108 protein-coding genes and 3 pseudogenes (1 of these 111 cut by a window edge) are annotated in these 111,129 nt (G+C 69.0%); 54 read left to right on the top strand and 57 right to left on the bottom strand.

What is annotated here, in order from left to right:
* The 6 genes from IPZ69_RS00795 to IPZ69_RS00770 form a co-directional block, all read right to left on the bottom strand.
* On the bottom strand, window positions 1-401 hold the 5' portion of the coding sequence (locus tag IPZ69_RS00795; protein WP_235451638.1) for a hemerythrin domain-containing protein. The gene continues 163 nt to the left of window position 1, outside the view; 401 of the gene's 564 nt are visible here — the first part of the coding sequence; the start codon lies at window positions 399-401; the stop codon falls past the left edge of the window.
* Between the two features lie 491 nt (window positions 402-892).
* Window positions 893-1,372 carry a LysR substrate-binding domain-containing protein gene (locus IPZ69_RS00790; RefSeq protein ID WP_235451691.1) on the bottom strand — a complete coding sequence of 160 codons (480 nt, stop codon included), beginning with the start codon at window positions 1,370-1,372 and terminating at the stop codon, window positions 893-895.
* 194 nt (window positions 1,373-1,566) lie between these two features.
* Window positions 1,567-3,270 (bottom strand): NAD-dependent malic enzyme, encoded by a 1,704-nt coding sequence (locus IPZ69_RS00785; protein ID WP_235451637.1) that lies wholly within the window; start codon window positions 3,268-3,270, stop codon window positions 1,567-1,569.
* A 176-nt stretch (window positions 3,271-3,446) separates the two neighbouring features.
* The gene (locus IPZ69_RS00780; RefSeq protein ID WP_235451636.1) at window positions 3,447-3,905 is read right to left on the bottom strand and encodes an SRPBCC family protein; all 459 of its coding nucleotides are present in this window, start codon (window positions 3,903-3,905) and stop codon (window positions 3,447-3,449) included.
* Window positions 3,906-4,272: 367 nt separating this feature from the next.
* Complete coding sequence (locus tag IPZ69_RS00775; protein WP_235451635.1) at window positions 4,273-5,535, bottom strand: DUF6545 domain-containing protein; 1,263 nt, start codon at window positions 5,533-5,535, stop codon at window positions 4,273-4,275.
* A complete protein-coding gene (locus IPZ69_RS00770; RefSeq protein WP_235451634.1) occupies window positions 5,535-6,185 on the bottom strand; it encodes a hypothetical protein in 651 nt (216 codons plus the stop codon). The genes IPZ69_RS00775 and IPZ69_RS00770 overlap by 1 nt, the downstream gene beginning before the upstream one ends.
* 382 nt (window positions 6,186-6,567) lie before the next feature.
* Here IPZ69_RS00770 and IPZ69_RS00765 point away from each other — a divergent pair, with 382 nt between their 5' ends.
* From IPZ69_RS00765 to IPZ69_RS00755, 3 genes are all read left to right on the top strand, one after another.
* Window positions 6,568-7,227 (top strand): hypothetical protein, encoded by a 660-nt coding sequence (locus IPZ69_RS00765; protein ID WP_235451633.1) that lies wholly within the window; start codon window positions 6,568-6,570, stop codon window positions 7,225-7,227.
* A 163-nt stretch (window positions 7,228-7,390) separates the two neighbouring features.
* The gene (locus IPZ69_RS00760; RefSeq protein WP_235451632.1) at window positions 7,391-8,695 is read left to right on the top strand and encodes a hypothetical protein; all 1,305 of its coding nucleotides are present in this window, start codon (window positions 7,391-7,393) and stop codon (window positions 8,693-8,695) included.
* Between the two features lie 166 nt (window positions 8,696-8,861).
* Complete coding sequence (locus IPZ69_RS00755; protein ID WP_235451631.1) at window positions 8,862-9,869, top strand: hypothetical protein; 1,008 nt, start codon at window positions 8,862-8,864, stop codon at window positions 9,867-9,869.
* A gap of 70 nt (window positions 9,870-9,939) precedes the next feature.
* On the opposite strand, the gene IPZ69_RS00750 is transcribed toward IPZ69_RS00755, so the two are convergent.
* From IPZ69_RS00750 to IPZ69_RS00725, 6 genes are read right to left on the bottom strand one after another with little or no spacing between them, the layout of a single operon-like run.
* Complete coding sequence (locus IPZ69_RS00750) at window positions 9,940-11,091, bottom strand: vWA domain-containing protein (RefSeq protein ID WP_235451630.1); 1,152 nt, start codon at window positions 11,089-11,091, stop codon at window positions 9,940-9,942.
* Window positions 11,084-11,992, bottom strand: coding sequence for an AAA family ATPase (locus IPZ69_RS00745; protein WP_235451629.1), 909 nt, complete (start codon window positions 11,990-11,992; stop codon window positions 11,084-11,086). Before IPZ69_RS00745 ends, IPZ69_RS00750 begins: the two co-directional genes overlap by 8 nt.
* Entirely contained in the window at window positions 11,985-12,905 is a 921-nt protein-coding gene (locus tag IPZ69_RS00740) for an XdhC family protein (protein ID WP_235451628.1), read from the bottom strand. Before IPZ69_RS00740 ends, IPZ69_RS00745 begins: the two co-directional genes overlap by 8 nt.
* A gap of 10 nt (window positions 12,906-12,915) precedes the next feature.
* Entirely contained in the window at window positions 12,916-15,288 is a 2,373-nt protein-coding gene (locus IPZ69_RS00735; RefSeq protein WP_235451627.1) for an aerobic carbon-monoxide dehydrogenase large subunit, read from the bottom strand.
* Window positions 15,285-15,806 (bottom strand): (2Fe-2S)-binding protein, encoded by a 522-nt coding sequence (locus IPZ69_RS00730; protein ID WP_235451626.1) that lies wholly within the window; start codon window positions 15,804-15,806, stop codon window positions 15,285-15,287. Before IPZ69_RS00730 ends, IPZ69_RS00735 begins: the two co-directional genes overlap by 4 nt.
* A 1-nt stretch (window position 15,807) precedes the next feature.
* Window positions 15,808-16,680, bottom strand: coding sequence for an FAD binding domain-containing protein (locus IPZ69_RS00725; RefSeq protein WP_235451625.1), 873 nt, complete (start codon window positions 16,678-16,680; stop codon window positions 15,808-15,810).
* A gap of 164 nt (window positions 16,681-16,844) precedes the next feature.
* Between IPZ69_RS00725 and IPZ69_RS00720 the strand changes: the two genes are divergently transcribed.
* Complete coding sequence (locus tag IPZ69_RS00720) at window positions 16,845-17,801, top strand: LysR family transcriptional regulator (protein ID WP_235451624.1); 957 nt, start codon at window positions 16,845-16,847, stop codon at window positions 17,799-17,801.
* Window positions 17,802-17,852: 51 nt separating this feature from the next.
* On the opposite strand, the gene IPZ69_RS00715 is transcribed toward IPZ69_RS00720, so the two are convergent.
* The 5 genes from IPZ69_RS00715 to IPZ69_RS00695 all read right to left on the bottom strand — a co-directional run bounded on the left by IPZ69_RS00715 (window position 17,853) and on the right by IPZ69_RS00695 (window position 21,079).
* A complete protein-coding gene (locus tag IPZ69_RS00715; RefSeq protein WP_235451623.1) occupies window positions 17,853-18,116 on the bottom strand; it encodes a hypothetical protein in 264 nt (87 codons plus the stop codon).
* Between the two features lie 84 nt (window positions 18,117-18,200).
* The gene (locus tag IPZ69_RS00710) at window positions 18,201-19,340 is read right to left on the bottom strand and encodes an inorganic phosphate transporter (protein ID WP_235451622.1); all 1,140 of its coding nucleotides are present in this window, start codon (window positions 19,338-19,340) and stop codon (window positions 18,201-18,203) included.
* Between the two features lie 319 nt (window positions 19,341-19,659).
* Window positions 19,660-19,872 (bottom strand): hypothetical protein, encoded by a 213-nt coding sequence (locus IPZ69_RS00705; protein ID WP_235451621.1) that lies wholly within the window; start codon window positions 19,870-19,872, stop codon window positions 19,660-19,662.
* Between the two features lie 270 nt (window positions 19,873-20,142).
* Window positions 20,143-20,595: a hypothetical protein gene (locus IPZ69_RS00700; protein ID WP_235451620.1), complete on the bottom strand. Its 453-nt coding sequence runs from the start codon at window positions 20,593-20,595 to the stop codon at window positions 20,143-20,145.
* A 79-nt stretch (window positions 20,596-20,674) separates the two neighbouring features.
* A complete protein-coding gene (locus tag IPZ69_RS00695; protein ID WP_235451619.1) occupies window positions 20,675-21,079 on the bottom strand; it encodes a LytR/AlgR family response regulator transcription factor in 405 nt (134 codons plus the stop codon).
* Window positions 21,080-21,346: 267 nt separating this feature from the next.
* On the opposite strand from IPZ69_RS00695, the gene IPZ69_RS00690 reads away from it, so the two are divergent.
* Both IPZ69_RS00690 and IPZ69_RS00685 read left to right on the top strand, forming a co-directional pair.
* Window positions 21,347-21,757 carry an ATP-binding protein gene (locus IPZ69_RS00690; protein WP_235451618.1) on the top strand — a complete coding sequence of 137 codons (411 nt, stop codon included), beginning with the start codon at window positions 21,347-21,349 and terminating at the stop codon, window positions 21,755-21,757.
* A 524-nt stretch (window positions 21,758-22,281) separates the two neighbouring features.
* Entirely contained in the window at window positions 22,282-23,517 is a 1,236-nt protein-coding gene (locus IPZ69_RS00685) for a BtrH N-terminal domain-containing protein (RefSeq protein WP_235451617.1), read from the top strand.
* A 129-nt stretch (window positions 23,518-23,646) separates the two neighbouring features.
* Here the strand turns inward: IPZ69_RS00685 and IPZ69_RS00680 are convergent, their stop codons facing one another.
* Window positions 23,647-24,192: a YciI family protein gene (locus IPZ69_RS00680; RefSeq protein ID WP_235451690.1), complete on the bottom strand. Its 546-nt coding sequence runs from the start codon at window positions 24,190-24,192 to the stop codon at window positions 23,647-23,649.
* A 143-nt stretch (window positions 24,193-24,335) separates the two neighbouring features.
* Between IPZ69_RS00680 and IPZ69_RS00675 the strand changes: the two genes are divergently transcribed.
* Window positions 24,336-25,160, top strand: coding sequence for a transglutaminase-like domain-containing protein (locus IPZ69_RS00675; protein WP_235451616.1), 825 nt, complete (start codon window positions 24,336-24,338; stop codon window positions 25,158-25,160).
* A 46-nt stretch (window positions 25,161-25,206) separates the two neighbouring features.
* Here the strand turns inward: IPZ69_RS00675 and IPZ69_RS00670 are convergent, their stop codons facing one another.
* Entirely contained in the window at window positions 25,207-25,542 is a 336-nt protein-coding gene (locus IPZ69_RS00670; protein WP_235451615.1) for a hypothetical protein, read from the bottom strand.
* 160 nt (window positions 25,543-25,702) lie between these two features.
* Here IPZ69_RS00670 and IPZ69_RS00665 point away from each other — a divergent pair, with 160 nt between their 5' ends.
* The 3 genes from IPZ69_RS00665 to IPZ69_RS00655 all read left to right on the top strand — a co-directional run bounded on the left by IPZ69_RS00665 (window position 25,703) and on the right by IPZ69_RS00655 (window position 27,561).
* Complete coding sequence (locus IPZ69_RS00665; RefSeq protein ID WP_235451614.1) at window positions 25,703-25,960, top strand: hypothetical protein; 258 nt, start codon at window positions 25,703-25,705, stop codon at window positions 25,958-25,960.
* 32 nt (window positions 25,961-25,992) lie between these two features.
* Window positions 25,993-26,571 carry a hypothetical protein gene (locus IPZ69_RS00660; RefSeq protein ID WP_235451613.1) on the top strand — a complete coding sequence of 193 codons (579 nt, stop codon included), beginning with the start codon at window positions 25,993-25,995 and terminating at the stop codon, window positions 26,569-26,571.
* Window positions 26,572-26,661: 90 nt separating this feature from the next.
* Window positions 26,662-27,561 carry an oxidoreductase gene (locus IPZ69_RS00655; protein WP_235451689.1) on the top strand — a complete coding sequence of 300 codons (900 nt, stop codon included), beginning with the start codon at window positions 26,662-26,664 and terminating at the stop codon, window positions 27,559-27,561.
* Window positions 27,562-27,592: 31 nt separating this feature from the next.
* On the opposite strand, the gene IPZ69_RS00650 is transcribed toward IPZ69_RS00655, so the two are convergent.
* Window positions 27,593-28,447, bottom strand: a complete 855-nt coding sequence (locus IPZ69_RS00650; protein ID WP_235451612.1) for an alpha/beta fold hydrolase — start codon at window positions 28,445-28,447, stop codon at window positions 27,593-27,595.
* Between the two features lie 112 nt (window positions 28,448-28,559).
* On the opposite strand from IPZ69_RS00650, the gene IPZ69_RS00645 reads away from it, so the two are divergent.
* On the top strand, window positions 28,560-29,009 hold the full coding sequence (locus tag IPZ69_RS00645) for a MarR family transcriptional regulator (protein ID WP_235451611.1): 450 nt from the start codon (window positions 28,560-28,562) through the stop codon (window positions 29,007-29,009).
* Between the two features lie 28 nt (window positions 29,010-29,037).
* Here the strand turns inward: IPZ69_RS00645 and IPZ69_RS00640 are convergent, their stop codons facing one another.
* The gene (locus IPZ69_RS00640) at window positions 29,038-30,198 is read right to left on the bottom strand and encodes a PucR family transcriptional regulator (protein ID WP_235451610.1); all 1,161 of its coding nucleotides are present in this window, start codon (window positions 30,196-30,198) and stop codon (window positions 29,038-29,040) included.
* 363 nt (window positions 30,199-30,561) lie between these two features.
* Here IPZ69_RS00640 and IPZ69_RS47660 point away from each other — a divergent pair.
* From IPZ69_RS47660 to IPZ69_RS00620, 5 genes and pseudogenes are all read left to right on the top strand, one after another.
* Window positions 30,562-31,580 (top strand): annotated as a pseudogene (locus IPZ69_RS47660) (AMP-binding protein); the annotation flags it as partial.
* A gap of 45 nt (window positions 31,581-31,625) precedes the next feature.
* Complete coding sequence (locus IPZ69_RS47655) at window positions 31,626-32,063, top strand: AMP-binding enzyme (protein WP_374292527.1); 438 nt, start codon at window positions 31,626-31,628, stop codon at window positions 32,061-32,063.
* Between the two features lie 206 nt (window positions 32,064-32,269).
* Window positions 32,270-34,543 carry an ATP-binding SpoIIE family protein phosphatase gene (locus IPZ69_RS00630; RefSeq protein ID WP_235451609.1) on the top strand — a complete coding sequence of 758 codons (2,274 nt, stop codon included), beginning with the start codon at window positions 32,270-32,272 and terminating at the stop codon, window positions 34,541-34,543.
* A 719-nt stretch (window positions 34,544-35,262) separates the two neighbouring features.
* The gene (locus IPZ69_RS00625; protein ID WP_235451608.1) at window positions 35,263-37,188 is read left to right on the top strand and encodes a trypsin-like serine peptidase; all 1,926 of its coding nucleotides are present in this window, start codon (window positions 35,263-35,265) and stop codon (window positions 37,186-37,188) included.
* A 79-nt stretch (window positions 37,189-37,267) separates the two neighbouring features.
* Window positions 37,268-37,834, top strand: coding sequence for a hypothetical protein (locus tag IPZ69_RS00620; protein ID WP_235451607.1), 567 nt, complete (start codon window positions 37,268-37,270; stop codon window positions 37,832-37,834).
* Between the two features lie 54 nt (window positions 37,835-37,888).
* Here IPZ69_RS00620 and IPZ69_RS00615 read toward each other — a convergent pair whose 3' ends face one another.
* Window positions 37,889-38,956: an alkene reductase gene (locus tag IPZ69_RS00615; protein WP_235451606.1), complete on the bottom strand. Its 1,068-nt coding sequence runs from the start codon at window positions 38,954-38,956 to the stop codon at window positions 37,889-37,891.
* Between the two features lie 233 nt (window positions 38,957-39,189).
* Between IPZ69_RS00615 and IPZ69_RS00610 the strand changes: the two genes are divergently transcribed.
* A complete protein-coding gene (locus IPZ69_RS00610; RefSeq protein ID WP_235451605.1) occupies window positions 39,190-39,723 on the top strand; it encodes a MarR family winged helix-turn-helix transcriptional regulator in 534 nt (177 codons plus the stop codon).
* A 760-nt stretch (window positions 39,724-40,483) separates the two neighbouring features.
* Here IPZ69_RS00610 and IPZ69_RS00605 read toward each other — a convergent pair.
* Together IPZ69_RS00605 and IPZ69_RS00600 are read right to left on the bottom strand one after the other, a co-directional pair.
* Window positions 40,484-41,278 (bottom strand): SDR family NAD(P)-dependent oxidoreductase, encoded by a 795-nt coding sequence (locus IPZ69_RS00605; RefSeq protein WP_235451604.1) that lies wholly within the window; start codon window positions 41,276-41,278, stop codon window positions 40,484-40,486.
* Between the two features lie 205 nt (window positions 41,279-41,483).
* Window positions 41,484-43,049, bottom strand: a complete 1,566-nt coding sequence (locus tag IPZ69_RS00600) for a phospholipase D-like domain-containing protein (RefSeq protein WP_235451603.1) — start codon at window positions 43,047-43,049, stop codon at window positions 41,484-41,486.
* A 422-nt stretch (window positions 43,050-43,471) separates the two neighbouring features.
* Between IPZ69_RS00600 and IPZ69_RS00595 the strand changes: the two genes are divergently transcribed.
* Window positions 43,472-43,633, top strand: a complete 162-nt coding sequence (locus IPZ69_RS00595) for a hypothetical protein (protein WP_235451602.1) — start codon at window positions 43,472-43,474, stop codon at window positions 43,631-43,633.
* A 41-nt stretch (window positions 43,634-43,674) separates the two neighbouring features.
* On the opposite strand, the gene IPZ69_RS00590 is transcribed toward IPZ69_RS00595, so the two are convergent.
* Window positions 43,675-44,598: a GNAT family N-acetyltransferase gene (locus tag IPZ69_RS00590; RefSeq protein ID WP_235451688.1), complete on the bottom strand. Its 924-nt coding sequence runs from the start codon at window positions 44,596-44,598 to the stop codon at window positions 43,675-43,677.
* A 418-nt stretch (window positions 44,599-45,016) separates the two neighbouring features.
* Here IPZ69_RS00590 and IPZ69_RS00585 point away from each other — a divergent pair, with 418 nt between their 5' ends.
* Window positions 45,017-45,982 carry an alpha/beta hydrolase family protein gene (locus IPZ69_RS00585; RefSeq protein WP_235451601.1) on the top strand — a complete coding sequence of 322 codons (966 nt, stop codon included), beginning with the start codon at window positions 45,017-45,019 and terminating at the stop codon, window positions 45,980-45,982.
* 60 nt (window positions 45,983-46,042) lie between these two features.
* Here IPZ69_RS00585 and IPZ69_RS00580 read toward each other — a convergent pair whose 3' ends face one another.
* From IPZ69_RS00580 to IPZ69_RS00560, 5 genes are all read right to left on the bottom strand, one after another.
* Window positions 46,043-47,065 (bottom strand): SDR family oxidoreductase, encoded by a 1,023-nt coding sequence (locus IPZ69_RS00580; protein ID WP_235451600.1) that lies wholly within the window; start codon window positions 47,063-47,065, stop codon window positions 46,043-46,045.
* A 16-nt stretch (window positions 47,066-47,081) separates the two neighbouring features.
* On the bottom strand, window positions 47,082-48,221 hold the full coding sequence (locus tag IPZ69_RS00575) for an enolase C-terminal domain-like protein (protein WP_235451599.1): 1,140 nt from the start codon (window positions 48,219-48,221) through the stop codon (window positions 47,082-47,084).
* Window positions 48,218-50,023 carry a thiamine pyrophosphate-requiring protein gene (locus tag IPZ69_RS00570; RefSeq protein WP_235451598.1) on the bottom strand — a complete coding sequence of 602 codons (1,806 nt, stop codon included), beginning with the start codon at window positions 50,021-50,023 and terminating at the stop codon, window positions 48,218-48,220. The genes IPZ69_RS00575 and IPZ69_RS00570 overlap by 4 nt, the downstream gene beginning before the upstream one ends.
* 42 nt (window positions 50,024-50,065) lie before the next feature.
* Window positions 50,066-53,131 carry an FAD-binding and (Fe-S)-binding domain-containing protein gene (locus tag IPZ69_RS00565; RefSeq protein WP_235451597.1) on the bottom strand — a complete coding sequence of 1,022 codons (3,066 nt, stop codon included), beginning with the start codon at window positions 53,129-53,131 and terminating at the stop codon, window positions 50,066-50,068.
* 193 nt (window positions 53,132-53,324) lie between these two features.
* Window positions 53,325-53,588 carry a DUF6343 family protein gene (locus tag IPZ69_RS00560; RefSeq protein WP_235451596.1) on the bottom strand — a complete coding sequence of 88 codons (264 nt, stop codon included), beginning with the start codon at window positions 53,586-53,588 and terminating at the stop codon, window positions 53,325-53,327.
* A 156-nt stretch (window positions 53,589-53,744) separates the two neighbouring features.
* On the opposite strand from IPZ69_RS00560, the gene ku reads away from it, so the two are divergent.
* From ku to IPZ69_RS47300, 3 genes and pseudogenes are all read left to right on the top strand, one after another.
* A complete protein-coding gene (gene ku, locus IPZ69_RS00555) occupies window positions 53,745-54,728 on the top strand; it encodes a non-homologous end joining protein Ku (RefSeq protein ID WP_235451595.1) in 984 nt (327 codons plus the stop codon).
* 45 nt (window positions 54,729-54,773) lie between these two features.
* Window positions 54,774-55,061: pseudogene (locus IPZ69_RS47305) on the top strand (DNA-formamidopyrimidine glycosylase family protein); the annotation flags it as partial.
* A 205-nt stretch (window positions 55,062-55,266) separates the two neighbouring features.
* Window positions 55,267-55,545, top strand: coding sequence for a zinc finger domain-containing protein (locus tag IPZ69_RS47300; RefSeq protein WP_308407407.1), 279 nt, complete (start codon window positions 55,267-55,269; stop codon window positions 55,543-55,545).
* A 64-nt stretch (window positions 55,546-55,609) separates the two neighbouring features.
* Here IPZ69_RS47300 and IPZ69_RS47295 read toward each other — a convergent pair whose 3' ends face one another.
* A complete protein-coding gene (locus IPZ69_RS47295; protein WP_308407406.1) occupies window positions 55,610-56,317 on the bottom strand; it encodes a hypothetical protein in 708 nt (235 codons plus the stop codon).
* Here IPZ69_RS47295 and IPZ69_RS00540 point away from each other — a divergent pair.
* The 8 genes from IPZ69_RS00540 to IPZ69_RS00505 all read left to right on the top strand — a co-directional run bounded on the left by IPZ69_RS00540 (window position 56,298) and on the right by IPZ69_RS00505 (window position 63,084).
* Window positions 56,298-57,263: an LLM class F420-dependent oxidoreductase gene (locus IPZ69_RS00540; RefSeq protein WP_235451594.1), complete on the top strand. Its 966-nt coding sequence runs from the start codon at window positions 56,298-56,300 to the stop codon at window positions 57,261-57,263. The genes IPZ69_RS47295 and IPZ69_RS00540 overlap by 20 nt on opposite strands.
* Window positions 57,264-57,322: 59 nt before the next feature.
* Window positions 57,323-58,213, top strand: coding sequence for a Rieske 2Fe-2S domain-containing protein (locus IPZ69_RS00535; protein ID WP_374292524.1), 891 nt, complete (start codon window positions 57,323-57,325; stop codon window positions 58,211-58,213).
* A gap of 18 nt (window positions 58,214-58,231) precedes the next feature.
* Window positions 58,232-58,708, top strand: coding sequence for a hypothetical protein (locus IPZ69_RS00530; RefSeq protein ID WP_235451593.1), 477 nt, complete (start codon window positions 58,232-58,234; stop codon window positions 58,706-58,708).
* Between the two features lie 102 nt (window positions 58,709-58,810).
* Entirely contained in the window at window positions 58,811-60,115 is a 1,305-nt protein-coding gene (locus tag IPZ69_RS00525) for a PP2C family protein-serine/threonine phosphatase (RefSeq protein WP_235451592.1), read from the top strand.
* Between the two features lie 233 nt (window positions 60,116-60,348).
* Complete coding sequence (locus IPZ69_RS00520; RefSeq protein WP_235451591.1) at window positions 60,349-60,702, top strand: TraR/DksA family transcriptional regulator; 354 nt, start codon at window positions 60,349-60,351, stop codon at window positions 60,700-60,702.
* Between the two features lie 63 nt (window positions 60,703-60,765).
* Complete coding sequence (locus IPZ69_RS00515; protein WP_235451590.1) at window positions 60,766-61,365, top strand: 2'-5' RNA ligase family protein; 600 nt, start codon at window positions 60,766-60,768, stop codon at window positions 61,363-61,365.
* 224 nt (window positions 61,366-61,589) lie between these two features.
* Window positions 61,590-62,273: a hypothetical protein gene (locus IPZ69_RS00510; RefSeq protein WP_235451589.1), complete on the top strand. Its 684-nt coding sequence runs from the start codon at window positions 61,590-61,592 to the stop codon at window positions 62,271-62,273.
* A gap of 166 nt (window positions 62,274-62,439) precedes the next feature.
* Entirely contained in the window at window positions 62,440-63,084 is a 645-nt protein-coding gene (locus tag IPZ69_RS00505) for a hypothetical protein (protein ID WP_235451588.1), read from the top strand.
* Between the two features lie 35 nt (window positions 63,085-63,119).
* On the opposite strand, the gene IPZ69_RS00500 is transcribed toward IPZ69_RS00505, so the two are convergent.
* Window positions 63,120-64,013 (bottom strand): GNAT family N-acetyltransferase, encoded by an 894-nt coding sequence (locus IPZ69_RS00500; RefSeq protein ID WP_235451587.1) that lies wholly within the window; start codon window positions 64,011-64,013, stop codon window positions 63,120-63,122.
* A 153-nt stretch (window positions 64,014-64,166) separates the two neighbouring features.
* Between IPZ69_RS00500 and IPZ69_RS00495 the strand changes: the two genes are divergently transcribed.
* Window positions 64,167-64,889 carry a Type 1 glutamine amidotransferase-like domain-containing protein gene (locus IPZ69_RS00495; RefSeq protein ID WP_308407405.1) on the top strand — a complete coding sequence of 241 codons (723 nt, stop codon included), beginning with the start codon at window positions 64,167-64,169 and terminating at the stop codon, window positions 64,887-64,889.
* A 46-nt stretch (window positions 64,890-64,935) separates the two neighbouring features.
* On the opposite strand, the gene IPZ69_RS00490 is transcribed toward IPZ69_RS00495, so the two are convergent.
* The 5 genes from IPZ69_RS00490 to IPZ69_RS00470 all read right to left on the bottom strand — a co-directional run bounded on the left by IPZ69_RS00490 (window position 64,936) and on the right by IPZ69_RS00470 (window position 70,792).
* Window positions 64,936-65,535: a hypothetical protein gene (locus IPZ69_RS00490; RefSeq protein WP_235451586.1), complete on the bottom strand. Its 600-nt coding sequence runs from the start codon at window positions 65,533-65,535 to the stop codon at window positions 64,936-64,938.
* A complete protein-coding gene (locus IPZ69_RS00485; protein ID WP_235451585.1) occupies window positions 65,522-67,066 on the bottom strand; it encodes a vWA domain-containing protein in 1,545 nt (514 codons plus the stop codon). The genes IPZ69_RS00490 and IPZ69_RS00485 overlap by 14 nt, the downstream gene beginning before the upstream one ends.
* The gene (locus IPZ69_RS00480) at window positions 67,063-68,268 is read right to left on the bottom strand and encodes a toxic anion resistance protein (protein ID WP_235451584.1); all 1,206 of its coding nucleotides are present in this window, start codon (window positions 68,266-68,268) and stop codon (window positions 67,063-67,065) included. The genes IPZ69_RS00485 and IPZ69_RS00480 overlap by 4 nt, the downstream gene beginning before the upstream one ends.
* 14 nt (window positions 68,269-68,282) lie before the next feature.
* Window positions 68,283-69,368, bottom strand: a complete 1,086-nt coding sequence (locus IPZ69_RS00475; protein ID WP_235451583.1) for a substrate-binding domain-containing protein — start codon at window positions 69,366-69,368, stop codon at window positions 68,283-68,285.
* A 188-nt stretch (window positions 69,369-69,556) separates the two neighbouring features.
* Entirely contained in the window at window positions 69,557-70,792 is a 1,236-nt protein-coding gene (locus IPZ69_RS00470; protein ID WP_235451582.1) for a glycosyltransferase, read from the bottom strand.
* A gap of 677 nt (window positions 70,793-71,469) precedes the next feature.
* On the opposite strand from IPZ69_RS00470, the gene IPZ69_RS00465 reads away from it, so the two are divergent.
* From IPZ69_RS00465 to IPZ69_RS00455, 3 genes are all read left to right on the top strand, one after another.
* A complete protein-coding gene (locus IPZ69_RS00465; RefSeq protein WP_235451581.1) occupies window positions 71,470-71,997 on the top strand; it encodes a hypothetical protein in 528 nt (175 codons plus the stop codon).
* 36 nt (window positions 71,998-72,033) lie between these two features.
* On the top strand, window positions 72,034-73,377 hold the full coding sequence (locus IPZ69_RS00460; RefSeq protein WP_235451580.1) for a tetratricopeptide repeat protein: 1,344 nt from the start codon (window positions 72,034-72,036) through the stop codon (window positions 73,375-73,377).
* A gap of 90 nt (window positions 73,378-73,467) precedes the next feature.
* Window positions 73,468-75,042 (top strand): hypothetical protein, encoded by a 1,575-nt coding sequence (locus IPZ69_RS00455; protein ID WP_235451579.1) that lies wholly within the window; start codon window positions 73,468-73,470, stop codon window positions 75,040-75,042.
* A 4-nt stretch (window positions 75,043-75,046) separates the two neighbouring features.
* Here the strand turns inward: IPZ69_RS00455 and IPZ69_RS00450 are convergent, their stop codons facing one another.
* The 3 genes from IPZ69_RS00450 to IPZ69_RS00440 form a co-directional block, all read right to left on the bottom strand.
* Window positions 75,047-75,553, bottom strand: a complete 507-nt coding sequence (locus IPZ69_RS00450; protein ID WP_235451578.1) for an SMI1/KNR4 family protein — start codon at window positions 75,551-75,553, stop codon at window positions 75,047-75,049.
* Between the two features lie 160 nt (window positions 75,554-75,713).
* Complete coding sequence (locus IPZ69_RS00445) at window positions 75,714-76,070, bottom strand: S24/S26 family peptidase (RefSeq protein WP_235451577.1); 357 nt, start codon at window positions 76,068-76,070, stop codon at window positions 75,714-75,716.
* 591 nt (window positions 76,071-76,661) lie between these two features.
* Complete coding sequence (locus IPZ69_RS00440; protein ID WP_235451576.1) at window positions 76,662-77,228, bottom strand: RICIN domain-containing protein; 567 nt, start codon at window positions 77,226-77,228, stop codon at window positions 76,662-76,664.
* Between the two features lie 289 nt (window positions 77,229-77,517).
* Here IPZ69_RS00440 and IPZ69_RS00435 point away from each other — a divergent pair, with 289 nt between their 5' ends.
* From IPZ69_RS00435 to IPZ69_RS00420, 4 genes are all read left to right on the top strand, one after another.
* Window positions 77,518-78,318, top strand: a complete 801-nt coding sequence (locus tag IPZ69_RS00435; RefSeq protein WP_235451575.1) for a thioesterase family protein — start codon at window positions 77,518-77,520, stop codon at window positions 78,316-78,318.
* Between the two features lie 159 nt (window positions 78,319-78,477).
* Window positions 78,478-78,867 (top strand): hypothetical protein, encoded by a 390-nt coding sequence (locus IPZ69_RS00430; protein ID WP_235451574.1) that lies wholly within the window; start codon window positions 78,478-78,480, stop codon window positions 78,865-78,867.
* Between the two features lie 311 nt (window positions 78,868-79,178).
* Window positions 79,179-79,802, top strand: a complete 624-nt coding sequence (locus IPZ69_RS00425) for a DUF6230 family protein (protein ID WP_235451573.1) — start codon at window positions 79,179-79,181, stop codon at window positions 79,800-79,802.
* Between the two features lie 158 nt (window positions 79,803-79,960).
* On the top strand, window positions 79,961-80,443 hold the full coding sequence (locus IPZ69_RS00420; RefSeq protein ID WP_235451572.1) for a DUF6114 domain-containing protein: 483 nt from the start codon (window positions 79,961-79,963) through the stop codon (window positions 80,441-80,443).
* 162 nt (window positions 80,444-80,605) lie between these two features.
* Here the strand turns inward: IPZ69_RS00420 and IPZ69_RS00415 are convergent, their stop codons facing one another.
* Both IPZ69_RS00415 and IPZ69_RS47650 read right to left on the bottom strand, forming a co-directional pair.
* Window positions 80,606-81,811 (bottom strand): cytochrome P450, encoded by a 1,206-nt coding sequence (locus IPZ69_RS00415; protein ID WP_235451571.1) that lies wholly within the window; start codon window positions 81,809-81,811, stop codon window positions 80,606-80,608.
* Window positions 81,812-81,857: 46 nt separating this feature from the next.
* Window positions 81,858-82,055 (bottom strand): annotated as a pseudogene (locus tag IPZ69_RS47650) (DUF1259 domain-containing protein); the annotation flags it as partial.
* A gap of 220 nt (window positions 82,056-82,275) precedes the next feature.
* Here IPZ69_RS47650 and IPZ69_RS00410 point away from each other — a divergent pair.
* On the top strand, window positions 82,276-82,638 hold the full coding sequence (locus tag IPZ69_RS00410; RefSeq protein WP_235451570.1) for a hypothetical protein: 363 nt from the start codon (window positions 82,276-82,278) through the stop codon (window positions 82,636-82,638).
* 13 nt (window positions 82,639-82,651) lie between these two features.
* Here IPZ69_RS00410 and IPZ69_RS00405 read toward each other — a convergent pair whose 3' ends face one another.
* Entirely contained in the window at window positions 82,652-83,536 is an 885-nt protein-coding gene (locus tag IPZ69_RS00405) for a helix-turn-helix domain-containing protein (protein WP_235451569.1), read from the bottom strand.
* 185 nt (window positions 83,537-83,721) lie between these two features.
* Between IPZ69_RS00405 and IPZ69_RS00400 the strand changes: the two genes are divergently transcribed.
* Window positions 83,722-84,612, top strand: a complete 891-nt coding sequence (locus tag IPZ69_RS00400; protein WP_235451568.1) for an aldo/keto reductase — start codon at window positions 83,722-83,724, stop codon at window positions 84,610-84,612.
* A gap of 147 nt (window positions 84,613-84,759) precedes the next feature.
* A complete protein-coding gene (locus IPZ69_RS00395; RefSeq protein WP_235451567.1) occupies window positions 84,760-85,374 on the top strand; it encodes a dihydrofolate reductase family protein in 615 nt (204 codons plus the stop codon).
* Window positions 85,375-85,506: 132 nt separating this feature from the next.
* On the opposite strand, the gene IPZ69_RS00390 is transcribed toward IPZ69_RS00395, so the two are convergent.
* Window positions 85,507-86,358, bottom strand: a complete 852-nt coding sequence (locus IPZ69_RS00390; protein WP_235451566.1) for a helix-turn-helix transcriptional regulator — start codon at window positions 86,356-86,358, stop codon at window positions 85,507-85,509.
* 143 nt (window positions 86,359-86,501) lie between these two features.
* Here IPZ69_RS00390 and IPZ69_RS00385 point away from each other — a divergent pair, with 143 nt between their 5' ends.
* Window positions 86,502-87,395 (top strand): NAD-dependent epimerase/dehydratase family protein, encoded by an 894-nt coding sequence (locus tag IPZ69_RS00385; RefSeq protein WP_235451565.1) that lies wholly within the window; start codon window positions 86,502-86,504, stop codon window positions 87,393-87,395.
* Window positions 87,396-87,684: 289 nt separating this feature from the next.
* Window positions 87,685-88,566, top strand: a complete 882-nt coding sequence (locus IPZ69_RS00380) for a prohibitin family protein (RefSeq protein WP_235451564.1) — start codon at window positions 87,685-87,687, stop codon at window positions 88,564-88,566.
* A gap of 168 nt (window positions 88,567-88,734) precedes the next feature.
* Here IPZ69_RS00380 and IPZ69_RS00375 read toward each other — a convergent pair whose 3' ends face one another.
* The 5 genes from IPZ69_RS00375 to IPZ69_RS00355 all read right to left on the bottom strand — a co-directional run bounded on the left by IPZ69_RS00375 (window position 88,735) and on the right by IPZ69_RS00355 (window position 92,049).
* The gene (locus IPZ69_RS00375) at window positions 88,735-89,427 is read right to left on the bottom strand and encodes a GAF and ANTAR domain-containing protein (protein WP_235451563.1); all 693 of its coding nucleotides are present in this window, start codon (window positions 89,425-89,427) and stop codon (window positions 88,735-88,737) included.
* An 87-nt stretch (window positions 89,428-89,514) separates the two neighbouring features.
* Window positions 89,515-89,877, bottom strand: coding sequence for a nitrile hydratase accessory protein (locus IPZ69_RS00370; RefSeq protein ID WP_235451562.1), 363 nt, complete (start codon window positions 89,875-89,877; stop codon window positions 89,515-89,517).
* Entirely contained in the window at window positions 89,874-90,476 is a 603-nt protein-coding gene (gene nthA / locus IPZ69_RS00365; RefSeq protein WP_235451561.1) for a nitrile hydratase subunit alpha, read from the bottom strand. Before nthA ends, IPZ69_RS00370 begins: the two co-directional genes overlap by 4 nt.
* Window positions 90,473-91,144 carry a nitrile hydratase subunit beta gene (gene nthB / locus IPZ69_RS00360; RefSeq protein ID WP_235451560.1) on the bottom strand — a complete coding sequence of 224 codons (672 nt, stop codon included), beginning with the start codon at window positions 91,142-91,144 and terminating at the stop codon, window positions 90,473-90,475. Before nthB ends, nthA begins: the two co-directional genes overlap by 4 nt.
* 158 nt (window positions 91,145-91,302) lie before the next feature.
* Window positions 91,303-92,049 (bottom strand): hypothetical protein, encoded by a 747-nt coding sequence (locus IPZ69_RS00355; RefSeq protein WP_235451559.1) that lies wholly within the window; start codon window positions 92,047-92,049, stop codon window positions 91,303-91,305.
* A 234-nt stretch (window positions 92,050-92,283) separates the two neighbouring features.
* Between IPZ69_RS00355 and IPZ69_RS00350 the strand changes: the two genes are divergently transcribed.
* From IPZ69_RS00350 to IPZ69_RS00335, 4 genes are all read left to right on the top strand, one after another.
* Entirely contained in the window at window positions 92,284-92,736 is a 453-nt protein-coding gene (locus tag IPZ69_RS00350) for a MarR family winged helix-turn-helix transcriptional regulator (protein ID WP_235451558.1), read from the top strand.
* 404 nt (window positions 92,737-93,140) lie between these two features.
* A complete protein-coding gene (locus tag IPZ69_RS00345; protein WP_235451557.1) occupies window positions 93,141-94,046 on the top strand; it encodes an NmrA family NAD(P)-binding protein in 906 nt (301 codons plus the stop codon).
* A 197-nt stretch (window positions 94,047-94,243) separates the two neighbouring features.
* Window positions 94,244-94,609: a hypothetical protein gene (locus tag IPZ69_RS00340; RefSeq protein ID WP_235451556.1), complete on the top strand. Its 366-nt coding sequence runs from the start codon at window positions 94,244-94,246 to the stop codon at window positions 94,607-94,609.
* Window positions 94,610-94,976: 367 nt separating this feature from the next.
* Window positions 94,977-95,441, top strand: a complete 465-nt coding sequence (locus tag IPZ69_RS00335) for a VOC family protein (protein ID WP_235451555.1) — start codon at window positions 94,977-94,979, stop codon at window positions 95,439-95,441.
* Between the two features lie 46 nt (window positions 95,442-95,487).
* Here the strand turns inward: IPZ69_RS00335 and IPZ69_RS00330 are convergent, their stop codons facing one another.
* Complete coding sequence (locus IPZ69_RS00330) at window positions 95,488-96,354, bottom strand: SDR family NAD(P)-dependent oxidoreductase (protein WP_235451554.1); 867 nt, start codon at window positions 96,352-96,354, stop codon at window positions 95,488-95,490.
* Between the two features lie 69 nt (window positions 96,355-96,423).
* On the opposite strand from IPZ69_RS00330, the gene IPZ69_RS00325 reads away from it, so the two are divergent.
* Window positions 96,424-97,095 carry a TetR/AcrR family transcriptional regulator gene (locus tag IPZ69_RS00325; RefSeq protein ID WP_235451553.1) on the top strand — a complete coding sequence of 224 codons (672 nt, stop codon included), beginning with the start codon at window positions 96,424-96,426 and terminating at the stop codon, window positions 97,093-97,095.
* A gap of 127 nt (window positions 97,096-97,222) precedes the next feature.
* Here IPZ69_RS00325 and IPZ69_RS00320 read toward each other — a convergent pair whose 3' ends face one another.
* The gene (locus tag IPZ69_RS00320; RefSeq protein ID WP_235451552.1) at window positions 97,223-98,416 is read right to left on the bottom strand and encodes a hypothetical protein; all 1,194 of its coding nucleotides are present in this window, start codon (window positions 98,414-98,416) and stop codon (window positions 97,223-97,225) included.
* Window positions 98,417-98,799: 383 nt separating this feature from the next.
* Between IPZ69_RS00320 and IPZ69_RS00315 the strand changes: the two genes are divergently transcribed.
* A complete protein-coding gene (locus IPZ69_RS00315) occupies window positions 98,800-101,223 on the top strand; it encodes a CehA/McbA family metallohydrolase (RefSeq protein ID WP_235451551.1) in 2,424 nt (807 codons plus the stop codon).
* 411 nt (window positions 101,224-101,634) lie between these two features.
* Window positions 101,635-102,207, top strand: a complete 573-nt coding sequence (locus IPZ69_RS00310; protein WP_235451550.1) for a dihydrofolate reductase family protein — start codon at window positions 101,635-101,637, stop codon at window positions 102,205-102,207.
* A gap of 87 nt (window positions 102,208-102,294) precedes the next feature.
* Here IPZ69_RS00310 and IPZ69_RS00305 read toward each other — a convergent pair whose 3' ends face one another.
* Window positions 102,295-103,074: a DUF427 domain-containing protein gene (locus tag IPZ69_RS00305; RefSeq protein ID WP_235451549.1), complete on the bottom strand. Its 780-nt coding sequence runs from the start codon at window positions 103,072-103,074 to the stop codon at window positions 102,295-102,297.
* A 950-nt stretch (window positions 103,075-104,024) separates the two neighbouring features.
* Between IPZ69_RS00305 and IPZ69_RS00300 the strand changes: the two genes are divergently transcribed.
* Window positions 104,025-104,885 (top strand): D-alanyl-D-alanine carboxypeptidase family protein, encoded by an 861-nt coding sequence (locus IPZ69_RS00300; protein ID WP_235451548.1) that lies wholly within the window; start codon window positions 104,025-104,027, stop codon window positions 104,883-104,885.
* 260 nt (window positions 104,886-105,145) lie between these two features.
* Here the strand turns inward: IPZ69_RS00300 and IPZ69_RS00295 are convergent, their stop codons facing one another.
* Window positions 105,146-105,805 carry a hypothetical protein gene (locus IPZ69_RS00295; RefSeq protein ID WP_235451547.1) on the bottom strand — a complete coding sequence of 220 codons (660 nt, stop codon included), beginning with the start codon at window positions 105,803-105,805 and terminating at the stop codon, window positions 105,146-105,148.
* Window positions 105,806-106,066: 261 nt separating this feature from the next.
* Between IPZ69_RS00295 and IPZ69_RS00290 the strand changes: the two genes are divergently transcribed.
* Entirely contained in the window at window positions 106,067-106,216 is a 150-nt protein-coding gene (locus tag IPZ69_RS00290) for a hypothetical protein (RefSeq protein WP_235451546.1), read from the top strand.
* Window positions 106,217-106,351: 135 nt separating this feature from the next.
* Here the strand turns inward: IPZ69_RS00290 and IPZ69_RS00285 are convergent, their stop codons facing one another.
* The 4 genes from IPZ69_RS00285 to IPZ69_RS00270 form a co-directional block, all read right to left on the bottom strand.
* Entirely contained in the window at window positions 106,352-106,882 is a 531-nt protein-coding gene (locus tag IPZ69_RS00285) for a peroxiredoxin family protein (RefSeq protein ID WP_235451545.1), read from the bottom strand.
* A gap of 48 nt (window positions 106,883-106,930) precedes the next feature.
* Entirely contained in the window at window positions 106,931-107,506 is a 576-nt protein-coding gene (locus IPZ69_RS00280; RefSeq protein ID WP_235451544.1) for an RNA polymerase sigma factor, read from the bottom strand.
* Window positions 107,507-107,697: 191 nt separating this feature from the next.
* Window positions 107,698-109,122 carry a dihydrolipoyl dehydrogenase family protein gene (locus tag IPZ69_RS00275; protein ID WP_235451543.1) on the bottom strand — a complete coding sequence of 475 codons (1,425 nt, stop codon included), beginning with the start codon at window positions 109,120-109,122 and terminating at the stop codon, window positions 107,698-107,700.
* Window positions 109,115-109,312 carry a hypothetical protein gene (locus tag IPZ69_RS00270; protein WP_235451542.1) on the bottom strand — a complete coding sequence of 66 codons (198 nt, stop codon included), beginning with the start codon at window positions 109,310-109,312 and terminating at the stop codon, window positions 109,115-109,117. The genes IPZ69_RS00275 and IPZ69_RS00270 overlap by 8 nt, the downstream gene beginning before the upstream one ends.
* Window positions 109,313-109,329: 17 nt before the next feature.
* On the opposite strand from IPZ69_RS00270, the gene IPZ69_RS00265 reads away from it, so the two are divergent.
* Both IPZ69_RS00265 and IPZ69_RS00260 read left to right on the top strand, forming a co-directional pair.
* The gene (locus IPZ69_RS00265; protein ID WP_235451541.1) at window positions 109,330-109,764 is read left to right on the top strand and encodes a glutaredoxin domain-containing protein; all 435 of its coding nucleotides are present in this window, start codon (window positions 109,330-109,332) and stop codon (window positions 109,762-109,764) included.
* Window positions 109,765-110,428: 664 nt separating this feature from the next.
* Window positions 110,429-110,923, top strand: a complete 495-nt coding sequence (locus tag IPZ69_RS00260; RefSeq protein ID WP_235451540.1) for a DUF3566 domain-containing protein — start codon at window positions 110,429-110,431, stop codon at window positions 110,921-110,923.
* Window positions 110,924-111,129: the final 206 nt, after the last annotated feature.

Here is a 111,129-nt window from a genome sequence, read left to right as displayed (position 1 = left end):
AGAGCGCCGGGGGGACAAGCCGCGCGCAACCTCGGGAAGAGGTTCTGTTCCTCGTCGGACAGATGCATCCGCACCTCGCTCATCAGCGAGCCCATCAGCAGGTCGAACCGCGGGTCGTCCGCCTCGCAGCCCTCCAGGTCCTTCATGATCTGCTCGGCCTTGGAGTGATCCTCGATCTCCTTGTCGGCCAGTGCGTCTCCACCCGCCACGTGTTCGCGCACGGCCGGGTAGAGGTAGGCCTCCTCGGCCACCGAGTGCCGGACCAGCTCCATCGTGGCCTGGTCGGCATACACCTTTCGATCCTTGGCACCGGGCGGCAACGCCTCGATCTTGCCGAAGATCTCCTCGACTTCCCGGTGATCGGTGACCAATTCGTCGATCACATTTCCGCCGTGTCCCATGTCGTCACCTCCGGTCACACCGCGGCGGTCCGGACGGATCCGCCGCGGCCCCGAGTGCCCGCCGTCGGCGGGCTCACACGAATGCGCGTCAACCGCTCCGAATTCGTGGTGAAGGGCGCAAGGCGCAGAGCAACTTGTGGTGAGTCCTGGCCGATCGAGGGTACTCGCTCAGTCCGGCGGTGACTGGGAAAGGAATTGCCGCGCAGCCGCTTGAAACACTTGAACAGCTGGTTCCGCAGCGGCCCCTGCGGAAACGAACCGATTCCTCGGTGCTCCTCGGTCCCGAGTCCGGTGGGCTGAATGTCCCCGACACAGAAAGTAGTTGAGTTCCGTGCCAGCGCGCACTGTGAAGAACGAAGTCCTGCGCGTGCCCGAAACCGGATGGGCGAAAGCTCATCACTTGCGCGGCAAGGGCGTCCGCACCTGCGTTTCCCCCGTCCGGGACACCAGTTCCCCGCCGTCGCGGCATACGAGCGTCGAGTGCAACATCATCAGGGGAGACGACTGACCGGACGAGCAAACAAGGCTTCAGGTAATTCCCATAGCCGTCCCTCCTGCTTCCGCCGCCGTACGCAACGCGTGGTCCATGAACCGCTTCGGAGCCGGCGGCAGGGTGCGGGAGGCCAGCCAGGCGATACCGATGTCGGGCACAGGGTCTCGGTGATGCTGCGCAGGCCGTAGCCGGGCTTGAGCACGATGAACTGCTCGTCCGACACCTCGGCCGGCCGGACCCGTCGGCGCTGAGCGAGGCGGTGGCGGGCGGGGACCGCGAGCCAGAGGGGTTCGACCAGGAGACACCGCCAGGCGATGAGCGGGTGGCGGGGGTCCTTGCTGGTGATGATCAGGTCCGCGGTGGCGTCGAGGAGGATCTGAGCCAGGCCGTTCTCGTCGGACTGGTGCAGTTCGAAACGGACGCCGGGGAAGCTCTGGCCGAAACCGGTGACGAGCTTCGGTACGAGCCAGGTGCCCAGGGTGTGCAGGAAGGGCGGGCTGGGTGATGTGAGCGTCGGCCGCAGCGTCGGTCACCGTCACACCCCCGGCCACGGCCTGGAAGGAGCGCAGCACCTGCAGATCCATGCCCCTCATTCCTTCACTGGCGGCCGCCGTGCCATCTGCCGCAGGTGGCCGCGAGCGGCCGTCGTGCGGTCACCGCGTCCCCGGGATGTCACACGGCCTTGATGGGCGGGTAGACCGGCTGCCACATCGCGGCCCTGACACGGTCCTCGATGGAGTCGTCGACGGCAGCGTGGGCGACCCCGTCGGCGGCCGCGGCGCGGGCGACGGCCACGGCGACGGCGGCTGACGTCGCCCGGAGCTGGTTGGTGAGGGGCAGGATCGGGGCGCCGGGGGCGGTGGCGTCGGTCTGCCCGGCGACCGCGTGCGCGGAGGCGACCAGCATGCTGTCGGTGATGCGGTCGGCACGGGCGACGATCGCGCCCAGGCCGAGGCCCGGGAAGATCAGCGCGTTGTTGGCCTGGCCGATCTGGTACCGGACGCCGCCGAACTCGACCGCGGGGAAGGGGCTGCCGGTGGCGATCAGCGCACGGCCGTCGGTCCAGGCCAGCAGGTCGGCGGGGACGGCCTCGGCCAGTCGGGTCGGGTTGGACATCGGCAGGATGATGGGGCGCTCGGCGTGGGCGGCCATCGTACGGACCACGTCCTCGGTGAAGGCGCCGCCCTGGCCCGAGGTACCGATCAGGACGGTCGGCCGGACCCGCTCGACGACCTCGGCCAGCGGGATGCCGCCCACCTTCTCGTCCCGTCGCCAGTCGGCGACCTGGTCGGCCGGGCGGGCGTAGCGGACCTGGAAGTCGCGCAGTCCCTCCTGGCCCTCGGTGAGCAGGCCGTAGCGGTCGACGCCGAAGATGCGGGCGGTGGCCTCCTCGGCGTTCAGCCCATCGGCGACCATGGCGTCGCGCAACTGGTCGGCGATGCCGATGCCGGCGGTGCCCGCGCCGAAGATCACGACGCGATGCTCGCGCAGCGGCACACCGCTAGCCCGCACGCCGGAGAGTACGGCGGCGAGGTTGACGGCGCCGGTGCCCTGGATGTCGTCGTTGAAGGTGAACTCGCTCGGGCGGTAACGGTCCAGGATGCGGCGGGCGTTGGCCGGGCCGAAGTCCTCCCAGTGCAGCAGGGCGTTGGGGAAGAGGCTGCGGGCGGTGGTGACGTAGGCGTCGATGAAGGCGTCGTACGTGTCCCGGTCCACGCGCGGATGCCGGTTGCCGAGGTAGAGCGGGTTCTCCAGGAGTTCCTGGCGGTTGGTACCGACGTCCAGCATGACCGCCAGCGTGCGGTTCGGGTCCACGCCGCCCGCGGCGGTGTAGACGGCGAGCTTGCCGACCGAGATGTCGATACCGCCCACGCCCCAGTCGCCGATCCCGAGGATCGCCTCGCCGTCCGTGGCGACGATCAGGTCCACGTCGTTCGGACCCAGGTCGGCGGCCTTCAGCGCGCGCTCGATCTCCTGCGGGGCGTCGACCGACAGGTACACGCCCGCCGGGCGCCGGTATTCGTAGATGTAGCGCTCGATCGCGCTGCCGACGGTCGGGGTGTAGACGATGGGCAGCATCTCGTCGAGGTGGTCACCGAGGAGGCGGTAGAAGAGCACCTGGTTACGGTCGTGCAGCGCCGCGAGATTCACGTTCTTGGCCAGATCGGTCGGCTGCGCCGCGTACTGCTGGTACGCCCGTTCCGCCTGCTGCTCCAGGGTCAGCACCGCCGGCGGCACCAGGCCCACCAGGTCCAGTGTCTGCCGTTCCTCGCAGGTGAAGGCGGTGCCCCGATTGATGCGCGGCTGGGAGAGCACGGCACGTCCGCGCGCGGTCGTCTCGATACGTCCCTCGGTCGCGTTCCATCGGGTGTTCATGATCGACTCCTTGTCGCTACCGGTATCCGTGATGTCGGCAAGAGTCGATCGCCCGGCTCGCATACGTCCAATGCCTGGAATCGAGGTGATCAATGAATCTCAGGCATGTATGGTGCGGCACCTGCGGGTTTTGCCTTTTCTTGGCGTGTGTTCCGTCGGGGCCGCTCACGTATCCGTCAGCCCGGCTCGATCGCCGACTCGGCCGCTCCCTTGATCCGGGCGCCGAAGCCGTCGGCGTCCTTTCGGGCCGCGGAGAGGGCCAGGCCGACGAGCAGCTTGCCCAGCCCGTGGCCTTCCAGGACGTTGAAGATGCGGACACGAGTCCGGCCGCCGGGCAGCGACTCCAGGTCGTATCCACCCTCGCGTGCCGTGACGCTGTTCTTCGACACCTCGGCCCACCGGAGCTTCACGGGGGCTTCGAGAGCGGTGATGCGGATCTCCCGGGCGGTCTTCATCCCGGCGTCCTTGACCGTGCTCCGGAAGACCGTACCCACGGCGGTCGCGGTGTCCGGGACCCGCTCGATCCTGAGTACCCGGGGGCTGAACTCCGGATCGTTGCGTCCGTCGGCGAGGTAGACGAACACCTTGTCGATCGGCCGATCGACCTCGACCGTCGCCTCGAACTGTCCTGACATGGCCACTCCTGATCGGTCGAGCCGAGACGCGCCCGCGCCGCGTCGGCAGGCGTCCGCCGGACCGCTGGATGACGTGGGATCCGCCTCGCGCACGCGTGCAGGAACGCGACAGCCGCGCCGCCCATCGTGTCGTAGCGTCACCGCGACATTACGGGATCGGCGGGCCTCCCGCGAGGCGGAGAGCACGACGATGACGGGGCGGCCCCGGAGGATGGCGGCAAGGGCAGTGATCAGTTCGGTCATGGCGAACCGGTCGCCCAGGCACTTGTGCTTGCCCGCACCGACGGCGTCACTGAACGAGCGAGGCCGCCTCCAGCGCGGCGCCGGAACGCATTTCACGGATGGGCAAACGACGTTGTGCCCGGAACTACCGCCGGCGCTGGAGATCAGCCGATTCCTGCGCCGCACGGGCGAGGTCGACGGCTTCGGCCACGGTCGGATGCCCCAAGTGCTGTGCGACGCGGACGAGATGCTGCCGCTCGGCGTTGGGTTCGACATCCGTGCCGGGGAGTCTGGCAAGGCGGGCGCTCCCGGGCAGGGGAGCCAGGAGAGCGTCCCGGCACTGGACGGCGTGCCGCAGGGTGGCCGCCGCTTGAGCGGCCGTCAGATCCCCCTTCCGTGGACGGGGTTCCGTCCCCGATGCGGCGAGCCTCTCGACGGCCACCGCCGGAAGGGGGTGCCACCAGGGGCTGAGCCGTCCGGCCCCGTCGTGGATCTCCGCCATCAGCGAGTTGAGGTCCGCTCCCGTGTCGAAACCGTTCCACCACGACCACCGGGGCGCGAGCACGAGCTTGGGGTGTTCGGTGCCGTCGTCGGTGTCCTCGGGCCGCACCACCAGGGCGTGCAGGTTCTGCAGGGTGCGCAGATCCCTGCGCTCGGCGCGCCTGGAGCGCAGCACGAGGGACGCGAGTGCCACGTTGGCGGCGACGCAGCTCAGGATGGTGGCCAACCAGGCGCTCTCGGCCACCGCGTCGAGCCGTCGGGGTCCGGCGGCGGAGCCGATCATCGCCGACGCGTTCAGGACGACGTTCACCAGGTTGAAGCCCAGGCCCAGGGCGAACCAGCCCAGCCCCTTCTTCAAGTTCTCGACGAGGTCGGGTCGGCCGGGGATCGACATCGTCATGCACGCGCGCACGGTGACCACCACGGTAGTGATCAGCGCGGTCCAGTACACGAAGTGGAAGGCGCGGACCTCGGGAACGTCGGCGTAGACGGCGGCGAAGCGCAGCGGGGCCGCCGGTCCCAGTGCGGCGTGAAAGTAGAGGACCGTCATGGCGGTGATGGCACCCGCGTACACGGGCGCCCACCGTGCGGCCGCGTGGCGCAGGGCCGCCGGACTCCGCCGATCGGGCTGCCACAACTGGATCAGGGCGTGAGCGTGGGCGACGCACACCAGCGTGGCGCACGGGACCAGCAGCGCGCAGAGGTTGGGTGAGCGCAGCAGCGCGCCCACGGACCGGTACACAACCGGCGTGGCCAGCAAGAAGATCATCCCGGCCCAGATCAGGACGGAGGCGGTCAGCCGCAGGGTCCACTCGCGCTGGCGGCGCAGGGCGAGTGCCTTGACCACGCCCAGTCCCAACGTGAGAGCCGCGATGATCAGGTTGACGACAGTGACAGCGGGGTCCATCAGATCGCACGTCGGTTGCTGAAGGCGCTGGCCAGGGAGCCGGTGCTCTTGCTGGTCGGATCCAGGTCGAGCAGCGGCAGGACGACCCGGGCGAAGAGCTCGCAGGTGAATTCCTCGTCGTCCGGGTAGCCCGCCCTGAGCTTCGCCGGACGGGTGAGGATCTCCGCGCGGACCCGGGCCGGGAGCGCGGACATCTGCTCTTCGAGACTCTGCAGGGTGACCCCGTCGAAGTGCCGGTGCACGGCGATGGAACAGTCCGAGCCGGTAGCCCCGCCTGCGTTGAACGGCAGTAGGTGGCGCACCTCGTGCAGCAGGACGTGCGCCCTGTGTCGGGGGCTCAGCCTGGTGCTGATCGCGATGTAGTCCTCTTCCTCGCCCAGTACGGCCATGCCGCTCACCAGCGGTGGGAGGGAGTCCAGCGGAATCGGCTCGATCGTGCGGCCGCCGCGCAGTTCGGCGACGGCGTCCAGGACGTCCTGGACGCTCGCTCCCGGCCGCAGGCCGAGATCGTCGTGGAACACCCCGGTCGCGGCTCGCTGTTCGCGGTGCCAGGAGCGGTGTTCACGCCAGGCGGCGCCGACTCGGGCGGTGGCCTCGGTGATGCGGGCGAGGCCGGCGCGGCGTGGGGAGGGTGCGCCGGTTGCGGTCATGGGAGGGTCAGTCCTCCCGCCGTGGACGAAGGCGGCCGTACACGGAGCGCGGCGCTGCCGCGTCCGACAGGGGCGCGTAGTGGGGCGCCCGGGCATCACGGTGCATGGACCGTCTCAACTCCCCGTCCTGCGTCAGGTGACAGCCTGTGCACGCTGACCTGCGGGGCGAGGTTATCAGTGTGCCCGTGCCCGGTCCGCCGTCGGATGCGCAAGGTCCGGGGGTATCAGAGGGATGGGTCATCGCACGGCCCGAGCCGTCGTGAGCCTGAGGCAGCACCGGCCGAATAGTTGTCAACAAACGGATACGCGTTCTGGTCGGAGGTGCCACAACCCGGATACTCTGCCGGCGTCCGCGTCCTGCCAGGCCCCTGGAGAGCCTCCCGTGACCGATCTCCCCCGCGAGGTGACCGCGGCCGATATCGCCAAACTGCTCAACAGTGTCGACAGGGCGGCATGGCGCGTGGGGTACGACAGCCGGGACAGCGTCCTCGACGCCGACGAGATCTCCGTGGCGACCGGCATCGCGTCGGCCCGCGTGGGTGAACTGCTCGACGGCGCCGAGCCCGAGCAGCCACCCCGGGGGCACGACGCAAGGGAGGCCTACTACCGCAGACTTGTGGGCCGGCGGCTGAATCTCCTGAGGAGCAGGGCCGAGGAAGCGGGCGAGGCGCAGAGCTACCGCCGGATCGGTGACGAGGTCGACCTCTCCCACACGCTGGTGGGCCACCTTGTCAACGGAACGCGGTCCGCGAAGGTCGACTACAGCAGCCCGCTGGAGGAGCGTTACGGTGTGCCGCACGGTTTCCTGTCGAAGCCGGAGGGGTCGGCTCTGGCCGAGCACCTGACGAAGATCAAGGACGGTCTTCTCGCCGGCGCGCTGCACAGGGGGATCCGCATGCTCGGCGGGCAACGAGCCGCCCTGCGGCACACCGGCGACGCACCTCCCACGATGGAGACCCTGCTGGAGGCGCTGGACGACCTGATGGCGGCCCGCACGGACATCCAGGACTCACAAGCCCACTCCGAGCCGGACGGGAAGTAGCGGACACAACGCACAGCGCCCTGTATTCGAATGTTGACAGCGCGCGTTGTGTTACCTCAGGATCACGAGTGGCTGTATTCGTCGGCTGTGACGGCACAGAGCGCACGGTCGTCACCCATCGCTGCCCGGCCTTCGTGACGTCTGCAACTGGAGCCCTTTCCGTATGGCCATCTCCTACGCGGCAACCAGGGTCCCTGCCTGGCCTGTTGCCGCCGTCGGTACGGCGGCGGTGGTGGTGCCCGGTGCCGGTGTCGGGTCCGGTTACGCGGCGGCGCTGGCACGACAGGGTTGGCAGCCCGTCGCCGTCGACCTGGAACCGCAACTGCGTCCGCGCGCTCTGGCCCGTGCGAACTCTCCCGGCCCGTACGTCCATCGGGTCGAGCACCGCGGCTCCCTGCGGCAAACGGTCAAGGCACTGCGGGCACTTGGGGTGTCGGCGGTCGTGGCGGGGAGCACTCTGGGCATCGGCTTGGCCGAACGGCTCATGTGGCACCTGGACTTGCCCGGTGCCGATCCCGTCACCGCACTGCTGCGTCACGACCAGGGTGCGCAGGCCGCCGCGCTGAGACGGGCGGGCATCCCCGCCCTTCGCGGCGTGCGTACGACCAGCCTGGCCGCCGCCCTCACCTGGGCCGAGACCTGTCCGTTGCCCGGTTACATGCTGGCTCCGGCCACCGCGGGCTCACCCGTTGAGCCAGTGGTGTGCGCGAACGCATTGCAGATCAGTGCGACTTGGTCGCGTATGCGCCGCCAGGCAGCGGAGTACTCCGGCGACGCGCATCTGGTCCTCGCCGAGCACGTGCCCGGCCGGCGCTACGTGGTCAACAGCGTGACACGGCTGGTCGACGGTCAGCCGGACCACGTCGTCACCGACGTCTGGGCGCAGACGTACACCCCGAGCGGGCGACTGGCCCGTACCGACCTGCTCGACCGTCACCATCTGTTGACACGAGCGCTGTCGATGCATGTGCTCCGTGTGCTCGACGCGCTCGGCATCGTGTGCGGGCCGGTCACCAGCCAGGTCGCCCACAGCGCCGAACGCGGGCCGCTGCTGATATCGGCCCTGGCGGTTCCCGGGATCTCACCGGCCGACGCGGCACTCTCGGCGGCGACCGGCCGTGACCGTCTCGCTGACGCCCTGAGTGCCGTGATCACACCGTCTCCCGCCGAGCGCGTCGCCGTGCCGACCGGACACCGGGTCGTCCGTGTCCACCTCGACCCTCGACACGGTGCACGCATCGCCCCTTGGGCGCATGGCGCCCTGCGTCGGCTGCCGACAGTGGTCGCGGTGACCGACCACCCACGGCCGGACGCCCCGCCAACCAGCCCCGCTGCGGGCCTGGAAGTCGTTCTCAGTGGCGCGGAGCCGGAAGCCATCGAGGCGGACTACCGGGCCGTCCGGGCCCTCGAACGCGCAAGCCTGTACCCGGCCGCCGTCGGTCATCGTCCGTCCGAGATGCGATCATGAACATGCCCCGGCGTCCGTGCCAGATCCTGGCCGACGGCCTCCGGGTGCGCGATCGGTCTCTCACCGCGACCGAGCCGACCGCCTCCCCGACCACCGTGCTCCTCGCACCGACCCCGACCAACTCATCCCCCCACAGCGCACCGTTCCACGAGGAGGAACTCCACCCATGTCCCGACCCACGACCCGGGCCACCCGCCTGACCGTGCTCGCCCTCGGCGTCACCGCAGGCGTCACTCTCACCGCATGCGGCGGCGGCTCGGACGATGGCGCGGCCGACAAGCCCACCACGAGCGCGAGCCCCACCCCGCGCGGCGTGGTCACCAAGGAGAAGGCCAAGGAACTGCTCGACACCTACGAGCAGGTCAACAACCGGGCGAACAAGGCCCATGACGAAAAGCTGCTGGCCACGGTCGAGGGTGGTCAGGTCCATGAGCAGTCGAAGGCGGACTACCGACTGATGTCGACCTGGTCGGCGAAGGAACGGAAGGGGTACGGCTCGCCGTTCTTCTACCGGGACCGCGAGTACTACCTGCCGTCGTCCGGCACCTGGTTCGCCGTCAAGGCCAGGCCGAGCAGCGACCCGAAGGACGAGGCCCTCCTCGTCTTCGAGAAGGAGGGCAGCACCTACAAGATGGTGTCGTCCGCCTACACCGCCACCGGCTCGATACCGAAGATCGCCGTCGACCGGAACGGGCTCGCCACGGTCGCCGACCCGTCCACGAAGGTCGGAGCGTACGCACCCGACCAACTGGGCGCCGCGTACGAGGACTTCTTCGAGACCGGCGGCAAGAAGGCCGGGAAGCGGTTCGCCACGACCGAGGCCACCAAGGGTTCCCTCAAGGTCTACGCGGACCGCAACGACGGCGAAGCGGGCCGCTGGTCGAACACGTCGTACTTCGCCGCCAAGCCGGCCCACCCCACGGTGTACGCGCTCAAGCTCGCAGACGGCGGGGTTCTCGCCCTCTTCCCGACGGCGCACACCCAGGAGCAACTCCTCAAGCCCGCCTACCGGAGCTCCTTCCAGATCAACCCGAGCAAGACGGAAGCCGTTTACAACCCGGCGAAGCGGACCGTGGTCACCGACACGTTCCAGGGGCTGGGTCTCGCGGAACTGCCGTCCGCGGGCAAGCCCGACGTGACCACGATCGAGTACCGGATGGTGGACTCCCGATGAGCGGACGATAGTCGGCTCTGTGCGTCCTATCCCGTTCGACCATCGTGACGGGCCTGCTCGGGCGAGCGGTTCAGCGCCTGCGGCCCGGGGCGGACAAGGCCGCCGTGAAGTCGTCGAGGGCTGCGAGGTTGTGGGCGCTGACGACCGCGTCGCAGTAGGGGAGCGCGGCGGCCATGCCGGCGACGAGTGGGCGGTAACGGGGGCTTGCCGTACGTGGGTTGACCCAGACGATGCGGTGAGCGACCCGGGACAGCCGGGCCATGTGGGTCGCGAGGTCGGTGGGCGTGCCGGTGTCCCAACCGTCGGAGATGATGACGACGACGGCGCCGTGCGCCATGCCACGCCGGCCGTACCGCTCGTTGAAGTCGGCGAGGCACTCCGCGATCCGGGTGCCTCCCGACCAGTCCGGGGCCGTGCGTCCGGCCCGTGCGAGGGCGTCGCACGGGCCGGCCCGGCGGAGGGTGGGGGTGAGGCGGGTGAGCCGGGTGGCGAAGGTGAACACCTCGGCGTGCGCGGCGCGCGTGGCGCAGTAGAGCAGTTGCAGCATCGCGCGGGCGTAGGGCTCCATCGATCCGGAGATGTCGCAGAGCACGATGAGGTCGCGGGGTCGGGTCCGGGGCACGAAGCGCCGCAGTCGCAGCGGATGTCCGCCGGTGCGTCGGCTGGTGGAGAGGGTGCGGCGGACGTCGACGCGCCGTCCGTGGAGCGCGGTGCGGTGCCGACGGGAGGGTCGGGCCGGGGTGCGCAGCACGATGGTGCGCATCAGCTGGGCGAGCCGGCTCAGTTCCTCGGCGGACAGGTCCGCGAAGTCGCGGGTGGCGAGGCGGTCGAGCGGGCTCGCGGCGAGGGGGACGGGTTCCTCCCGCCGCGGTGTGTCGGTCTCGCGGCCGCGTTCGTCCGTGGTGGTCCGGGACCGGGCGCCGTGGACGCGGCCGGAGAGGACGGCCTGGAGCGTTCGGGGTGGGTCGCCGGGCTGCCCGCGCTGTGGTTCCAGGTCGGTCGGGGCGCCGAAGACCGTGCGGAAGACCGCGTCGAACGGCTCGATCTGGTCGCGGTCCGATACGAGGGTGGTGAGCGCGCAGTGCCGCAGTTCGCGTGTCGTCCGCGGGGGGAGCAGGGTGAGTGCTCGGGCGAAGCCGCGGGTGCGGTCGGGGCCCACCGAGATCCCGGCGTCGTGCAGGGCGGCGGTGAACGAGGCGGCCAGTTCCGGCAGGTCAGCCATCGGTGCCGGCCTCCGCGTCGACCAACTGCGCGAGTCCGGCCCGGCGTACGGCCTCCAGGTCCTCGGCGTACTTGAGCACCGCCCCCAGGGTGCGGTCGGCGGCGTCGGTGTCGAGAGCGGTGAGCCCCAGCGCGTGCAGCGCGCCCGCCCAGTCGATCGCCTCGGCGATGCCGGGCGGTTTGGTGAGCTCCTGCCGGGCACGCAAGCGTGCCACTCCGCGTGCCACGCGCGGGGCCAGCCACTCCGCCGACTCCGGCACCCGTTTGCGGATGATCGCGGCGACGCGCGCGGTGTCCGGGTAGTCGATCCAGTGGTACAGGCAACGGCGCTTGAGCGCGTCGTGCAGATCCCGGGTGCGGTTGGAGGTCAGCACGGCCACCGGTGGCACCGTGGCCGTCCGAGTGCCCAACTCGGGGATGGTGACCGCGGCATCGGCCAGCAGCTCCAGCAGAAACGCCTCGAACTCGTCGTCGGCGCGGTCCACCTCGTCGATGAGCAGTACGGCGGGCCGTGGCCCCGGGTGGGAGATCGCGGCGAGCAGCGGCCGGGGCAGCAGATAGTCCTCGGCGAACAGATCGGCGTCGCGCAGGGACTCCCCACGGGACTCGGCCAGCCGGATGGCCAGCAGTTGCCGCGGATAGTTCCACTCGTACAACGCCTCGGCCGAGGACAGCCCCTCGTAGCACTGCAGCCGGATCAGCGGGGTGTCGAGCACGGTGGCGAGTGCCCGCGCCGCCTCGGTCTTGCCGACGCCGGGCTCGCCCTCCAGCAGGATCGGCTGCCGCATCCGCACGGCCAGCAGCAGCGCCGTGGTCAGGGCGTCGTCGGCCAGGTAGCCGACGGCGTCCAGCCGCGAGCGCAGGGCGGGGACATCGGCGGCGAGGGGGTCGGGGTCAGGCATGGGCGTAGGGGGAGGGATCGTCGGCGAAGGCGTGCCGGCACCCCGGCCCGCAGAAGTACACCCGGCCGTCGGCCCGGTCCAGGAAGAGGGTGGTGGGGGTGATCGCCACGGTCATGCCGCACACCGGATCCACGCCCTCGGCCCGCGGTACGGCGGCCTCGGCCACGGGACGCGCGGTCCGGGCCGCCTGCGGCCGCAGCGTGATGATCTCGGCGTACACCGACAGCGCGACCTCCGTCGGGGTGCGGGCGCCGATGTCCAGTCCGGCCGGGGTGTGGATGCGTGCGCGTTCCTGCTCGGTGAGGCCCAACCCGGCGAGCACCGCCGTGCCGCGCCTACGGCTGGCCACCAGCCCGATGTACGGCACTCCGGCCCGCGCGGCCTCGATCAGTACGGGTTCCTCGTCGCGGCCGTGGGTGGCGACGACCACGACGTCCAGGTCGACCGGCAGCGGCTCCCCTGGCGAGGCGGGTCGGGCGTCGAAACCGAGGACGCGACCGATGTCCAGCAGGGCGCGGGCGATGGGCGCGTGGCCGTGGACGTACACCAGCGCCGGCGGGAGGTTCGCCTCCAGGAAGATGTCGAGCGTTCCGCCCGACAGACAGGGATTGCTCACCGTGACCAGGCCTTCGTCCGGCTCCGGTGCGTTCTGTCCCGCCGCCTCCTCCGTCGGCGTGATCCGCAGCAGCAGCGACTCGCCGGTCTTCAGCACCCGCAGGCCCTGAAGTCGCACCGTCGTCTCGGCGCAGGTGCCGCCCACGAAGCCCTCCACGGTGCCGTCGGGCAGCACCAGTGCGCTGTCCCCGGGCTTGGCGCTGGTGGGCCGTTCCGCGCGGACGACGGTGGCCAGCACGAACGGGGTCCGGCCGTGCCGGAGTACATCCGCGAGGGTCAGCAGCTCCGTGTTCGTCATCGCCGGGGCCTCAGGTGATCGCCAGGTCGGTGCGCAGCGGCCTGCCCTGGGCCGCCCGCCACACCGCGGCGGGAGTGAGCGGCATGTCGACATGCCGTACGCCAAGTGGCTTCAGCGCGTCGACCACCGCGTTGACCACCGCGGCGGGCGAGCCGACGGTGGCGGACTCACCGACGCCCTTGGCGCCGATGGGGTGGTGCGGGGAGGGGGTGACGGTCTCGCCGAGCTCCCAGGACGGGCACTCGACCGAGGTGGGCAGGAGGTAGTCCATGAACGACCCGCCGAGGCAGTTGCCGTCCTCGTCGAAGGCGATCACCTGCATCAGCGCCATGCCGAGGCCGTCGGCGAGGCCGCCGTGCACCTGGCCCTCGACGATCATCGGGTTGATCCGGTTGCCGCAGTCGTCCACCGCGACGAACCGGCGGACCTTCACCTGGCCGGTGGCCGCGTCCACGTCGGCCACGCAGATGTAGGCACCGAAGGGGAAGGTGAGGTTCGGCGGGTTGTAGACACAGCTCGCGTCCAGGTGGCCCTCGACGCCCTCGGGCAGCTCCAGGTTGGAGTGCGCCGCGAGGGCGATCTCGGCCATGGTCCTGCCCTGGTCGGGGTCTCCCGCCACGAACCAGCGGCCCTTCTCCCACTCCAGGTCGTCCGGGTTCACTTCGAGCATCGCCGAGGCCACGAGCCGCGCGCGCTCGCGCACCTTGCGGGCCACCACCGCCGCCGCCGCTCCGGACACCGGCGTCGAGCGGGAACCGTAGGTACCGAGCCCGAACGGGGTCTGGTCGGTGTCGCCGTGCACCACCTCGATGTCGTCGGGAGGGATGCCCAGTTCCTCGGCGACGATCTGCGCGAAGGTCGTCTCGTGGCCCTGGCCCTGCGTCTGTACGGAGATGCGCAGTACGGCCTTGCCGGTCGGGTGCACGCGCAGCTCGGCGCCGTCGGCCATGCCCAGGCCGAGGATGTCCATGTGCTTGCGGGGGCCGGCGCCGACGGCCTCGGTGAAGAAGCTGACCCCGATGCCCATCAGCTCGCCGCGCTCGCGCCGCTCGGCCTGCTCGTGGCGCAGGTCCTCGTAGTGCGCCATGTCCATCGCCAGCCGCAGAGCGCGCGGGTAGTCGCCGGAGTCGTACTCCCATCCGGTCTGTGTCCGGTACGGGAACTGCCCGGGCCGCAGCAGATTGCGCATCCGCAGCTCGGCCGGGTCCATGCCGAGTTCGTCCGCGAGCCGGTCGACCATCCGCTCGACCAGGTACACGGCCTCGGTGACGCGGAACGAGCAGGCGTAGGCGACACCGCCGGGCGCCTTGTTGGTGTACACGCCGGTGACGCCGCAGTACGCGGCGGCCAGGTCGTACGAGCCGGTGAAGACACCGAAGAAGCCGGCCGGGAACTGCGTGGGCTGCGCGGTCGCGTTGAAGGCGCCGTGGTCGGCGATCACCTGGACCCGCAGGCCCCGGATCTTCCCGTCCCGCGTCGCGGCGATCTCCCCGTGCATGTGGTAATCGCGGGCGAAGGAGGTGCTCATCAGGTTCTCCGAGCGGTCCTCCACCCACTTGACGGGCTTGCCGGTGACGATCGACCCGACGACCGCGCACACATAGCCGGGGTAGATGCCGACCTTGTTGCCGAAGCCGCCGCCGATGTCGGGGGAGATGATCCGGATCTTGTGCTCCGGGATACCGGCCACCATCGCGTAGATCGTGCGGTGGGCGTGCGGGGCCTGGCTGGTGGACCACACCGTCAGCTTCCCGGTGATCGCGTCCATGTCCGCCACGGTGCCGCAGGTCTCCAGCGGCGCCGGGTGCACCCGCGGGTAGAGCATGTCCTGCGCCACCACGACGTCGGCGCCCGCGAAGACCTCGTCGGTCCGCTCCTTGTCGCCCGCCGACCAGTCGAAGATGTGGTTGTCGGTCTGGTGCTCCTTGTCGTCGCGGATCACCGGCGCGTCCGGGTCGAGCGCCCGGCGCGCGTCGACGACCGGGGGCAGCGGCTCGTACTCCACGTCGATCAGCTCAAGGGCGTCCCGCGCGGCGTACCGGTCCTCGGCGACGACGAAGGCGACCTCCTGACCCTGGAAGCGCACCTTGTCGGTCGCGAGCACCGCCTGAGTGTCGTACGAGAGTGTCGGCATCCAGGCCAGCCCGAGCCCGGCCAGGGTCTGCCCGGTGATCACGGCCTTGACCTTGGGGTGCGCCTCGGCGGCGCTGGTGTCGACGGACAGGATCCTGGCGTGGGCCAGCGGGCTGCGCAGGATGGCGCCGTACAGCATCCCGGGCAGCCGGACGTCGTCGACGTAGGTCCCGTGGCCGCGGACGAACCGCGCGTCCTCCTTGCGGGGCATGCGTCCGAAGCCGACCGGCCGTTCCTGGGTGGTGGTCATGTCCGCACCTCCTCGCGGTCGGGCGCCGACTCGGTGGCCGCGTCCGCGCTCCGCTGTCCGCCGCCGTGCTCGGCGGCCCAGCGGATGGAGCGCACGATGTTCTCGTAACCGGTGCACCGGCACAGCTGTCCGGAGATGGCCTCGCGGATGTCCTCCTCCGACGGATCCGCGTTGTGGTCGAGCAGCCAGCGGGCGGTCATCATCATCCCCGGCGTGCAGAAGCCGCACTGCAGCCCGTGGCAGGCGACGAATCCCTGCTGTACCGGATCGAGTTCGGCCCCGTGCGCCAGACCCTCGACGGTCCGCACCTCATGGCCGTCGGCCATCACCGCGAGTACGGTGCAGGACTTCACCGGTGTGCCGTCCAGCCAGACCGTGCACACCCCGCAGTTGGAGGTGTCGCAACCCCAGTGGGTGCCGGTGAGGCCGAGCTCGTCGCGCAGGAAGTGCACCAGCAGCAGCCTGGGCTCCACGTCCCTCGTGTGCTGGTCGCCGTTCACGGTCACAATGATCCGCATGTCACGCCTCCTGCCCCTGGGCGCGGGCGGCGGCGGCGCGCAGCGCCCGTGTGGTCAGCTCCCCGGCCAGATGCCGCTTGTAGTCGGCCGGGCCGCGCTGGTCGGCCGTCGGCCGGCATTCCTGCGCGGCGATCCGGCCCGCCTCGGCGAAGGCCTCGTCGTCCGGCCGTGCGCCGCGCAGAAACTCCTCGGCCTGCTCGGCCACGAACCGGGGCGCGCCCACCGCGGTCAACCCGATCCCGGCCTCGGTGATCACCCCGTCGGCGACCTCCAGCACCGCTCCCGCGGCAACGACCGCCCAGTCACCGGCCCGGCGTTCGACCTTGCGGTAGGCGCTGGCGTGCGAACGGATCGGCACCCGGATCTCCACCAGCAGCTCCGCCTCGTCCAGCGCGGTCTCGTACGGGCCGAGGAAGAAGTCCCTGATCCCGATGGTGCGCCTGCCACCGGGCCCCTGGGTGACGAGGGTGGCCCGCAGGGCCGAGAACGCCGCGGACAGGTCCTCCGACGGGTCGGCCTGGCACAGCGAGCCGCCCACCGTGCCACGGTTGCGTACGAGCGGATCGGCGATGACCCGTTCCGCGTCCCGCAGGATGGGGAAGTGCTCGCCGACGACCGGCGAGGCGAGCAGCTCCGCGTGGCGGACCATCGCGCCGATGGACAGGTCGTGGCCGTCCACCCGGATCACCGCCAGCTCGCGCAGGCCGTTGATGTCGATCAGGGCCTCGGGCTGGGCGAGCCGCAGCTTCATCATCGGCAGCAGGCTGTGACCGCCCGCCACCACCCGGGCCTCGGGGCCGTAGCGAGTGAGCAGCTCGATCGCCTGCTCGACGCTGGTGGCCGTCTCGTACTGGAAGGCAGCTGGAACCTGCATCGGACCCTCCTGAAACGATGTGCCCGTGGTGAGTTGCGCGGTGACGCTTGTGGGTTCTGCGGCGGTGTTTGTGGGCCCTTAGGCGATGCTGCGCTCTTCCGCACCGGCCAAGCAATGGGCCGATAAGCATTCACTTATCCGTCAAAACGCAGGAAAATCGGATAGTGACCGTCACGCAGCTCAGCACCTTCGTGCTGGTCGCCCGGCTCGGCTCGGTCGGCGCCGCGGCGCGGACGCTGGGTGTCAGCGAGTCCACCGTGTCGCAGGCGCTCACGGCGCTGCGCACGCACTACGGCGATCCGCTCATCCGGCGCACCGGCGGCGGTGGAATGCGTCTGACGCCCGCCGGGGCTCGGCTGCTGCCGGTCGCGTCGCGCATGGTCGCGCTGAGCGCGGATGCCGAGGCGGCGGTACGGGCGGCGCGGGGTGCGCCCGACGAACTGAGGGTCGTCGCCACGAGCACGCTGGCCGAGTTCGTGCTCCCCTCCCTCATGGAAGCCTTCGCCGACCGTTCGGGCCGCAGGACGGAGACCTCTTTCGGGGTGGCCGCCGGCAACGAGATACGCGTCCTGGTCGAGAACCGGTTGGCCGACGTCGCGCTCGGGCCGTACCTCGGCGCCGACCACGGGGGCGAACTGGTCAGCGAGCCACTGTTCCGCACCCAACTGGTCGTCGTCACCGGTGGCAGGGCGCCCAGACCGCCCGGTCCGCCCCGGCAGTGGTCCTGGCTGGTCGACTCCTCCGGGACCGATCCGGACGCGGACTCCGGGCGGCTGCTGCGACGGCTCGGCGTGGCCGAGGGGCACGTGTGGGTGTTCCCCAACCAGGCCGCCACCTGGGCGGCCGCCGCCGAGGGCGCGGGGGTGGCACCGGCGTTGGCCCATCTGGTGTCGCCCCGCATACGGCGCGAGGAACTGCGCATGCTGGAGACTCCGGCCACGCCGTCCGACGCCACCTGGCACGCCACCGCCCTACGGCCCGAGCACCGTTCCCCGGCCGCCGACGCGTTCCTGCACTTCCTGCACACCCCCGCGGCGACCCGCATCATGCGCGCGCCCGGCGCGGGCGTTCCGCCGTCGCAGTTCCGGCCGCCGGTGTACGTCACGCTGTGGGGCGGGTGACAGGGAGCGGGCCGGTCCCTCGAGGGTATGCCGTCCCCCGCGGGCAGGCCGTCACACGCCGATGATCAGGACGAGCCCGTAGGCGGCGACCGCCAGGCACGCGCCGAAGCACAGCACCGCCGCCACCATGGCGAGCGACCGGTTGGCGGTGCGTAGTTGCCCTCCGCCCGCGCTGTCGGCACCGGGCCAGACGGCGATGCCGAGGGAGAACAGCACGACCGCGAGCAGGGTGATGCCGAGGCTCACGGCGAACACGCTGCCAAAGGCGCTCCAGTGGATGGTCATCGCCTGGGTGCTCATGGTCTGGACGCCCATCGCCCGGCCTCCTTTCGCCGACGGACCGTACGGCCGTCCGCCCGCCGGGCGATCACGCCGCGGTCCGTTCTGTCCGCCCGGTTCTCACGCCGCGGTCCGTTCCGTCTGTCCGTACTGTCGGGCAGGCAGTTCGTTGACGTTGTCGGAGGTCACGGGGCGGCGGCGCGACAGCGCCCAGAACCCGGCAGCGGCGGCGGCCGCCGTTGCCGCCACCAGGGCCACGCCCGCGGTGCCCCGGTCGGCGATCCAGGCCGCCGCGCCGCCGACGGCCGCCGCCGCGGGCAGCGTGAGCAGCCAGGACAGTGCGATGCGCCCGGCCACCCCCCACCGCACCTTGGCGAGTTTGCGGCCCAGACCGGCGCCCAGGATGCTGCCGGTGCAGACCTGCGTGGTCGACAGGGGGAAGCCCATGTGGGTCGAGGCGAGAATGACGGTCGTCGCGCTGGTCTCGGCCGCGAAGCCCTGCGGTGCCTCGATGTCGGTGAGCCCCTTGCCCATGGTGCGGATGATCCGCCAGCCGCCCGTGTAGGTGCCGAGCGCGATCGCCAGGCCGGCGCTGAGCACCACCCACCAGGGCGGCCCGGCGTTGTGGGGGAGCAGCCCGGCGGAGATGAGGGCCAGGGTGATGACGCCCATGGTCTTCTGCGCGTCGTTGGTGCCGTGGGCCAGCGCGACCAGCGACGCCGAACCGATCTGTCCCCTGCGGAAGCCGGTCCGCGCCTGGCCGGGAGCCGTCCGCCGGGTGATGACGTAGGCGAAGTAGGTGGCCAGCAAGGACACGAAACAGGCGACGATCGGGGAGAGGATGGCGGGGATCACGATCTTCTCGATGATCGCCCCGAACTGCACGGCGGATGAACCGGCGCCGACCCACACCGCGCCGATCAGACCGCCGAACAGCGCGTGCGAGGAACTCGACGGCAACCCGGCGAGCCAGGTCATCAGGTTCCACAGGAGCGCGCCGACGAGTCCGGCGAAGATCATGACCAGGGACACCTTGGCGTCGTTCACGATGCCGCCGGAAATCGTCTTGGCGACTTCCGTCGACAGGAACGCGCCCGCCAGATTCAGCACTCCCGCGACGATGACCGCCACGCGGGGTCTGAGGGCTCCGGTGGCGATGGAGGTCGCCATCGAGTTGGCGGTGTCGTGGAAACCGTTGGTGAAGTCGAAGGCGAGGGCCGTCAGAATGACCATGATGAGGAGGAACGAGACGGTACCCACTGGGTAACCTCCAGAGGCAGGCCGAACCCGCGCCCGCCGTACCGTCTCAGCTCGGACGCGCCTTGCCTCCACGCTAAGCGGCACCTCCCGAGCCCGCGACCGTGAGGGGGCCGCTCAGGTCTGGGGGAGGCGCGTCGATCCAACTGGCGTGGCCGGTCACGGGACTACGCTTCGCGACTTCGCCATCTTCAACGGCGGGTACCGGTACTTCTTCGCGGACAGCCTGGAGCTGCCGGCCCGGACGACCGTCGTGACGGAACTCGTGCGCGAGGGCGTACGTGTCGAGCCCCGGCGACGGCGTCGCCGCCGTCGCCGGGGCTTATCGGGGGAGCGGATTCTGGGCCATGCGCCGCTCGCCGACCCGGGCCGCTTCCCGTACGACGGAGAAGCCGTACGCGAGCATGTCGCGCTCATGGGCGGCCAGGGCATCGGCCAGGGTGAGGTGCCCGTCGGCGACCTTCTTGAGGGCGCGGCCGAGCAGCGCTCCGTCGCGCATCGCGATGTTGGCCCCGCGGCCGAGCGTGGGCGTCATCGTCGTGCAGGATGCCGACCGGTGCGATCGTGCCGAGGGGCGAGCCGGCGTCGATGGTCAGCCGATCACCGGGACGTAGGGGAACGTCGACGTCGGCTCGAAGGGCACCGAGTCCTTCGTCACCGCGGTGGTGAAGGCGGTGTTCGTGGCGAGGGAGAACGTCACGTCCGGCGCGCTGTCGATGAGGGAGCGTCCGTTCCAGTGGCCGAAGCCGAAGACCGCGGCGGTGCCGGCGGTGTGCGGAAGGAGGTTCGAGGCCTTGCTGCCTGGTCAGCCGGGCGTGTCCATGGGCTCGGCGGGAACACGCGGGTGGCCTGCGAGACGGCGGGCTTCGGCGGTGACCTCGGCGGCGATCTCCGCCGCCGTCCTGTCGCCGTATTCGAGGGTGTCGTACTCGTCGTCGAGCTCGGCGAGCCGTCGGGTCAGGGCCAGGTCGTGCCCATAGCGGTGGTGGATGCGGCGTACGAGGTCCCGAGGTGTCAGCTCGCCGGCGAGCATGCGGCGTGCGAGTGCCCGCGCGGCGGCTTCCCGACCGGCCTCGTCGCCGATCGGGTAGAAGATGAGGCCGAGTTCGCCGAGTGCCTGGGGGAGCAGTTCGGGTACGTCGTAGTCCGCCTCGATGCGTGTGAGGGCGGCCAGGATGCGCAGGGCGGGGCTGTCGATTCCGGCGACGAGCGCGTCACAGGCGGCGCTGACGACGTCGCCCGCGCGGATTTCCCCCACGCTCCAGAGAGCGGCATGGTCCTGCAGATCGCTTGCTGCTGATTCGGCCGGGGTCACGCGGCCATTGTCCGGGGGTTGATTACCCTCCCGCGTGCCCATTTGCCGGGTCGTCGCGCTGGCTGTCGTCCACCCCGCCGACCGCCGCGCGGATGGCGTCGCCCGACAGGACCGCCTTGGAGACGAAGCCCACCGCGGGGCTCGCCTCGATCAGGTCGGCGTAATCCTCCTCGGCATGGCTGGAAATCAAGATCACCGGGAGGGGTGCCGGAGCCTCGCGCTGCAACCGGTCGGCCAGATCCAGCCCGCATTCCACCCCGAGATCGATGTCCACCAGCGCCACGTCCGGCCTGAGGAGCTCAGCCAGGCGAACGGCGTCGGTGCCGTTCGATGCCATGCCCACGACGGTGACGCTCTGGTGCTCCAGCAGGCAGCGAGCGGCCCTCAGGAAGTAAGGGTTGTCGTCGACGATCAGACAGCGGAGCATGCGTCCAGGATCCCAGGGCGGTGCTTGGCGGGCATTCCTGCTGGCTGCATACTCTGTCCGCGCCGGCGGGCGAGGAGGGCTCGCGCCCGCGTCGACGTACCCCGCCCTGTCGCCCACCGCACCGTGGCTCTTCCCGCTGACCGGTAGAGAGGTTGGGCGCTGGCCGCGAAGACGCGCACCGGTGCCGGGCGCGACAATGGAGGTAACCGGCACGGACGGTGCTCCAAGGTCGGGGCGCCGTCGAGGCGCTGGAGGAGGTGATGGGCCATGCCGTACGACTGCGGCAGGCCGATGCCCACATGTCCCTGGAGCCTGGCGCACCGCCCGGAAGCCGCCGCGCAGGCCCGCACGATCGCCCAGGAGTTGCTGACGCGGTGGGGAGTCGCCGGTGAGGTCGCCGACTCGGTTCTGCTGACCCTCTCCGAACTCGTCGCCAATGCCGTACGGCATGCCCAGCCGCCGCTGAGCTTCGGGCTCGATTGCGACCCCGACACCGGGCAGGTGCACGTCGAGGTGGCGGACGGAGGTCCCTCCGACGACTGCCGGGCGGCCGGTCTCGCCGCCGACGAACACGGCCGCGGGCTCCTGATCGTCGACCACGTCACCGCGGCCCACGGCGACCGGCAGGAAGAGGACCACGCCATCCACTGGGCCGACATCACCTCCACGGCGGCGTGACGCGCCGATCCGCCATGCACTGGTGGCACCTCGTACCCGGGGTGGGCGAGTGCTACCGGTCCCTGGGCACTGGTCGGCGCCGGGGTGGGGGGATCCTCGGGGTCGGTGTCCCCGGCGTAGTCGCGGGCCCGGGCCCGCAGGGCGGTGGCGGTGACGACGGATCGACTCCTGCCTCGGAGGCGTAGCTGTCGCCCGCGACGGCCATGCGGGAGGCGCTGCTGCCGGCGTCCAGTGGGGCCCGGTAGGCGGCCAGTGCGTCGTCGAGGGCGGACAACGACCCTGCCCAGAACTGGCTGCGAACCACCGTCCGTGCCGACGGTTGTTCCGGGTTCGGCGGAGGGGTAGCCTCCAGCTGGCGTACCCACCCGCCGGACCCCTAGACCAGGTGCTCACGCCACCAGGCGCCGCAGGGGCAAAGGTGATCTTCTTGTCGCCGTGGGTGACTCTTCTTTCGTTGTCTGCCCTCAGGGTGACGGTGACGATCTGCGTGAGGGCTCGCGCCGACCGCCCCGAGAGGACCGACGATGACAGAGCTCCGAGCGTTCAAGAAGCTGGTGCGTGAGCGGATGGCTCGCACCGGGGAGTCGTACACCACGGCCCGGCGCCACGTGCTGGCCAAGGCGGCCAGGGCGGAGTTGCCCGCGTTGCCCGACGGCCTGCTGTACGCGGAGTTCGGCACCGACCAGCACCACGAGGCGTCCCTGATCCGGCACGCGCTGGGCAGCGTCCACGACGAGGCACTGATCGCCGGGCTGGCCGGAGGCATCGGCTTCATGTACTTCGTCTTCGAGTACCAGGGCATGCCGCCCCTGCTGACGATCGTCGCCCAGCACCATCCCGAACCGTGGGTCCAAACGGCCCTGGACCGGCTTCATGTGCCGTACGACGTCCAGCACAGCGGCAAACCCCAGTGGGCCAAGCTGCGCAAAGCACTCGACGCCGGCCACCCGGTGTTCTGCACCGTGGACAGGTCACGGCTGCCGTGGCACGGGATGGAGCCGGGATTCGGCACGGACCCCTATACCGTCGTCGTCGCCGGACATGACGGCGACACCCTTTACGTCGACGACGCGTCCGCGGCTCCGCACGGCATCGGCACCGAGGAATTCGGCCTGGCCTGGTCGGCCCACAAGAAGGGCCGCCACCAGATGATCGTGCCGACCGGAGAAGCCACCGGTGCCCCGGACATCGGCGCCGCGATCGCCGCCACCGCGGCGCACCTCACCGGACCGGTCCTGGGAAACAACTTCGACGTCAACTTCGGCTTCTCCGGAATGGAGAGGCTCGCCGCGCAGCTGCGCGACGCCAGGACCAAGACAGGGTGGGAGCGGCGCTTCGGCGAGCCGGTGCCGTTCTACCACGGGGTGCGCAGGCTGTATGAGTGCCTGGAGGTGGAGTACACCGCACCGGATGCCACCCGGCCGCTGTATGCCGACTTCCTGGACCTCGCCGGGCGGCCCGAAGCCGCGGCCCTGTTCCGTGAGTCGGCCCGAGGATGGGAGCGCCTGGCCGCCCTCGCCCTGGAGACGGTCTCCGGCCTCGGCGCGTACGCGGAGATCTGTGAGCGGCGCATGCAGCTGATCATGTCCCGCGGTGAGGCAGCCGGGGAAGAGATCCGAACCCTCGGCCGGCAAGCCAATGCCCTCGCCGAGGAGTACGGAGCACCCGACGCCGAACAGCGTCGGCAGCTGTTCGACGAACTCGCCGACATCGTCGAGGCGAACACGAGGCTCGAACGGCAGGCTGTCGAACTGCTGTGACGCCGGCTGCCGCAGTCTTCGGCAAGACACTCAGAGGCTGCGGCAGTCTCTTTTCAAGGCCCGGCAGGACACGATCACCTGCCGGGCTTGCCTTGTCGGCCTTGTCGGCTCGCCGGACGTCCTCGGTGGTTACGACCGCCCGCCGAACTGCCAGTTGTGCACCTCGATGTCGGCGTACCGGTCCTGCGTCAGGATTGTGCGTGCCGTCTGCGCGTCAGGTGCCCGGACCAACACCGCCGTACCCAGCCACGCGGTGCCGTCGTCGGACAGCAGCGGCCCGTAAGCGATCAGCTCATCCCTGTCGGCAGGCACCGCGAGGTCGGCGGCCTGCCCCGCGCCCAGGCCGATCACCAGGTAGCGATTGCCGCCGGTCCGGCCACCGGGGAAGTCCCACATGGTGCACCCCAACAGGTTGCGCCACCGTCGCACCAGCACGTCGCGGTAGACGCCGGCCTGGTAGTTCGGCTCGTCGAAGGCGAACGCGCGGGCGGTGGCGGCATCGGGCAGATCGACGATGTGCAGGCTTCCCGTGGCCGTGTCGTCGTCGGCGAAGGTCGGACCCCGGGCGATCATCTCCTTCGCGTACTGGTCCATGTAGGACCAATGCTCTTCCAGCAGCTCGTCGCGCAGCGTTTCGGAATCGGGCCGGTCGCGGTGGTAGCAGAGGAACTCCATGCGCATAGCGTCTCTTTGAGGGGGTCGCCAGGTCGAGCGGGTTTCCCCGCGGCGGCGACTGCGCACCATAGTTGAACGCGTTCAAATTTCCTGTCACGATACGTCTTGCCGCCCGGAGAGTGCTGGACGAGAGGATCACGGTCATGACGAGCTCGCTTCTCGCGCCGCGAGGCCGTGTCCGCATACGTATGGCCGACGGGGGAACAGTCGCGGGGAGCACGGAGCCGACGCGGATTCTCGACTGGCGGCATCCGAACGTCTCCTCATTGCTGCGACGGATCGACGTCCCGGCGGACTCGCGGGACTCGGCGGACTCGGGGGACTCGCGGGACACTTCGAGTCCCGCCCACCGCATAGCGGCCCTGCGCCAGGCTCACCGATGGATTGCCGCAGTCGTGCAGCCGGTGTACTCGGTTCAGGACGAGCGGCCCGTGTCGGAGGTGCTTCGCCGCCGCCGCGGCTCGTGCAGTCAACGGCTGGCGGTACTGGAATCCGTGGCACGGGCCTCCGGGGTGGCCACGCGGGTGCGTGGCCTGCTGGTGGACGGGAGGTTCTGGTATCCGCGCTTCCCTCGCTTCCATCGGCTCGTCCCGCACCAAGTTGTGCTCGCATGGCCGGAGTTCCGCCTTGACGGGCCGTCGCTGACCGAACACCTCCCCGCGTCCTGGCTGACGGTCTCGGAACTCTTCGGTGGTCTCGACGAGCTGAGCGAAGGTGGCGGTGGTGGCTTCACCAACGTCGGCGCGGAGACGCTCTTCGAGGCCTTGTCCAGGACTGCGATCGACTGGGACGGCGCGACGGTCTGCCCTGCCGTCGGCGCGGCGTGCGATCTCTCGGCCTACGTTCTGGCGGACCTCGGCCACTTCGACTCGCGTGACGAACTCTTCGCCCGGCATGGCCAGACCCTCTGCGGGATGGCGAGATTCCTGGCCGAGCCCATCCTGAGCCGCCGTTCGGCGGGCGCCTAGGACATGCCCGCCCGCCGAGTGAGCCCTCGCGTCGGCTGCAGTACCGCTACAGATCCACCCGGGACGTCGTCTCTTGGCCCGCTGATCGCACCACGACGTGCGCGGGCCTGAACGGCAGGTTGCGCAGTGTCGGTTCCATGACCTTGAAGAGCGCGTCGGCGTTGGCCCCGTAGGCGTACAACACCGCCTCGCCGCCACCGAACTCGTTCCCGTCGACCTCGCCCACTCCTGCCCCCTCGACTGCGGCCGCCATCGCCCGCTGAGCGCTGAAGATCGCTTCGCGCTCGGCGCGCGTGCCGTATTCGTCGTCGCTCAGGCGATAGTGGGCGATGACGGCTTCTTCCGGCGTCTCGGGTCCGGGGAGATCGAAGAGCTGGTCCATGGCCGCGCCATCTCATCGACCACTGACAACGCGTCCGCTACCGCCGGGTGATCGGCAGAAGCAACCCTTCCGGACGTGCGGCGGTCTTACCGGGCGTCGTGCCGACAGATTCAGCCTCTGTCGACTCGTACCGGCAAGCCGACTGGAAGGTGCGCTCTCCATGGTGCTGGATCCCGACTTCTGCCTGGACGTTCCGGAGGGTTTCGACGACTCGGACGCTGAAACCGGCGTACACCCCATGGCCAGGAAACTGTTCCCCGCCACAAGTGCCGCGGAAGCCTTCAGGAAAGCCCATGAGTGGGTGGGGGAACACGATGTCTTCCTGGTGGACGTCTCCTGGGATTTCGCGCACGACGAAGACCAACCCTACTGTCTGAGCATCTATTTCACGTTCGAGCTGGGCACCGAGGGCACCTGACTCGGGGAGAGGCTCTGTGCAAGGGGCCCCGGTTGGAGACATTTCTGCGAGGCGTGGTGCGGCGGGTGCTGGCGAGAGCTGAGCCGCAGCCTGCGTGGTTGCCACGGCGTGTGCTGACCGTGGTGTCGGCCGATGTCGACGCCGCTGCCGGTGTCGGGGCGATCTGGATGGTCTGGCGTCCGAAGTCACCGCGGATGCGCGAACAGCTTGCGCTCATGAGATGGCACGGTGAGCAGTGGCGGTACGTGGGAGGCGGCAGCGGCTCTGGAGACGATCCTGTGAACGTGGACGTGCTCGACGTCTGTGACGGCGCCGGCGTTCGCAGCCCGGCGCGCAACCTCGACCTTCCGGGCTCCGGCACAGCGGCCTCATGGATCAGCTGCGTCAAAGTGCGCCTCGGGCGGGACGTGGATCACGTTCTCATCGGTGGCCGCCGGATCGAGAATCCGGAACAGTGCAGCCTCATCGCTGTCTGGACGTCTCCCTACGGCAGCCGCGGGAGTCGTCCCGTCATAGTGGCCCTGGGACGCGACGGCGCCGAACTCTCCCGCATTGGCCCCCATGACTGCCTGGACACTCATACCTGGGCGCGATTGAGAGACGAGTTGTGACCGCTGGGCGATCACCTGTGCATACTCCAGGACAGCCTCGCCTCCAACTACCCAAGGGCGATGGTCGATCGAATGGAGCTGATGAAACAGATGACGTCGCGCTCGGTCTCGGCGGCAGCCGCAGGCACGTGGCTGCTCGGTGACCGCACGGTCAACCGGATCGGTTTCGGCGCCATGCGCCTGACCGGCAGCGCCGCTTTCCACGAAGGGACCCCCAGAGACCGCCGACAGTCAATCGCCGTACTGCGTCGAGCAGTCGAGCTCGGCGTCAACCACATCGACACCGCGGCGTTCTACTTCTCCCGGCTGCGCTCTGCCAACGAACTGATCAACTCGGCGCTGGCGCCGTACGCGGACGACCTCGTCATCGTCACCAAGGTCGGTCCGGCCCGGGACGCCTCAGGCGATTGGGCCGATTCGGCGCGGCCCGACCAACTGCGCGGCCAGGTCGAGGAGAACCTGCGCCAGCTGGGCCGCGACCACCTGGACGTGGTGAACCTGCGCATCATGGGTCAGGACTCCATCAGCGAGCACTTCGGGGCCCTCGCCGAGCTGCGGGACGCCGGGCTCGTCCGCGATCTCGGTATCTCCAGCGCCCGCTTGGAGCACCTGGCCCAGGCACAGGCGATCGCGCCCGTCGTGTGCGTTCAGAACCGCTACGGGATCGACATGCCCGAAGGGGAAGCGATGCTCCGCGCCTGCGCGGCTCACGGCATCGCCTTCGTGCCGTTCTTCTCCATCGCCGGAGGAGGGCGCGAAGCCGGCGCGGTCCGGCCCGAGCACGACGAGGTCCGCGCTGTCGCCCGCGTGCACGGGGTCTCACCGGCTCAGATACGGCTCGCATGGATCCTGCGGCAAGGAACCCACGTGCTGGCCATCCCCGGGACGGGCGACCCGGACCACCTCGTCGACAACGTGGCAGCGGGCGGACTCCGGCTCACGGACGAAGAATTCCAGCTCCTCGGTTCGATCGGCCGTTCCGCACCCTGATGTCGAGTACGGCGCCAGGCCCTTGCCGATGTCAGTCCGTGTCACGCAGGAACGCGCGCAGACAGGCGGCGTACGCCTGAGGGTGGCTCGTGTTGCCGTTGTGGCCGCCGGGCAGTTCGAGCAGCTCGGTGTCGAGCAGCCCCGCCAGGGCCTGCGCGCAGCGGTAGTCGAAGACGGTGCGCGGAGTCGTACGGCCGACGGTCGGGACGATGCGGGTGCCGGTCTCCCTCAGACGCGCGGTGTCGAGCGTGTCGTCGAGGATCGCGCTGAAGTCGTGCCGGATGAAGTGATCGAAGTTGGCGGTGCGTTGGGCGTCGATGGGCTGAGGTGTGAGGTCGGGTTCGACGTCCTTGCTCGACGGGTCGATGCCGAGGGCCCGGGCGATCTCCGGGAAGACGGCCTTCAGTCCTGCACGTCGGTACAGGTCCTGCAGTTCGGACAACTCCCCTTCGTGACGAGCGCGTTCGGTCTCCGGCAATAGCTGGGGTGCGACCGGTTCGTGGGCTATGAGGGTGCTGATCCGACCCGGGTGGCGCAGGGCCGTGTGCAGGCCGATGACGGCACCGAAGCTCAGTCCGAGCATGACGACGGGGGAGTCGGTGAGCTCGGCGAGCAGTCGGTCGACGTCGTCGGCGTGCTCGGCGAGCGTGGCGCCGTGCTCCGGGTCCACGAGCCGGCTGCGGGACAGGCCCCGGCGGTCGTAGGTGACCACGGTGCAGGAGTCGGCGAGCCGGGCGACGAGGTCGACGGTGCGGTCGGCGTCGCCCTCGCCGCTCTGCGAGATGAGCAGGAACGGACCGGTGCCGCGGACCTGGTAGTGCAGGACGGCGCCGGGGACGTCCAGGGTGCCGCTCGTCGGGTGTGCGGTGCCGGAACCGGTGGACATGGAGACCCCCTCGTGTGGGCGGACGGGCCGTCCGTCACGCCGTACGAGAACGATAATCCATCGGAACCGATACATCTAGATGGATGTATCGGTTCCGATGTACGGTCTGACGGTGAACGGAGTCGAGCTCTTCCTGCTGGGACGCACTCTCATGAAGCTCGGGGAGGACGCCCTGCCCGAGCCTCCCGGTGGCGCCGAGCGCTATGCCGGCAGCGCCCGGCTGGTCCTGATCGTGGCCAGCGATGTCGCGGCCCACCCGGACAGTTCCGTCAGCGAGATCGTGACGCGTACGGGGCTGCCGCAGAGTCAGGTGTCAACGGCGGTGGCCCGATTGAAGGAGGCCGGATCGGTGGTGACCGTTCCGGACCCGTCCGACCGGCGCCGGGTTCTGATCCGGCAGGCCGACGAGGTCTCCGCGCGGGTGGCGCAGGTCCGTGCCACCGACATCGAGCAGGTGCTCGTGTCCACGCTCGGGTCGGACGACCCGGCGCTGCTGTCGGAGCTCACGTCGGCGCTCGAACTGCTCGCCCGCCACCTGACGGGCACTCGCCCCACGGGATGACTGTGGCCGGGCGAAGGCGTGCGGCGTTTCATCCGGGGGCGGTACGAAGGAGCGTCGAGCCGAGGTACCGGACCGCCCGCAGCGCGATCTCCAGATCGGTGTGACCTTTCTGGACCGGGTGCCCCATGATTTCCTCGGCTTTCCGGATGCGGTACTGCACGGTGTTCTTGTGCAGGATCTGCGCGCTGGCGGTAGCGGTGTAGCTGCAGCCGTTGTCCAGGAAGATCTGTGCCGTCTCCCGAAGCCGTGCGAAGTTTTCGTCGTCGACGGCCAAAGGCCCCAGGATTCCCCACACCCAGGCGCGCATGTCGTCGACGTTCGTCGCCATCAGGGCGATGGGGGCGACGGTGGAGAAGTCGGCGAAGTGGGGGACGGGACTGGCCGCCGTCGCGAGGTCCTGCGTGCGCAGTGCCTGCCGATGCGTGGAGCGGAATCCCTCGATGCCGTGCCCCACGGACCCAGCGCACACATACACCGAAGGCTCACTGCGCTGGACCGCGTTCGACACCGTTTCCCAGGAGACGTCGTTGTGCGATCCGAAGGGCAGCCAAGCCCAGGACAACACCGCGTCTCGGGGGACGAACAGCGGCATGGCGGGGCAGTCGAGCTCCGTGGCGATCTCGGTGGTGATCCGGTCGAGTCGAGCGAGTCCCGCGTCCTCGCCCGTCTGTGTGGGCAACCAGGTCACCAGCCCCAGGTGGTTCTGCCGGAGCCGGTAACCAAGGGCCTGTTCGGCGTAGTTGAGGTCGATGTCCTTGTCGGAGAGGAGGTCCCGTACGCGTGCGGCGCGTGCGGCGGTCTGGCTGAGCAGCCAATGATCGCGCTCTTGTTGGTAGATCGCGATGACATGCTCGGTCACCCGGTCGATGTAGCCGAAACTCACGTGCAGCATGCGCCTGTTGGCCGCGGTGGCGAGCTCGCCGTCGGCGTCCTGCCGATCGAGCTCGTCCAGGCACCACTGCAGAAAGCGCCAGTGACCGATGCGGTAGGCCCTGCTCATCGAACTGAGGGGAATATCCCTCTGCGCCAGCCTCCTGGCGTACTCGGTGGCGGCGGCAGGCCCCTCGATCTTCTCCAGAGGTATGTCGTTCTCAAAAATGTGCAGCAGTGTGGCGACGTTTTCCGTGACGCTCGCCCGGAGGATTTTTACGACCGTCGCGTCATCCCTGAGTTCCGGGATCTCCGCCATGACATTCTCACAGACGTCACGGCTGACCTCCGTGAGATGTGACCCTACGCTCTCCGCGACCACGGACAGTTGTCTTGCGGCCCCGGGATGCTCCGCAGCCATGCCTCAATCCTACAAAGCGGTTCGCGATGAATCCGCTGCCTTTAGAATTTGATGCGGCGGCACCAATTCCGGCGCGAAGGTCGTAATGAGCGTCCAGTGACCGTCGTACGTCAGCGCCTGGCACTTTGAATCCGATGCCGGCCGCTCGCCCAGCTGTCGCGCAGGTGGGGCCGACGTTCGTTCAACGGGCGGCAAAGCGGTCTGGGGCGAGCAGGTTCCGGAAGAACCGGGGCTGCCCGGGCCGGGTCGAAAGGATCTGGCATGAACCTCGCATCCCATGTGGTGCGCAGCGCCGGGACCCATCCGGATCGCGCCGCGCTCCGTCTCGGGGACGCCACTGTCTCCTATCGCATGCTCGACGAGGGCAGCGCCCGTATGGCCGGACTGCTCCGCGACCGTGGCGTGAAGCCCGGGGACCGGGTCGGGATCATGCTGCCCAACGTGCCGGAGTTCGCCCTCGCCTACTTCGGCGTACTCCGGGCCGGCGGCATCGTCGTCCCGATGAACCCCTGCTCAAGTCCCGCGAGGTCGCCTACTACCTCGACGACTCAGGTGCCGGGTTCCTCTTCGCCTGGGACGCTTTCGCCGACGAGGCACGGACCGGAGCGCAGCAGGTCGAGGCCGAGGCGATCGTCGTCAGCTGCGGTGCCTTCGAGGAGCTCTTGGAGTCCGCCCCGCTCGTCGAGGACCTGAGCGATCGGCGCGAGGACGACACCGCGGTGATCCTCTACACCTCGGGGACGACCGGTCGGCCGAAGGGCGCCGAACTCACCCACGCCAACCTCTCCCTCAACTGCGACATCGGGGCCAACGACCTGCTCGGACTCACCGCCGACGACGTGATCTTCGGCGGGCTGCCGCTGTTCCACGCGTTCGGACAGACCTGCACCCTCAACGCCGCCGTCGCCGTCGGGGCCTGTCTCACGCTGCTGCCACGATTCGACGCCGAGCGGGTACTGAGCATGCTCGGCGAGCACGGGGTCACTGTCTTCGCCGGGGTACCGACGGTGTTCAGCAGGCTGTTGAGGCAGCCCGGCCGAGACGCCTACGACGTCTCCCGCCTGCGCGTGGCCCTCTGCGGCGGCTCGGACATGCCGCTCCAGGTGCTGCAAGACTTCCAGGCCGCGTTCGACGTGGTCGTACTCGAAGGGTACGGGCTGTCGGAGACCTCGCCCGTGGCCTCGTTCAACACCCTCCAGGCCGGCCCCAGACCCGGCTCGGTCGGCACCCCGATCCGGGGCGTCGAGATGCGGGTCGTCGACAACGACGGCAAGGAGGTACCGCAAGAGGAGAGCGGCGAGATCGTGATCCGCGGGCACAACGTGATGAAGCGGTACTGGCAACGCCCCGAGGAGACCGCCGAGGCGATCCGGGACGGTTGGCTGTACACCGGCGACCTCGGCCGGGTCGACGAGGACGGCTACTTCTGGATCGTCGGCCGGAAGAAGGACGTGATCATTCGCGGCGGGTACAACGTGTACCCCCGCGAAGTCGAGGATGTGCTCTACGAGCACCCCGCGGTCGCCGACGCCGCGGTCATCGGCCTTCCCAACTCCGACCTCGGTGAGGAGGTCGGCGCGGCGGTCGTCCTCAAGCCGGGAGCCCGAACGACGGCCGACGAGCTGCGCGCGTACGTCAAGGGGCAGGTCGCCGCCTACAAGTACCCGCGGAAGGTATGGATCACGGACACCCTCCCGAAGGGACCCACCGGCAAGATCCTCAAGCGGGAGATCGTCCCGCCGCCCGAACCGGGTGGGCGTTGAACGGCGATCCAGTCGTCCAGGCCCGCCCATGAGGAGCAGGAGCCGGCCCTGACGATTCCGTATCCGGCCAGGGCGATCCGCAGGTCAGATGGGCGGCCGGAACCCTGCGCCGTACACGGGTCACCGGGTGTGCACACCCCTCGGAGTAGGGCGCCAGGGCCGGCACCGGTCGGAGTCAGGCGCGCGGACGGCGTACCGTCTTCAGTGTGGAGCCCACGGCTGACGGACTTCTGTCGCGTGCAGCGCATGAGCTCGGCTCGAAAGCGGACGAGCTGACAGCCGGGGTGGAACGCTGTCTGCAGCAGGAACTCCCCGAACTGTGGGAGTACCCGGACGTCATGGCCTCCCAGAACATCGCCGAGCACGTGGACGCCGTGTTGGTCGGCCTTGAGCACATCGCCGAGTCGGGCGAGATCCAGCTGCCGGACGGCGACGTGGAGCGTTCGCGCCGGCTGGCTCGGCACGGGAAGCCCGTCAGTACCGCACTGCGGGCCTATCGGCTCGCACAGGGGGTCATCCTCGACAGCCTGTTGGAGGAGCTGCCCCGGCTGACGAACGATCCCGAGTTGCTCAGCGCGGCCACGCGCAAGCTGATCACGTTGTCGACCGAATACGTGGACCGCACGTCCGAGCAGGGCGTCACGGCGTTCCAGGAGGAGCGGGATCGCCGGCTGCGGTGGCAGCTCTCGGTCGTGAACGAGGCGAGCATGCGCATCGGGACCACATTGCACATCGCCCGTACCGCCCAGGAACTGGTGGATCTCGCGATCGAGCAGTTCGCGGACATGGTCACCGTCGACCTTCTGGAGTCCGTGCTCCACGGAGGCGACACCCCGGCCGCGGACCCGCTCGTGCTGCGCCGGATAGCCCAGCGGTCAGCGGTCGACGGTTCGCCGGAACTGACGATCACCCCGCAGCAGCTCCACACCTGCCCGGCCGGGTGTCCGTCGGGCCGCGCTCTGGCCACCGGGCAGCCCTCCCGACACCGCCTCGACGCCTCCCACCTCCCGGATGGCTCGGGACCGGCCGCCGACCCCAATGTCACCCCCGGTGACCAAGGCATTGACTCAAAGATCGTGGTCCCGCTGCATGCCCGCGACACCACGCTGGGTGTCGCCGAGTTCTTCCGGCACCGCAGGCCCGAACTCTTCGACGACGCGGATCTGCTCTTCGTACAGGACATAGCCGCCAGGGCGGCGGCGGCCATCGACAACGCCCTGCGTTACACGCACGCGCGTGCCACCGCCCTCACGCTGCAGCACAGCCTGCTCCTGCGGCACGCGCCGCGGCAGTCGGCCGTGGAGGTCGCCTACCGCTATCTGCCGGCCGGCTCCGACGCCGGGGTGGGCGGCGACTGGTACGACGTCATCCCGCTGTCCGGCGCCCGCGTGGCCCTCGTCGTCGGCGACGTGGCCGGCCACGGCATTCGCGCCGCCGCCACGATGGGCCGGTTGCGGACCGCCGTACGCACCCTGGCCGACATCGACCTGCCGCCCGACGAGCTCCTCACGCACCTGGACGACGTCGTCCTGCGCCTGTCCGCTGAGGCCTCGGCCGAAGCCCCAACTCAAGCTCGGGCGGAAGCTCCGACGGAAGCCCCGACCGCAGCCTCGGCGGAACCCTCCGCCGAAGCCTCCATCGAGGCTTCCACCGACCCGGATGCCGAGAACGACGGAGACGTGGGCGCCACCTGTCTGTACGCGGTCTACGACCCCGTCTCGCGCCGCTGCACCCTTGCCCGCGCGGGGCACGTCCCACCTGTCGTGGTCCGCCAGGACGGAAAGGCGGAACTCCTGGATCTGCCTCCCGGCCCGCCTCTCGGTCTCGGCGGCCTGCCGTTCGAATCGAGGGAGTTCGAGCTGCCGGAAGGCAGCCTGATCGCCCTGTACACCGACGGTCTGATCGAGGCTCGCGATCACGACGTCGACGCGGGCCTCACCGCCCTGCGCCACGCCCTCGTTCAGTCCGCCCCTTCCCCGGAGACAGTCTGCGACAGCGTGCTCGATGCGTTGTTGCCCGCCAAGCCGGACGACGACATCGCGCTGCTCGTCGCCCGCACCCGGGCACTCGGAGCCGACCAGGTCGCCACGTGGGATGTGGAGGCCGACCCCTCGGTCGTCGCCCGGGTCCGCGCGGACGTCTCCCGGCAGCTGAGCACCTGGGGGCTGGAGGGACTCGACTTCACCGCGGCACTGGTGGTCAGCGAGCTGGTCACCAACGCCATCCGCTACGGCCGGTCCCCGATCAGGCTGCGCCTCATCCATGACTACACCCTGCTGTGCGAGGTCTCCGACGCCAGCGGCACCACTCCGCACCTGCGCCGGGCCCGGGCCTCCGACGAGGGCGGACGCGGCCTGCTCCTGGTCGCCCAGTTCGCCGAACAATGGGGAACCCGCCACGCCCGGCACGGCAAGACGGTCTGGGCGGAACTGAACGAGTCCGCCGCGTTCCCGGAAGTGGGCCTCGTGGAGGACATGTAGCCGCTGTGGCGAACTTGACGCCGGTTGGCGACTGGGTAAAAAGTCGCCAATTTCTTGCCCGTTCCCGTAGACATGAGGATTGGGTGCGTATGCCGCGTCGACGACGCCTGGCCGAGGGGGAGTTCACCTTCCGCTGATGACGCGTTGCCTTGTGAGGCAACGCAAGTCGACTGGCCGCCGCGGTCTTTCCGTTTCGGCCCGCACGGCCGGCTGCCGTCCATCCGATGCTGCGGAACCGGCAGTTCCTCCATGGCGTGATCAAGTCGCCGCCGAGGGGCGGATGGGCGCTGGTGATCGGTTTGCCCGGCGAGATCACATACGGTTCAGCGCAAGCAATCCGGACAACTATGCGATTTGTGTCCGCTTGTTGAACAGATGTCACCTCTCCCGACACTCCGCCGTGGAGAAGCGACGCTGCCTGACGGCCTGACCAACCGTGAAAGGTACTGCGAAAGTTGAGCACTCACGTAACACGACGGAGATGGAGACCCGGTGCGCTGGGCCTCGCCACGGCGGTGATCCTGCTGGCCGCACCTGCCGTGTCGGCCGCACCCATGCCGTCCCCGTCTCCATCCTCGTCTCCGTCTCCGTCCACGGCACACACCGGGGCCACCACCTCCACGCCGGTGCCTGGGCAGGGCGGGAAAGACACCCCCACTCCGTCCCCGACGCGGACAGCCACCAATACGCCGTCGCCCTCGCCCTCGGGCCCGGCGTCGGTGACCGAGCCGACGAACGTGCCGACGCCGCCGGGGGAGAAACTGCGGGCGACGCCTGAGGAGATCGCCGAGGCCAAGGCCGCGGAGGCGTACTGGACGCCTGAGCGCATCGCACAGGCCGTGCCCGTCGACCTCGGCAAGGACGACACGGGAACCGGCGGCGGCACTGCCAAGAACGCACCGACGCTGGACAAGATGATGCGCGCGTCGTCCTCCCCCGACAACCGGGGCGTGGCGACCGCGGGCGTCTTCCTCATCAACGACGACGATGACCCGCAGTCGGATCCCGGCAAGCGTGACCAGTTCTGCTCGGCATCCTCCGTGGCCTCACCGACCAAATCGCTCGTCATCACGGCGGCCCACTGCCTGAACGACAACGACCGCTTCAAGTCCCTCGCGCTCGCCCCCGGTTGGAAGCCGGATCCGCAGCACCGCGGCCGCGGCATCGCCCCGTACGGCATCTTCCCCATCAAGAAGGGGAAGGTGTGGATCGACGGCCGCTATCTGGCTCAGGGGCCCGCCAAGGCCGACGACCTGGACTTCGCGATCCTGCGATCCGGACCGAACTCCAAGGGCGAGTTCCTGGAGAACGCGACGGGCCTGGGCAATCAGCTCACCACGCTTCACTCTTCGCAGCTCGCTCAACGCAACGTCACCCTCATCGGGTTCCCGGGCGGTGCCAAGGCGCCCCTGGTCTGTCCTTCGACCAGCACCAAGGGCTTCGACGGCCGATTCCTCGAAATAGCCTGCGACGGCTTCGCCCCCGGCGTGTCCGGCGGCCCCTTCCTGCGCAATTTCGACGGAAAGCGCGGTGACATCATCGGTGTCATCGGCGGTTACAAGACGGGCGGTACGAGGGACGACATCTCGTACTCCTCGCAGTTCGACGCCGACGTGGTGCGCCTGTACAACCAGGCGGTCAACGACTATGCGCCGGACACCCCCAAGGGCATCGACGGCATGGGGGACGCCAAACTGTGGCGGCATGCCGTCGCGGCCACCTCCGGCACCTTCCACACCGACTCGCAGAAGTTCGGCGACTCCGATCTGCTCGTGAAGTGGAGCGACGGAGAGGTGACCCTCTACCCGGGCGACCAGAACCAGGGCTTCTACACCGGTTGCAAGGCCGGCCAGCCGTGCGAGGTGCAGTTGGCGAAGCCCAACGACCTGTGGAGCAAGTACGCCGATGTGATCACCGCCGGTGACTACACCGGCTCCAACGCCTATGACCTCATGGTGAAGTGGGCCGACGGCGAGGTGACGATCTACAAGGACATCGACGAGCACACCAAGCTGCCCACGGCGTCGGACCAGCACCCCGCCAATGAGATCAAGATCGCTGCGGGCGGATCGGTCTGGAAGTACGCCAAGGGCATCGCGACCGGCAGGTACGGCGGCAACAAGTGGGCCGACGACCTCGTGGTCCGTTGGACAGACGGCGAGGTCACCAAGTACGTCAACGTCGACGGTGGCGGTTTCCACGCGGAGACCCAGCTGATCGCCAAGAACAAGCTGTGGGCCGAGCACGCCGACCTCATCACCGGGGGCGACTTCGACGGCTCCACCGGCGACACCAATTACGACCTGTTCGTGAAGTGGTCGGACGGCGAACTGACCGTCTATCAGGACATCGGCACCCGGGGCCTGGGCGGCGAGTCCAAACTGAAGGCCGCCAACGACACCTGGACTCACGCCCGTGTCGTCGCCGCGGGCGAGTTCGGCGCGAACGACTGGGAGGACGACTTGTTCGTACGCTGGTCGGACGGCGAAGTGACGATCTACGGCAACACGCAGGCCGACGCGCTCGGCCGCGAGTACATGCTCGTCCCGCCGCCACCCGCGGGCTTCGCCGCCGGAGTGCGACGCTCCGACGACCCCTGCGCCCGGGTCTGCGGCCCCGAACTGTACGGTCGCGGCACCCGCTGAGGACCCTTGTACGTCGTGACGCCGCATCCCGAGCGCGCAGGCCGGGATGCGGTGCCACACCCCCACCGACTGGAGCCCCATGCGCACACGCCAGGGCCTCGCCCTCACCATCATCGTCACCGCCATGGCCCTGACGGGCGCCTGCACGGAACAGAAGAATCAAGAAGGGAAGGCCGAACCCGGCAACACGGCCTCGTCGAGTCCGGCCACCACCACACCAGCCCCCTCCTGGGACGGCAAGGAGGACCAAGAAGACGCGATGCGGCGCGCCACACGTGCCCTCAAGGCCGTGCAGCCCGATGGCGCCTCACGCGTGGACGAGGGCATGGAAAGCCTGGCCCGGGGCCTGAAGAAGACCTTCACGGCACAGGGAGACCGTGCCTACACCTTCGATGTCGCCTGCCAAGCACCCGCACCCCGCTCGGTGACGCTGACCCTCACACGGGGCGACGCGGACAGCGAGTGGGAGGTGACGTGCGGCGACCGCGAGGCGGACCAGTTCAACATCGCCGCCGGTGGGCCCTTCACCGTCAGGATCACCCACGCGGTGAAGGACGCCGAGGGCCTCGTGCTGTGGCGCCTCAACACCGTGGCCCCCGACGACGTGGACGGGTGCGAAGACGACATCAAGGGGTGCGAGGGCTGACTGCCACCCGGGCCGGACCGGTGTGCGGGCCGGTCCGGGTGTGCCGGTCACCGGTCAGTCGAGGGTGGGGTAGTCGGTGTATCCGCGGTGGTCGCCGCCGTAGAAGGTGGCCGGGTCCGGGGTGTTGAACGGGCCGCCGTCGGCGAGCCGCCGGGGCAGGTCGGGGTTGGCCAGGAACAGCGCCCCGTAGGCGATCGCGTCCGCGCTGCCGTCCTCGATCAGGGCCAGCGCGTCAGGGCCGGTCACGTTGGGGTGCGTGAACGGGTTGAGGACGAACAGGCCGGGCCAGGCCTTGCGCAGTCGTGCGGTCAGGTCGCGGTCCGGCCCTTCCAGCAGGTGCAGATAGGCGAGCTCAAGGCCGCCGAGCCGGGCCAGCAGGGTGGGGTACACCTCGCCCGGGTTGTCCTCGGCGATGTCGTTGTACGGGTTTCCGGGCGACAGCCGCAGGCCGACCCGGTGGCTGCCGATCGCCTCGGCCACGGCCGTGACCACCTCGACGGCGAATCGGATACGGCCCTCGATGTCGCCGCCCCAGTCGTCGCCGCGCTGGTTGGTGTTGGGGGCGAGGAACTGGTGGATCAGGTAGCCGTTGGCGCCGTGGATCTCGACGCCGTCGAACCCGGCCTCGATGGCGTTGCGCGCCGCGGCTGCGAAGTCCTCGATCGTCTCCCGGATCTCCGCCTCGCTCAGTTCCTTCGGCGTCACGAAGTCCTTGGGTCCCACGTGGGTGTAGACCTCACCCTGTGCAGCCACCGCCGACGGCCCCACCGGCACCAGATCGTCGGGCAGCAGGACCGGGTGGCCGATCCGCCCGGTGTGCATCAGCTGAGCGAAGATCACGCCGCCCTCGCGGTGCACGGCGTCGGTCACCGTCCGCCAAGCCCGCACCTGCCCGGACGTGTGCAGACCGGGGGTGTCGGGGTAGCCCTGGCCGACCGGCGAGGGCTGGATGCCCTCGGTGACGATCAGCCCGGCACTGGCGCGCTGTGCGTAGTACGTCGCCATCAGCTCCGTCGGCGCGGCTCCGGGCCCGAAGGCACGGCTGCGAGTCATCGGCGCCATCACGACACGGTTCGCCAGTCGCTTGCCGCCCAGGACGATCGGATCGAAAGCAGTGGTCATGGCCTCTTCCTCGGGTAAGTGCTGCTCAGTGGTGGTCTGTGGTGCGGGCGCTCCGCTGCCCGCACCACGATTACCTGTCCGAACAGGTAAATCGAGACCTTCATTCCTGTGGGCGGATGTGATGCGCGCCACACGCCTCCATCTGGCCATATCTCACGTGGAGCTCGACTAGCCGTCGGGCTCGCCGACCCGGAGGTAGGATTAGCTTGACCAGGCAGGAAAGTGAGCGGGACATGACGGAGTCGACACCGCAGACCGGCACAGGTCCTTTGGGGGCGGGGCGGGACGCCACTGTCCCGGTACCGGCCGCGGCCGGCAGCGGGCCGGTCAGCCACGCGATCTTCCGCCTGGCCCGCCTGCACCGCATGTTCGCGGGACAACTGCTGCGCCCGATAGGTCTGCACACGGGCCAGGAACTGGTCATGATGCACCTGTGGGAACTCGGTCCCCAGCGACAGGCCGACCTGGTGCGTCTGCTGGACTCCGACGCCGCCACCATGACCCGCACCATCAAGCGCCTGGAACAGGCCGGCTTCGTCCGCCGCCGCCCCTCACCCACCGACAAGCGCGCGGCACTCATCGAACCCACGGCAGCCAGCCAGGCCCTGCGCCGCGAGGTCGAGCGGGTCTGGAGCCGACTTGAGGACCTCGTGACAGCGGGCCTCTCCGCCGAGGAGCAGACCGCGGCCCTGCTCACCCTGGAACGCCTGGAGCACAACCTCGCAGAGGCCGCCGCCGATTCGGCAGCCCCGGACGGGGAGGGGTAGCGCGGATGCCGATGCGTTCCGCCAACTTCCACCAGCAGAACCGCCCCTGCCCGCGCGCCCAACTGGACTGCCGACGGGGAACACGCTGGTGACCCCCGACGACGCCCTCAAGCAACTCAACTACATCGCGCGTGAGCGGGCGTTCGGCAGACAGGTAGGGTCCGATCGGCTCATCCAGGCGGGGCTGGACTGACACTGGCCGAGTGGATCGCCGGTCAGATCGCCGACGGATCCCTCGATCCCGCCACCGGCTTCCCTCCACATCTCGGCAGACGTCGCTTATGACCTCGACCACCCGGAAGAGCCGCAACCACTTGTCCACTGCGCGCACAACCTGGAGGGCTGGGAGGAAAGCTGGGGCTGTGCTCCGCCCTACACATCAGCCACTCGTGCACCGTGGCGTACGAGTTCGGGCACTTCTTCCGTAGGCGGGGTCCGCAGGGTTCGCAGTGGTGAGAGGAAGTAGGGGAGGGCGCTCAGGGTCATGCCGGCTGCACCGATCCACAGGGCGGCGGCTGCGCCGAAGACAGAACCCGAGACTCCGCCCAAGAGCGCACCCAGAGGAATGCCGCCCCAGGACACGCATCGGGCTGTCGCGCTCATCCTGACGACCCCGCCGACTGCTGGAGTAGGAATACGCTGGGCGCTCATGCGCTCACGGAGGCTCGCCCAATGGTGGTGCGGGGCGGAGCGCGTTGCGGCTGTCGGGATTACGAGGGCGTGGCGCGGCTGATGTGGGACATGCAGCGCGGACGTGAGATCACAACGTCTTGACCTGGCCGCCGTCGATGGTGAACTCGGCTCCTGTGATGTTGCCGGCGAGTGGGGAGGCCAGGAAGAGGGTCAGGTCGGCGACTTCGTGAGGTTCGGTGACCCGGCCGGTGGAGATACCCATGCTTTGCGGCACGACGACATCGATGGCTTCCTGCGCGGTGGTGCCGGCCTGGGCCGCCATGGCGTCGGCGAAGCCACCCGGCGCGGTCCAGAAGGGAGTGCGGACCGGTCCCGGAGCGACTGAGTTCACTCGTACGCCTCGCGGTGCGAACTCCTCGGACAGCGACTTGGTCAGACTCGTCAGCGCCGCCTTGGCCGCGGAGTAGTCCACGACCATGGGGAAGGGCAGGCGCGCGTTGATGGAGCTGATGTTCACGATGGAAGCCGTGTCCGCGTGCAGCAGGTGAGGGAGTGCCGCGCGGCTGGCCCGGACCGCGCTGAACAGGGTGATGTTGAAGATCCGCTCCCACTCGGCGTCGTCGATGTCCAGGAAGCTCGGACGGGCGGTAGCGGCGCCCAATCCGTTGACCAGGACGTCGACCCTGCCGTACTGGTCCACCGCGTGCTGGACGAGTGCGTCCGGGCCCTCTGCGGTGGTCAGATCGACGGGGACCGCGGTGACGCCATGGCTCTCATGCAACGCTTCCAGCTCAGGAGTGACGCTTCGGCTGCCGGTGACGACATGTGCGCCTTCACGCGCGAAAGCGTCGGCGATGGCCAGGCCGATGCCCTTGCTCGCTCCGGTGACGACGGCGACCTTGTCCTTGAGCTGGAAGTCCATGGCGTACCTTTTCCGGTTTGATCACCACATATGTCGAGAGTAAGCGGAACGAGCGCAGCCGGCTCAGGCAGGGCAGCCGGCCGGGGCGTGCCGCGAGTCAGGCTTCGAATGCGTGCTCGAATTTAGGGGTGGCCGGGCTGGACGAGGGGAGAGGGGCGGTCGGGCCCCGCGCCGAAAGGAGAGCGCGGGGCCACATTGCCCTGTGTCACTTCGGGCAGGTGCCGCGTGCGTAGTCGTAGGTGGCTGTCGCCCGTGAGTACGTCCACTGCGGATCGAGCAGTTTCGTCGTGAGCTGTCGGGCGGCTGTGGGGCTCTCCACGATGTAGCCGAAGTCCTGCAGCCAGGACGGGTAGAGGTTCTTCGAGCCCAGGTAGAAGGCCGATCCGTCCACGGATACGAGCTTGTGGTGCTGTGCGTAGGGCTTTCCGTCGGACCACGTGGCGCTGTCGGAGGAACGGGCGGTGGCGAGTTGCAGGTTGGCGCACATGGCTGCCTGGGCCTGCGGCAGGCCGCCGGTGACGAGTTCGAGACGCTTGCGGAGCACGTCACTGATTTCGTTCAGTGACTTGATCTGCGAGTAGCCGCCGCTACCGATGGCACCGCGGTTGGCGGGGTCGCTGACCACGATGCGGACCTTCACACCGTCGGCGATCTTCGCCGCGAGGGTGTCGTACAAGCGGATGTCATAGCGCGGCAGCGGCGGACAAGTGGCGTTCATGTCCTGCTGGGAGATCTCTACGTGGTCCTTCGCGCTGCCGACGAGTGCGCGCAGGGCGCTCTCCTCGGGGTTCACCGTGTCGTAGTCACGGTCGGCGTTGGTGTAGTCGTGCACGCCGACCACGCACTTGGTGTCGGATGCGGTCGGCAGGGTCGGATGGAACGGCGACGACGGGTCGACGTCCTTGATACCGACCCCGAGCCCGCCCACTGCCAGCACGGGAACGTCGCCGCTCGCGCCGGACGGGTCGGTGGCGGTGTCGTTGTCCTTCTCCAACGACGACATGCAGTCGGCGCCCTGGGACTTCGCGAGCCAGACCTTGATCGCGTTGTTCCGGTTGTCGCACGTCCAGGACCACAGCTGGTCCAGGTACCGGGTCGCGGAGCCCGCGGCGGGCCCCGACAGGGCCAGGTCGACATCCGACACTGGGTGGGTGGTGTCGATGTAGTCGTTCTTCCAGTTGTTGATGCCGCCGGTGATCACCGACCGGCCGTCCACCACGAGCAGCTTGGAGTGGTTCCAGGAGAACCCGGTCTTCGACGTCGTCATCGACGCGACGTTCAGCGTCACGTCGTCGGCGTACTCACCGAGTGCGGCGCGCAGTTCGTCGCGGTACTTCGACGGCACCACGTTCAGGTGGTAGATCGGTGCGGCGCCCACGAGGACGCGTACCTTGAGGTGGTGGCCGACGGCGGCCGCCTTCTTGAGGCCGGCGACGATCGCACTCTGAAACGCGCCGTCGGGGAAGGGTGCCAGCGTCGATATGTCGACGGTCCGGGTGGCCGACGAGATGTTCTCTTCCATCTTGGTGAGCAGCTTCTGAGTGCCCAGGCGCTGGGTGCAGGCCGCGTCACCCCAGCAGCCGGGGGTCGGCAGCAGCCAGTCGAAGGGATCACCGCCGCCGGTGTCCAGGGTGTTGCCGTCCGTCCGTTCCCAGACCTGCCCCTCCAGACCTGGCGACACCTCCCGCAGAGCACGCTCGACACTGTCGAGATGCGGCGTCGGGGACTCGGCCAGAGCCGGGACTGCGGGCAGCGCGGAACTGATGAGCACGGTGAGTGCGGCGGTTCCTGCGAGACGGTGTAAACGGCGGGTACGGGCCAATGTTCGCGTCCTTGTCGACATGTCACTGAGACTCGTGGACGTCGGCAGGCTCGTTGTGCCGGACATGGCCCGGCGAGCCGCGGTTCAAGGCCCACGAATGATCAAGTGAATGTACCAACCGTAGATGTCACGTGAACTGCGGGGATACGTTCCGCCTCGCATGGTGCTTGAAGCGCGCCCGAGTTGACGGATCGTGCGTTCCACGGGATGCCCGCGGTCATCACCGCCACGCAAGACCGGATGGCTCTGACCGGAAGTGCCAACTACATTCGCCGCGGAGGTGAGTCCGTGTCCTGGCCGTCCGTGATCATTCTTGCGACGGTGGAGCAACGCCTGTCGCTGGCGACGCGAATCCGTTTTCATGCGAGTCCATGGACGCGGCCCGAGCCTTCCTGCGGCAAGTCCTGACGGAGTTCACCGGACTTCTCGACACCAATCACCATGACGTTCTACCGGCCGGCGAGTTCCTCGACCTTCTGGAACGTCACCCGCATTGGGACTGGCGCCGGGTGCCGAGCACGGACCTGCCGTAGTCCGGTTGGGGCGCGCGTGCACGGCCGTCTCGCCGTCGCGTTCAGCTCCAGGTCATGTTGATCTCACGGCCGAAGTTGACGTATCCGGCGCGCTGGAACGCGTTCGCCATGGGGACGTTGCCCACGTCCGTGGACGCGCGAACGCGCGGGACGTCCTGCTGGGCGAGGATGCGGGTGCCTTCGTTGAGGATGTCGTCGATGTACCGGTGACCGCGATGCCGGGGGAGCACGGCAAGGTAGGCGATGATCGCGTTGTAGCCGTTGTGGGCCGGGATGACGAAGCCCACTGGCTCCGTGTTGGGCAACACCGCGACGCGCCACCAGTCCCTGGGGCTGGTGTAGCGGGCGAGTTCGTCCTCGTAGTGCCTGGTCGCCACGGCGTCGGCAGGCATCCGGGTCAGATCGTGGCGACTGTGGGCGTCCAGCGTGCCATCCAGGACCTGGGTCATGAGGGCCTGCAGTTCGGCGTGGTCGCGGGGTGGCCGGAACGTCAGACGCCCGCCCGGCTCGGGTAGCGGTGTCCCCGGACGCCACTCCAGGCGAAGCCGCTCCACGAACAGTCGGGCGCCGGTGCGCTCCAGGATCGTCATGCGGTCTTCGACGATGCGTCTGGTGGCCGCCTCGTCACGCCAGTCGGGCGGGATGAAGCGGCTGTACTCGGGTGGAGGCGATCCGCTCGGAAGGGTGGCGGACATGGCGGTGCGCAAGAGCCGTACGCCGACGTCCACTTGGCCGGACGCCGGGAGGCTGTCGTCGACATCCAGGATGTCCAGGTGGAGAGGGAGGCTGTCGCCTGGCCGGCTCCACCAGGCCGCCCTGGCCAGCAGTCGGTCCCCTGCCAGCGCCACCCACATCCATTGCGGACGTCGGTGGCCTTGGGCGAGGTCGTCCGACAACTCCTCGTTGAGGACGTAGGGCAGTCGGCAGAAGAGGCTGAGTTCTTCTCGCCCGGAGATCGGGCGCATCGTCAGGTTGTTCAGTTCCACGGTCGAGGCATGCTCCGGTGAAGGGTGCGCGTCCGTTCCGGGGGTCAGACGCGGTCCGTACCCCGGGAGAAGGCAAGCGCGGTGGTCGTGGGGATCATCGGCTTACCCCTCCTCTCGCTCGTATGGCCCCTCGGTCTTGGTGCCGAGGAATCAGGGATCACTTCTATCCGGTCGAGGGCTCCGCCTGCAATCCAGTATTCGATCCATGGTTGGGCGAGGCTTCGAACCAGCCGCCGGACGAGGGTCGTTGACAAAGCGGAACACTGCTCCGTATGTTAAATGGAACAGTGATCCGCTTCCGCGATGGCAGAAGCCGGACGCTCCTGACCGCCTCGCCGGTCGCGGCCGCCGGCCGCATGAAACCGGCAGCAGAGGCCCTTGAAAGGAATCTCGCATCATGAGCGAATCGCCCCACACAGCCGGCACCCTCGGCTCGCCCGTTCCCGTCCTCTCGGTCAGTCCGGTGGTGCTGCCGACTCCCGGCCGAGCCGTGGACCTGGAAGTGCGCGTCTCCGCACCCGTGACCGGCAGCGACCTGCCGGTCATCCTCCTCTCACACGGTCAGGGCTACTCGAACAACCTCTCCTCGCTGAACGGCTACGCCCCCCTCGTCAACTTCTGGGCGGCGCACGGCTTCGTCGTCATCCAGCCCACACACCTGAGCTCCATGACGCTGAGCGAGGTCCTCGCCCCCGACACCCCCGGCGCGCCTCTGTACTGGCGATCACGCGCCGAAGACATGACGCGCATCCTCGATCGGCTCGACGTGATCGAGGCTGCCGTACCTCAGCTCCAGGGGCGTCTGGACCACAGCAAGGTCGCCGTGGCCGGGCACTCGATGGGCGGGCACACCGCGAGCCTGCTGCTCGGCGCCCGGCTCACCGACCCGGACGACGGCACGGAAGTGAACCTCGCCGAACCCCGGATCAAGGCGGGTGTCCTGCTCGCCGCGCCCGGCCGAGGCGGCGATGCCCTCACCGAGTTCGTCGCCGAGAACTGGCCCTTCTTCTCGACCACGGACTTCTCCGAGATGAAGACGCCCGCACTCGTCGTCGTCGGCGACAAGGACGACTCCGCCCACCTGACGGTTCGGGGCCCGGAGTGGCATGCCGATCCGTACGTCCTCTCTCCGGGCCCCAAGTCCCTGCTCACCCTGTTCGACGCGGAGCACGGGCTCGGCGGGGTCTCCGGATACGACGTCGCCGAGACCACGGACGAGCACCCCGAACGAGTCGCCACCGTCGCCCGGCTCACCTGGGCCTACCTCCGCGCCGAGCTCTACCCGGGGGATCCGGCCTGGCAGGCAGCGCAGGAAGCACTGACGGCAAGCCCCAACCCGCTCGGACGGGTCGACATCAAGTAGCTGATGAGGCGCCATGTTCTGTAGCGCGCCATCGAGTGGCGACCAGGGACCACCATGTGCCTACGAGCCGCCGCGTGCACCCCCGGAGATCCCTCGACGTGCGCCGGCTGCCGCGGCCATCAGGCCGGCTCCCACCGCAGCGGCCGTCATCGTCGGATGGCGGGCCAGGGCGGCCTGCCAGGAGTGGGTGTGGGACGCGTCGTCGAACTCGCCGTGCGCTCCGTAGTCCCTGCCTGATAGTGCGTCGGCCGGTGAGAACAGGTTGTCGGGGCCCTGAGGGGCTGGGCTGTCGGTCTGTTGCGCGTCGAATCCGGTGCGGGCCAGGTAGCGGTCCAGCAGGGCGGGGGCGAGGCGGTTGGCCCAGATGGTCGCCAGGGTCGGGGCTCCGATGTAGTACTGCTTGCGCTTCGGGTGGTCGGCGGCGTGCAGGACGCCGCGGGCGGCGACCTCGGGCTGGTAGATCGGCGGGACCGGCTGCGGATGCCTGGGCAGGCGGGATCGTACCCAGGAGAACTGCGGTGTGTTGACGGCCGGCATCTGGGCGATGGTGATGTGGACGCCACTGTGTCGGTGGAGCAGTTCGACCCGTAGGGAGGACGTGAAGCCGTTGACGGCGTGCTTGGCTCCGCAGTACGCCGATTGCAGCGGGATGGCGCGCTCGCCGAGTGCGGAACCCACCTGCACGATGGTGCCGTGATCACGAGGCAGCATGCGGCGGAGAGCGGTGCGGGTGCCGTTGACGAAGCCGAGGTAGGTCACTTCGGTCACGCGCTTGTACTCCTCGGGTGGGATCTCGTCGAAGGGCGCGAACACGCTGGTGAACGCGCAGTTGACCCACACATCGATGGGACCGAAGGTCTGCTCGGCCATGTCGGCGAGGTCCTCGACCTGCTGCGGGTCGGCGGTGTCGGCCACTTGGACGAGGGGCCGACCGCCGAGCTCCTCCACCTCGTCCGCCGCCGCGTCCAGCCCTTCCCGGCCCCGGGCGACGAGGGTGATGTTGGCACCGCGCCGGGCGAAGAGCCGGGCCGTGGCGCGACCGATCCCGGCGCTGGCGCCGGTGACGACGATGTTTTGGGGCATGGTCCTTCCTTCGGGCTCAGCGCACCTGCCGGAAAGGCTCCGCGCGCTCGGTGTTGAGACTCAGTCCCAGACCCGTTGGTCCGTCGGTGCCAGGGGTGATGTCGCCGCCGCTGGGATCAAGGGTGCCGTCGAAGAGCAGGCGCTCTATGCGGATGTGGTCGTGGAACCACTCCAGGTGCCGCAGGTTGGGGACGGCAGCGGCGGCGTGGGCGTGTGCGTGCGGGGCGCAGTGCCCGGAGATGTCCAGGCCGTGTGCCTGGGCGAGCGTTGCGACGCGCAGCCATACGGTGACGCCGCCGCAGCGGGTGACGTCGGCCTGGAGACAGTCGACGGCACCGGCGCCCAGCATGTGCTGGAAGTAGGGCAGGGTGTAGCCGTACTCCCCGGCGGTGACGTCGACACCGATCCGGCCGCGGATCGCGGCGAGCGTGCGCAGGTGGTCGGAGGAGACGGGCTCCTCGAACCATGTCACGCCCTGGTCGGCGAGGGCGGCGGCCACTCGGACGGCTTGCTTGGCGCTGTAGCCGCCGTTGGCGTCCACGTACAGTTCGGCGGCCTCGCCGATGCTGGCACGAGCCTGCGCCACGCGCCGCCGGTCCCGGGATTCGCGCTGCCCCCAGGAGTCCCCGATCTTGATCTTGACGCGGGGAATGCCCTCCTTCTCGACCCAGTCCCGTAGTTGTCTGTCCTGTTGTTGGTCGTCGTACGTGGTGAAGCCGCCGCTGCCGTAGACGGGCACGTCGTCGCGTGCCGCGCCGAGGAGGCGGACGAGAGGGAGGCCGAGCAAGCGGGCCTTGGCGTCCCACAGGGCGATGTCGACGGCGGAGACGGCCTGTGCGCAGACGCCGGGCAGGCCGGCGTTGCGTACGGCGCGCTGCATGGCCTCGTTCAGGCGCGGCACGTCGAACACGGAGGCGCCGGTGACCACGTCGGCGAGGAGGTCACCGATGACATACGCCGTTGCCGCGGGGGCGTAGGTGTAGCCGAGCCCGGTGACGTCAGCGCAGTGGACGGTGGCCAGGGCGAGCGTGGTGCTGTCCCAGGCGAGGGTGCCGTCCGCTTCGGGCGTGTCGGTCGGCACCGTGTAGACGGCGGAGTCCAGGTGTGCCACCCGTTCGGCGCTGTCCACACGTGCCACCAGCCCCTCGGTGGTCACCGATGCTCCACGCGGTGACGGTGGCCGGGCAGGAATTCCTGGACCTTGGCCTTGAACCCCTGCCGGACCATGGCGACGCGGTCGCTGTCGCCCCTGAGGACACTGGCCGCGGCGGCCTCGATCTGGTCGAGGGTGGCGTGCGGCGGGATCGGTGGCACCGCCGGGTCCGTGAGGAAGTCGAGCACGCAGGGCCGGTCGCCGTCGAGCGCCGCCTTCCAGGCGCCCTCCACCTCGCCCGGCTTCTCGATCCGCAGACCGTGCAGGCCGAGCGAGCGGGCGAAGTCGGCGTAGGCGACATCGGGGATCGACTGCGAGGGCAGGAACTGCGGGGCTCCCTCCATGGCGCGCATCTCCCAGGTGACCTGGTTGAGGTCCCGGTTGTTGAAGACGGCGACCACCAGCCGCGGATCGTCCCAATCCCGCCAGTACTTGGCAACGGTGATCAGCTCGGCCATGCCGTTCATCTGCATCGCCCCATCGCCCACGAGAGCGATGACCGGCCGGTCTCCGTTGGCGAACTTGGCGCCGATGGCATACGGGACGCCCGGTCCCATGGTGGCGAGCGTGCCCGACAGCGAGCCGCGCATCGCGCCGCGCAGCTTGAGATGGCGCGCGTACCAGTTGGCGGCCGACCCGGAATCCGAGCTGAGGATCACGTTCTCGGGCAGCAGGCCGCTGAGCGCGTGGGTGACGTACTCCGGATTGATCGGGTCGGCCTCGACGGTGGCGCGTCGGTGCATGACGTCCCACCAGTGGGTGACGTTGTCCTCGATCGTCTCGCGCCAGCTGGGGTCGGTGGCCTGTCGCAGCAGCGGCAGCAGCCGGCGCAGCGTCCGGGCGGCATCGCCGACGAGATTGACCTCGAAGGGGTAGCGCAGGCCGACCATGTGCGGGTCGATGTCGATCTGCACGGCCCGGGCCTTGCCGAATTTCGGCAGGAACTGGGTGTAGGGGAAGGACGAGCCGATCACGAGGAGGGTGTCGCAGTCGCGCATCATCTCGTACGACGGCCGGGTCCCCAGCAGGCCGATGGCACCGGTGACGTAGGGCAGGTCGTCGTCGAGCGCGTCCTTGCCCAGCAGGGCCTTGGCCACGCCGGCACCGAGCCGGTCGGCAGTTTCCATGACCTCCGGCCGGGCTCCCCGCGCGCCCTGACCGATGAGCAGGGCGACCTTGTCCCCGGCGTTGAGCACCTTGGCGGCGCGGGCGAGGTCGTCCTCGTCCGGCACCGGCGCGTAGTGCGGCATGCCGAGGCTGGAAGGCACCATCTTGAAGGCGTGCTGGGGCGGGGAGTAGTCCAGTTCCTGGACATCGGCGGGGATGATCACGGCGGTGACCGAACGCCTTGCCACGGCGGTGCGCAGAGCCCGGTCGAGCACGTTCGGCAGCTGCTCGGGGACGGTGACCATCTCGCAGAAGTCGGAGGCGACGTCCTTGTACAGGCTGACCAGGTCGACTTCCTGCTGATAGGAGCCGCCCATGGCGCTGCGGTTGGTCTGGCCCACGATGGCGACCACGGGCACGTGGTCGAGCTTGGCGTCGTAGAGCCCGTTGAGGAGATGGATGGCGCCGGGGCCGGAGGTGGCGGCACATACGCCCACGCGGCCGGAGAACTTGGCGTAGCCGACCGCTTCGAAGGCGGACATCTCCTCGTGGCGCGACTGGATGAACCGTGGGTTGTTCTCCGCACGGCCCCAGGCGGCGAGCAGTCCGTTGATGCCGTCGCCCGGGTAGGCGAAGACGTGCTCGACCTCCCATGCGCGCAGCCGCTGGAGGACGTAGTCGGAGACCTTCGTCGACATGACTGGGATCCTTTCCGGGTTTGGCCGGCGGTCCGCGCCGGGTCAGGAACTGCGCAGGCGACGTACGACGCCGAGACCCGTGGTGGCCGTGAGGGCGGCGGCGCCCGCCGTGGCCGCCCAGCGGGCCGTGCGCGACGGGACGTCGGGCCGCCCGGCCAGGCGCTCGGGATGTTCGCTCGGCAGTGGGCCGTCGAGCCCGAGGGCCAGGGCCTCGGCGAGGTGCAGGGCTCGCCGTCCGGTGTCGCCCTGCTCGATCTGGGTGCGGCAGCTGAAGCCGTCGGCCAGCAGCAGGCTGTCGGGGGCGGCCTTGCGGACGGCGGGCAGGACGCCTTGTTCGGCCACGGTCATGGACACCTCGTGGTGGCCGCGTTCGAAGCCGAAGTTGCCGGCCAGGCCGCAGCAGCCCTCGTCGAGGACGTCGGCGTCCAGGTGAGCGCGGCGCATGAGTTCCCGGTCGGCGTCGAATTTCATGATCGCGTGCTGGTGGCAGTGGGTCTGTACCGTCGCCTGCCGCGCCAGATGGGGCGGTCGCCAGTCCCTGGGGGCGTGCTGGACGAGCTGCTCTGCGAAGGTGCGCACCTGGCTGGCCAGCCGCCGCGCATCCTCGTCCTCCGGCAGCAGTTCGGGTGCGTCGGCGCGGAAGACCGCGGTGCAGGAGGGTTCCAGGCCGACCACGGGCGTGCCGGCGTCCAGGTAGGGGCGCAGTACGCCGAGCGTGTGGCGCAGGACCCGCTGGGCGACGGCCAGTTGGCCGGTGGAGATCCACGTCAGGCCGCAGCAGACAGGTGCGTCGGGTACGGCGACCCGGAAGCCGGCATCCTCCAGAACCCGTACGGCCGAGATCGCCACCGATGGGTGGAAGAAGGTGCTGAAGGTGTCCGGCCAGAGCACCACCGCGGTGGGATCCATGGGGTCCGGCTGTGCGCTCCCGCGAGCGCGCCACCACTGGAGGAAGGACTCCTCGGCGAACACGGGCGCCGACCTGGCGGCGTCCACGCCGGCCAACCGCTTGCCCGCCCGCGCGAGGCCCGGTGCGTGCAGCAGGCTGTTGACCAGCCTCGGCGCCGGACGCGACAGCCGCGCCCATACCGGCAGCCAGCCCATCGAGTAGTGGGCCGCGGGACGCAGCCGTCCGGCGTAGTGGTGGGCGAGGAACTCGGCCTTGTACGTGGCCATGTCCACCCCCGTCGGGCAGTCCGACTTGCACCCCTTGCACGCCAGACACAGGTCGAGCGCGTCGCGCACCCCGGTCGACCGCCAGCCGTCGACGATCGCCGAATCGGGGTGGCCGTCGAGCATCTCGAACAGCAGCCGGGCGCGTCCGCGCGTGGAGTGCTCTTCCTCCTTCGTGGCCCGGTAGGAGGGGCACATCACGCCGCCCCGGTGGGTGCGGCAGTTGCCGATTCCGACACAGCGCAGCACCGCGCGGTTGAAGGAGTGGTCGTCCTCGGGGTAGCCGAAGTACGTGTCGGGTGCGGTCGGCCGCCAGGTGGGGCCGAGCCGCAGTTGCCCGTCGACCGGATGCGGGTCGACGACCTTGCCGGGATTCATCCGGTCGCCCGGGTCGAACAGTGCCTTCAGTTCGACGAAGGCGGACACGAGCCGGTCGCCGAACATACGGGTCAGCAACTCGCCTCGGGCCTGGCCGTCGCCGTGCTCACCCGACAGTGAGCCGCCGTAGGAGGCGACGAGGTCCGCGGCCCGCTCCAGGAAGCGGCGGAAGTCCGCGACCCCCTGCGCCGTCCTCATCCCGAACGGGATGCGCGTGTGCACACAGCCCTGCCCGAAGTGGCCGTACAGCGCAGGGTGGTTGTAGTCGAACTCCTCGAACAGCCGCTTCAGGTCGCGCAGATAGTCGCCCAGACGGTCGGGTGGGACGGCGGAGTCCTCCCAGCCCTCCCAGGTCTCCCGGTCGTCCGGTGGACGGGCGGTCACCCCCAGCCCGGCCTCGCGGGCCCTGAGCATCCTGTGCTCCCGCTCGGGATCGTCGGAGAAGGCGACCGAAGCGTCCTTCTCGCCGCGGCCGATCGCCTTCAGCAGCGCGTGCGCCTGCTCGTCCGCCTCCTCCTGGTTGTCGCCGTCGAATTGCAGAAGCAGCCAACTGTCGCCTTCAGGGAGGGTGTTGAGCGAGTCGAGGTAGGCGTGCTCCTCGCGCATCAGCTGGGCCATCCGCCCGTCCAGGGCCTCCAACTGGCCCGGAGAGCAGTGCTCCAACAGGCGGGGCACGTCGTCGGCGGCGTGGCAGATGTCGTCGTACCCGAGGATCAGCAGCGACTGGCAGGCCGGCACCGGCACGAGGTCGAGTTCCGCACGCAGCACGGTCACCAGGGTGCCTTCGCTGCCGACCAGGGCCTTGGCGAGGTCGAGGTGGTTCTCCGGCAGCAGGGAGTCGAGGTTGTAGCCGGACACCCTGCGCGGGATCTTGGGGAACCCGCGGCGGATGTCCGCCAGATACTCGCTGACGATGCGGTCCAGACCGTCGTAGATCTCGGCCCGGCGCCCGCCCTCGGCGGCGATCTCGGCACGCTCGGCCCGCGACGTCGGACCCACCCACATGCGCAGTCCGTCGTAGGTCAGGACCTCCAGCCGGCACACGTTGTCCACCGTCTTGCCGTACGCCTGCGCGGACCCTCCGCACGAGTTGTTGCCGATCATGCCGCCCAGGGCGCAGTGGCTGTGGGTAGAGGGTTTCGGCCCGAACTGCAGGCGGTGGTCGGACAGCCGCCGGTTGAGTTCGTCCAGGACGATGCCCGGCTCCACCACACATGTGCGGGTCTCGGGGGAGACGGAGACGAGGGCGTCGCAGTACTTGCTCCAGTCGACCACCACGGCCGTGTTCGTCGTCTGCCCGGCCAGGCTCGTGCCTCCGCCCCGCGACAGCACCGGAGCCCCGAACCGTGCACACACCTCCATCGCGTGGGCACCGGCCTCGACATTGCGCGGAACCACGACGCCGATCGGCACCTGCCGGTAGTTGGAACCATCCGTGGAGTAGGCGCCCCTGGTGCCCGCGTCGAAGCGGACCTCGGCATCGGTCTCGTCGTGCAGAGCGGCGGCCAGTCCCGCCGTGTCCACGGTGACCGTGCGTCGTGCAGGTGCGATTGTCATCGACGAGATCCGCCCATCATTTTTGTCACTCCTGTCGCGTCGGCCCGGCCCAGCCGTCGGCCGGGCATCCGGCTGCTGGGAGGGGCCCCGCCCTTGCCGACAGGCTTGCTCATGATCGGTCTCCAGTCCTCGCACTGAGATCCGCCCGCTCACTCGGCCTGCGGGTACCCCGGATCGTGGAGACGCCCTCCCGCTACGGGCGTTCCTTCGCCCGTCTTCTCAGTACGGCCGCAAGGTTCACCGCCGAGATCAGGGTCAGCACGCCGCAGATCCCGGCCAGCACCTCGAGCTCGCCGGTGTCAGGGCTCCCGTAGGGCGATGAGGAAGCCGCCCACAAGCTGAACGACACCGTCGCCGCCGTGAAGAGCACCAACCCGGCGGCGGCCAGTACGGCACGCAGCCCGAGGGCGCTCCGGGCGGTCGTCGGCTCGGTTCCGGTCCGCTGGGAGTGGCTCATCATCAACTCCTGGTCCCCGCGCGGTCACGCTCCGCCGAGGTGCCTGTGGCCTCGTGCGGGACGAGTGCCCAGTGCCTTGATCGTCTATCACCCAGAAGTCCAGGATGCGATCAGCGCCCTGACGGGGTGCGATGGGTGTGTGCGGAGGTGAGCGCCATGGCGCGGGCTGTGTGGAGTGGAGTGCTGACGTTCGGGCTGGTGACCGTTCCCGTGCAGCTCTTCACCGCGACGGAAACCCATGCGGTCCACTTTCACCAGCTGCAACGTGGCACTTCGGACCGGGTGCGCAACAAGCGGGTGAACGAGCGCACCGGTGAAGAGGTGCCCTTCAACGAGATAGTCAAAGGCTTCGACACGGGCGAAGGCGAGTACGTCATCGTCGAGCCGGAGGAACTGGACGACATCGCGCCCGGACGGTCACGAGCCATCGAGATCGACGGCTTCGTCGACCTGGACGCCATCGACCCGGTGTTTTTCGACCGCACCTACTATCTGGGGCCCAAGGGGGAGGAATACGGCAAGGTCTACGCACTGCTGCACAAAGCCTTGGACACCTCTCGCAAGGCCGGGATCGCGACCTTCGTCATGCGCAGCCACGAGTATCTGGTGGCGCTGCAGGCCGAAGCCGGGATCCTCACGATGCACACGCTGCACTGGGCCGATGAAATCCGCGACCCTCGGAAGGAGATCAGCTCCCTACCGGGCGGGACCAGGACCGGAGACAAGGAATTGCGGATGGCCGGGCAGCTCATCGACACGCTCAGCATCGACTGGGCGCCCGAGGAATGGCACGACACTTTTCAGGAGAAGGTCGCTCAGTTGCTGAAGGCGAAGCAGGCCGGGGAGCCCGTCGAAAAGGCCGCTCCGCCGCCGAAGTCGACCAATGTCGTCGACCTGATGGAAGCACTGCAGGCGAGCGTCGACCGGGCCCGAAGCCCCAAGGCCCACAATGAGAAGGCAGGCGCCGGCGCCGGTCGCGCTCCTCGGCGCAAGAAGACCGCGGATCTGCGTGACCTCACCAAGGACGAGCTGTATCGGCGCGCCGCCGATGCCGGCGTTCACGGCCGTTCCTCGATGAACCGCGACGAACTCATTGACGCGCTGGCGTCCGGCGGCGGGCGAAAGGCACGTGCTTCCTGACACGGCCGGCGTGCGGGCCCGCCCCGTGCGGGTACCCGTCCTTGCATGCCCGAACTTCCGGATGTCGAAGGATTCCGCCGGGCGCTGATGAGCTGCGGCGGCCGTCGGTGTGTCACCGACATCGAGGTACGGGACACCGGGGTTCTGCAGGGTGGAGTCACCGAGGAGCGGCTGCGCGGGCAGCTGAAGGGAAAGCGTCTCGGGAAGGCGTGGCGGCACGGTAAATGGTTGTTCGTGCCAACGGTCGACGGCCCCACACTCGTCTGTCATTTCGGGATGACAGGGTCACTACGATGCTGCGCTCTGGACGAGCCGATCGCGGCGCATGACTGCATCGTGCTGACCCTCGACGACACCCGGACCCTGCGCTATCGCGATCAACGCAAGTTGCAGGGCGTGCAGTTGGCCGACAAGAACGCTGTCGACCGGCTTCTGGAGGGGCTGGGCCCCGACGCCACGGGCGTGCCGAGAACGGAGTTCAGGGAACTGCTGTCGGCGCGGCGCGGCGCCATCAAGAGTGCCCTGATGGGACCAGTCCGTGATCGCCGGTCTCGGAAATCTTCTCTGCGACGAGATCCTCTGGCGGGCTCGGATCCACCCTCGGACTCCGGCTCGGGACCTCAGCGAAGCGGACCTGCGTCACCTTCATACGGCCATGGGCCGAGTGCTCGACACCGCCGTGCGTGCCGGGCGCGTGCCTCCGCGTCGCTCGTGGCTCACCGGGCGCGAGCCCATGTGCCCCCGGTGCGGCACCCTCCTGTGCTCCAGCCGGGTCGCCGGACGCCGCACGGCCTGGTGTCCGCAGTGCCAGTCCTGACCGTCGGTGTGCCCGACCTTCGCGTTTCGCCGCGCCTCAACCGCTTTCCCGGGTCGGTCGGCTTTCACATGAGCGCCGGGAAACGGTCCCACACGCGGTGCCGAGCCAGCAGGTCGGTCACCAGGCTCAGGGCGGCCGTGCCGTCGTCCCCGCTCACCACGCCCGGCGCGTCGGAAGCGATGCCGAGGGCCTCGTACACCTGCCGGGCACCGTTCCAGCCGCCGATGGCCTTGGCATGGCGGTACGCCTCCCCGACGAGCAGCAGGACCCGCGGGTCCACCGGCGCGGCGCCGCCACCGGCGGCCTTGGCGTCCCGGCTGCCGTGGGCGTCCGCGGCGGGCGCGGGCGCACCGGCCAGCAGCAGCGCGTCGAATTCGACGGACCGGGCCGCGGCGAAGGTCCGCTGCACGGGGACCGGCTCCGTACCGCCGTCGCCCAGCACACCGCCGGACGGACCGATGACCAGGGGCACCATGCTCTGGTCGAGCACCGACTGCCGTACGGCCTGGACGGCGGCGAGGCAAATCGGCTCGATAAGTACGGCAGCATCCGTCCCGAGGGCGTCCTGCGGTCGATGTCCTGGTCGGGGGGAGTGGCGGGCCGACGGTTGACGGGCACCCTTATGCGACGGTTCATGACGCCTCCGGGGCAAGATGCTCGTCGAGTCCCCGCGGGCACCAGGAGGAAACGTGGGTGAGGCCGGCTCACCGCCGTTGTCGTTTCCCTGTGAGCCGGTCGGGTAGTCGCGACATATGGTGCGATTCGGATACACGATGATGACCGAGCAAGCCGGTCCACAGGACCTGGTGACGCATGTCGTGCGGGCCGAGGAGGCCGGCTTCGACTTCTCCGTGACGTCCGACCACTACTTTCCATGGTTGGACGAACAGGGGCACGCCCCGTACGCCTGGAGCGTGCTGGGCGCGGCCGCGCAGGCCACCTCACAGATCCCCTTGATGACGTACGTGACCTGCCCGACGAGGCGCTACCACCCGGCGGTGGTGGCACAGAAGGCGGCGACGATGCAGTTGCTGTCCGGCGGCCGCTTCCGGTTGGGGCTGGGCTCCGGCGAGAACCTCAACGAGCATGTCGTGGGCGGCGGTTGGCCATCCGTCGACGTACGTCAGGAAATGCTCGCCGAGGCGATCGAGATCATCCGGGCGTTGTTCGGCGGCGGTTACGTCAACCACCGTGGCGAGCACTTCGACGTGGAGTCCGCCAAGCTCTGGGACCTGCCCGACAGGCCGCCGCCCATTGGTGTGGCGGTCTCCGGGCGGCAGTCCTGCGCGCTGGCGGGCCGTCTCGCCGACCTGATGATCGCCGTCGAGCCGGACGCGAACCTCGTCACCGCCTTCGACGAGCACGGGGGTACGGGCAAGCCGCGTGTGGGGCAGCTGCCGGTCTGTCACGACCCGGATCCGGACGAAGCCGTACGGCGGGCACATGACCAGTTCCGCTGGTTCGGCGGTGGTTGGAAGGTGAACGCCGAGCTCCCCGGGACCGCGGCCTTCGCCTCCGCCAGTGCGTACGTACGCGAGGAGGACCTGGCCGACTCGATCCCCTGCGGGGACGACCCGGAGGTGTTCGCCGAGGCCGTGCGCCCCTACGTGGAAGCGGGGTTCACCGAGATAGCCCTCGTCCAGGTCGGCGGAGCATCCCAACTGCCGTACCTGGACTGGGCGGAGAAGACGCTGCTGCCCGCCCTGCGCGAGCTGTGAAAGCCCGCCCCTGGGTGGGCCGCCAACGCAACAAAGGAGGGCCGGCCTTCATGAAACTCATGGGATTGACGACCGGAACACACGGACCGCACAGCGGCGCACTCGCGGCCGCGATGGACGCCCTCGAAGGCCAGGCACGACTCGACGCCATGGCCGGGACCATACGCAAGGTCGTTCGCGCACTCCCCCTGGGGCAGGGCAGGGACGCGCTACGAGGTCTTTGGCTCGGCCACCCACTCCACCCCGCCTTGGTGCAACTGCCCATCGGCTCATGGAGCTCGGCCGCGATCCTCGACCTCTTCCCCGACGAGAGCCGCGCCGCACGCCTACTCATAGGCGTTGGCCTGGTCTCCGCGGGACCGGCCGCCCTGGCCGGCTGGGTGGACTGGGCCGAGCAGCGCCCCCGACAGGCCCGCGTGGGCCTGGTGCACGCCGCGGCGAACCTCGCCGCGGTCACCGCCTACTCCGCCTCCCTGGCGGCGCGGACGAAGGGGTACGACGTGCTCGGCCGCCTGCTCGGCTACGGGGGTCTGACGCTCGCCACGGCCGGGGGTGTGCTCGGCGGCCACCTCGCCTATCGGCAGGCCGCCGGCGTCAACCACGCGGAAGCCGTCCCCGTGCTGGTCGAGCCCGGCTGGCACCGGATCGGGACGCTGGACGACTTTCCCGTGGGCGAGCCCGTACGGCGGACCGTCGATGAGGTCGCGCTGGCCGTCGTGCGGGACGAGGACGGCGTGCCGAACGCCCTGGCCGACCGGTGCAGCCACATGGACGGACCGCTCCATGAGGGCAAGGTCCTGGAGGGCTGCATCGAATGCCCATGGCACGGCAGCCGGTTCCGGCTCTCCGACGGCGTGAACGTCCAGGGCCCTGCGACGGCGCCCCAGCCGCGATTCGACTGCCGGGTCACCCCGGAAGGCGCCGTCGACGTCCGGCTCGCGGAGCCCTGAGGGATCGAGGAGGTCGCCATGCGCCGGGAAGCTCTCGGGATCTATCTGAACGACCACCTGGCCGGAGCCACGGCCGGGCGACTGATCGCACATCGTCTCGCCGAGCACCACCGCTCATCGCCCTACGGCGGTGAACTGCGCCGACTGGCGGTCGAGATCGCGGAGGATCGGCAGACCCTCCTCGACCTGATGGACGCGCTCGCCGTCCCCGCCCGCCGCCACAAGGTGTTCGCCGGGTGGCTCGGCGAGAAGGGACGCCTGCTCAAGCTCAACGGGCGGGCGACACGGCGCGCCGGGCTGAGCACCGTCATCGAACTGGAGATGCTGCGCCTGGGCATTGAGGGCAAGTCCCTGCTGTGGAAGACACTGCTGGCGCTCACTCCGGCCAGAGAACTGGACGAGACGCTGCTGAAGGAACTGCTGGACCGCGCCCGGGACCAGATCGACACGGTGGAGACGGTCCGTACTGGGGCGGCCGTCGCCGCCCTGCGCTGACCCGTGCCGTGCCGCCGTGGTCACCGACCCCGTCGGTGACCACGGCGGACGGGTCCGGTCCGTCACCCTGCGAATCGGGGAATGTGGCCCATGGTGGATGAAATGGTGGATGAATACGACGTCGACGAGATCCTTCAGCAGGCTCTGGACCGGTTGACGGTCTTGGCCGACATCAACTCCGCCCTCGCCGGCACGATGGACGCGACCGAGGGGCTGCGCCGGGTGTGCCGGATCGTCGCCCACCGCATCGGCGACTCGTGCGTCATCGACCTGCTGAGCGAGGACAACGCGATCGATCGTATCCGCGTCATGCGCACGGCGGCGGGAGGCCAACTGCGAGAGGACGTGGCCCGGCTGCCGCGCCTCTCGGACACCGCCACCGGTCCACTGGCCCGCGTGCTGCGCGGCGCCGGCCCCCTGTTCCTCACCCTTACCGACCTGCACCCGGGCCCCGAACCCGACGAGTGGGACGCGGCCCAGGCCCACTACTTCGCGGAGCAGAACGCCACCAGCGCCGTCAGCGCCCCCGTGCGGGCGCGCCGGGAGGTCCTCGGCGCCGTCACCGTCTCCCGCTGCGGGAGCCATCCCCCGCTCGCCGCGGACTCCCTGCCCCTGATCGAGAACATCGTCCACCGCATCGGCCTGGCCGTCGACAACGCACGACTGCACCGGGAGATGGAACACATCGCCGAACGCCTCCAGCGCTCCCTGCTCCCCGAACTCCCCGTCGTCGACCACCTGACCATGGCCGCCCGCTACGTTCCCTCGCACGCCACCGCGCAAGTGGGCGGCGACTGGTACGACAGCTTCCTGCTGCCCACGGGCGACACCACACTGATCATCGGCGACGTCACCGGACACGACCTCAAGGCCGCCGTCACCATGAGCTACCTGCGCAACATGCTCCGCGGCATCGCCAGCGACCGACAGGAACCACCGGCCAGGATCCTGCGCCGCCTGGACCTCGCCCAGCACAATCTCTACCCCGAGGCCACCGCCACCTGCATCTACGCCATCATCCACGGGCCGGAATGCGGCCCCCGGCAACTCGACTACGCCCGCGCCGGCCACCTTCCGCCACTTCTGATCACCCACCAGGGAGACACCCACTACCTGAACGGCGGACACGGTCTTCCGCTCGGCGTCAGCACCGAGGTGCCGCGCTCCAGCGCCACGGAACCCCTCCCCGACCAGTCCGCCGTCCTGCTCTACACCGACGGGCTCGTCGAACGGCGGGGCGAACCCATGAACCGCAGCCTGACCCGCCTGCGCCAGCACGCCGCCGCCCTCGCCCGCGAAACCCCCGCGATCCTCTGCGACGAACTCCTGACCGGCCTGGCCCCCGACGGCACCGACGACGTCGCCCTGCTTGCCGTACGTCTCCCGCCGGCCGACCACCCTTCGTAGGGGCCGTGGGTCGGAGGGCTCGCGTGCGCTTTCACGGATCCCGAGGAGCCGGTCACTCTGAGCGACACCGACCGCGACCTACTCCTGATCGACGTACGGAGCCGAAGCCTTTCTCCCGGGAATCCCGTGATGGGCCGGATAGCCGGAGTCGGCAGGGGTAGGCGTGTGAAGTGGATCGCTGACCTGACACCGGACAACGACCAGGAGTGAGCGATGTCGAACCCCCTGAACGAGTGACTGCCCAGGAAGCTGATCAGCAGGCAGCCCGCTTGGCGCTGACGGCGCAGGCCGACGGGCTGCGTCGCGAGTTGTCCGAACTCGACTCCGCGATATCGGCCGTACGCGAGGAGTGTCGGCCGGACCCGGCCGATGTCGGCCCGAAGGCGACCTCCCTCGAACAGCTCCGACTTCAGCACGACCGCGCCGGAGTGGCGCTCTCACGAACGCTCGCCGCACTGGATCGCCTCGACGACCACAGCTTCGGGCTGTGCCTGGACTGCGGCCGCGCGATGGGCAGAGAGCGCATGCTCGCCGTACCGCATGCGGAACGATGCGTGCAGTGTGAGGAGACCCGCTCCGGTCTCTGACACCGACGGGGTGTCAGCGAGTGTCCAGGTCGGTCTCCGGCCCCATTTTGCGACGATGGTGATGTGGACGGGAATCCCGTGTTCGGCGGGGCCGAGCCGGTGGACGTACTTGAGGCGGCGCCGACGGCCCGGACGGCGGTGGCGTGGCTGCCGCCGCCGGACCTTTGGCCAGCGATCCAGGAGATTCGCTGGGAGCACGATCCGCAGGTCCGACGATGGCCGCCGCACGTGAATCTGCTGTTCGGGTTCGTGCCGGAGGAGGAGTTCGCGCGGGCCGTACCGCTGCTGTCCGCCGCGGCGGCAGAGAACACGGCGTTCACGGTGCGCCTGGCCGGGGTGCGGTACTTCCGGCACCGGCACCACGCGACCGTGTGGCTCGATCCGGCCGCGGCGGGCGGGGCGCCGTGGGCCCGTCTCCAACGGGAGCTGGCGCTGCGGTTCCCGCTCTGCCAGGGGCGCGGCGGCCGGTTCACCCCGCATCTCTCCCTCGGCCGTACCCAGGACCCGAAGCAGCTGGCAGCCGAGTGTGCCGTCCGGCTCGGCGCACTGTCGGCGGCGGTCGAGGAGGTGGTCCTGCTCTCCAGGCGCGGTGAGGGCCCCATGCGGCCCCGGGCCGTGATCACGCTGGGCACGGGCGAGGTCCGCGAACCCGTGCGCGCGTGACGCGCCGACTCCGGTCGGCCGGTGCATGCGGGTGAACTGGGCGGAGGGTTGAGCTACAGGGGGCAATAAACGCGGAGAAGCAGGCCGCCCATAGGAGAGACATGTCTCATCGCCAGCCGCCCGGGAGGCTCCCCCATACGCACCAGCCGGGACCCCGGCAGAGCTGGTGGCGTCGTCACTGGAAAGCCATCACGGGCTTCATCTCAGCGGTGGCCGTGGCGAGTGTGAGCCCGCTGATCGTCGACGCGATCAGAGGTGCCACGAACAAGGTGGTCACGGATGTGGTGACGCACGGAGGGAAACGACCGTTCACGTTGACCACTCAAGTGGACGCGCCGGAGGACGCGGGATGCAGGACCTATGCCTTCAGCTCCAATGCGCGCGTCTCGGTTCCTTCACCGACCGAAGAAGACCTGCACAAGTGGGCAACGCGCCAGGGCGGAGTAACGGCGGATACGACCACCATCCGACTCACCCTGCAAGGAAGATCCACGGACAGTGTCGTGCTGCACGCCATCCGGGTCGGTGTGGATGCACGAAAGCAGGCCCGAGGCACTGCGTACTCTCCCCACCCGGCGGGCTGGGGCTGCGGGGGAATCACGGAACGACGCTTCGACGTGAACTTGGACTCTCCCCAGCCGAGCGCAGTGCCGAGCGCCGGATATGACGGCTCCGCAGTCGACTTCCCGTACCGGATCTCATCAACCGAACCGGAAGTGATCGTGGTCCAGGTCGACACCGAGAAGTGCGACTGCAGCTTCCACCTGGACCTTGACTGGACCAGCGGGGAACGCAAAGGAACGCTGCGAATCCGTGACGGGAAACAGCCGTTCCGCGTGATCGGATCGCAGCAACTCCCGTTCTTCGAGTTGGACACGAAGGGACACTGGGCACCAAGCGGGACCTGACAGCGGCACGTGGACGGCGTGGCCGGGAATCTCGCCGGCAGCACGGCGGCGACTGTCGCGGCCGCCGCCTGATTCACACATATCTGGTGCCAGTTCCTCCATTTGCCCACGGCCGCAGCTCAAAGCGCATAACTTCCCCTCTCGTACGCATGTCACTGGGGGGTTCATGCCTGAGAGTCCGCAGCGTCCGCTGCGCCCGGATGAGGAAGATCTGGTCCGCTTCCACAGCGGCGACACGCTCGACAACATCCCGATCATCTCCGTGCCCGCGTCGGATCCGGTGGGGCGGTGGTCCTGGCTTCCGCTGGCCGGCATGGCAGTCGCGGTCGCCGTGGTCAGTGGCTTCGCCGTGGCGGGAGTGATGCATCTCGCGGCAGACGACGGCAGTCGTACGGACGCGCAGGCACCTGTTCGGCCAACCGAGGCCGGCACCGCCGATTCAAACCCCTCGTCCCCATCGGGCTCCTCGGTCAGTCCATCGCCGAGCCTCAAAGCGGCTGCGCAGCCGCAACTCGAACAGGTCCGTGTCATCCAGGCCCCTGCCACCGGCGGCGACCCGGGCACCTCGTACTGTCTCGTGTACACCGGATCGGACAGCGGGGGCGCGAAGGATGCGATCCTCCTCGCGAATGCGCCCGCCTATCAGTGCACGGATCTCCTTGCGTACGACCCTGACGGCGAGGGTTCGTTCTCTACAGACGTGCCGTCGTGCGATTTGCCGGCTCGGGCAGCCGTGCTGAGCTTCGCTGAGAGCTCCGAGTGGGCCGGTACCGTGTACTTCACCTGTCTGACTCAACATACGGGCGCGTGAGCCGACGTCCGCCTCAGAAGACGAGCGGCACGGCGCTAGCCGACTTCCGGGTCGGCCCGCGAGAAGTCGCGCAGCGTGAAGTCGTACACCGTGAAGTCGGCGACCGGGCGATACCCGATCCGCTGATAGAGGCCATTGCTGGTGGAGTTGGCCAGGTCCGTGAACAGCAGGACCTCCGCCGCGCCCGCGGCCAGCGCGACCCGGCTCACCTCGACCGTCGCCGCGCCCGCGTATCCGCGGCCGCGCAGGTCGGCCGGGGTGTAGACGGGCGCCACCCGGATCTGGCCTGCGACCATCGAGGTCAGGCCGGCCATGGAGACGGGTGTGCCGTCCGGGGTCTCCCAGAACGTGACGCCCCGGGAGGCGATGTGCGAGTCGGCCCAGGAGCCGGCATCCGTGAGGGCGGCCTCTCCGATGGCGGCGGCGAACTCCGTGCGCCAGAGCATGAGTTGCTCGCGGTCCTGCTCACCCGCGACTCGCCCCCGGCCCTCCGGGAACGGCTCCGGTGGCGTGAGCGTGCCGAGGCGGTACAGACGCTGCCGCTGGTGGAGCGTCGGCGTCGCGCCCGTGTGCCGCTGCCATGCCTCGGCGAAGGCGGCGGCGGTGTCGTGGTCCGCGCCGACACCGGGGAGAGGGTGGCCGAGACCGGCCAGGCGGGCGGCGAGGGCGTCGGCCTGCTCGGGGGTGAGGGGCGTGAGGTTCAGATGGCGCGGCGGGGTACGGAAGAAGGTGGCGCGCACCTCACCCCCTTGCTCCAGTCGGCCGAAGAGAGGGGCTTCGGGGCCGTACCCGTCCATCCCTCGTGTTCGCAGGGTCTCGGTGACCGTCAGATGGAGGGTGTGCAGCGCGGGGCGCGAGTGCAGGAAGTCTCGGGTACGGGCGAGAAAGTCGTCGAGGTCTTCGGTGAGGTGCCAGTCATCCGGGCGCATGCTTCATGATTCCTCAGGCTGTCCGCGTGTGCCTGTGATTTAGCGGCTGCCTTGCGGCCCCGGCTTCTAATCGATTGCGGACGCGGCCGCCGTCCCGGCATGGTGCGTGGCACCGTCCGCCCGTGCGGATCCCAACACCGAAGGAGCGTTCCCGTGTCCGACAGCCCCGAACGTCATCTGGCTCTCCTAGGCGGCGGCTTCTCCACCGATGACGATGGTCTGTTGGACGACTGGATGCTCGGCCATGTGCGCACCTCCCGGCCTAAGGTGTGCTTCGTCCCAACGGCCAGCGGCGATGCCCCCGCCTACATCGAGCAATTTCTCACCGCGTTCCAGGCACGCGACTGTGAGCCAAGCGTCCTGTCGCTGTTCCGGCGGGAACTCGATGACGACGCCCTGCGAACGTTCCTGCTCTCTCAAGATGTCGTCTACGTAGGTGGCGGCAACACCGCGAACCTGCTGGCGGTTTGGCGCACGCACGGCGTGGACCGAATGCTGTGCGAGGCCTACGATCGCGGAACCCTGCTGTGCGGTATCAGCGCGGGCGCCAACTGCTGGGCCGAAGGCTCGCACACGGACTCCTTCGGACCGCTGACGTTTCTGCCGGACGGGTTGGGTCTGCTGTCCGGCTCGGTCTGTCCCCACTACGACAGCGAACCGGGTCGCCGCTCCTCCTACCGAGCAGCCGTGGCAACCGGTTCGCTGTCAGGCGGTTGGGCGTTGGAGGACGGCGTCGGTGCCCTCTTCACCGATGGACTGTTGGCCGACGCGGTGACCCGCTCACCAAGGGCCCGTCTGTATCGGGTGGAGCGAGACGGGGACCTCGGAGTCGACGAGCGAGCCATGCCGTGTCGCGCGCTCGTCGAAACGCGCTGAACAGTTTCGTTGCTCTGTCCGCGCTGCCGGCGCGCAGTCGCGCCTACTACGAACGGTCCTCCAGGTACCGCGTATGTGTCTCCTGGCGTCGGGCCTCCGTGTCGCGCAGTGCCGACGCGAGGTGTTCGGCCTCCTCGCGCAGCAGGGTGAGCTGACGGTCCAGATGCTGCTCGGGCGGCTCGGTGCCCGGGGTAAGGCGGGTCCACCATCGGGTTCGTACGAAGGTGTCGACGGCCTCGGGGATGTCCTGCCGTACGGCCCGGGACAGGGTGTGTACGGCCTCGGGGTCCTGGGCGAGCACCTCGGCGACCCAGCCGGGATCCAGCAGAGCGCCCAGCAGTTCGGTCAGTTCGGTGACCCGGGTGCGGAGCGCCGGTGGCAGGTCGACGTCGGCGAGATAGGTGCCGAGCTTGGCGAAGTCCTTGCGCACCGCGCCCAGTTGGGCCGAGGGGTCCGGGAAGTCGGGCGGCGCCGGACGTTCCGGCGGGGCGATCAGGGCGCCCGCGCCGTAGAGACCGGCCACCACGACGGGCCAGTACGGGCCCGCCACCCCGGTGAAGGTCAGCACCAGGCCGAGCAGGCCGCAGGTGCCGCCCGCGAGGTTCTTGCGGGACTCCAGGTAGCCGAGGACCTTACTGGTAGCCACGGATCTCCTCGAAGGCGCCGTCCAGCGAGCCCTTCTGGGCGTCGAAGAGACGGCCGCCGGTCAGGTCGGCGATGTGGGCCAGCTCGGAGCGGTCGGAGTCGCCGAAGACGATCGGGAAGACGGGGGTGTCCCGCCGGGTGCCGGTGAGCCGGCGGTAGAAGTCGTCGAAGTCGCCGGCCTTCGCGCCGGCCGTGTTCTCGCCGTCGGTCATCAGCACGATCGAGGTGAACGTGTCGCGTCCGGCGCCGAGATGGTCGTACGCCTTCTCCAGCGAGGTGTAGATCGCGGTGTTGCCGTCGGCGTCGAGGGCCTCGGTGTCCCGCCGGATGGCGTCCAGTCCGGTCTTCGGGTCCTTGGGGTCCACGACGTGCCTGCGCACGCTCTTCACGTCCGAGCCGAACGCCATCAGCGTGACCTCCTCGCGTTCGTGGAAGTCGCCGGTGAGGTCGGTGAGCGACTTCTTCAGCGCCGCGAGCCGGTCGCCCTTCATCGAGCCCGACGTGTCGAGGACGTAGACCGTGCGGGAGGGGCGGCGGAGCTCGTTCTCGTAGGAGTCGAGGAGTCCGTCGGCGACGGAACGGCTGCCGGGGAAGGGCAGTTCGCGCCGACGGCTGGTGTCCAGGCCGGACGCGGGCGCCACCGAGGCGACGACCGGGCGGCGGTGGGTGGTGTCGGTGATGAGCTGTTGCACGGTGGTGGTGCGCAGGTCCTCCGTCACCTTGCGGACGTCCTCGCGGGTGCGGGCGTCGCTCGCGGTGAGTGAGGACAGCGGGTAGTCGGCGGTGACGACGCCGTCCTTGGGGCGTATCACGGTCAGGCCCGGGATGCCCTTGAGGACGGACTCGTAGTTGAGCAGGGCGTCGACGTTGCCGCGCCGCTTGTAGGCGCTGGCCAGCCAGCCCGACGAACCCGACGTCAGCTTCTGTCCCTTGAAGAACTTCTTCAGCCTCGGCGTGGCCTTGGCGACGTCCGCGTCCGTCAGCGCGGACTGCGCGCCGGAGAGGGCGGAGGCGACCGAGACGAGGGTGGAGAAGCCGGAGTTGGAGCGGGCCGGGTCGGTCATCCCGTAGGTCAGCTTTCCGTCCTGGACGGCCTGCTCGATCTGCGACCAGGTGACCTCCTTGGGCTTCCAGCCGAGGGCCTGGACGGTGGCCTGCTTGACGCCGATGGCGACCGGGCTCGACATGACCGGCGTCTCGGAGAGCACCTTCTTCGCCGCGTCGGGGCGCAGCCGCAGATAGTCGTCCGAGGACAGCCACAGCGCGTCGTACGCGCCGTCGGCCTTGCCCTTGGCGAGCAGGTCGACGGCGTCCAGGGTGCCCATGTAGGTGGGGCGGATGGTGACGCCGGTGTCCTTGCGGACGCGGTCGAAGACGGCGGTCATGTCGCTGAGTTCGCTGGAGGCGAGGATCCGCAGCGTGCCGGGCTTCGGCGCGGTCGAGTCGTCCTGGTCCTTCTCCGACGTACAGGCGGTCAGGAGCGCGGCGGTCGTGGCGAGCAGGGCCAGTGCGCTTGCGGTGCGTCTCGTCATGCGAGGCCACCGTCCAGCGCGTTCTGCGACCGGCTGCGCTCCAGGTAGGCGCTCGCGTTGTGCAGTTCGTCCGTCAGGGACTGGACCGTCGAAGCCATCGCCTCCGTCGCCTGCACCTTGTAGGTGTCGATCGCGTCGAGGGTGCGGTAGATCTGCTGGAACGCCGAGCGCAGCGTCTCCGCGCCCACGGCCGGGTCCGCGGCGATGCGCTGGATCTCGCCGCTCTGCGTGGCGAGCATCTCCGCGTTCCCCCGGATGAGGTCCTCGGTGGTGCCGCGCAGGGCGTTGACCTGCTCGACGACCTTCTTCTGGTTGTCGAGCGCGGAGGCCAGCATCACGGAGATGCGCAGCGCCGAGACGGTGGTCGTGGCGGCCCGCTCGACGCCCTTGATCAGCTCGTCGTTGTTGCGGCGTACGACGTCCATGGCGAGGTAGCCCTGTGCGCACACGGCGAGCTGGGTGAGCAGGTCCTGGTGCTTCTGCCGCACCGGGAAGAGCACGTCGGCGCGGAGCGTGTCGGCGGCCTCGGGGTCGCCCGCCCCGACGCCGGAGATGTGCTGCTCGACGGCTGTGTCGAGGGCCTGCGTGAGGACCACGTACTCCTGGAGCTTGCCCATGGTCTCCCACAGCCGGACCCGCTCGGTCTGCAACGCGGCGTTGTCCCGGCGCAGTTCGTCCTGTCCGCCGCGCAGCGAACCCACGATCTTGTTGAGGGTGCCCTGTGCGGAGGCGTACTTGGCGACGTGGTCGCGCAACTTGTTGCCGCCGGGGAGCTTGGAGAGGAACTTGCGGCCCTTGCTCGCGGGCATGTCGCGCGGGTCCAGATCCTCCACGACCCGGCGCAGTTCCACGAGCGAGCCGGCGACCTTCGACTGGGCGTCCCCGCCCTTGTCGGGCAGGCTGCGCAGGGTCCGCTCCAGCATGCGGTTGGACTGGGCGGTGGCGGCGCGCATCTCGCCGGAGCCGAGGGCGGTGATCTCACCGACCTTGCCCGCGAACTCGGGCGAGCGGGCGTCGAGTTGGGCAAGTCCCTCAACATAGGCGGTGGCCTTGCGGGCCATGTCCGTACGGACGCTGTCGTCGACGGGCACGAGTCCGCCGGCCTTCTCCCGCGGCACGGGCGTGACGGCCTCGGGCGGGGTGAGGGCGAACTCGCTGTCGCTCGGCGGTGTGAGTGTGAACTGGTTGTCGCTGCTGGTCATGTGCTGATCCCCCGTCATCCGCGCGCCCGGCGGGCCATCTCGTGCAGCACCGCGGAGGTGGGCACGGGCGCCTGCCGGACGCCGGTCAGCTTCTGGTTGAGGTAGGCGGTGCGGTCCTTGGTGGCCGCGACGAACTCACCGGCATCGCCCTGCGGCCGGAATCCGTGCCGGACGGCGAGCTTGCGCAGGGTCGGGTCGGTGCTGAGGAGTTCGCCGAGTGCGCGGCCGTTCGCGTCGAGTGGTACGACGGTGTGGTCGCTGTTGACCGTGGTGTCCGGGTAGAGCACCACGAGGTCGTCCGTGTCCGAGCTGGGCTGCTGTTCGGCGAGCAGCGAGGCGACCTGCGACTCGTACACGAGCACCGGCGGGTTTCCGGCGCCGCTGATGAAGTCCCGGAACACCGCGTCCGTGCTGGACTGCTGGGCGCCCTGGACGCTGACGAGTTGGTGCAGCAGGGGAGCGGTGCGGTCGATGTCCGCCTTGCCGGCAGCCACCTTGCCGCCGTTCGCCACGTAGGAGGCGGCGGCGAGGTACAGCGCGCCCGAGTTGGAGGTCTCGGGGTCGGTGCTCGCGATGTACAGCGTGCCGGTCAACTCTCCGTGTCCGGAGGCTCCCTTGAGCTGCTGCCAGGTGCGGTTGTGCCGGGCGGCGTCGAGGTAGGCGCCCATCTTCAGGGTGCCCCGGCTCTTCCCGTCGAGCGTCGCCAGACCGTTGGCGGCCAGCACGTCGACGGCGTTGTGGTGGGCCAGGACCACGAGAGGGGAGTAGAAGGGCCGGGGGAGCGGCTCCTGCACGTGGTACTTGGCGGCCAACTGGTCGGCGGGCGCCTTGCTGGACGGGAAGGTGAAGTCGTACCCCTTGAGGTCCAGGCCGTCCATGGCCCAGGACCCGGAGGCCTCCGCCTTCACGGTGAAGCCCTTGGCGGCGAGGGCCTTCACCACGTCGGGATCGGCGAAGAAGTCGGCCTTCTCCGATCCGATCACTCCGCGCACGGTCTTCGTTGCCGTGCCCTTGTCCTCACCTTGTCGGCCTGCGACGACGGCGGCCACCACGCCACCGATCAGCAGAACCGCGAGGACTATTCCTGCGATACGTCTCACGCCGGGGAGCGTGCTCCCGGAATTCCACGTTCCCGGGTGTCCCGGGTGAACAGCAGGTAATCGGCCATTCCCGATATGCAACCGGAGCGGGCTGCTCCGGGGGTTGGCCCCAATGGGGCCCCAATTGGTTCCCGAATGGGCCCGGATCGGGTGTGGCTACGGTCGTGGCGCTCGGCTCTCCGCGTGGTTCACGCCGATGCGGGCGGCCTTTCCCCGCTGATCGTGTCGATGAGCCTCTGCGCGGCGACCGTCGCCCCGTCCGTGCTCATCGCGTCGGCCGCGGCCCGCGCCCGCGCGCCGGTCTCGGGGGTCAGGACCGTGGTGAGCGCGGCCGACAGGGAGTCGAAGGTCGGCGTCGGACCGTCGTGTGCCGCGCCGATGCCCAACTCGGCCACCCGGGCGGCCCAGTACGGCTGGTCCGCGATCTGGGGCACCACCAGCTGAGGCGCGCCTGCCTGCGCGGCCGTCGTCGTGGTGCCGGCGCCGCCGTGGTGCACGACGGCGGCCACCCGGCCGAACAGTGCCTGCTGGTTGACCTCACCGACGACGAAGCAGTCGTCCCGGTCGTCGACAAGGGCCAGCTCGGCCCAGCCACGGGCGAGCAGGACGCGTCGGCCCTGCGCGCGGACCGCCTCGATGGCCACCCGGGCGACGTCCGCCGAGGTGTGCATGGCCATGCTGCCGAAGCCCACGTACACCGGCGGTGCACCGGCGTCCAGGAACGCCTCCAGTTCCTCGGGGAGCGGGCGCTCGTCCGGCAGGATCCACGGTCCGGACTGCACGAGGTCGAGGTCCGTCATGTTCTCCCACGGAACCAGGCCCGGCTCCGCAGCCAGCCACGGCCGGTCGGTGAAGACGTAGTCACGAACGTTGTCCACCGGTGGCATGCCGAGCGCCGCTCGATGGCTGTTCTCCGCCTTGCCGTAAAGGTCGTTCACGCGCTGGGCGTCCTGCTCCCACAGCACCTTGAGGTCCGTCTCCTCCGGTGGGGACTGCCGACCCGGCCGCCGGCCCGGAGGGAAATGGCTCGACGGCAGACCGAGCGTGTGGAAGCACGCGAACGCATAGCGGATGCCCAGATTCTCGGCCACCGACCGTGCGCCGGACGGCATCAGGCCGGTCGCCAGCAGCGCGTCACATCCCTCGGCCGCCGCGGTGAGCGTCTCGAACCGCGCGGCGACCAGTTCGGCCGCGAGCTGGAACGCGTATCCCGCCGACGGCGGCCTCTCCCCGGCCACCACGGAGCGCACCGTCGGGCCGAGCGGTACCAGCGGCAGGCCGACACGAGCCAGCAGCGCCACGAACTCCTCGTCCGGCGGCGCGCACACCCGCACCTCCGCACCGAGTCCGCGCAACGCCACCGCGAGTCCCGCCACCGGCTCGACGTCCCCGCGCGATCCCCACGTCGACAACACCACACGCATATCGTAAATCCCCCATATCCGCAGGTTCTGGCTTCGGCCGACCATCCTGCGGCATGACCGGGGCCTTGCCGCAAGCCCCCCGGTGCGCTATAAGTTGAGAGTGGCAAGGAGTCAGATCTCCTTGCCTTTGTCATGTGTGCGCTTTGTCGCTCACTGCGGGTGGACAACTGCCTCGGCCGACGCAACCTCCACCTCCACCCTGGCGATGACTCCCCGCATCGACGTGGGGTGGCTGAGTAAGATCCGCCGCGTGCCTTGGATACGACGCCGTGCGCGTGCTGCCGCATGTGTTGCGGGGCGAGGAGAACTGCCCGCGCTCACTCGTTGAAGCGGTCTGCGCCCGGCACCGAGTGGATCCGGTGGCCGGCGCCTGGACCGCCCCCAGAGCGGCAACTGAGGCCGTCGCCTTCCAGCGCACACCCGAACTGGTCCACGGAGTCCCCGTCGCCGACCCGCTCATGGCGCCGGCGCGCTTCGCTCGGCAGGCATCTTCTCCGGCAAGGGCAAGCGCGCCGCCGCGCAAGAGTGGACCTGACCTCCGGCAACGCCCGCGTCGGCCCGACTCCGCAAATCGGTTTACTCACACGGCCACCCCGGCAAGGATCAAACGGCGACGAGGAAGCCCTGCGGAGGAGTGCCCGGCTCTGATCCCGGGTGGACGCAGGTGACGACGTGGGATGGACCGGCTCGGTGGACTCCACCGTCTGCCCGGCGTCGTCGACCTCGCACCGCTCACCGCCGCTCCCCGGCTCCGCCGCCTCCACCTCAACCGCTCCACCGCCGCCGACCTGACACCCGTACGCGAACTGCCCGTCGAATCCCTCCGCGTCACTCTTGCCGACGGCGACCTGACCAGCCTCGAAGCGCACCCCCACCTCACATCCGTCGACCTGACCACCACCGCCCCGGTCGACATCACTCCCCTCCGCACCATCCCTCACCTGCGGGGCCTCGACCTCTCGGGAGCGGATGTCCCCAACCTGTCCGTCCTGGCCGACCTGCTGGATCTCCGCTACCTGTCCCTCACCGCCCGTCAGTGGACCACTCTCCTGACCGAGGCAAAAGTCCCACCCACACTCACCGCCGCCCGCCTGGCCGACGCAAACACGACCCTCGACGACGCCCTCACCTGGGCATCCCGCCTCGGTCTCCACACGGAGAACGCCTTCCGTGTCACCGGCACGCTCAAGACTGCCGGCGAGTGACTCCGAGACCATTGCTCCGATCCAAGGTGCGTCGTCGTGAACGCCGGCGAACTCGACCGCCAGGCCCGTACGCACGAGGGCTGGATACCGCCCCACCTGGTCTCCTGGCTCATCGACCATGGCCATCTCGACGAAGTCGAACACGAGGCGCGTGGCGGCGACTGGTTCTGTGCGCAGGCGTGGGTGCGGATCCTGGCCGACCAGGATCGGCGAGACGCGGCCCTGGAAGTGCTCGCCCGCTACGTCGCCACGGGCTGGTGGAAGGCGGCCCACAGCGCCGCCGAGTTGCTCGAAGGGTGGGGGCGGGTGGACGAGGCGATCGCGGTCTCCCGCTCGAACATGCAGGCCGACTGGCGGTTGGCGCTGAAGTACTTCGCGCTGCTGCTCGCCCGGCACGGCCGGGGCGATGAGGCATTCGACCTGCTCCTGCCACACCTGGACGACTGGCTGCTCGCTGATGCCCTGGTCGAGGTGACCGCCGATCTGGGGCGAGAGGAGGAGGCCGCCGCGCTGCTGGCCGCCCGCGTCGAGGCAGGAGATCCGACCGCCTGGCCGGACTCCGGCGGCCGGAACACCAAACTCAGCAATGCCATCGACCTGCTGGCCACCGTGCGCGAGCGGCAGGGGAGGGCCGACGAGGCGATAGCCCTACTGCGGACGCGGGAGATCACATCCGTCAACGGCCGTGACCAACTGGCCGATCTGCTGGCTCGACACGATCGGATCGACGAGCTGCGGGAGTACGCGGCAACCGAGCCCCTCGGCGACGCCGCCCAATGTCTCGCGGAGTACTTGGAGCGACGCGGCGACGTGACGGGCGCCATCGACGTCTACGGAACGCTCGCTCCGGACGATTCACCGAACACGGCGGTGAGGCTCGCGTGGCTCCTTGCCCGTCATGGCCGCGGCGAAGAGGCGATCGAGCTGCTGCGTTCCCTGCCGAGCTCGGTCGGCGGCCATGAAGACTGGGTCGTTGACGCGCTGTGCACGCTGTTCGTCGACCAGGGCCGTGCTGAGGACGGCTTGGCGTACCTCGATGACCGCAAGCTCCAATTCGCCTCCGAAGAGGCCGAGTTCTTCCGGCTACGGACCAAACTCCTTGTTGCCTGCGGTCGCAGGGAGCAAGCGATCGAAGAGGCCCGGGCACGCCCTGAATCGAAGAGCTGGTACGAGGCACAGAACCTCGCGAAGCTGCTCTCCGACGCCGGACGCCCGGAGGGGGCCGTCGCGCTCCTGGACCCGACCATCCCGGCCAACCGGACCGCCCTCGGCACACACCTCATGAGGGCCGGCCGCATCAAAGAAGGCGTGGCCCTGTTCCACCAACCGCCAAGGCCCGCCCGGCCTTTCCGCTGGACCAGCGAGGATCCGCCGCTCTAGCCGACGTCGGCCGGCAGGCAGGGCCCAACACACTGGCCACCAAGGGATCGTGGCTTCACGCATGTTCTGGACGTTGAGAAGATCACCAGCATGACCATCTCGTTCCGCATCGACCGAATCCTCGGTGACCGTCCCTTCGCCGAGGTCGGTGATCCCGTCCTCGCCGTCGATGACGAGGCCCGCGGCCTGCTTGCAGTGGCAGGCACGTGCGTGGCTGTGGCGGGCATGCAAGAGTTCGGCAGTACTGCGCCGGTCGGCGTCTATGGCACCGATGATCTGGCCTGCCGCGCGCTTCTCCGCGCGCGCTACCCCGTGCACGCGATGGCTTTCCACCCCACGCTGCCCCTCCTCGCAGTTGGCACCGGTAAGTACGACGGCGGCTACTTCTTCGAAGGGGAACTGCTGCTGCTGGACCTGGAGGCGGGTACGACCACGTCGCTCATCGAGCATGAGCTCGGACGCCAGGTCCTTGGCCTGGAATGGCTCGGCGAACAAGAACTGCGGGTGCTGATGGCCCCGTCCGACGACTGGCAGGACAAAGACGCGTGGAGCGAGGGGCAGGTCGCGGTGGTGCACCGGCCCGACTGGAGAGCCGTACCGCCCCGGTCGCTCACCGGATACGACCTGGCCGGACCACGGGTGGCTGCCCCGCGAGCCGACCGCCGAGAGGATGCCCGCCAGACCGTCTCCGGTCTGAGTACGCACTGGGATCCGCGACGCAACGCCCGCGCGGTCGAGGCACTGTCCGACGGCCGGATCGTGGCGACGCTCGACGGGGTCCGGCTGGAGTCCTGGCTGCCCTCGGGGCAACGGCAGTGGGTTGTTCGGGACGACGCCGGCGGCGGCCGTGACGTGGTGATCGCCGGAGATGAGCGATCGGCTTGGGTCGGGCTGGTGCGGCCTCCGTGGGAGGGGCGCGCGCAGGCCGTGCTCCGGCTCGCGCTCCACGACGGAGCACAGGTCGACCAACTCGCTCCCTCCGGCTCGGTGTCCCTGGTGCGATGCGCTGACGGCCTGCCCGCCCTCGCACCCGCCGGGCAGAACGGGGAGCGGAGCAGGCTCCGTATCCGGCGTGGCAGCCGGATCTACTTCCGGGAAACCGTTCGCACGAAGGGCGAGCAGCACCTCGGACCGGGTGAAACCTGGCTTGCGGCAGCGGAGTTGGAGTCCATACCGCTTGCCGAACGTCCGCGTGAGCCGACGGCAGCGGAGACCACTCGGTTGTTTCCCTACTCCTGGACGCCAGGTGAGACCCACTTCGCCGGCCCCGGCGTGGAGACCGCGGACGGTGACCTGATTCATGCCGGCACCGTCTACCACGGCCGCGGGCTGCAGCCCGGCGGCTCGTTCGTCGTACGGCGCGAGGTGACCAACGGGCAGCCGACCTGGGTCTTTCGCACAGACCGGAAGGCCACGGACCTCGACCACGACACGGAGACCGTCTACGTCACATACGACGACGGCGAGATCGTCGGACTCGACCTCCGGGACGGCAACGTACGTTGGCGCCGGCACCTCACCGTCGCCGCAGTCCCCGTCGTTGCGTCAGCCCTGACAGTTACCGAGCCCGGACGGCTCCTCATCGGCACCACCGACGGGCGACTCCTGGACTGCTCTACCGTCTCGTACTCCAGCTGTAGATCGGGATCTTGCTCGTCGCGGTAGTGGCTCAGTTTCGGCATTCTTGGCAATACGGGCCAGCGGGTGCCTTGGGAAAGTCGTCGCGTCCGTCCAACCACCCGCAGAGCCGTTCGGCCAGGGTGAGGTCTTCGGGAAACAAAGCGTGTCCGTGTTCAGGACATCGGGCGTTGGGATCCCAACCCCACATGCGGCCTTCCGGTGTGCTGTAGTCGACGAGGGACCAGATCGCACAGCCCCATGTCAAGAGCGGTACAACAGACGGAGGGTAGTTAGGGGTTCCGCGCCAGGCCAGGTACTCCTCCAGTAGCCGACGGCTGTCGCTGAAGCTGTAGGCCGTGTCGGTATGGGACAAAGCCTCACCCCAGCGACCGAACCCACCGTCAGCGACTTCGAGATAGATCCGCTTGAGGAGCGGCGGCATCGGATACCCCACGGCCTCCTCAAGTTCGGCCACAGCCTCAGGGGGCGCGGGCGGCGGCAGCTCGCCGTCTGCATCCACTTCTCGGATCCTGTTGATGATCTCGTCGCCGGTCATACCGCCATTCGTAGCAGCTGCCACTGACAGGATTCGGGCGGCGATGCGGCCGGGCAGCCCGCCCGTCTCGGCCTCGGGATGAACACCGTTCAGAAGTCGCGGGACGCGCAGCGCGACGTCTTCTGGACTGCCAGGGTGGGCCTGCGGAATGCAGCTCACGCTAGGCGGATGCCTGGTCAAGAGTCTTGTCCGCGGCGCCTGGCCTGGGGACACCGTCGACCGACACGCAGATGCCGAAGACGCGATCATGGCTGGTCCAGCCGTTGATGTGGCCCCGGTTGTTGCTGATCTGCACCCGCTTCCTGGCCGAATCCACGGACGACACCAAGTGCAGGTACACCGTTCCGGCGACACGGGCCAGGACGATGTCGCCAACCTTCAGCTTCGACGGGTCGACGGGAGCGACGGCCACCTGCTGACGACTGTGAATCAAGGGGACCATCGAGGAGCCACTGGGCCGGAACTTCACGGTCAGTCCGCTGGAAACCCTGTCGGCCACTGCATCCAATGCGCCCATCTGTCGATCGTGGCAGACATGGCGGGATCACCCCACCGATTTATCTCCCGCCCCCCATCAACGAGGCGAACGCTTCCGATGCGGAGCCAGGGGCTGTCCGGTCGATCTTGGATTGTGGGAAGATGCCGCACATGACTTACACCCGAAGGGGCCGTGCCGCGTAGGAAGCCAGTTTCACTTCGGCCGCGGGAACGCGCTTGGCGAAGGCCATGGGTTCGATACCGGGATGTCCCAGGCCTGTCGGGGCCGGCGAATGCCGCCGTTCGCATGCTCGAACGGGAGCGCTTGTCTCCCGGCGTCGTATCAGCGGCGCTGAGCGTATGGTCCGTGCGGGTCCACGGCATCACGCGTCGTTGGAGGCAGTGGGAGGCCGAGTTCACCTGCCCGTGCTGCGGCGACGGCTGGGCCCGGGACAAGCTGCAAGAGGCTCTGCTTCTGCTCCCGCCGAGAGCCGCCACGGAACTTCGAGTGCAGGTCGAGCGTCTGGACGTGATCCTGCTCAGGCGAACACACCATGAGCCTCTGACAGATCCAGATTTGGCCTGGTGGCATCGTAGATGCTGACTGTGCCCCTGCCCCTGCCGGCAACGACTACCAGGCGTCGTCGTTGTGGGCGAGCTTCCAGAGTCGGTCCGAGGACGGGTAGGCGGTGTCGAGGTAGAGCGTCTCGTATCTGTCGTTCTCGGCGTATTGCCTGATGGTCAGGGCGACGTTCCGGTTGAGGACCGGTCGCCAGATCCACCAACCGGTCTGGGTGTCACCGACTCGCTCCGCCTCAAGGCTCCACTTCTGATTGTCCGAGTCGTTGCAGGTCCTCACGGTCACGCCACCACCGCGGGTGGGGTTGGTGTCGACCGGCTGAAGACATTTGTTCGCGGCCCGGTTCTTCAGCTTGAAGGTCCACTCGCCTTCCGCGTACGAACCGCGGCCGTCCCACGCCTCGGTGGTGAAGGCGAACGCGGGATCGCGCAAGGCGACCGGGACCGAGCCGTCGGTGACATGGTCCAGGAAGAGGGCCAGCCGACCGCCGCTCGCCTTGTTGATGAGGTCCTCGTTCGGGAAGTCGTCGGCGGCCGCGGGGGGCGCCGTTGTGAGGGTCAACGCGGCGACGGAGATGCCAGTGGCGCAGGCGGACAGGACGCGACGGCAAGCTGACATGGTGTTGTCGCCTTTCGCGGGACGTAGGGCTTGGCGAACAGGTCGTAAGGGTTCATTCCGTTGTTGGGCCACGAATCAACGTGGACGCGCCGCCGTTCACTTGAACGGAGTTGTGCCGGGCCACATGGCGTACACGAGAGTTGCACCGATCCGTGACGGCGCGGGAAGTGCTGGTCCGGGGCTGCGGCATGAGACGCCGGGGACGTCGAGCCGACCGACTATCCTGCGGTGTGAGCAAGCGCTTAGTAGAATCATCGGCGGGTAGTCCATGGGGCAGGGAGGGGCAGTCATGATGAAGTCAGAAGCCGAGGCCTTCTACGAGCGGGAGGCCGACGATCGGTTCCTCCCCACTGCCAACACCCGGGGACCGTGGGACGTCGGCTCCCAGCACGCCGGGCCGCCGGCCGCGCTGCTCGGTCTGGCCGTCGAGCAGCGGCCCGGCGGACGGCCGGACATGCGGGTCGCCCGGCTCACGTACGAGATCATGCGCCCGGTCCCGATACAGCCGTTGACCGTGGCCACGCGCGTGCTGCGCGCCGGGCGCAGTGTCGAGCTGGTGGAGGCGGCTCTGACACCCGACGGCGGGCAGGAGGTGATGCGGGTGACGGCCCTGCTGATGAAGACCGTGCCGGACTCGGTACCGCAGGTGTCGCCGGGCCGGCAGGTGCCGGGACCCGGGGCCGTACCCCCGAAGGCGTTCTTCCCGGTCCCGTGGGAGCAGGGCTATCACACCGCCATGGAAGTACGTTTCGCAGCCGGTTCCTTCCTGGAGCCCGGGCCGGGCACGGCGTGGATGCGGATGCGGGTTCCTCTGGTGGCCGGAGAGGAGATCACGCCGCTCAGTCGGGTGCTGACGGCGGCCGACTCGGGCAACGGCGTCAGCGCCGCTCTGGACTTCCACCGCTACGTCTTCATCAACGCCGATCTCACCGTGAGCCTGCACCGCCACCCCGAGGGCGAATGGGTCTGCCTGGACGCCCGGACCATGGTCGACGGCGCGGGCATCGGCCTCGCCGAGTCCGCCCTGCACGACGAGAAGGGCCCGCTGGGCCGCAGCACCCAGAGCCTGTACGTGGCCCCGCGCGGCTGACACAGGCGGCCACGCACCGAGCCGGTGGCGGTGGCGCTGGGGTCCCGTCGCGCAGCCCCGTCGCAGGCCCGACCGTAATCAGCTCCTCGCCGACGTACTCGGGTGGAGCTGAGTACTTGCGCTCTCCCCGGCGACGGTGCGAGCCGGAACGCTGGGGCCATGAGCCAAGGAACACTGAAGCCCGTTGCCCAGCTGCTGTCGATCCCCGTGCTGGCCGGGGTCTCGGCCGCGTTGTGGGCTGCCTGGCTGGGCTGGGACCAGCATCGCGACGTGCACCCGGACGGTACGACGACCGGCCCGTACGAGGCGTGGCAGGTGATCGGCCTGGTGCTGACGCTGCTGGCACCGGTGTGCTGGGCGGCTGCTCGGCGTTACTTCACGGGCGCTGTGCTCGGTACCACGGTGGGCCTGACCGCCGCGGCCTTCTACGACTGGTCGGACGACTCCAGCGGCCTGTTCGTGATCGGTGTGGGGCTGGTCGCGCTGGGAAGCCTCGTCGCGACTTCAGTCGTTACCGCGCTGATCGCCGCTGCCATGCGAGACGCATGACGAATCTGATCGCGATGGCGTGCCGCCCCTTTTTCGGGAACCGGGAGGGTGCGTTTGTCGTGGGGGTGAGCCATGCGGCTGGACTCGGTTTGGTTGGCCGGCATTCCCCGTCACGGGACGTTGATTTCCATCCAATGAATTTTTGCGAGACCTGTCATCCGAAGTGCCCAATAAAAGTTGCGCCACTCGAACGGCGGACGTGACATGCAACCGCTTGTCGTGTCCGGAAGCCTAGGATCCGTCACCGGACAGCGGGACATCGTCGCCTTGCCCGAGACGGGCGGGCCGATTCGAGGACCGAAGGAGACGGGATGTCGCATGGCGCAGGTAGAACTCGTTGGAAGCGCTTCGCGGCGATTCTGGTTCTCGGCGTCGCGTCCAGCGCGACCGTCGCCGTCGCCATGGCGGAGGGAGTACTCGCTGCCTCGTTCTTCATCTCCGGCCAGAAATTCCAGGTAGCCGCGGACAAGATGGTCACCCGGGGAGTCAGCATCTACGGCATGGTCAACGTGACCAGCCAGCGCGAACTCGTGCCCGTCATCGTCACGGGAGCCCGGCGCGCGAAGATCACCGGGCTGTGCCAGTCCGTTCTGATCGATGTGCCGGTGCTGGGCCCGCAGACGCTGCGGGTCACCGGCGGCAATGAACGGCCGGCCCAGGCATCGAATCTGTTTCTCGACGCGACGAGCCAGACGGCCGATGAGGTGGATTTCACGGGCCTGGACATCGGCATCGCGACAGGGGAGATCACCAAGGGATTGATCAATCCCGGGGACAGGCACTCGCGGTTCTTCGACCCCAACGGTGTGGGCCAACAGGCCGACTCGTCCACCCTGATCAATGTGCACTGGACCGCGGTCGCGGTCACCGCCGGCACGTTCAGCGTTCCCGGCCTGCGCACCCAGGTCGAGCAAGGCCGCCACGAGTGCTTCTGAGCCCACCACGGGGGCTTCTGGCCCACCACGGGGGCTTCTGATCCACCACGGGGGCTTCGGAGCCTTGTGCGCGGAGTACGGGATGAGCGGCCCGCCGTCGGCCTCACACGCTCACACGCTCGACGCAGCCGCCGCAGTGCCGATCAGGGACGGGACACGTGATCACCAACTTCTTCGGCCGGAAACGCGAATTGCGCGTTGCGGCGGCAGACTTCCGACGCAGGTTCAGAATCTGGCGAGGCGTACGACCCTTCTGGGCCGCGCTGTTCACGTTCATGGCCGGTCTGCCGATCCTGTACTGGCCTTACGCGCACCTGGACTTGAACGGCATTCCACTGGCCCTGTCGACCACGTCCGGCGCCGGATCCCTGGTGATCGGCCTGCTCTTCATGGTCCTCGGGTTCGGCCTCTGCTACCGCCCTGCCCTTCGCGTATTCGCCGGCATTGCCACCCTGCTGCTCGCCCTCATTTCCTTTCCCGTGGCGAACTTCGGCGGCCTGTTCCTCGGACTGTTCTGCGGCCTGATCGGCGGCTCTCTGGCCTGTTCCTGGATGGCACCCGTCGCCGCCGAGCCGTCGGCCGTGACGACGGAATCCCTGTCCTCGGTCGATGCGGCAGCAGAGAGCCACCGAGACATCTGACAATCGCGCGACGAGCACCGTGGCCGCGTGACGAGCACCATGGCCGCGCACTCGCCTCACCCGACCAGCGCCCGCCCGAAAGGCGACATCGACCCTGCCCGACATCCCCGCCGCAGTCAGCGGCCCGGATGCGGCGCGAAGGTCGATGTCGCCCTGGTGCTCCTACCAAGCCACTGGGAGCTCCAGTGGAAAACGCCTGATCGTCGCCGTGTCCCACCGCAGCTCGTCCGGCGGCACGGCGAGCCGCAGCCCGGGGAACCTCTGCACGAGCCGCCCGATGGCCACTTCGAGTTCCGCCATGCCCAAAGGCATCGCGATGCACCGGTGGCCACCCCAGCCGAAGGTCATGTGCGGAGCGCTGGGCCGGTCGGGGTCGATGGCGTGTGGGTCTTCGTAGCGCTCCGGGTCACGGTTGGCCGTCAGGTACGACACGTGGACGAAGTCGCCGGTCCGGATGAGCGCACCGTCCAGCTCCACGTCCTCAAGGGCCACCCGGGGGATTCCGACCCCCTTGCGGAACGGGATGCAGCGGAGCATTTCATGCAGGACATCGGTCAGCGTCTCCGGCCGGCTCCTGAGGCGTTCCATCAGGCCGGGACGCGTCAGGAGCAGGTAGGTGATGTCGCTGATGTGGCAGGTCGCCGTGTCCTGGCCACTGAGCGCCAGCATCAGCGCCATGACCGCCAGTTCCCTGTCGTCGAGCTGCTCCTTGCCCTCCCGAGCCGCGGCCATGGCGCTGATGATGTCCTCGCCGGGTGAGTGGCGCCGCTGCTCGACGAGTTTGGCGAAGTAGGCCGTCAGATCGGCCTTCGCACTCGCGGCGGCCTCCTTGTTGTCCGGGCCGACGACGAGGAGTTGGTGCACCGACTCCTGGATGCGGGGCCATTCCTCCTGTTCGATGCCGAGGAGGTCCAGGACGGTGTGCTGGGGAAGCGGGTCGGAGAGGAACTGGACCAGATCGGCCGGCGGTCCTTGCCTTTCCATGGCGTCGAGCAGGAGGTCCGTGAGCCGGGTGATCCGGGGCCGCATGGCGTCGACCTGCGGCTGAGTGAAAGCCTGCGAGGCCAGGTGGCGGACCCGGCTGCTCTGCGGCGGGTCCATCACGTTGATCGACTCGGGCGAGACGATGGGCTCCGGCGTCATGCGGGGGTAGTTGAGGCCGATGATGCCAGCCCGACTGAAGCGATGGTCGGTGGTCACCTGTTTGACGGATTCGAAGCCGGTGATCAGCCAGGCGTCCGCATCGCCGTAGGGGAGCCGGATACGTGCGGGGATATTGCGACCCATCAGGTCCGCGAGCACAGGGTCGAACTCCAGCGCTTCGCTGAAGTCGAATGGGCAGGTGATTGCCTCGTTGTTCGCGGTCATCGGGCTCCTCCGGGATGGGTACGACGTTGGTGGCGTCCACAGCCCGGTGAATGGCCGCGGCGGGCCTGACGGGATCGCGGTCGGCCCAGTAGTGGACGAAGTGCAGGCCTGGTTCGTCGGTCGGGTTGTCTTCGGGCACCTCGACGAGTTCGACGCCGCCACTCCGCAGGGCCGCGAGGACGGGCCGGAGACCTCGTTGGCGATCATCGAAGCACGAGAGACCGCATGGCTCGGTGACCAGCACCGTCACATGCAGCCAGCTGGGCTAAGCGGCTGCCGCCTTTGGAGCCGGGCGGGACAGCGGCTCGCCGCGCGAGCCTGATCGCGTCCCTTGGGGCGGGCCAGGGTTCTGACTGGCGCTCAAGCCACAGAACACCTGTCCGCACAGTGCGATGATCTGCGCATGGACTTCGTGGCGGAGCTGGCGGTACAGCTGGTCTTCTGACGATGCCCGACTGGACTCCATGATCATTCCAGCCTGGCTCGAGGAGCTGGAGCTCCCCGGTCCCCGGCCCGGTGAGCTGCGAAAGGTCGATTCCCGTATCACCGAATCGGCCCTGGCCGCCGCGATCACCGACGCCGGCGGTCGCTGGCGGACCGTGGAGTACGAGAACCTCACGAACCAGCGGAGCCTGGAGACCGAACCGATCAACGACGTACGGGTGGGTTTCGCCTTCACCGACCGGGAAAGCAACGACTTGCCGCCGCTCGACGACTGGATCCTGAACAAGGTCAATGTCTGGGGCTTCTCCCACGGCCCATGCCCGGAACCTGATCGCGGCCTCCCCGACGACGGTTACGGCGCCCAGGAGCCGTCCGGCAGTTGATCGGCTGAGCCGGTCACAACCTGCTCTCGGATATCGCGTCCCGTTCCGGCCCGGTCGTGGCGGACCAGTTGGCCAGCAGCTTCAGGGCGTCCTCGGCGGCGGTCGCGGGTGGCGCGCTGTAGACGACCACGCTCAGGCCGCTCTCGTCCGGCAGGCTCATGGTCTCCTGATCGAGTTCCAGGTCGCCGACGACCGGATGGCGGAGGCGCTTCGTGCTGTCACGGAAGACATGCACGTCGTGGGAGCCCCACAGCACGCGGAAGGAGTCGCTGCGGGTGGACAGCTCACCGATCAGGTTCGACAGTTCCCGGTCGTACGGGTTCTTCCCCGCCTCGACGCGCAGCGCGCCCACGGCGAAGCGGGCCATGCGCTCCCAGTCGACGTAGAACCGCCTGGCAGCAGGATTGAGGAACGCGAACCGGGCGACGTTCGCCCCGCAGGTCGGGTCGGCATACACCTCCGAGTACAGGGCCCGGCCCAGCGAGTTGGCCGTCAGAGCGTCGAGGCGGTTGTTCATGACGTACGCCGGCAGCCCCGGCATCCCCTCGACGATCCGCGCCACGCTCGGCCGTACCTTCGGCCCGACCTCCCGCTGCCGGGCCCGCGCCCGGGGCGCCGGTCCCGCGGCGCGGGCGAGGTCGTACAGGTATATGCGCTCGGTGTCGTCGAGCCGCAGGGCCTTGGAGAGGGCGTCCAGCACGCTGTCGGAGACGCCTTTGAGATTGCCGCGCTCCAGGCGCGTGTAGTACTCGACACTCACGCCGGCGAGCGTCGCGACCTCACCCCTGCGCAGTCCCGGGACCCGCCGCTGACCGTACGCGGGGAGCCCCGCCTGATCGGGGGTGATCCTGTCGCGTCGGGAGCGGAGGAAGGCGCTGACTGCGTCCCGGTTGTCCATGAGGACCAGGGGAGGCAGGCCGCGCGAGGGGTGGGGGACTCTGCCAGTACCCCTCACAGCAGAGGCTCCTCCGGTACCTCCGTTTCCCGTTGCATGGTGCACGCCCCCCGATCGCTCCTGGGGCCCGACCGGTTCGAGGACGTACGCCCCCCGGTCGGCCGACCCTCTCCCAAGCGAGGAACGCCATGACCGGCAAGAACCCGACGATCGCGACGATCACGTTGAACAACGGCGTCCAGATGCCCGCCCTGGGCCTCGGCGTCTACCAGAGCACCCCTCAGGAGACCGCCGACGCGGTCGCGAACGCACTGCGCGAGGGCTACCGCCTGATCGACACCGCTGCCGCGTACTTCAACGAGAAGGAGGTCGGCGAGGGCATCACCCGCTCCGGCATCGACCGCGGCGAGGTCTTTGTCACCACCAAGCTGTGGCTGACCGACTACGGCTACGACACCACCCTGCGCGCCTTCGACACCAGCTTGGCCAACCTCGGCCTGAACCACCTGGACCTCTACCTGCTCCACTGGCCGGTCCCGGCGGCGTTCGACGACACGGTGGCCTCGTACAAGGCGGCGGAGAAGCTGCTCGCCGACGGCCGCGTGTGGGCCATCGGCGTGTGCAACCACAAGCCCGAGCACCTGCACCGCCTCATCGACCGCACCAGCGTGGTCCCCGCGGTCAACCAGGTCGAGCTCCACCCGTACTTCACGCAGCGCGCGGTGCGCCAGGCCGACGCCGAGGCCGGAGTGGTCACCCAGGCATGGTCTCCGCTGGGCGGGGTGAACATGTACTGGCAGGACGGGCACAACGCCGGCAGGAACCCGCTCGATCACCCCACTGTCACCGACATCGCGACCCGCTACGGCAAGACGGCGGCCCAGGTCGTCCTGCGCTGGCATCTGGAGCACCGGCTGTCGGCGATCCCGAAGTCCGTCCGCCCGCACCGCATCGCGGAGAACCTCGACGTCTTCGACTTCGGCCTCACGGCCGACGAGGTAGCGGCGATCGACACGATCGACACAGGGGTCCGGGGCGGGCCCGACCCCGATGCGGTGGGGCCCGGCTACTTCGGCTGAGCCACCGTATCGTCAGCGTGTGTCTCGTCCGGTCACTCTCGTCCTGTGACTCCTCTACGGGAGAGCGGTTCGGAGCTTGTCGAATGCCGCCGTTCTCGATCGACGTGAGAGTGAAGGCAGCACATCCCAGAGCTCAGGAGTCCCATCGTGACCGTAACCGCGGATCTGGCCATCTCCCTGGACGGCTACATCGCCGGCACCGACATCGCCATCGACAACCCGGGAGGCGACGGCGCCGAGCCGCTCTTCGAGTGGATCCACAATCTGGCGAGCTGGCGTCAGCGGCAGGGCATGACCGGCGGGGAGGAGAACCGCGACTCCGAGCTGATGCGTGAGTGGTTCGACGCCACCGGAGCGGTGGTCATGGGCCGGATGATGTACGACACGGGCGAGGCGTTCTGGGGCGACAACCCGCCGTTCCGGACACCGGTCTTCGTGCTCACCCACCGTCCTCGGCCGACCCTGGTCAAAGAAGGCGGCACCACCTTCACCTTCGTCACCGACGGCATCCACAGCGCCCTCGACCAGGCGAAGGCTGCCGCAGGCGACAAGAACGTCGACATCGCGGGCGGTGCGAGCACGGTGCAGCAGTACCTCAGCGAGGGGCTCATCGACGAGCTGCAGCTGCACGTGGTGCCCGCGCTCCTGGGCGACGGGCTGCGGCTCTTCGAGGGACTCGGTGCCGGTCTGCGACGTCTTGAGCCGGTGCGAATGGTCGACACACCCCTCGCCACGCACCTGAAGTACCGCTTCGTGAAGTAGCCGCTCACGGACAAGGCCCGCCACCGCCCGGCCACGCGCCGCTCAGCCTCCCTGCTGGAACTGGACCCTGGCCTTGTCCATCCCGGCAGCGTGACGTGCCAGGATCCCGACGAGAACCGCACCGGTCCGGCCTCAGGCGGGGACGTCCATGAGTTGCGTGCCGATCACCTTGAGGAGCTGCAGGTTCTGGTACGCGCTGGAGCCCGGCTCGGCGGTGAAGAGCACCACTTGCTGGTCGCGGTCCGGGACGCTGAGGATGTCGAAGTCCAGCTCGATCCGGCCCACTTGCGGATGGTGGAAGACCTGCTTGGCGTGGTGGTCGATCTGGAGTTGCTGGGAATTCCAGAGCTGGGCGAACTCCGTGCTGCCGGCCAGGAGTTCGGCGATGAGCGAGCGAAGCTCGGCGCTGTCCGGGTACTGGGTGGTGGCCACCCGCAGATAGCTGACGGCACTCGTCAACAGGCGCCCGCGATCGGTGATCCCGAACGCGTCGCCATCACCGTCCGTCCGCAGGAAGATACGGCGCAGGATGTTGCGGTCCGAAGCCCGAACGGCCGAGAAGTCCTCGAAGAGGGCGGCGGCCAGCGGGTTCCACGCGATGATCTGGCAGGTGTTGTCCACCACGAGCGCGGGTGTGTCGGCGAGGCGTTCCAACAGGGCGGTGGTGGAGGGGGCGACCTCGCGCGACGGCAGCCGGTCCCGATCGTGCTCCAACTCACCGGCCAGGGAGAAGAGATGTGCCCGTTCCTGATCGGACAGGCGCAGCGCACGGGAGATCCCTTGGAGCACCTGGCGCGAGGGGTGCCGCCCACGGGCCTGCTCCAGGCGGCTGTAGTGGTCCGTGGAGATATGAGCGAGCTGGGCGACCTCCTCCCGCCGCAGCCCCGGCGTGCGGCGCCGGGGCCCCCGCGGCAGACCGACATCCTCCGGCCGAATCTGCTCTCGCCGGTTTCGCAGGAAGGCGGCCAGCGCGTGCTTGTCCATGGCTCCACGTTACGGCCTCGCCTCGCCGCGGTCGGCGGTCAGCCACGGACCGGCAGTCCCTGGATAAGCCCTCGCCGGCCCTGAACGCTGATCAGCGGTGGCCCGGCAACCGACGGCCGCCGTTGACAACGAAGGACATGATCATGCGGATCTTTCTGACAGGCGCGAGCGGCTACCTCGGCGGGGTCGTCACCGAGCATCTGATCGCCTCCGGTCACCAGGTGAAGGCACTGGCCCGATCCCTCGCGGCGCGCGACCGAGTCACGAAGCTGGGCGCGGAGGCGGTGCCCGGGAGCCTCGCGGACACCGACACGCTCCGCCTCGCCGCCGAGGAAGCCGACGCGGTCGTACACGCCGCGGTGGACTTCACCCATCCGGCCATGCACGAGGTGGAGCAGCCCGCGCTCGCGGCCTTGCTCGCCGGGCTGAAGCCGGGCAATCCGTTCGTCTACACCAGCACAGGTCTCGTCTACCCCGACGGACATGGAGTAGCGGCCGACGAGGACACCCTGGCGGAACCCGAACTGTCGGCCCAGCCCTACAAAGTGCTGGGCGAGCGACAGGTACTGGCTGCCGAGGGGCCGGCGGTCACGGTGATCAGGGCCGCGCTGATCTACGGACGAGGCGGCACCGCGCTGCTCCAGGGGCTGATCGCGAACGCCCGGGAGCAGGGAGTCACCGCCTACATCGGCGACGGCAGCAACGAGTGGAGCTCGGTGCACGTCGACGACCTCGCCCGGCTGTATGTCGCCGCGCTGACCAGGGCCGAGCCGCGACTTGTCGTCAACGCCGCATCCCGGAGCGGTGCCTCCATGCGGGAGATCGTCGAGGCGGTGGCCCACATCACCGACGGCCGCGCGCTGTCCATCACCATGGAGCAGGCCCAGCAGAAGATGGGCCCCTTCGCCGGAGTGCTCACCCGCTCCTCCCTGATGGATCCCTCCCGCGCCGAGCAACTGCTCGGCTGGAAGCCGTCCGAGCCCAGCCTCCTGGACGAGCTGCGCTCCGGGTCGTACGCGGCTGCCGCCGGCCACTGACCCCAATCGGCCACGTTCCCCGGCGCGTTGCTCGCACCGGGGGAGCGCTGCATCACCATGCCCGACCCTACTCCGGTCCCCGCCGGTGGTGCGCCCCGCAGGGCGCGGCGCACCACCGCTTGCCGCATCCGCGCCGTCTTCCCGTCTCCGGCTGGCGGGTTGCGTGATCCGCACCGTTCCGAACGACCCACAGGGGTCGCGTACGGGATGGTCACCGGGGCTCGTTACCATGCGCTACCGGTCGCGCCCGAGGCGGAGCAGACCGTTTCCGGAGGGGGAACCTGTGTTCGTGCTGTCCATCCTGCTGCTCATAGCGGCGGTCGTGCTCTTCCTCGTCGGTCGCGCACGCTCGGCCGGGAGTTGGAAGCTCGGGGCCGTGCTCAGCGCCGTGGCGGGCGTGCTCGCCGGCGTCTTCGCGTGCGTCTATGTCGTGAGCGCCTACGAGGTCGGCGTTCCGGTGACCTTCGGCAAGGTCGGCACGCCGCTCACGTCCGGCATCCACGTGAAGTCGCCGTTCACCGAGGTCACGTCGTATTCCACCCGTCCGGTGGACCTCAACCTGTATGACAAGGACGTGGTCGAGGTCCGCTCCTCGCAGGGTGGTGTGCTCTACGCGGACGTCACCATCAAGTGGGCCGTCATTCCGGGGAAGGCGGTCGAGCTGTACCGGCTGGCGGGCAGTGAGGATGCCATCCAGGCGCGCCTGGTGCTGCCGGACAGCCGCGAGATCATCCGCAACGTCTTCGCGAAGCACACCAGCGAGGAGGGCTACGCCTCCGCCCGCGAGCAGATCGGCTCGGAGATCGAACGTCTCATCAAGGAGCGCCTGGCGCCGCGCGGGATCGACGTCACGGCCGTCAACCTGCGCAATGTGAGGCCGTCGGACAAGCTGCAGGATCAGATCGACAAGAAGATCCAGCAGGAGCAGGCCACCGAGCGGGCCGTCGAGGCGTCGCGCACGGCCAAGGCGGAGTCGGAGCGCAAGCGGATCGAGGCGGAGGGCATCGCCCGCGCCAACAAGATCATCGAGAAGTCCCTGAGCGACAAGGTGCTCTACAACCAGTGCCTGGATGCCTACAGGGAGGCCGCCAAGGCCAACCCGGTGTACGCGGTGCCGTGCGGCACGGACTCGGGCGGCACGCCGGTCATCGTGAACAACAGCAAGAACTAGTCGGCACCTCGGCCAAGCCGACAGGGCCATCGAGGCGGGGGGCATGTCTGAGCCGCGTGGCACGGGGGACTCTGTCGGCAGGCCGGGTCGGCGGCGGTCCCCTGGGGGCCGGCCCGGCTGAGGTTCCCCCGGTCCAGGCAACGTGCTGGGGGAACCGCCGTACGTCGGTCACAGGGTGCCGGTCTCGCAGATGCGGCCGGCGACGTCGCGGAGTTTGGTGTTGGTCTCCTGCGAGTAGCGCCGCAGCACGTCGAAGGCCTGCTCCTCGGTCAGGTTCCGGCTGCCCATGAGGATGCCCATGGCTTCTCCGATGGTGTGGCGGGTGGCCACGGCCCGTTCCAACTGGGCGTGGGTGCGGGCGCTCGAGAAGGCGACCGCGGCGTGGGAGGCCAGCAGCCAGCCGGCGGTCTCGCTGGTGCCGGTGAACGCGCCGGGCCTGCGGGAGTAGATGTTGAGCGCGCCGAGGTCCTCGTCCTCAGTGAACAGCAGGAAGCCCATCATGCTGCCCAGGTGCAGCCGGCGTGCCTGGGACGCGTAGTCGGGCCAGCGCGGCTCCGCGGTGGTGAAGTCGGCGATCCTGAAGACGCGGTCGTCGCGATGGTCGCGGGCCGCTTCGAAGCACGGTCCCTGGCGCAGCCGCTCCTGGAGCTGGTCGCTGTCGATGACCACCTGGTCGGTCGGGGCGAGAGTCTCCACGCGTGTGCCGCGCAGGACCAGAATGCCGGCGGCATCGCAGCCGTCGACCAGTTCGGTGGCGGAGTGGGTGATCCGCTCCAAAGTGGCCTGTACCGACTCCTGCGCCAGCAGGTCACGTGCCATGGTCGCCATCTGCTCGGCGAACGTACGCCAGTCCGTGTCCATGCTGTCCTCCGCTACCGGTCCGGGCAGTCCCTTGCCTCCCTACCCGCCCTCCACCACGTCATGGCACGGTGGCGCCTGGGCTGTGGGTCAGTGCGGGTGATCGTGATGCTCGTCGTGGTCATGGTGGTCGTGGCCCGGAGGACGTTGTGCCAGGTCTTGGGTGCGGGTCGTGATCTCGTCCGTGGACACGGCGCGCAGGTCGGCGAGTACGTCCTCCAGGGCGGCCAGCCAGAGTCGGTAGTAGTGGTACGGCTCGTCCGCCGCCGAAGCCTCCCACGCCGCGATCCGGGCGATGAGCGCGGCCTGGAATTCAGGCCAGGTGAAGGCGCCCGACTCGTACAGCGTCACGGCCATTCCGAAGGCACGGCTTTCCCACGGCTCGGCGAACACCAGCTCACCGTTTGAGCGAGGCGGCGCGGCCGGTCCCGCGATGTCCAGCGGCGCGCTCACGGTGCCTCCACCTTGGCCACGCCGACCATCGCGTCCCGGGTCACCAGCGGCACGAGTTCTTCCTCGGCGAGGTGCTCGGTACCGGCCGGCCGCTCGGGCAGCACCAGCCAGCGCACCTCGCTGGTGGAGTCCCGGACGGTGATCTGCACGTCGTCGTCGAGTTCGAGTCCCATCTCGGACAGCACCGTGCGCGGCTCCCTCACCACTCGCGCACGGTAGGCGGGGTCCTTGTACCAGCTCGGCGGCAGGCCGAGCACCGGCCACGGGTAACAGGAGCACAGCGTGCACACCACCAGGTTGTGGGTGGTCGGTGTGTTCTCCACGACGACGATGTGTTCGCCCTGTGGCCCCGAGAAGCCCAGTTCCTTGATGGCCGCGGTTCCGTCCTGGAGCAGGCGCTGCCGGTAGTCGGGGTCGGTCCACGCCTTGGCGACCACCTTTGCCCCGTTGAGCGGGCCCACGTTGGTCTCGTACTCGGTGATGATCCCGTTCATCACCTTCGGGTCGATCAGGCCCCGTTCGGTGAGCAGTTGCTCAAGCGCCTCGGTGCGCAGCGCGACGGGGACGGTCTCGTCCTGGCCGCCATGGGTGGTGGTCATGCGGTGGTCTCCAGGTAGCTCTCGTACATCTCCACGGTGAGGGCGAAGCGTTCGGCGTCGGCGCCCCACACTTCGCGGGAGTCGAACCGCACCGTGTAGACGTACTGGGGGTTCTCGCCCAGGAAGTGCGCGTTGGTGTCGGGCAGCACGTGGGCGGGCTGGATGACATCGACGACGCCGATGTGTCCCCGGACGTAGCCCGGCAGCCGGGTGTGCCCGGGTACCGACACGTTCTTGGCGCGTACGCGCTCTCCGACGGCGAAGGCCGGCGCGGTGTCCACGGAACGCAGCGAGCCTTCCGCGGTGGGCGCGTAGTGGGGCCTGGCGGGCTCGGGGATCGGCGGTTCCTCGACGTGTTCGCCACGCAGGCTGCGCGCGCGGGCCTCGATCGCGCCCGGCGCCAGGATGGAGCGCTCGGTGAGCATCAGCTCGCCGCCGTTGAACCAGCGCCCGAAGTAGCCGTCGTCGAAGTAGGCGGCTCGGTCCAAGCGCTCCAGCGCGTGCCGGAAGGCGTCCGTGTTGACACCGCCACAGGCGAGGCGGCTGGAGAGAATCGCCAGCGCGAACGCCTTGCGCTGCCAGTCCTCCGCGAAGACCGGTTCATCAGGTCTCGGTGGATGTACGGGCCCCCATCCCTGGGTGCCGCCCATGTCGGCAATACCATCCATGGCATAACCTCTCATTTGTCCGCAATAGCAGACATAACAACTCGAATTCTATTTGGCTCACGCCCGCGGCGTCACGGCGCGAGCGTGCTCCGATCCGCTGGTTGCGGTCCCTGTTGCGGACGCGCTGGCCCCTTGCCTCCACTGCCGAATCCGTTGGTCTACTTCACGACGCCGAGGTTCGTACCCCAGAGCTGGCTGTCGGGGACGTGGGCCGGGTTGCCCATCAGCTTGCGGACCTGGATCTGCGCAGGCAGATGCTTGTTCGAGCGTGCGTGGCTCCAGTGACCGTGATTCCCGCGACCGTGGCTCCAGTGACCGAGGCCCCGCTGGGCGTGGCTCTGGTAGGTCATCGCGTACGGGTGCTTGACGTCCGTGGTGGATCCGTTGACCAGTGGGAAGTAGTTGTCGGCCGCGGTCGCGGGCGAATCCTTGGTGTCGACGATCCACACCGTCTTGCCCGGCAGGCCGCACGACTGCAGGGTGAGTCCCTCGTTCTGGTACGCGGTGGTGGCCAGACCCACGCACAGGCCGCTGGCCTTGCCGAAGGGGGCGTACTGGATCTGCGCCGCGCGGAGGTTGCCGTAGTGGCGGTTCACCTCGGACGAGACCAGGTGGGCCTTGTAGAAGTCGGACACCTTGCCGACGCGGGGGAGGAAGTCCTCCGCCGGGTCGGAGCTGCTCGCGCGCTGCAGAACAGTCGGCTGGCCGACCTTCGCCACCCCCTGGTGGACGGCCTCGACGTAGCGGGGGTGGTCCGCGGTGCCGAGCTTCTTGTTGTAGATGTCGATGCAGTGCTCGCCGCACTGCGGAGTCGCCGCACTCGCGGACAACGTCCCCGCGGCGGTGGCGCCGCCGACCAGCAGGACCGTCGCCGCGACGGAGAACGCCTTGTTCTTGATGGACATGATCGATTCCTTTTCATGAAGCGCAGCCGCACGCCACGTGCGGCTGCTGTGCTGTGGTGGGACGGCTGGGGCGTGCTCACCATGCCGATAGGAGCATATGCTCGTATCGGGGTGGTCGGCAAGGGTGAGTCGCCGGGGCGACCGGTTCATGGGTCACCGTAGATGCGCCTGACCTGGCGCTTTACGATGAGAGTATGTGCTCCTATCATGGATGGAGACGCTCAGGAGGGCATGATGGTCGCTACGCCGGCGAACGCCGAGGATTCGTGCAACAACCTGGCTCTCCGCAAGGCGGCCCGGTACATCGGCGCGACGTACGACAAGGCTCTGGCCTCGGCCGGTCTCCGTGCGACGCAGTTCAGCATCCTGCAGAAGCTCAGTGCCCATGGGGAAATGACGATCACCAATCTCGCCGAGATGATCGCGATGGACCGTACGACGATGGCTTCGAACCTCAAGCCGCTGGCGCGGGAGGGTCTGGTGACCGTCGAGCCGTCGGCTGCCGATCGTCGCGCTCGGATCGTCACGATCACGCCGGAGGGCGTCTCCCGGATGAAGGCGGCGCTGCCGCTGTGGCAGGAGATGCAGGCTCAGTTCGAGGAGCGCTTCGGGGCCGACGACGCGGCCCGCTTGCGCGCGGCCCTCGAAGTCGTTCTGCAGACCGGCTTCACGCCTTGGGCTGAGTGAGGCGGGGCTCTTGCGGTGCCGCTGCTGGGTGTGACCTGGCTGCCGGTGGGGGCGTCGGCCGTCGTGGGCTGCTGGGTGTGATCCGGGATCTCTTCTTGCCTCTTCGTTGATACGAGCATATGCTCCTATTGAGGTTGGCCCTGATCCCGCGGCGGGCCCCGTCGCTGCCATCCGCCATCCGCCATCCGCCGTCCTTCCTCGCTTCTCGCGCGGGCGAGTGCCGCCGGCACTCCGAACCATCACCGGTCACCGGGACTTCGAGGCCCGTCGGCGTCGGCTGCCCCCACTTGGTGTTGCTGGAATCGCCGCCCGGCGGAGCAGCACCCGTATCCCGGACACGCCTCGTACGCACAAGCCTCGTGTGATCGACGTTCACGCCCCCAGCCCCAGAAGGAGATCCAGTCATGGATGCCAGCAATCTCGTCCTCATCGCCAACGCGGGGGGCGTAGGCCGCACGGTCCTGGAGCGGCTCCGCGCGGACGACGTGCCGGTGCGCGTGATGGTCCGAAAGGAGGACGACCGCGCGGCCGGGCTGCGTGCGCTCGGCGCGGAGGTGGTCGTCGGTGACCTCACCCGGCCCGAGACTGTCGCTGCCGCCCTGGAGGACGTCGGGCGGATGTACTTCGCCATGCCCGTGTCGCCGGACCATCTGCTGGCGACAACGGTGGTGGCTTCCGTGGCCCGCGAATACGGGAAGCTGGACGGCCTGGTGGGCCTCTCGCAGATGACGGTGTCCCAGATGACCGCCACCAGCACCAGCGAGTCACATCAACAGCGGCTGCACTGGCTGGCGGAGCAGGTCCTGAACTGGTCGGGCCTGCCGGTCATCCATATCCGGCCGACGTCGTTCCTGGACAACCCCCTGTTCACCACGCTCGCGGCACGGTCGATCCAGGCCGATGGCACCATCTCACTGCCCTTCGGTACCGGGCGCACCTCGCCGGTGGCCGTGGACGACGTCGCCCGAGTAGTGGCCACCGTGCTGCGTACCCCAGCCCCGCACGTCGGGCGCGTCTATGAACTGACCGGGCCACGCACCGTCGACATGGCAGAGATTGCTCGCGAGTTCTCGCGGGCGCTGGGGCATCCGGTGTCCTATGTGGACGTGCCGTTGGACCGGTGGCGGGAGGAGATCCTCGCGAAGGTGGGCCTGCCGCCGCACGTCGAACAACACATCGCCACCATGGGTCGTCTCCATCAGGAGAACCGCTACGACCGCACCTCCGACGACGTGGAACGTGTGACGGGAGTACCCCCTCAGACGATTGAGGCTTTCGTCGCCGCGCGTAAGGACTTCTATCTGGGCTGAGCACGTGGTGGGAGACGGCAAGCGGAATGCGGTGACGCGCACGGGTTCCCTTTGCCACACTGTCCCCGATTCATGATCAAGCATGCGGTGGGGGATGTGCGGTGAGTGAGAGGGATCGGCGGCCGACGCGATGGCGTCGTCTCGCGGCGCTCGTGGTCTTGGCTGCTGCGCTCCTCGCCGGGGCCGCCTGGCGTCTCATGGACCTGTACAACGCGGAGCCCCGGTTCGCTGTCGTCTCCTCGCGGTCCTCCCTCCTCGGGACCTGGACGACAGAGGACGGCAATACCGGGCAGGTCGAGTTTGCCGCCAACGGACGGTTCTCTGCTGTTGGGCTGCCAGTCGATACCTCGTCGGGCGGGACGCTCACCGGCGCGGGAAGTTGGTCGCTCGATGACCGTGGAGGGTCCGTGATTCTCACGCCGGATCATCGTCCGGCGGGCACGAACCAGGACGCCGACCTGGCTGTCGTCCGCGCCGACGGCCGCGTGAAGCTGTGCGTCACCTCCGGTTCGCCGGGAGTCCTGTGCGACGCGCTGCTGCGGCTTGCCGCGGGGCCACGGTGAGGCAAGCGCTGACGGGGCACTGGCACTGCTGCCGGTTCGTCGGCCGGTCACGCTCGACACCGCGGCGACCGCGCTGCTCATTGTGGCGGCCGTCGTAGTCGGCATCGGTGGCAGCGCCCGAGTCCGGGCCTGGGGCCTGCGCCGGGTTGCCCGGCGCTGACACCAGCTGCTCCAGGGTGGGCGGTACCTCCGGGTACGGCCCACCGGCCCTGACCCCGTCCTGATCTGCGGCGACCCTAGTCAGCTGGCTCCGTACCTGAACCGGACGAGCAATGGGTGTTCGCTGCCGACCGGCGCTTGACCTCAAGTTGGGTTCAGCTTCTAACTTCGTGGCCGTCAGCCATCAGCCAACCAGGGAGGCATTTCCATGGCCGCGACCACCGTTCCCGAGCATTACCGCAACGCCGTGATCGCACACGTGATGATCGATGGTGCCGCGAACGCGATCGACTTCTACAGCAAGGCGTTCGGGGCCGAGGAACTGTTCCGTCTGGGCCAGCCGGACGGGCGCATTCTGCACGCGGAGATCAGCATTCAGGGATCCACCATCATGCTGGGCGATGCCGAGGGCCCGATATTCGCCGCACCGACCGGCCTCGGCGGTACGACCGTGGGGCTGCACGCCTTCGTCGATGATGTCGACGCACTTGCGCAGCGGGCCGTCGCGGCCGGCGCGGAACTTCTGCAGCCGCCGACCGACCAGTTTCACGGCGACCGCACGGCCATCCTGCGGGATCCCTACGGACACGTCTGGGTCCTGCTGACGCACGTAGAGGACCTGACCCCGGACGAAATCGCTCGTCGGGCTCAGGCACTCATCACTGAAAGCTGAGCCATCGGACTGGTGCGGGTGACGCGCCGCCGAAAACCCTTGCGCTTCATGGGAGTTGTGCGGGGTAGGGCTCGTCGAAGTCGGCCGATCGGCTCACCTTCTCCCAGGTGGTCGCCTCCGTGAGCTGGCGGTGGGAGTAGTCCAGCGCCATGGTCACGGCGTTCACGCCCAGCAGGAGATGACTCGGGATCTCGTCGCGTCGTACGGTCCGCACGATGATCTCGGCTGCCCGGCGAGGGTCTCCGGCCGCGCCGTCGGCGGCCTGTCGCACACGGCGGTTCATCGCGCCGACCGTCTGGTCGTAGGCGTCGGGGATGTCGTGGACCGTCATGGAGGAGCCGGCCCAGTCGGTGGCGAAGCCGCTGGGTTCGACGACCATGACCCGCACGCCGAACGGTGCGGTCTCCGTGGCGAGGACGCGGCTGAAGCCGTCGACCGCGAACTTGGCCGCTTGGTACGAGGCTATGCCCGGCGATCCGCCGACCCGCCCCCCGACGGAGGAGAATTGCACGACGGTGCCCGCCCCCTGCCGGCGCAGGGTGGGGAGCGCGGCCTTCGTGACGTTGTAGACGCCCCAGAAGTTCGTCTCGAACTGGGCGCGGAAGTCGGCGTCGTCCGCGGTCTCGATGGGCGACAGGTTCGCGTACCCGGCATTGTTCACGATCACGTCGACGCGCCCGAAGCGTGCGACGGCCGCCTCTACGGCCTCGCGGGCCGCGTCCGCACTGGTGACGTCCAGGGGGAGGGGGAGGACGCGGTCGCCGTACTCGCTGAACGCTTCCGCGAGGGCCTCGGGGCGCCGGGCCGTGGCCACGACGCGGTCGCCGGCCTCCAGGGCGGCGGCGACCAGCTCGCGGCCGAGGCCGCGCGACGAACCGGTGATGAACCAGACCAGGGGATCTTGTGTACTCATGCACTTAGTGCAACACCGTTCTCTTAATAACGCAACACCGTTGCCTTAAAACTTTCTATGATGTCCTGCATGAGCGAGTCCGTCTTTCAGCGTGCGCGCAGCGCCGAGGCCAAACAGGCGCGAGAAGAGGCGATCCTGGACGCCGCCCGCACGCTGGGGCGTCAGTGTGGTGTGCGCGACGTCACGCTCACCGACATCGCCGCGGTCGTGGGCATGCACAAGTCAGCGCTGCTGCGCTACTTCGAGACAAAAGAGCAGATCTTCCTCGAACTGACCGCGGAGGGCTGGCGGCAGTGGTCCGCCGACCTGCGCGGCGACCTCGAACGCCGGGAGCACGCCACGCCGGCCGAGGTCGCCGAGGTCATCGCCGGCACGCTGGCGGCGCGCCCCATGTTCTGCGACCTGCTCGCACAGGCGCCCCTGAACCTTGAGCGGAACGTGTCGGCCGAGTCGGTGCGGTCCTTCAAGCTGGTGACGCTCCACGAGATCGAACTGATCGGCGGCGAGCTGCACCGACTGCTGGGGCTGACCGAACTGCAGACCGTCGACACCATCGCCACGGCGACGAGCCTGGCGGGGGCGCTGTGGCAGATGGCCACTCCCGGCCCCCGCCTGCGAGAGCTCTATACCAGCGACCCCCGGCTCAGCCATGCCGTCGTCGAGGTGGAACCCCGCCTGATCCGCGTCCTCGCCGCCTTCCTCACCGGCCTCGGCGTGGGGTCGTCCGCCGCGAACGCCTGAGGCGTGTGTGCCGTCTCCTCGGCCGCGTCGAAGCCCGAGGAGCGACGCCGATGGGGCTGGGGGAGGGCGGGGTGTCGTACCGAAGTCCGTCGGGCCCATGCCTGGACCCGACGGATGTGAGTGGTCGTCAGGTGGCCCTGCCGGGAAGGGTGTTGATGTCGATGACGGCGCGTTGAAGGTCGCCCTGCGGCCGGTGGCCCAAGTCGTCGATCGCAACGATGTTCATGTTGCGGGCCAGTTCAGTTGCTCGCCAGTCCATCCGCAGCTTGGTGACCAGCTGAGGGTTCAGGCCATTCGCGAGGTACATGAGGTAGTTGTCCCGGACCGAAGCGGGGAAGAACGGCGACAGCAACCGGATCAGGAACAGCTGCGGTATCTGCAGATCCGGCTGGACGATGCTCGCCAGCACGAAGAACCGGCCGGCGTCCGCGCCCGGGTCGCGGGCGAGGGCAGCCTGGTTCAGGGACAGCGTCTGGTCGTAGATCGGCTGTGGCGGGCTGCCGTTGAAGAAGGCCTTGAGGATCTCCCACCAGGACGGATCGCCGGCCGGGTAGCTGCCGCGGTCGGAGATGCTGTCCGCGTGCCAGGCCCACGGCTGGTCGAGCGCTGCCGACGAGTCGACGAGTACGACGTTCTTCCCGGCCTTCACGAAGTCGCCGTAGGCGGAGGTCGGGGACAGCTCGGTGCGCGTGGCCACGTGGAAGCCGAACAGGTCCCGCAACCTGGTCAGCGGTTCCTTCGCGTCGGCGCCTGCCGGGACAGCGGCGGACACGTTGATGATGACGACCTCCGAAGGGTGATCGTCGATCCAGCGCTTGATCGAGGCCGCCTCGCCCGAGGTCTCGTCGAAGAACAGCCCTCCCATCGGGGCGCCGTGGAAGGTCCTCCACTGTCCGCCCTCGAAGCACAGCCGCAGATCGAGATAGCGGGCGCCCTCGTCGAGCTGGTCGGTGAGACTGCCGCTCTGGGCCCGCGAGATGCTGGCGGCCAGGCGTGGGTCCAGCTTGGCGACGTTGTAGGACCAGCCACTGGTGCACAGGCCGGGGTCGGCCGGAATGCTCCAGCTGCCGGAGTCGTGACTGCCCGGCATCGCGATCCGGTTGAGCGGCTGGTTGTCGAGATAGCCGTGCATGTCGCCCATCCAGCGCGACAGGTCCACCGTCGCGGCCGAGGCCCGACCGGCCGTGGCCCGACCGGTCGACGCGGCGGGGGCTGCCTGTGCCGGTCCGCTGCCGATCACGAGGGCCGCGACAGCGACCATCAGGGCGACCAGAGCGGCCGCCGAACGCCGTAAGCCGGTGCTGTCCGTTCCACGTCTCATCTTGGTACGCCCTCCTTGGGGGAAGAGGCCGAAGTCGGGCACTGAGGGTAGAGGGCGGTGGACGTCATGCCTAGAGAGTCTTCGCAACCAGTGGTTGGGCGAGCACGAGAACGGCCACCGCGGGCCCGAGAACGGCCAGGGCGGGCCTATGCATCCGTGGCAGCGCCTGCTTGGCTGTCCTACCGGTACCTTCCTGGTCGTTCGAACGAGCAAGAGGTCTCCGTGCCGTCCCGGGCAGTCGACGCGGGCATGGGGAAGCTTCGGAGGCGTACGAATTTCCCATAGTTGGCAGGTTCACAACATTCGGAGGTCGTGCGGTGCCGAGTGATCTCGGATCTGACAGACACGGAGAACCGGAACCGGAACCGGAACCGGGCGGGCTGGTGCACCGCCGTGACGTGCTGCGCCTGGGCACGCTGCTCGCCACCGGCGGCCTCGCGGCCATGGTGCCCGCCGGGATCGTCAGGGCGGACACACAGACCGATGGCAACCAGGTGACCAAGTCCTACCAGGGGCATTCCCCGCTGGGGTTCGACCAGTGGGCCTACATCGACTTAGATGTCCCGGCCGGCGTGAACCGAATCTCGGTCACCTCAAGCTTTGAAGCCTTTATCCTCGTCCCCGGCGTCATGTCCAACGTCCTCGACATAGGAATCTTCGGCCCGTCGGGGTTCCGCGGGTGGTCCGGCGGCGCCAGGCGCGACTTCACGCTCTCTGCGGCCGACGCCACTCCTGGCTACGTTCCTGGGCCGATCGAAGCAGGCAAGTGGTCCGTCGCCCTCGGTCCCATCGTCTACAAGGCCTCCGGCATGGGCTGGCAAGTCGGCGTGACCCTGGACTACGGCTCTCCGCCCCAGCAGATTCCGTACGACGCCCTGCCCGACTCGGTCCACGGCCGGGGCGCCGGCTGGTACCGCGGTGACCTGCACCTGCACAGCGTCCACTCGGACGGCGCGCGCACCGTGGACCTGATGGTCGCGGACGCCCGCCGGAGCAAGCTGGACTTCATCGCCGCCTCGGACCACAACACCAGTTCCACCGGGGTCTCCTGGCGCGGAAACATCCCCTCGGACCTCCTGGTGATCAACGCGGAAGAGGTCACCACCCGGCACGGCCACTGGCTGGCCGTGGGACTGCCGCAGGGGGAGTGGGTGGACTGGCGCTACGCCCCCAGCGACCAGGGTGAACTCGACCGGCACGTCCAGCGCGTTCACAGTCTGGGCGGACTCGTTGTCGCCGCGCATCCCACGACCCCGGGCCCGGGATCCTTCTGGGAATTCGGCCTCGACCACGTCGATGCCATGGAGGTGTGGAACGGTCCCTGGACACTCGACGACGCGGCCAACGTCGCCCTCTGGCACGGCGCACTGTGTCTCGGGAAACGCATTCCCGGCCTGGGCAACAGCGACGCGCACGCCACGACCGACACCATCGGCCTCCCGCACAACGTCGTCAACGCCTCCGCACTGTCCACCACAGCGATCCTGGCCTCACTGCGGCAGGGCAAGTCCTACGCCGCGGAATCGGCCGCCGTCACGGTGGACTTCACGGCAGGCGGCGCCGGCCGCACCGCCGGGCCGGGCGAAGAACTCCCGCTCGGCCTCTTCGACGCGGTCGATGTCACGGCCTCAGTTTCCGGCGCCCCCAACACCGTGGTCACGCTCTACACGGAGTGGGGGATCATGGCATCGGCACCCATTGGCGCCGGCGGCTCCGGACAACTGCACTGGCGTGGCTGGGGCAAGGCCTCCCTCTTCGCCCGCGCCGAGGTGCGCCGCCTGCAGCCCGGCTCCAGCACGCTCGATCAGATGGTGGCCATCACGAACCCCGTCTGGTTCTACACCGCGAACCGTCCGCCGTACGCCATCGAGAAGCGCGTCCTGTTCCAAAGCGCCCGCAGGCCGGACGGAAGCTGGACCAGCATGCGGCCACTTCACGGCGCCGGGAGCGACCCCACCTTCGCCGGAATCCAGATTTCCGCCGCCGGTATGCCCGACGGGTCCGTACAGATCCTGGGGCTCAAGCCCGACAACAGCCTCTGGATCGCCACCCTCAACGGCTCCGCCCTGTCCCGGCCCTGGCAGCGCCTGGACGGCCCCGGCGGACAGAACGACTTCACCGCACGCGAGGCGGCCATCACGGCAATGCCCGACGGAACCAGCCAGCTCGTGGCCACCAGCATGGACGGCGCTCTGTACCACCAGAAGCGCCTCACCGACGGCGCGCTGACGGGCCTGCGCCCCGTTCCCGGTCTCACGCCGAACAGCACCTTCGGCGCGACGAAGGTCGCCCTGGCCGGCATGCCCGATGGCTCGGCCCAGGTCCTGTCGTACAACACCGACGGCGCCATGTACATGTGCCTCCGCCACACGGACGGCTCCTGGACGTCCTGGACCCGGCTGGCCGGGTTCGGCGGGGCGCCCACCTTCTCCGGACCTGCCTTGGCCATTACGGGTCTGCCCGACGGCACCTCCCAAGTGGTGGCGATCGGCCTCGACGGGTGCGTCTACCACCAGGTACGCCATCCCGACGGGCGATGGGACGGCTTCGCCCCACCCGCGGGCGTCGACTCGAACAGAATGGGCGCCAGCAGCATCGACATCGCGGGCATGCCCGACGGATCGGCACAGGTGGTCGTCGTCGGCAGCGACGGCAATGTCTGGCACAACATCAGGAAGGACAACTTCTCCTGGAGCGGCTTCGCCCAGATCGCCGGCCCGGGCGGAATGGACCCGTTCCCTGCCGGTCAGGTCCGGATCACCGCCCTGGCCGACGGCACCGCACAGGTCCTGGGCATCAGTGGTTAGCCGACTGGGCCGGCTGTTCCCCGTGTGGGTCCGATGGCCTCGCGGATTCCCGGGTGGACCGTCTCCGCGGGGTGCGGCCCGTATCTCGGGACCGTGTCAGCGCTCACCAGGTGCGCCGCATGCGCGAGAGAAGCCACCAGCACCAGCACCGGCCCATCCGACAACTCTGTTTTTCTTGACAAATTTTTTTGTCGGTCCCATGCTGGGACCATGCTCGACGTCACTGAGCCTGGCTCGGTCTGGTCGAGCGCGCTGAGGAGCGACTCAAGGGCGGCGTGACCGGGCGGTCTACCGGGCGGTGGTCGGGGCGCTCCTGGCCGAGGCCTCGCGGACAGGAGCCGGTGCCTCAAGCACGGTCGAGGCACACACCGAGCAATCGAAAACCGGACACGAGACTTCAAGGAACCCCAGATGCGTACTCTGATCAGCACCGCATTCATGTCGCTCGACGGCGTCGTGGAATCCCCGGGTGGCGAAGCCGGCTACCGGAACGCTGGATGGACTTTCAAGGATGTCGAGTTCCTCCCCGAGGCATTCGAAATCAAGGGGAGGGAACAGCAGGAAGCCGCCGCGGTCTTGATGGGCCGGGTCAGCTACGAGGCGTTCAGCCCGGTGTGGCCGGACATGGAGGAGTTCGCCGACTACAAGGTGATGCCCAAGTACGTCGTCTCCACCACCCTCACCGAGGACAACCTGGTCTCGAACTGGGGCGAGACCACGATCCTGCGCTCGCTCGACGAGGTCGCCGCACTGAAGGAGACCGAGGGAGGCCCGATCATCGTCCACGGCAGTGCCTCCCTGAACCACAGCCTTTCGGACGCGGGTCTGATCGACCGCTACCACCTGCTGGTCTTCCCACTGCTGCTCGGCGCGGGCAAGCGTCTGTTCAGCGCCACGGACAAGGACACTCAGAAGCTGAAGCTGGTCGAGCACGAGCTCTACGCCAACGGGCTGCAGAAGAACGTCTTCGACGTAGTTCGTTGACGTGCGTGGGGCCGGCGGTCTGAGGCGATCCGCAGTCGGCCCGGGACGGCCGTGCCGTCGCCGGTCGACCGTCGGTGCCGTCCGCATTCAGTCCTTCGAGGCAGGGAAGAAGTGCGTCGTGGGACGCTCCAGGCGCTCGGAGTCCAGGAAGATGTCGACCTGTTCGTTGTAGAAGGCGACCAGTCCGGCGATCGGCATCAGCTGCCGCGTGGGGAAGTCGTAGGACCAGGCCAAGTCGGGATGGATCCGGTCGCCCGTACGGACGGACCAATAGCCGCTGGTGACGCCCTTGTACGGGCAGGCGGTCACCGTGTCGGTCGCCATGAGCTGCCGGAAGTCGATCTGCCCGCGGTCCAGGTAGTACCGCGTCGGGAGCCCCGTCTCGAACACCATCACCGATGAGGGGGCCTCGGCGAGGACGACTCCTTCGAGTTCGACGCGGATGGGACGCGTAGAACGCAGCGCGTCGACGCGTACGTACGGGTTGCGGGGATGGACGAAGACCTGTTCGTCCTCCTCGTACCACGCGTCCAGCGAGTCCCAGTCGAAGCGGACGGTTCCCGCCAGGCCCTCGATGGGGGAGTCGCGCAGCAGCTTGGCCGCGCGGGGACGGCGGATGTCGCCGAGCTGAAGGGCGTGTACCTCAACCGTGCCCCGGGCGCTGTGCTGGGTGCGGCCCTCGCTGACGAGCAGGTCGGGGTGGATGTCCTCAAGGGGGATGTAGTACTGCGGGTAGTAGCTCCACTCCCACACGTACCACGCGCGGGAGGTGTCGATGACGGTCTCCGAGGCCAGTACCGCGCGGATTCTCCGTGGTACCGGCTCCACGTGATTGACCGGGGCGATCATCGCCGGGTAGGCGGTCATGGGTGTCTCCTCTCGCTCGCCCGGCGTCGCGCGAGCGGTGGCGGCCGGGCCTTCATGTGTGGGGTCAGGCGTGGTGAAGAGCGATCGCACCACCAGTGTCAACCTCCACGGCCGACGCCGAGCCCAGCGTCTGGCCAGGCCGGAGATGCAGCTCAGCAAGAGAGTGAAGCCGGGAGTCGGTGGTACGGCCCGGAAACGGCCGTGGCCGGGTGTCGTCCAGGCGCTCGTGGCTGACGTTAGTGCGTGATGGGCGTTGCGGGCGCCGCCGACCGGCTGAGGTCAGCGTTCGGTAAGTTTCGGGCCCGATGTGTGGCGTATCGGTTACGAGACGTATTCATCGGCTCTTCGTCAGCCGGCTTGGGCGCGGACGGCTCGGTTCCTGAGCGGTCGGCCGCCGACGTTCGACCTTGTCGGCGCCCTGTTGCTTCCCGAGTCTGTCGTGCGCCTGGGCGCCCTTGACGCATCTGAGGCCGGAAGGTTTCCGATCATGACGAAACCCTGACGGACTGTTCCCATTCCTGTTTTTGCTGCCCTCGATGTTGTGAGATTTCAGCGCGGTCGGCGTGAGGCGAGGCCGGGCGTGACGAAGATCGGGGGAGTTGTGCGGAAAGGCGTGAGGCGGGGCCCTGGGTGTTCGCAGATGGTGAGTGAGTTCGTCATCGATCTGGCATGCCTGGGCGCTGACGGGATTTCACAGGAGCAGGTGTCGCGGCCCAAGGCGCTCTACAGACGCGGCGTTTGACCGTGCTTCGGCTTCGTGTTCCCGGTCGGCGGGCGGGCGCCGTCGCGGCGATCCGGTAGAGGCGCCTCGCGGCGGGGGCTTCCCGCTCGGGCATGCCGTGTGCCGCTCTGGCATGTCTCGCTTCCGGAACTCCCCTTCCCGGAGTCCGACTTATTCCTTTCATGAATTCGGAGCAACGACTGTGATACGTAGCATCCGTAGCGGGCGCATGAGCCTCGCCGTCGTCGGGACGACCGGCGCCGCCTTGGCCGCCGTTCCGGTGGTCACGCTGGCTCTCACCGCCGCGGTCGTCAAGCCCCCGTCCATCAGCGCCAAGGGTGCCTACCTCGCGGACGGCGAGAGCGGCAGTCAGTTGTTCGGGAAGGCCGCGGACATCAAGCGGCCGATGGCCTCCACCACCAAGGTGATGACCGTAGCCGTCGTCCTCGATACTCCCGGTCTGAACCTGAATCGCACGGTCATCGTCAAGCAGGCCTATCGGGACTACGTCGCTGCCCAGCACGCCAGCACCGCCGACCTGCGCACCGGCGACAAACTGAGCGTGCGTCAGCTCTTCTACGCGGCGCTACTGCCCTCCGGCAGCGACGCGGCGTACGCCTTGGCCGACACCTTCGGCAGCGGCTCGACGGTCTCGGCGCGCACGAAGTCGTTCATTGCGAAGATGAACCAGAAGGCCGCCTCACTCGGCATGACGAAGAGCAAGTTCGATTCGTTCGACGGCCTGTCCAGAGCGGGCAACAACTACACGACGCCGAAGGACTTGACGAAACTGGCCGCGTACACGGTCAAGAACGCGACCTTCCGTACGGTCGTGAAGTCCAAGGAGACCACGCAGACGGCGATCGCGAGCAACGGCCGTACCCGCACATACGCCTGGTACAACACCAACAAACTGCTCGGCTCCTACAAGGGCATCATCGGCATCAAGACCGGCACCGCCACCGCTTCGGGTCCTTGCCTGGTGTTCGCCGCGACTCGTGGCGACAGGACGCTGATCGGCACGGTCCTGAACGACGCGAAGCGCTACCCCGACGCCGTGAAGCTGCTCGATTACGGCTTCAAGTCGTAGTCCGGGAAAGCGATGTGCCCGCGTCCCACCACCGCCGGCGAGCGAGGCTTCACACCAACCCACCTGAACAGCGGAATTCGAGATTGCGGAGGCTCAGAGTCGTGATCGAGCTGGGCCGGGTCGCGGCTCACGACACCATGCGGCTCAGGTGAGCCGGCACCACTGCACCGGCCAGGGGAAGGAAGCCGAAGGCCCCGGCCGGGACACGATGCTTCCAGCCGGGGCCTCCGCCATGTTGTGTGCGCATCAGTTGTGGATCTCTAGCCGACCGGCAGACCCATGAACTTCGCCGGAGCCAGCTCAAGGAACTTCGACATCGCGGTGTCCAGCCGGGTCGCCTCAGGGGTACCGGACTCGGCCGCCAAGCTACGGAACGTCAGTTCCAGGACCCGGTCACCCTCGCGAACCAGGAGAGTGGTGATCTGGGCCCGCTGCCCGACCGGACCAGCGAGCATCGTGCGCATCAATGCCTCGTCACCGAACCTCCGCTCCACCTGGAGCGGCTCGCTCCGATCCTCGGCCGGTTCCACCACCTGAACAGAAATCTCCTGATCGCCGATGCTGATCGTCCAGGCGGCGCACTGGGCGTACACCTGTCGCATGTCAGCCATCCAGGTCGCGGCCGCCCCCGCCGCCCGCTCCGAGACCCCCTCGTCGACGACGATCGAGGAGTCGGCGTTCGCGAACGAGGTCCTGACCTCCTCCCTCGCGGGCTTGTCGGTGAACGCCCGGTTCAGCAGAGCCGTGCTTTCCGGGGTCGGGCCGGTCATCGGCGGCGGGTCTTCGTCGGACGACGGTGAGGCCAACTCGGTGAAATCGTCGAGGCCCGCCTTGGCCGGATCCGAGGCCCCGATCAGCAGCCGCTCAAGGTCCCCATACCGGGCGGTCGAGGACGATGACGACTCCTCGGATGTGCTCACAAGTCTCCCCTTTATCAAGCGACGGATGGTATGTGGTGGGCACCGTGTCCCCGTCGACTGCCAGTTGCCACCGACGGAGGCGACTATGTTCAAACTCGCTCTTCCCGCGACCGGCGGATGCCCCGGACCGTGATCAGTCCTCGCAGGTCCGGTTCCGCATCCTGGGGCACCCGATGCACCTCCCGCCCGGATCGTACGGACGAGCGCCTCGCACACGCCGGGGAATCCGCGAATCCGTGATCATCGATACGGTAGACGATCTTGAGTTTCGACAACCGCCAAGGGGCCCTGCTGTCGGGTCAGTTCGTCACGGCGGCCAAAGATCGCGTGACCCTCACGCAGGGCGACCCGGAGTTCGAAGCCCAGGCCGGCCCACGCCTGCGTGCACGTACGGACTCCGCCTCGCAGTGACAGCGACACATCATGACCGTCCAGCATCCCGAGGACGCTTCCGCCTCCCCCGCCCAGCGGCACCGGGCGGCGCGAGCAGCCGCGACTGCGCGATCGCCGGCGACTCACCTTGATTCGCCGACGACATGAGACGACTCACCTGTCGGGCGCAGCGCTCCCCGGTTGGGGATACGCAGCGAGGCCATCGCCCTGCTCGATCCGCCCCGGGGCGCGCAGGGAGACAAGAGCCGCGGTGATTGCTTTCCTGTCGAGGCCGCCGGTCGGCATGGTGGCGCCGTGGGCGTGGCGGACGATGCCTTGGGAGTCGATCAGGATGCTGCCGGATTGCTGCATCGAACCGAACATCTTCCTGCTCAGGCCGATCATCTCGTGCGGGGTACCGCTGCGGCCGGTGAGAACGGTGAACGGGATCCGGTGTCTCGCCTTCCACGCGGCCGCCGTCTCCCGGTCCTCGGGCACGGCCAGCAGCACATGGACACCGGCGGCCGCCAACTCCTCAGCGCTCTGGGCGAGTCCGCGGACATGACGGTTGCACACGGGACAGGATGTCGACCGCAGGAAGTAGAGCAGCACCGCGTGCTTGCCCCGGTAGTCGGAGAGGCGGACGGTCTGCCCCGCGGTGTCCTCCAGCATCATCTGCGGGGCCGGCGATCCGGATGTGAGCATGGCGAAGCTTCCTTTCGCGCTGGGGTTGTGAACAGCAGTCGGTTCGGGTCACACACGCGTGGCTGCGGCGCCGATGAGGTCTTCGCTGCCCTCGGCCGCACCCCGCAAGCTGAGCCGGAGCGCGGTCCGGGCCCGGTGCAGTTGGGACTTCATCGCCGGGGTGCTCAGACCGAGCGCCTCGGCGACCGTGCGTCCCGGGTGGCCCAGCGCGTCGCGCATGATCAGCACGCGGCGCTGGAGGTCCGGCAACGCCCGGATCGCCTGCGCGACGCGCTCGGCCTCCAGCCGTGCGAGGACCTCGTCCTCGGCCGACGGCGCGGCGCCGGCACCACGCTCGACGTCGTGGTCGAGCAGCCGTTGGACACGGCGCAGGCACTCGTGCTTGACGATGCGGAACATCCAGGAGGCGAGCGCCGCGGAGGCGCGCAGAGTACCGATCCTGCGATAGAGGACGATCAGCGCTTCCTGCGCCGCATCCTCGGCGTCCTGCGGAGACGCGCACAGATGCTGGGCGAAGCTCCGCACGTGCGGGTGTACGTCGTGCACCAGGGCGGCGATCGCGTCCGCGTCGCCGCCCTGAGCGGCCTCGATCAGTTGCTCACTCGCCCAACCGCGGTCAACCACGGCCACCTCCGCACTGGCGCAGCGCATCCATCCCGCTTCTCCCTCCTGGTGCCACGGTAATGTCCATAAGAGGCCCGGGGACCGCGAAAGGATTCACCTGGGCCCGGAGGCTACGCGCCGGCAACCGCTCCAGCGGATCACCGGCCCAGGCGGCAGCCACGCGGACGTGCCCCGCGCGACCGGTCCGATGCTCAGCCCCTGTACGTCTCCAGCAACCGCAGCCAGACTTCGCTGACCGTCGGATAGGCCGGTACCGCGTGCCACAGCCGGTCCATCGGGACCTCGCCGGCGATCGCGACCGTCGCCGCGTGGATGAGTTCGCCGACACCCGGGCCGACGAACGTGACGCCGAGCAGGGTCTCCCGGTCGAGGTCGACGACCATGCGGGCCCGGCCCGTATAGCCGTCGGCGTAGAGGCCGGAGCCCGCGACGTTCGCGAGGTCGTAGTCGACGGCGCGCACTCGGTGGCCCGCCGCCTCGGCCTCGGCGAGCGTGAGACCCGCGCTGGCCGCCTCCGGGTCGGTGAAGACGACCTGGGGGACGGCCCCGTGGTCGGCCGTCGCCACGTGGGCAGCCCAGCGGTCCGTTGCCAGGAGCGGGACTCCCGCGGCGCGCGCGGTGATCGCGGCGCCCGCCTGGCGGGCCTGGTACTTGCCCTGGTGGGTGAGGAGCGCGCGGCGGTTGACGTCGCCGACGGCGTAGAGCCACTCGCTGCCCTCGACGCGCAGGGTGTCGTCGACGCTCAGCCATGAGCCCGGCTCCAGGCCCACGGACTCCAGGCCGATGTCGTCGGTCCGCGGGGCGCGGCCCGTCGCGAAGAGGATCTCGTCCGCCTCCAGCGTCGAACCGTCGTCGAGAGTGACCGAGACGGTGGCGCCGTTGCGCTCGACGGCAGTCACGGACACGCTGGTGCGCACGTCGGCACCCGCCTCGCGCAGCGCGTCCGTGGCCAACTCCCCGGCGAACGGCTCCATGCGGCTCAACAGGCCGTTCTCGCGCACCAGGAGCGTCACCTGTGACCCGAGTGCCTGCCAGGCCGTGGCCATCTCGGTGCCGACGACGCCACCGCCGACCACCACGAGCCGGGCGGGCACATGGTCGGCGCTGGTGGCCTCGCGACTGGTCCACGGCTTGGCGTCGGCGAGGCCCGGCAGGCTCGGCAGGGCCGCACGAGTGCCGGTGCAGACGGCGACGGCATGCCGGGCGCTGAGCGTGGTGACGGTGCCGTCGGCGGCGGTCACCGTGACCGTCCGCGGTCCGGCGAGCCGGCCGTGGCCGCGGTACAGGTCGGCGCCTATGGACTCGATCCAGGCGACCTGGCCGTCGTCCTTCCAGTGGGAGGCGTAGTTGTCGCGGTGGGCGAGCACGGCGGCGGTGTCGAGGGGGCCCTGGACGGCATGGCACAGGCCGGGGACGCGGCGCGCGTCCGCCCGTGCGATCACCGGGCGCAGCAGTGCCTTGCTGGGCATGCACGCCCAGTACGAACATTCTCCGCCGGCGAGTTCGCTCTCCACGATCGCCGTGCTCAGTCCGCCGGACCGTGCCCGGTCAGCGACGTTCTCGCCGACGGGTCCCGCTCCCAGCACCACAACGTCGTATGCAATGGCTTCAGTCATGCGGACGAGTCTGGCCGTGCGGGCACATGGACAGGTGGCGGATCTCCTTACGGTTCGTGGACATCGCAGTCCTGATGGGGGACTTGGGCCGGGCCACATCGGGGAGTGCGTCCACGGAGAGCATGACGAACATGCCGCCGTTGACCACCACACCGCCGACGATGCCGGCCGCGGCGCCGTGGCAACTCATCGATACCCTGCGCCTTCATGAAGCGCGCTTGGATCTCGCCGATGCTGCTGGTGCTCTGCGGCTCAGTCGTCGCGACTGGGCTGATCCTCAGGGGAAACCTCGGTGCTGCCGCACCACTCCTTTTCGTGTTCGTGCCGCTCGCGGTCGTGAACTCGCCTCTGCTCTTCCCGAGGTCGATCGGCGCGCTGGAGGCACAGAGCCGCAGCGCCGTCGACGGCCGGCCGGTCGTCTTCTGGCGGCCGGGCTGCCCGTACTGCCTGCGACTGCGCATCCGGTTGGGCCGTAGCGCCCACCGGTTGCATTGGGTCAACATCTGGCGTGACCCTGCCGGAGCGGCAGTGGTGAGAGCCGCCAACGAGGGCAATGAGACCGTGCCTACCGTCGTCGTGGCGGGCCGGCCGTATACCAACCCCGATCCTGCATGGGTGCGTGAGCAGCTCTCCTCCGCGTGACACAGCGCCGCGCGCCATTGCGACAACGGCGCCAGGGCGCTGTCTCGCGCCACGCGCCACGGCGGCCCGGGGCCCGGGGCCCGGGCCGACCTTGGCGGGGCGGCCCCGTACGCCCCCGCTGGCCTGCATCTTCGCCCCCTGACTCACCCGTCTGAGGGTGCACGATGGCAAAAAGGTCTATACCGTCTTTTTGTGGACGGCAGGCCTCAAAGGTCGACTGCTGTGGTCGATGGAGGGCCGTTCGACGGGGGATGGTGCGACCAAGCTGCCAGGCCGACGGGAGACACGCATGAGCCGTGCCAAGCGCAGGATCCGCAGCACCGGCCACGGACAGGCGACACCGACGCAAGGCGGTGGCCTTCGCCGCTCTTGGGAGAAGGGGGCGGCTGAATTCCAGCGGATAGTGCTGCCCCCCGATGAGCGGGCGGGGCGAGTGGAGCAGGACGGCGTTCGTGCGTACACGGACCCCGCACCACCCGCACCTGTGCATCCGCCGCCGGTGGAGCCGGCCCCGAGCCCCGTCCACGAGCCCCAGCCCGTCGCGGCCGACAGGTCCGAGCCGGCACTCGGCACCCGGAGTCACCCGACACCGTTCGATGGGCCTCCCACGCCCGGCCCGCACACGAAGCGGCTGCGCATATCCGAAGGTGAACCCTGGTCGGTGATGGTGGCGAGCTTCCTGCTCCTGGCCGGACTCGGCGTGGTCGCGATCGCCACCACGATCGTCGTCTGCATCATGCTGGAGGTCATGGCCCCGAACGCACTGCCGTCGCTGACCACCGTCCTGACCATCGTGTTCGGCATCGTCACCCTGGAAGTCGTCCTGGGCACATGCCTGGCGGCGCTGTGCACGTTCATCTACAACCTCTCGGCGCAGTACAAAGGCGGTGTCGAAGTCGCCCTGACCGACGACCTCACCGATCCGACCCCGGCCGCCGCACAGGTGTTCCTGCAACTGGCCCGGGCCCGTGTCCGCACCCGTCGCCACCTGCGAAAGCACACCCCGCCCTGGGTCTCCGACGCCGTAGGACGCCTGCCCGCAGGCCGCCGTATTCGGAATGGCGGAACCCACTCCCCGAGGGCTCAGCAGGCGGCCGACGCGCCGGGGCAGACGACCGACGGCCGCGACACGCCGGGGGAAGTCTCCGACACGGCCTGATCGCCGTCCGTCAGCCCTCTCGCCGTCCGCCAGCCCTTCGGCTGAAGTCGACCCCTGAGATGTGGAGTTGGAGTCCGGCTTGCCCAGGGCCAGTGGGCCGGTCGGCCCGTCCGGACGGGCGGATCTCCACCGTGGATGCCGAATTGGCCGCAGCCGCACTGCCGGAACCCCTGTATCAGCAGGACTTGTACGACGTCGCTGTGCCG

The organism is Streptomyces olivochromogenes (assembly GCF_021538895.1).
Taxonomy (GTDB): domain Bacteria; phylum Actinomycetota; class Actinomycetes; order Streptomycetales; family Streptomycetaceae; genus Streptomyces; species Streptomyces olivochromogenes_A.
The sequence above is the reverse complement of the archived record's forward strand: the minus strand, read 5'-3'. Positions and strand labels throughout refer to the sequence as shown.

What these genes read in the sequence shown, in the direction of transcription:
- IPZ69_RS00785 (WP_235451637.1), bottom strand. Translation starts at nt 3,270, where the DNA reads ATGAACACCCGATGGAACGCGACCGAGGGACGTATCGAGACGACCGCG.
- IPZ69_RS00780 (WP_235451636.1), bottom strand. Translation starts at nt 3,905, where the DNA reads ATGTCAGGACAGTTCGAGGCGACGGTCGAGGTCGATCGGCCGATCGAC.
- IPZ69_RS00775 (WP_235451635.1), bottom strand. Translation starts at nt 5,535, where the DNA reads ATGGACCCCGCTGTCACTGTCGTCAACCTGATCATCGCGGCTCTCACG.
- IPZ69_RS00770 (WP_235451634.1), bottom strand. Translation starts at nt 6,185, where the DNA reads ATGACCGCAACCGGCGCACCCTCCCCACGCCGCGCCGGCCTCGCCCGC.
- IPZ69_RS00760 (WP_235451632.1), top strand. Translation starts at nt 7,391, where the DNA reads ATGGCCATCTCCTACGCGGCAACCAGGGTCCCTGCCTGGCCTGTTGCC.
- IPZ69_RS00755 (WP_235451631.1), top strand. Translation starts at nt 8,862, where the DNA reads ATGTCCCGACCCACGACCCGGGCCACCCGCCTGACCGTGCTCGCCCTC.
- IPZ69_RS00750 (WP_235451630.1), bottom strand. Translation starts at nt 11,091, where the DNA reads ATGGCTGACCTGCCGGAACTGGCCGCCTCGTTCACCGCCGCCCTGCAC.
- IPZ69_RS00745 (WP_235451629.1), bottom strand. Translation starts at nt 11,992, where the DNA reads ATGCCTGACCCCGACCCCCTCGCCGCCGATGTCCCCGCCCTGCGCTCG.
- IPZ69_RS00740 (WP_235451628.1), bottom strand. Translation starts at nt 12,905, where the DNA reads ATGACGAACACGGAGCTGCTGACCCTCGCGGATGTACTCCGGCACGGC.
- IPZ69_RS00735 (WP_235451627.1), bottom strand. Translation starts at nt 15,288, where the DNA reads ATGACCACCACCCAGGAACGGCCGGTCGGCTTCGGACGCATGCCCCGC.
- IPZ69_RS00730 (WP_235451626.1), bottom strand. Translation starts at nt 15,806, where the DNA reads ATGCGGATCATTGTGACCGTGAACGGCGACCAGCACACGAGGGACGTG.
- IPZ69_RS00725 (WP_235451625.1), bottom strand. Translation starts at nt 16,680, where the DNA reads ATGCAGGTTCCAGCTGCCTTCCAGTACGAGACGGCCACCAGCGTCGAG.
- IPZ69_RS00715 (WP_235451623.1), bottom strand. Translation starts at nt 18,116, where the DNA reads ATGGGCGTCCAGACCATGAGCACCCAGGCGATGACCATCCACTGGAGC.
- IPZ69_RS00705 (WP_235451621.1), bottom strand. Translation starts at nt 19,872, where the DNA reads ATGACGCCCACGCTCGGCCGCGGGGCCAACATCGCGATGCGCGACGGA.
- IPZ69_RS00695 (WP_235451619.1), bottom strand. Translation starts at nt 21,079, where the DNA reads ATGCTCCGCTGTCTGATCGTCGACGACAACCCTTACTTCCTGAGGGCC.
- IPZ69_RS00690 (WP_235451618.1), top strand. Translation starts at nt 21,347, where the DNA reads ATGCCGTACGACTGCGGCAGGCCGATGCCCACATGTCCCTGGAGCCTG.
- IPZ69_RS00685 (WP_235451617.1), top strand. Translation starts at nt 22,282, where the DNA reads ATGACAGAGCTCCGAGCGTTCAAGAAGCTGGTGCGTGAGCGGATGGCT.
- IPZ69_RS00680 (WP_235451690.1), bottom strand. Translation starts at nt 24,192, where the DNA reads ATGGAGTTCCTCTGCTACCACCGCGACCGGCCCGATTCCGAAACGCTG.
- IPZ69_RS00675 (WP_235451616.1), top strand. Translation starts at nt 24,336, where the DNA reads ATGACGAGCTCGCTTCTCGCGCCGCGAGGCCGTGTCCGCATACGTATG.
- IPZ69_RS00670 (WP_235451615.1), bottom strand. Translation starts at nt 25,542, where the DNA reads ATGGACCAGCTCTTCGATCTCCCCGGACCCGAGACGCCGGAAGAAGCC.
- IPZ69_RS00665 (WP_235451614.1), top strand. Translation starts at nt 25,703, where the DNA reads ATGGTGCTGGATCCCGACTTCTGCCTGGACGTTCCGGAGGGTTTCGAC.
- IPZ69_RS00655 (WP_235451689.1), top strand. Translation starts at nt 26,662, where the DNA reads ATGACGTCGCGCTCGGTCTCGGCGGCAGCCGCAGGCACGTGGCTGCTC.
- IPZ69_RS00650 (WP_235451612.1), bottom strand. Translation starts at nt 28,447, where the DNA reads ATGTCCACCGGTTCCGGCACCGCACACCCGACGAGCGGCACCCTGGAC.
- IPZ69_RS00640 (WP_235451610.1), bottom strand. Translation starts at nt 30,198, where the DNA reads ATGGCGGAGATCCCGGAACTCAGGGATGACGCGACGGTCGTAAAAATC.
- IPZ69_RS47655 (WP_374292527.1), top strand. Translation starts at nt 31,626, where the DNA reads ATGAAGCGGTACTGGCAACGCCCCGAGGAGACCGCCGAGGCGATCCGG.
- IPZ69_RS00620 (WP_235451607.1), top strand. Translation starts at nt 37,268, where the DNA reads ATGCGCACACGCCAGGGCCTCGCCCTCACCATCATCGTCACCGCCATG.
- IPZ69_RS00615 (WP_235451606.1), bottom strand. Translation starts at nt 38,956, where the DNA reads ATGACCACTGCTTTCGATCCGATCGTCCTGGGCGGCAAGCGACTGGCG.
- IPZ69_RS00610 (WP_235451605.1), top strand. Translation starts at nt 39,190, where the DNA reads ATGACGGAGTCGACACCGCAGACCGGCACAGGTCCTTTGGGGGCGGGG.
- IPZ69_RS00605 (WP_235451604.1), bottom strand. Translation starts at nt 41,278, where the DNA reads ATGGACTTCCAGCTCAAGGACAAGGTCGCCGTCGTCACCGGAGCGAGC.
- IPZ69_RS00595 (WP_235451602.1), top strand. Translation starts at nt 43,472, where the DNA reads ATGGACGCGGCCCGAGCCTTCCTGCGGCAAGTCCTGACGGAGTTCACC.
- IPZ69_RS00590 (WP_235451688.1), bottom strand. Translation starts at nt 44,598, where the DNA reads ATGCGCCCGATCTCCGGGCGAGAAGAACTCAGCCTCTTCTGCCGACTG.
- IPZ69_RS00585 (WP_235451601.1), top strand. Translation starts at nt 45,017, where the DNA reads ATGAGCGAATCGCCCCACACAGCCGGCACCCTCGGCTCGCCCGTTCCC.
- IPZ69_RS00580 (WP_235451600.1), bottom strand. Translation starts at nt 47,065, where the DNA reads ATGCCCCAAAACATCGTCGTCACCGGCGCCAGCGCCGGGATCGGTCGC.
- IPZ69_RS00570 (WP_235451598.1), bottom strand. Translation starts at nt 50,023, where the DNA reads ATGTCGACGAAGGTCTCCGACTACGTCCTCCAGCGGCTGCGCGCATGG.
- IPZ69_RS00565 (WP_235451597.1), bottom strand. Translation starts at nt 53,131, where the DNA reads ATGACAATCGCACCTGCACGACGCACGGTCACCGTGGACACGGCGGGA.
- IPZ69_RS00560 (WP_235451596.1), bottom strand. Translation starts at nt 53,588, where the DNA reads ATGAGCCACTCCCAGCGGACCGGAACCGAGCCGACGACCGCCCGGAGC.
- ku (WP_235451595.1), top strand. Translation starts at nt 53,745, where the DNA reads ATGGCGCGGGCTGTGTGGAGTGGAGTGCTGACGTTCGGGCTGGTGACC.
- IPZ69_RS00540 (WP_235451594.1), top strand. Translation starts at nt 56,298, where the DNA reads ATGGTGCGATTCGGATACACGATGATGACCGAGCAAGCCGGTCCACAG.
- IPZ69_RS00535 (WP_374292524.1), top strand. Translation starts at nt 57,323, where the DNA reads ATGGGATTGACGACCGGAACACACGGACCGCACAGCGGCGCACTCGCG.
- IPZ69_RS00530 (WP_235451593.1), top strand. Translation starts at nt 58,232, where the DNA reads ATGCGCCGGGAAGCTCTCGGGATCTATCTGAACGACCACCTGGCCGGA.
- IPZ69_RS00525 (WP_235451592.1), top strand. Translation starts at nt 58,811, where the DNA reads ATGGTGGATGAATACGACGTCGACGAGATCCTTCAGCAGGCTCTGGAC.
- IPZ69_RS00505 (WP_235451588.1), top strand. Translation starts at nt 62,440, where the DNA reads ATGCCTGAGAGTCCGCAGCGTCCGCTGCGCCCGGATGAGGAAGATCTG.
- IPZ69_RS00500 (WP_235451587.1), bottom strand. Translation starts at nt 64,013, where the DNA reads ATGCGCCCGGATGACTGGCACCTCACCGAAGACCTCGACGACTTTCTC.
- IPZ69_RS00485 (WP_235451585.1), bottom strand. Translation starts at nt 67,066, where the DNA reads ATGACGAGACGCACCGCAAGCGCACTGGCCCTGCTCGCCACGACCGCC.
- IPZ69_RS00480 (WP_235451584.1), bottom strand. Translation starts at nt 68,268, where the DNA reads ATGACCAGCAGCGACAACCAGTTCACACTCACACCGCCGAGCGACAGC.
- IPZ69_RS00470 (WP_235451582.1), bottom strand. Translation starts at nt 70,792, where the DNA reads ATGCGTGTGGTGTTGTCGACGTGGGGATCGCGCGGGGACGTCGAGCCG.
- IPZ69_RS00465 (WP_235451581.1), top strand. Translation starts at nt 71,470, where the DNA reads ATGGACCGGCTCGGTGGACTCCACCGTCTGCCCGGCGTCGTCGACCTC.
- IPZ69_RS00455 (WP_235451579.1), top strand. Translation starts at nt 73,468, where the DNA reads ATGACCATCTCGTTCCGCATCGACCGAATCCTCGGTGACCGTCCCTTC.
- IPZ69_RS00450 (WP_235451578.1), bottom strand. Translation starts at nt 75,553, where the DNA reads ATGACCGGCGACGAGATCATCAACAGGATCCGAGAAGTGGATGCAGAC.
- IPZ69_RS00445 (WP_235451577.1), bottom strand. Translation starts at nt 76,070, where the DNA reads ATGGGCGCATTGGATGCAGTGGCCGACAGGGTTTCCAGCGGACTGACC.
- IPZ69_RS00440 (WP_235451576.1), bottom strand. Translation starts at nt 77,228, where the DNA reads ATGTCAGCTTGCCGTCGCGTCCTGTCCGCCTGCGCCACTGGCATCTCC.
- IPZ69_RS00435 (WP_235451575.1), top strand. Translation starts at nt 77,518, where the DNA reads ATGATGAAGTCAGAAGCCGAGGCCTTCTACGAGCGGGAGGCCGACGAT.
- IPZ69_RS00430 (WP_235451574.1), top strand. Translation starts at nt 78,478, where the DNA reads ATGAGCCAAGGAACACTGAAGCCCGTTGCCCAGCTGCTGTCGATCCCC.
- IPZ69_RS00425 (WP_235451573.1), top strand. Translation starts at nt 79,179, where the DNA reads ATGTCGCATGGCGCAGGTAGAACTCGTTGGAAGCGCTTCGCGGCGATT.
- IPZ69_RS00415 (WP_235451571.1), bottom strand. Translation starts at nt 81,811, where the DNA reads ATGACCGCGAACAACGAGGCAATCACCTGCCCATTCGACTTCAGCGAA.
- IPZ69_RS00410 (WP_235451570.1), top strand. Translation starts at nt 82,276, where the DNA reads ATGATCATTCCAGCCTGGCTCGAGGAGCTGGAGCTCCCCGGTCCCCGG.
- IPZ69_RS00405 (WP_235451569.1), bottom strand. Translation starts at nt 83,536, where the DNA reads ATGGACAACCGGGACGCAGTCAGCGCCTTCCTCCGCTCCCGACGCGAC.
- IPZ69_RS00400 (WP_235451568.1), top strand. Translation starts at nt 83,722, where the DNA reads ATGACCGGCAAGAACCCGACGATCGCGACGATCACGTTGAACAACGGC.
- IPZ69_RS00390 (WP_235451566.1), bottom strand. Translation starts at nt 86,358, where the DNA reads ATGGACAAGCACGCGCTGGCCGCCTTCCTGCGAAACCGGCGAGAGCAG.
- IPZ69_RS00385 (WP_235451565.1), top strand. Translation starts at nt 86,502, where the DNA reads ATGCGGATCTTTCTGACAGGCGCGAGCGGCTACCTCGGCGGGGTCGTC.
- IPZ69_RS00375 (WP_235451563.1), bottom strand. Translation starts at nt 89,427, where the DNA reads ATGGACACGGACTGGCGTACGTTCGCCGAGCAGATGGCGACCATGGCA.
- nthA (WP_235451561.1), bottom strand. Translation starts at nt 90,476, where the DNA reads ATGACCACCACCCATGGCGGCCAGGACGAGACCGTCCCCGTCGCGCTG.
- nthB (WP_235451560.1), bottom strand. Translation starts at nt 91,144, where the DNA reads ATGGATGGTATTGCCGACATGGGCGGCACCCAGGGATGGGGGCCCGTA.
- IPZ69_RS00355 (WP_235451559.1), bottom strand. Translation starts at nt 92,049, where the DNA reads ATGTCCATCAAGAACAAGGCGTTCTCCGTCGCGGCGACGGTCCTGCTG.
- IPZ69_RS00350 (WP_235451558.1), top strand. Translation starts at nt 92,284, where the DNA reads ATGGTCGCTACGCCGGCGAACGCCGAGGATTCGTGCAACAACCTGGCT.
- IPZ69_RS00345 (WP_235451557.1), top strand. Translation starts at nt 93,141, where the DNA reads ATGGATGCCAGCAATCTCGTCCTCATCGCCAACGCGGGGGGCGTAGGC.
- IPZ69_RS00340 (WP_235451556.1), top strand. Translation starts at nt 94,244, where the DNA reads ATGGACCTGTACAACGCGGAGCCCCGGTTCGCTGTCGTCTCCTCGCGG.
- IPZ69_RS00335 (WP_235451555.1), top strand. Translation starts at nt 94,977, where the DNA reads ATGGCCGCGACCACCGTTCCCGAGCATTACCGCAACGCCGTGATCGCA.
- IPZ69_RS00330 (WP_235451554.1), bottom strand. Translation starts at nt 96,354, where the DNA reads ATGAGTACACAAGATCCCCTGGTCTGGTTCATCACCGGTTCGTCGCGC.
- IPZ69_RS00325 (WP_235451553.1), top strand. Translation starts at nt 96,424, where the DNA reads ATGAGCGAGTCCGTCTTTCAGCGTGCGCGCAGCGCCGAGGCCAAACAG.
- IPZ69_RS00320 (WP_235451552.1), bottom strand. Translation starts at nt 98,416, where the DNA reads ATGAGACGTGGAACGGACAGCACCGGCTTACGGCGTTCGGCGGCCGCT.
- IPZ69_RS00310 (WP_235451550.1), top strand. Translation starts at nt 101,635, where the DNA reads ATGCGTACTCTGATCAGCACCGCATTCATGTCGCTCGACGGCGTCGTG.
- IPZ69_RS00305 (WP_235451549.1), bottom strand. Translation starts at nt 103,074, where the DNA reads ATGACCGCCTACCCGGCGATGATCGCCCCGGTCAATCACGTGGAGCCG.
- IPZ69_RS00300 (WP_235451548.1), top strand. Translation starts at nt 104,025, where the DNA reads ATGAGCCTCGCCGTCGTCGGGACGACCGGCGCCGCCTTGGCCGCCGTT.
- IPZ69_RS00285 (WP_235451545.1), bottom strand. Translation starts at nt 106,882, where the DNA reads ATGCTCACATCCGGATCGCCGGCCCCGCAGATGATGCTGGAGGACACC.
- IPZ69_RS00275 (WP_235451543.1), bottom strand. Translation starts at nt 109,122, where the DNA reads ATGACTGAAGCCATTGCATACGACGTTGTGGTGCTGGGAGCGGGACCC.
- IPZ69_RS00270 (WP_235451542.1), bottom strand. Translation starts at nt 109,312, where the DNA reads ATGAGTTGCCACGGCGCCGCGGCCGGCATCGTCGGCGGTGTGGTGGTC.
- IPZ69_RS00265 (WP_235451541.1), top strand. Translation starts at nt 109,330, where the DNA reads ATGAAGCGCGCTTGGATCTCGCCGATGCTGCTGGTGCTCTGCGGCTCA.
- IPZ69_RS00260 (WP_235451540.1), top strand. Translation starts at nt 110,429, where the DNA reads ATGGTGGCGAGCTTCCTGCTCCTGGCCGGACTCGGCGTGGTCGCGATC.